The 113,428-nt window shown below is 58.5% G+C and carries 108 protein-coding genes, 6 tRNA genes and 1 other RNA gene (2 of these 115 cut by a window edge); 53 read left to right on the top strand and 62 right to left on the bottom strand.

Annotated features, from left to right (window positions below):
* The 6 genes from F3J36_RS10180 to F3J36_RS10155 all read right to left on the bottom strand — a co-directional run.
* Nucleotides 1–753: the 5' portion of an OmpA family protein gene (locus tag F3J36_RS10180; protein ID WP_166719615.1), read on the bottom strand. Its footprint begins 954 nt before the window's first position; the window shows 753 of its 1,707 coding nt (coding positions 1–753); it begins with the start codon at nt 751–753; the stop codon falls past the left edge of the window.
* Nucleotides 750–1,439, bottom strand: coding sequence for a type VI secretion system protein TssL, short form (tssL, locus tag F3J36_RS10175; protein ID WP_166719614.1), 690 nt, complete (start codon nt 1,437–1,439; stop codon nt 750–752). Before tssL ends, F3J36_RS10180 begins: the two co-directional genes overlap by 4 nt.
* On the bottom strand, nt 1,436–2,776 hold the full coding sequence (gene tssK, locus F3J36_RS10170; protein WP_166719613.1) for a type VI secretion system baseplate subunit TssK: 1,341 nt from the start codon (nt 2,774–2,776) through the stop codon (nt 1,436–1,438). The genes tssL and tssK overlap by 4 nt, the downstream gene beginning before the upstream one ends.
* 17 nt (nt 2,777–2,793) lie before the next feature.
* On the bottom strand, nt 2,794–4,341 hold the full coding sequence (tssC, locus tag F3J36_RS10165; protein ID WP_031280019.1) for a type VI secretion system contractile sheath large subunit: 1,548 nt from the start codon (nt 4,339–4,341) through the stop codon (nt 2,794–2,796).
* A gap of 33 nt (nt 4,342–4,374) precedes the next feature.
* The gene (gene tssB, locus F3J36_RS10160) at nt 4,375–4,872 is read right to left on the bottom strand and encodes a type VI secretion system contractile sheath small subunit (protein WP_088517091.1); all 498 of its coding nucleotides are present in this window, start codon (nt 4,870–4,872) and stop codon (nt 4,375–4,377) included.
* A gap of 614 nt (nt 4,873–5,486) precedes the next feature.
* A complete protein-coding gene (locus tag F3J36_RS10155) occupies nt 5,487–6,350 on the bottom strand; it encodes a helix-turn-helix domain-containing protein (RefSeq protein WP_127834390.1) in 864 nt (287 codons plus the stop codon).
* A gap of 181 nt (nt 6,351–6,531) precedes the next feature.
* On the opposite strand from F3J36_RS10155, the gene F3J36_RS10150 reads away from it, so the two are divergent.
* The gene (locus F3J36_RS10150; protein ID WP_166719612.1) at nt 6,532–7,431 is read left to right on the top strand and encodes a DMT family transporter; all 900 of its coding nucleotides are present in this window, start codon (nt 6,532–6,534) and stop codon (nt 7,429–7,431) included.
* Between the two features lie 36 nt (nt 7,432–7,467).
* On the opposite strand, the gene F3J36_RS10145 is transcribed toward F3J36_RS10150, so the two are convergent.
* Nucleotides 7,468–7,707 carry a hypothetical protein gene (locus F3J36_RS10145; RefSeq protein WP_021313687.1) on the bottom strand — a complete coding sequence of 80 codons (240 nt, stop codon included), beginning with the start codon at nt 7,705–7,707 and terminating at the stop codon, nt 7,468–7,470.
* Between the two features lie 280 nt (nt 7,708–7,987).
* On the opposite strand from F3J36_RS10145, the gene F3J36_RS10140 reads away from it, so the two are divergent.
* Nucleotides 7,988–9,205, top strand: a complete 1,218-nt coding sequence (locus tag F3J36_RS10140) for an MFS transporter (RefSeq protein ID WP_166719611.1) — start codon at nt 7,988–7,990, stop codon at nt 9,203–9,205.
* Nucleotides 9,206–9,486: 281 nt separating this feature from the next.
* Nucleotides 9,487–9,639: a hypothetical protein gene (locus F3J36_RS10135; protein WP_166719610.1), complete on the top strand. Its 153-nt coding sequence runs from the start codon at nt 9,487–9,489 to the stop codon at nt 9,637–9,639.
* A gap of 73 nt (nt 9,640–9,712) precedes the next feature.
* Here F3J36_RS10135 and F3J36_RS10130 read toward each other — a convergent pair whose 3' ends face one another.
* The 4 genes from F3J36_RS10130 to F3J36_RS10115 all read right to left on the bottom strand — a co-directional run bounded on the left by F3J36_RS10130 (nt 9,713) and on the right by F3J36_RS10115 (nt 12,307).
* A complete protein-coding gene (locus F3J36_RS10130) occupies nt 9,713–9,994 on the bottom strand; it encodes a membrane lipoprotein lipid attachment site-containing protein (RefSeq protein WP_021509105.1) in 282 nt (93 codons plus the stop codon).
* Nucleotides 9,995–10,248: 254 nt separating this feature from the next.
* Nucleotides 10,249–11,052: a hypothetical protein gene (locus F3J36_RS10125; protein WP_021509104.1), complete on the bottom strand. Its 804-nt coding sequence runs from the start codon at nt 11,050–11,052 to the stop codon at nt 10,249–10,251.
* Nucleotides 11,053–11,061: 9 nt separating this feature from the next.
* Nucleotides 11,062–11,514, bottom strand: a complete 453-nt coding sequence (locus F3J36_RS10120; protein WP_058758371.1) for a universal stress protein — start codon at nt 11,512–11,514, stop codon at nt 11,062–11,064.
* 7 nt (nt 11,515–11,521) lie between these two features.
* On the bottom strand, nt 11,522–12,307 hold the full coding sequence (locus F3J36_RS10115; protein WP_166719609.1) for an IclR family transcriptional regulator: 786 nt from the start codon (nt 12,305–12,307) through the stop codon (nt 11,522–11,524).
* Between the two features lie 149 nt (nt 12,308–12,456).
* Between F3J36_RS10115 and F3J36_RS10110 the strand changes: the two genes are divergently transcribed.
* The 3 genes from F3J36_RS10110 (at nt 12,457) to ypdK (ending at nt 15,372) form a co-directional block, all read left to right on the top strand.
* On the top strand, nt 12,457–14,064 hold the full coding sequence (locus F3J36_RS10110) for an MFS transporter (protein ID WP_166719608.1): 1,608 nt from the start codon (nt 12,457–12,459) through the stop codon (nt 14,062–14,064).
* A 5-nt stretch (nt 14,065–14,069) separates the two neighbouring features.
* Nucleotides 14,070–15,098: an HlyD family secretion protein gene (locus F3J36_RS10105; RefSeq protein ID WP_058758369.1), complete on the top strand. Its 1,029-nt coding sequence runs from the start codon at nt 14,070–14,072 to the stop codon at nt 15,096–15,098.
* 202 nt (nt 15,099–15,300) lie between these two features.
* Entirely contained in the window at nt 15,301–15,372 is a 72-nt protein-coding gene (gene ypdK, locus F3J36_RS10100; protein ID WP_006120362.1) for a membrane protein YpdK, read from the top strand.
* Between the two features lie 42 nt (nt 15,373–15,414).
* Here the strand turns inward: ypdK and alaC are convergent, their stop codons facing one another.
* Complete coding sequence (gene alaC / locus F3J36_RS10095) at nt 15,415–16,650, bottom strand: alanine transaminase (RefSeq protein ID WP_058758368.1); 1,236 nt, start codon at nt 16,648–16,650, stop codon at nt 15,415–15,417.
* 119 nt (nt 16,651–16,769) lie between these two features.
* Nucleotides 16,770–17,294: a GNAT family N-acetyltransferase gene (locus F3J36_RS10090; RefSeq protein WP_031280018.1), complete on the bottom strand. Its 525-nt coding sequence runs from the start codon at nt 17,292–17,294 to the stop codon at nt 16,770–16,772.
* A 448-nt stretch (nt 17,295–17,742) separates the two neighbouring features.
* Between F3J36_RS10090 and F3J36_RS10085 the strand changes: the two genes are divergently transcribed.
* Both F3J36_RS10085 and F3J36_RS10080 read left to right on the top strand, forming a co-directional pair.
* Nucleotides 17,743–19,434, top strand: coding sequence for a sensor histidine kinase (locus tag F3J36_RS10085; protein WP_058781787.1), 1,692 nt, complete (start codon nt 17,743–17,745; stop codon nt 19,432–19,434).
* Nucleotides 19,431–20,159: a LytTR family DNA-binding domain-containing protein gene (locus F3J36_RS10080; RefSeq protein ID WP_021508252.1), complete on the top strand. Its 729-nt coding sequence runs from the start codon at nt 19,431–19,433 to the stop codon at nt 20,157–20,159. The genes F3J36_RS10085 and F3J36_RS10080 overlap by 4 nt, the downstream gene beginning before the upstream one ends.
* 35 nt (nt 20,160–20,194) lie before the next feature.
* On the opposite strand, the gene glk is transcribed toward F3J36_RS10080, so the two are convergent.
* Both glk and F3J36_RS10070 read right to left on the bottom strand, forming a co-directional pair.
* Nucleotides 20,195–21,160, bottom strand: coding sequence for a glucokinase (gene glk / locus F3J36_RS10075; protein WP_058781785.1), 966 nt, complete (start codon nt 21,158–21,160; stop codon nt 20,195–20,197).
* A gap of 154 nt (nt 21,161–21,314) precedes the next feature.
* Nucleotides 21,315–22,976, bottom strand: a complete 1,662-nt coding sequence (locus F3J36_RS10070) for an alpha-keto acid decarboxylase family protein (protein ID WP_166719606.1) — start codon at nt 22,974–22,976, stop codon at nt 21,315–21,317.
* 213 nt (nt 22,977–23,189) lie between these two features.
* Between F3J36_RS10070 and mgrA the strand changes: the two genes are divergently transcribed.
* Complete coding sequence (mgrA, locus tag F3J36_RS10065; RefSeq protein ID WP_021508249.1) at nt 23,190–24,179, top strand: L-glyceraldehyde 3-phosphate reductase; 990 nt, start codon at nt 23,190–23,192, stop codon at nt 24,177–24,179.
* A gap of 157 nt (nt 24,180–24,336) precedes the next feature.
* Nucleotides 24,337–24,690, top strand: coding sequence for a DUF2502 domain-containing protein (locus F3J36_RS10060; protein WP_058758363.1), 354 nt, complete (start codon nt 24,337–24,339; stop codon nt 24,688–24,690).
* Nucleotides 24,691–24,740: 50 nt separating this feature from the next.
* Here F3J36_RS10060 and F3J36_RS10055 read toward each other — a convergent pair whose 3' ends face one another.
* On the bottom strand, nt 24,741–25,982 hold the full coding sequence (locus F3J36_RS10055; RefSeq protein WP_021508247.1) for an Nramp family divalent metal transporter: 1,242 nt from the start codon (nt 25,980–25,982) through the stop codon (nt 24,741–24,743).
* A 370-nt stretch (nt 25,983–26,352) separates the two neighbouring features.
* Here F3J36_RS10055 and F3J36_RS10050 point away from each other — a divergent pair, with 370 nt between their 5' ends.
* The 5 genes from F3J36_RS10050 (at nt 26,353) to F3J36_RS10030 (ending at nt 32,003) form a co-directional block, all read left to right on the top strand.
* Nucleotides 26,353–27,543, top strand: a complete 1,191-nt coding sequence (locus tag F3J36_RS10050) for a NupC/NupG family nucleoside CNT transporter (protein ID WP_031279840.1) — start codon at nt 26,353–26,355, stop codon at nt 27,541–27,543.
* A gap of 192 nt (nt 27,544–27,735) precedes the next feature.
* On the top strand, nt 27,736–28,824 hold the full coding sequence (locus F3J36_RS10045; RefSeq protein ID WP_166719605.1) for an LLM class flavin-dependent oxidoreductase: 1,089 nt from the start codon (nt 27,736–27,738) through the stop codon (nt 28,822–28,824).
* A complete protein-coding gene (locus F3J36_RS10040) occupies nt 28,824–29,807 on the top strand; it encodes an ABC transporter substrate-binding protein (protein ID WP_021508244.1) in 984 nt (327 codons plus the stop codon). Before F3J36_RS10045 ends, F3J36_RS10040 begins: the two co-directional genes overlap by 1 nt.
* Nucleotides 29,804–30,394 carry a cysteine dioxygenase gene (locus F3J36_RS10035; protein WP_166719604.1) on the top strand — a complete coding sequence of 197 codons (591 nt, stop codon included), beginning with the start codon at nt 29,804–29,806 and terminating at the stop codon, nt 30,392–30,394. The genes F3J36_RS10040 and F3J36_RS10035 overlap by 4 nt, the downstream gene beginning before the upstream one ends.
* On the top strand, nt 30,387–32,003 hold the full coding sequence (locus tag F3J36_RS10030; protein WP_166719603.1) for a rhodanese homology domain-containing protein: 1,617 nt from the start codon (nt 30,387–30,389) through the stop codon (nt 32,001–32,003). The genes F3J36_RS10035 and F3J36_RS10030 overlap by 8 nt, the downstream gene beginning before the upstream one ends.
* Nucleotides 32,004–32,128: 125 nt before the next feature.
* Here the strand turns inward: F3J36_RS10030 and F3J36_RS10025 are convergent.
* Both F3J36_RS10025 and F3J36_RS10020 read right to left on the bottom strand, forming a co-directional pair.
* Nucleotides 32,129–32,204 (bottom strand) — tRNA-Ala (locus F3J36_RS10025).
* A gap of 44 nt (nt 32,205–32,248) precedes the next feature.
* A tRNA-Ala gene (locus tag F3J36_RS10020) sits at nt 32,249–32,324 on the bottom strand.
* A gap of 361 nt (nt 32,325–32,685) precedes the next feature.
* Between F3J36_RS10020 and F3J36_RS10015 the strand changes: the two genes are divergently transcribed.
* Entirely contained in the window at nt 32,686–33,474 is a 789-nt protein-coding gene (locus F3J36_RS10015; RefSeq protein ID WP_021508241.1) for a formate/nitrite transporter family protein, read from the top strand.
* A 111-nt stretch (nt 33,475–33,585) separates the two neighbouring features.
* Nucleotides 33,586–33,939 (top strand): YfeC-like transcriptional regulator, encoded by a 354-nt coding sequence (locus F3J36_RS10010; RefSeq protein WP_058758359.1) that lies wholly within the window; start codon nt 33,586–33,588, stop codon nt 33,937–33,939.
* Nucleotides 33,940–34,022: 83 nt separating this feature from the next.
* Here the strand turns inward: F3J36_RS10010 and gltX are convergent, their stop codons facing one another.
* Nucleotides 34,023–35,444 carry a glutamate--tRNA ligase gene (gene gltX, locus F3J36_RS10005; RefSeq protein WP_058758358.1) on the bottom strand — a complete coding sequence of 474 codons (1,422 nt, stop codon included), beginning with the start codon at nt 35,442–35,444 and terminating at the stop codon, nt 34,023–34,025.
* Nucleotides 35,445–35,717: 273 nt separating this feature from the next.
* Between gltX and F3J36_RS10000 the strand changes: the two genes are divergently transcribed.
* From F3J36_RS10000 to F3J36_RS09975, 6 genes are all read left to right on the top strand, one after another.
* Nucleotides 35,718–35,793: transfer RNA gene (locus F3J36_RS10000), tRNA-Val, on the top strand.
* 41 nt (nt 35,794–35,834) lie between these two features.
* Nucleotides 35,835–35,910 (top strand) — tRNA-Val (locus F3J36_RS09995).
* A 41-nt stretch (nt 35,911–35,951) separates the two neighbouring features.
* A tRNA-Val gene (locus F3J36_RS09990) sits at nt 35,952–36,027 on the top strand.
* A gap of 4 nt (nt 36,028–36,031) precedes the next feature.
* A tRNA-Lys gene (locus F3J36_RS09985) sits at nt 36,032–36,107 on the top strand.
* 44 nt (nt 36,108–36,151) lie between these two features.
* Nucleotides 36,152–36,288: non-coding RNA, RtT sRNA (locus F3J36_RS09980), on the top strand.
* Between the two features lie 540 nt (nt 36,289–36,828).
* A complete protein-coding gene (locus F3J36_RS09975) occupies nt 36,829–37,185 on the top strand; it encodes a FlxA-like family protein (RefSeq protein ID WP_021508090.1) in 357 nt (118 codons plus the stop codon).
* Here F3J36_RS09975 and F3J36_RS09970 read toward each other — a convergent pair.
* On the bottom strand, nt 37,182–38,102 hold the full coding sequence (locus tag F3J36_RS09970) for a LysR family transcriptional regulator (protein WP_021508089.1): 921 nt from the start codon (nt 38,100–38,102) through the stop codon (nt 37,182–37,184). The genes F3J36_RS09975 and F3J36_RS09970 overlap by 4 nt on opposite strands.
* Before the next feature lie 101 nt (nt 38,103–38,203).
* On the opposite strand from F3J36_RS09970, the gene F3J36_RS09965 reads away from it, so the two are divergent.
* The gene (locus F3J36_RS09965; protein ID WP_021508088.1) at nt 38,204–39,205 is read left to right on the top strand and encodes a bile acid:sodium symporter family protein; all 1,002 of its coding nucleotides are present in this window, start codon (nt 38,204–38,206) and stop codon (nt 39,203–39,205) included.
* A gap of 31 nt (nt 39,206–39,236) precedes the next feature.
* Here F3J36_RS09965 and F3J36_RS09960 read toward each other — a convergent pair whose 3' ends face one another.
* The 3 genes from F3J36_RS09960 to zipA all read right to left on the bottom strand — a co-directional run bounded on the left by F3J36_RS09960 (nt 39,237) and on the right by zipA (nt 42,540).
* Complete coding sequence (locus F3J36_RS09960) at nt 39,237–39,455, bottom strand: DUF3820 family protein (protein WP_166719602.1); 219 nt, start codon at nt 39,453–39,455, stop codon at nt 39,237–39,239.
* A 1-nt stretch (nt 39,456) separates the two neighbouring features.
* The gene (gene ligA, locus F3J36_RS09955) at nt 39,457–41,475 is read right to left on the bottom strand and encodes an NAD-dependent DNA ligase LigA (protein WP_088517106.1); all 2,019 of its coding nucleotides are present in this window, start codon (nt 41,473–41,475) and stop codon (nt 39,457–39,459) included.
* Nucleotides 41,476–41,547: 72 nt separating this feature from the next.
* Nucleotides 41,548–42,540 carry a cell division protein ZipA gene (gene zipA, locus F3J36_RS09950; RefSeq protein WP_166719601.1) on the bottom strand — a complete coding sequence of 331 codons (993 nt, stop codon included), beginning with the start codon at nt 42,538–42,540 and terminating at the stop codon, nt 41,548–41,550.
* A gap of 217 nt (nt 42,541–42,757) precedes the next feature.
* Between zipA and cysZ the strand changes: the two genes are divergently transcribed.
* The 6 genes from cysZ (at nt 42,758) to crr (ending at nt 47,711) form a co-directional block, all read left to right on the top strand.
* Nucleotides 42,758–43,519: a sulfate transporter CysZ gene (cysZ, locus tag F3J36_RS09945; protein WP_166719600.1), complete on the top strand. Its 762-nt coding sequence runs from the start codon at nt 42,758–42,760 to the stop codon at nt 43,517–43,519.
* Nucleotides 43,520–43,659: 140 nt separating this feature from the next.
* Complete coding sequence (cysK, locus tag F3J36_RS09940; protein WP_021508083.1) at nt 43,660–44,631, top strand: cysteine synthase A; 972 nt, start codon at nt 43,660–43,662, stop codon at nt 44,629–44,631.
* 16 nt (nt 44,632–44,647) lie between these two features.
* Nucleotides 44,648–44,842: a hypothetical protein gene (locus F3J36_RS09935; protein ID WP_021508082.1), complete on the top strand. Its 195-nt coding sequence runs from the start codon at nt 44,648–44,650 to the stop codon at nt 44,840–44,842.
* A 178-nt stretch (nt 44,843–45,020) separates the two neighbouring features.
* Entirely contained in the window at nt 45,021–45,278 is a 258-nt protein-coding gene (ptsH, locus tag F3J36_RS09930) for a phosphocarrier protein Hpr (protein WP_007889063.1), read from the top strand.
* Between the two features lie 159 nt (nt 45,279–45,437).
* On the top strand, nt 45,438–47,165 hold the full coding sequence (gene ptsI / locus F3J36_RS09925; protein ID WP_125309124.1) for a phosphoenolpyruvate-protein phosphotransferase PtsI: 1,728 nt from the start codon (nt 45,438–45,440) through the stop codon (nt 47,163–47,165).
* A gap of 42 nt (nt 47,166–47,207) precedes the next feature.
* Nucleotides 47,208–47,711, top strand: a complete 504-nt coding sequence (gene crr / locus F3J36_RS09920) for a PTS glucose transporter subunit IIA (protein ID WP_010617547.1) — start codon at nt 47,208–47,210, stop codon at nt 47,709–47,711.
* 243 nt (nt 47,712–47,954) lie between these two features.
* Here the strand turns inward: crr and F3J36_RS09915 are convergent, their stop codons facing one another.
* The 10 genes from F3J36_RS09915 to F3J36_RS09870 form a co-directional block, all read right to left on the bottom strand.
* On the bottom strand, nt 47,955–49,316 hold the full coding sequence (locus F3J36_RS09915) for an ATP-binding protein (protein ID WP_166719599.1): 1,362 nt from the start codon (nt 49,314–49,316) through the stop codon (nt 47,955–47,957).
* Nucleotides 49,313–49,993 carry a response regulator transcription factor gene (locus F3J36_RS09910; protein ID WP_021508079.1) on the bottom strand — a complete coding sequence of 227 codons (681 nt, stop codon included), beginning with the start codon at nt 49,991–49,993 and terminating at the stop codon, nt 49,313–49,315. Before F3J36_RS09910 ends, F3J36_RS09915 begins: the two co-directional genes overlap by 4 nt.
* Nucleotides 49,994–50,166: 173 nt before the next feature.
* A complete protein-coding gene (cysM, locus tag F3J36_RS09905; RefSeq protein ID WP_166719598.1) occupies nt 50,167–51,051 on the bottom strand; it encodes a cysteine synthase CysM in 885 nt (294 codons plus the stop codon).
* Between the two features lie 72 nt (nt 51,052–51,123).
* A complete protein-coding gene (gene cysA / locus F3J36_RS09900) occupies nt 51,124–52,212 on the bottom strand; it encodes a sulfate/thiosulfate ABC transporter ATP-binding protein CysA (protein WP_058770811.1) in 1,089 nt (362 codons plus the stop codon).
* Entirely contained in the window at nt 52,202–53,074 is an 873-nt protein-coding gene (gene cysW, locus F3J36_RS09895) for a sulfate/thiosulfate ABC transporter permease CysW (protein ID WP_021508076.1), read from the bottom strand. The genes cysA and cysW overlap by 11 nt, the downstream gene beginning before the upstream one ends.
* Nucleotides 53,074–53,907 carry a sulfate/thiosulfate ABC transporter permease CysT gene (gene cysT, locus F3J36_RS09890; protein WP_021508075.1) on the bottom strand — a complete coding sequence of 278 codons (834 nt, stop codon included), beginning with the start codon at nt 53,905–53,907 and terminating at the stop codon, nt 53,074–53,076. The genes cysW and cysT overlap by 1 nt, the downstream gene beginning before the upstream one ends.
* Complete coding sequence (locus tag F3J36_RS09885; RefSeq protein WP_141496617.1) at nt 53,907–54,923, bottom strand: sulfate ABC transporter substrate-binding protein; 1,017 nt, start codon at nt 54,921–54,923, stop codon at nt 53,907–53,909. The genes cysT and F3J36_RS09885 overlap by 1 nt, the downstream gene beginning before the upstream one ends.
* A 220-nt stretch (nt 54,924–55,143) precedes the next feature.
* A complete protein-coding gene (locus F3J36_RS09880; RefSeq protein ID WP_166719597.1) occupies nt 55,144–56,046 on the bottom strand; it encodes a Dyp-type peroxidase in 903 nt (300 codons plus the stop codon).
* A gap of 98 nt (nt 56,047–56,144) precedes the next feature.
* The gene (locus F3J36_RS09875; RefSeq protein WP_166719596.1) at nt 56,145–56,765 is read right to left on the bottom strand and encodes an RpoE-regulated lipoprotein; all 621 of its coding nucleotides are present in this window, start codon (nt 56,763–56,765) and stop codon (nt 56,145–56,147) included.
* A 113-nt stretch (nt 56,766–56,878) separates the two neighbouring features.
* Complete coding sequence (locus F3J36_RS09870; RefSeq protein ID WP_021508071.1) at nt 56,879–57,304, bottom strand: GNAT family acetyltransferase; 426 nt, start codon at nt 57,302–57,304, stop codon at nt 56,879–56,881.
* 209 nt (nt 57,305–57,513) lie between these two features.
* Between F3J36_RS09870 and amiA the strand changes: the two genes are divergently transcribed.
* Both amiA and hemF read left to right on the top strand, forming a co-directional pair.
* On the top strand, nt 57,514–58,371 hold the full coding sequence (amiA, locus tag F3J36_RS09865; protein ID WP_021508070.1) for an N-acetylmuramoyl-L-alanine amidase AmiA: 858 nt from the start codon (nt 57,514–57,516) through the stop codon (nt 58,369–58,371).
* Nucleotides 58,372–58,418: 47 nt separating this feature from the next.
* The gene (gene hemF, locus F3J36_RS09860; protein WP_088517111.1) at nt 58,419–59,339 is read left to right on the top strand and encodes an oxygen-dependent coproporphyrinogen oxidase; all 921 of its coding nucleotides are present in this window, start codon (nt 58,419–58,421) and stop codon (nt 59,337–59,339) included.
* A gap of 100 nt (nt 59,340–59,439) precedes the next feature.
* Here the strand turns inward: hemF and maeB are convergent, their stop codons facing one another.
* Nucleotides 59,440–61,719, bottom strand: coding sequence for an NADP-dependent oxaloacetate-decarboxylating malate dehydrogenase (gene maeB / locus F3J36_RS09855; protein ID WP_166719595.1), 2,280 nt, complete (start codon nt 61,717–61,719; stop codon nt 59,440–59,442).
* A gap of 352 nt (nt 61,720–62,071) precedes the next feature.
* Between maeB and tal the strand changes: the two genes are divergently transcribed.
* The 3 genes from tal to ampH all read left to right on the top strand — a co-directional run bounded on the left by tal (nt 62,072) and on the right by ampH (nt 66,415).
* Entirely contained in the window at nt 62,072–63,022 is a 951-nt protein-coding gene (gene tal, locus F3J36_RS09850) for a transaldolase (RefSeq protein WP_021508067.1), read from the top strand.
* Between the two features lie 69 nt (nt 63,023–63,091).
* On the top strand, nt 63,092–65,101 hold the full coding sequence (gene tkt, locus F3J36_RS09845) for a transketolase (protein WP_058758343.1): 2,010 nt from the start codon (nt 63,092–63,094) through the stop codon (nt 65,099–65,101).
* Nucleotides 65,102–65,245: 144 nt separating this feature from the next.
* Nucleotides 65,246–66,415: a D-alanyl-D-alanine-carboxypeptidase/endopeptidase AmpH gene (gene ampH / locus F3J36_RS09840; protein WP_031279806.1), complete on the top strand. Its 1,170-nt coding sequence runs from the start codon at nt 65,246–65,248 to the stop codon at nt 66,413–66,415.
* A gap of 192 nt (nt 66,416–66,607) precedes the next feature.
* Here the strand turns inward: ampH and F3J36_RS09835 are convergent, their stop codons facing one another.
* Together F3J36_RS09835 and F3J36_RS24190 are read right to left on the bottom strand one after the other, a co-directional pair.
* Nucleotides 66,608–67,534 (bottom strand): DUF1176 domain-containing protein, encoded by a 927-nt coding sequence (locus F3J36_RS09835; protein WP_255467571.1) that lies wholly within the window; start codon nt 67,532–67,534, stop codon nt 66,608–66,610.
* Complete coding sequence (locus F3J36_RS24190; protein ID WP_247653167.1) at nt 67,509–67,913, bottom strand: hypothetical protein; 405 nt, start codon at nt 67,911–67,913, stop codon at nt 67,509–67,511. Before F3J36_RS24190 ends, F3J36_RS09835 begins: the two co-directional genes overlap by 26 nt.
* 236 nt (nt 67,914–68,149) lie before the next feature.
* On the opposite strand from F3J36_RS24190, the gene F3J36_RS09830 reads away from it, so the two are divergent.
* Genes F3J36_RS09830 through F3J36_RS09795 form a run of 8 tightly spaced genes read left to right on the top strand, consistent with a single transcriptional unit; the run spans nt 68,150 to nt 76,088 of the window.
* Nucleotides 68,150–68,980, top strand: coding sequence for a DeoR/GlpR family DNA-binding transcription regulator (locus F3J36_RS09830; RefSeq protein WP_021508063.1), 831 nt, complete (start codon nt 68,150–68,152; stop codon nt 68,978–68,980).
* Nucleotides 68,981–68,992: 12 nt separating this feature from the next.
* A complete protein-coding gene (locus F3J36_RS09825; protein WP_058758342.1) occupies nt 68,993–69,976 on the top strand; it encodes a substrate-binding domain-containing protein in 984 nt (327 codons plus the stop codon).
* Between the two features lies 1 nt (nt 69,977).
* Nucleotides 69,978–71,483, top strand: a complete 1,506-nt coding sequence (locus F3J36_RS09820; protein ID WP_166719594.1) for a sugar ABC transporter ATP-binding protein — start codon at nt 69,978–69,980, stop codon at nt 71,481–71,483.
* Nucleotides 71,476–72,465, top strand: coding sequence for an ABC transporter permease (locus tag F3J36_RS09815; RefSeq protein ID WP_125309140.1), 990 nt, complete (start codon nt 71,476–71,478; stop codon nt 72,463–72,465). Before F3J36_RS09820 ends, F3J36_RS09815 begins: the two co-directional genes overlap by 8 nt.
* Before the next feature lie 17 nt (nt 72,466–72,482).
* Entirely contained in the window at nt 72,483–73,532 is a 1,050-nt protein-coding gene (locus tag F3J36_RS09810) for an ABC transporter permease (RefSeq protein ID WP_021508059.1), read from the top strand.
* Nucleotides 73,532–74,224 (top strand): D-allulose 6-phosphate 3-epimerase, encoded by a 693-nt coding sequence (gene alsE, locus F3J36_RS09805; RefSeq protein WP_031279804.1) that lies wholly within the window; start codon nt 73,532–73,534, stop codon nt 74,222–74,224. The genes F3J36_RS09810 and alsE overlap by 1 nt, the downstream gene beginning before the upstream one ends.
* Entirely contained in the window at nt 74,221–75,117 is an 897-nt protein-coding gene (alsK, locus tag F3J36_RS09800) for an allose kinase (protein ID WP_166719593.1), read from the top strand. The genes alsE and alsK overlap by 4 nt, the downstream gene beginning before the upstream one ends.
* Nucleotides 75,114–76,088 (top strand): ribokinase, encoded by a 975-nt coding sequence (locus F3J36_RS09795; protein WP_166719592.1) that lies wholly within the window; start codon nt 75,114–75,116, stop codon nt 76,086–76,088. The genes alsK and F3J36_RS09795 overlap by 4 nt, the downstream gene beginning before the upstream one ends.
* Before the next feature lie 71 nt (nt 76,089–76,159).
* Here the strand turns inward: F3J36_RS09795 and nudK are convergent, their stop codons facing one another.
* From nudK to F3J36_RS09755, 8 genes are all read right to left on the bottom strand, one after another.
* A complete protein-coding gene (gene nudK / locus F3J36_RS09790) occupies nt 76,160–76,738 on the bottom strand; it encodes a GDP-mannose pyrophosphatase NudK (protein ID WP_021508055.1) in 579 nt (192 codons plus the stop codon).
* A gap of 695 nt (nt 76,739–77,433) precedes the next feature.
* The gene (gene napC, locus F3J36_RS09785) at nt 77,434–78,018 is read right to left on the bottom strand and encodes a cytochrome c-type protein NapC (RefSeq protein WP_058758337.1); all 585 of its coding nucleotides are present in this window, start codon (nt 78,016–78,018) and stop codon (nt 77,434–77,436) included.
* A gap of 7 nt (nt 78,019–78,025) precedes the next feature.
* Nucleotides 78,026–78,457: a nitrate reductase cytochrome c-type subunit gene (gene napB / locus F3J36_RS09780; protein ID WP_058758336.1), complete on the bottom strand. Its 432-nt coding sequence runs from the start codon at nt 78,455–78,457 to the stop codon at nt 78,026–78,028.
* A gap of 11 nt (nt 78,458–78,468) precedes the next feature.
* The gene (gene napA, locus F3J36_RS09775; RefSeq protein ID WP_104094115.1) at nt 78,469–80,955 is read right to left on the bottom strand and encodes a nitrate reductase catalytic subunit NapA; all 2,487 of its coding nucleotides are present in this window, start codon (nt 80,953–80,955) and stop codon (nt 78,469–78,471) included.
* The gene (locus tag F3J36_RS09770) at nt 80,952–81,230 is read right to left on the bottom strand and encodes a chaperone NapD (RefSeq protein WP_021508051.1); all 279 of its coding nucleotides are present in this window, start codon (nt 81,228–81,230) and stop codon (nt 80,952–80,954) included. The genes napA and F3J36_RS09770 overlap by 4 nt, the downstream gene beginning before the upstream one ends.
* Nucleotides 81,220–81,690, bottom strand: coding sequence for a ferredoxin-type protein NapF (napF, locus tag F3J36_RS09765; RefSeq protein ID WP_166719591.1), 471 nt, complete (start codon nt 81,688–81,690; stop codon nt 81,220–81,222). The genes F3J36_RS09770 and napF overlap by 11 nt, the downstream gene beginning before the upstream one ends.
* Nucleotides 81,691–81,853: 163 nt before the next feature.
* The gene (gene ansP / locus F3J36_RS09760) at nt 81,854–83,356 is read right to left on the bottom strand and encodes an L-asparagine permease (protein ID WP_031279802.1); all 1,503 of its coding nucleotides are present in this window, start codon (nt 83,354–83,356) and stop codon (nt 81,854–81,856) included.
* A 290-nt stretch (nt 83,357–83,646) separates the two neighbouring features.
* Nucleotides 83,647–83,919 carry a DUF1471 domain-containing protein gene (locus F3J36_RS09755; protein WP_058770823.1) on the bottom strand — a complete coding sequence of 91 codons (273 nt, stop codon included), beginning with the start codon at nt 83,917–83,919 and terminating at the stop codon, nt 83,647–83,649.
* Nucleotides 83,920–84,157: 238 nt separating this feature from the next.
* On the opposite strand from F3J36_RS09755, the gene narQ reads away from it, so the two are divergent.
* The 3 genes from narQ to acrD all read left to right on the top strand — a co-directional run bounded on the left by narQ (nt 84,158) and on the right by acrD (nt 89,832).
* Nucleotides 84,158–85,846 carry a nitrate/nitrite two-component system sensor histidine kinase NarQ gene (gene narQ / locus F3J36_RS09750; protein WP_031279801.1) on the top strand — a complete coding sequence of 563 codons (1,689 nt, stop codon included), beginning with the start codon at nt 84,158–84,160 and terminating at the stop codon, nt 85,844–85,846.
* Between the two features lie 41 nt (nt 85,847–85,887).
* The gene (locus F3J36_RS09745) at nt 85,888–86,520 is read left to right on the top strand and encodes a response regulator (RefSeq protein ID WP_031279800.1); all 633 of its coding nucleotides are present in this window, start codon (nt 85,888–85,890) and stop codon (nt 86,518–86,520) included.
* A gap of 195 nt (nt 86,521–86,715) precedes the next feature.
* On the top strand, nt 86,716–89,832 hold the full coding sequence (gene acrD / locus F3J36_RS09740) for a multidrug efflux RND transporter permease AcrD (protein ID WP_166719590.1): 3,117 nt from the start codon (nt 86,716–86,718) through the stop codon (nt 89,830–89,832).
* A 108-nt stretch (nt 89,833–89,940) separates the two neighbouring features.
* On the opposite strand, the gene ypfM is transcribed toward acrD, so the two are convergent.
* On the bottom strand, nt 89,941–90,000 hold the full coding sequence (ypfM, locus tag F3J36_RS24365; RefSeq protein ID WP_104085366.1) for a protein YpfM: 60 nt from the start codon (nt 89,998–90,000) through the stop codon (nt 89,941–89,943).
* A gap of 394 nt (nt 90,001–90,394) precedes the next feature.
* On the opposite strand from ypfM, the gene F3J36_RS09730 reads away from it, so the two are divergent.
* Genes F3J36_RS09730 through F3J36_RS09720 form a run of 3 tightly spaced genes read left to right on the top strand, consistent with a single transcriptional unit; the run spans nt 90,395 to nt 92,125 of the window.
* Nucleotides 90,395–90,784, top strand: a complete 390-nt coding sequence (locus F3J36_RS09730) for an ArsC family reductase (RefSeq protein WP_166719589.1) — start codon at nt 90,395–90,397, stop codon at nt 90,782–90,784.
* A gap of 1 nt (nt 90,785) precedes the next feature.
* Nucleotides 90,786–91,913 (top strand): succinyl-diaminopimelate desuccinylase, encoded by a 1,128-nt coding sequence (dapE, locus tag F3J36_RS09725; protein WP_010617581.1) that lies wholly within the window; start codon nt 90,786–90,788, stop codon nt 91,911–91,913.
* A gap of 23 nt (nt 91,914–91,936) precedes the next feature.
* Nucleotides 91,937–92,125 (top strand): YpfN family protein, encoded by a 189-nt coding sequence (locus F3J36_RS09720; RefSeq protein ID WP_021508042.1) that lies wholly within the window; start codon nt 91,937–91,939, stop codon nt 92,123–92,125.
* 67 nt (nt 92,126–92,192) lie between these two features.
* Here the strand turns inward: F3J36_RS09720 and ypfH are convergent, their stop codons facing one another.
* The 6 genes from ypfH to dapA form a co-directional block, all read right to left on the bottom strand.
* Complete coding sequence (ypfH, locus tag F3J36_RS09715) at nt 92,193–92,888, bottom strand: esterase (protein ID WP_021508041.1); 696 nt, start codon at nt 92,886–92,888, stop codon at nt 92,193–92,195.
* Between the two features lie 73 nt (nt 92,889–92,961).
* Nucleotides 92,962–94,938, bottom strand: coding sequence for a tRNA(Met) cytidine acetyltransferase TmcA (locus tag F3J36_RS09710; RefSeq protein ID WP_166719588.1), 1,977 nt, complete (start codon nt 94,936–94,938; stop codon nt 92,962–92,964).
* Nucleotides 94,938–95,801: a neutral zinc metallopeptidase gene (locus tag F3J36_RS09705; protein ID WP_166719587.1), complete on the bottom strand. Its 864-nt coding sequence runs from the start codon at nt 95,799–95,801 to the stop codon at nt 94,938–94,940. Before F3J36_RS09705 ends, F3J36_RS09710 begins: the two co-directional genes overlap by 1 nt.
* Before the next feature lie 206 nt (nt 95,802–96,007).
* Nucleotides 96,008–96,721 (bottom strand): phosphoribosylaminoimidazolesuccinocarboxamide synthase, encoded by a 714-nt coding sequence (gene purC, locus F3J36_RS09700; RefSeq protein WP_031279423.1) that lies wholly within the window; start codon nt 96,719–96,721, stop codon nt 96,008–96,010.
* A gap of 144 nt (nt 96,722–96,865) precedes the next feature.
* A complete protein-coding gene (gene bamC / locus F3J36_RS09695) occupies nt 96,866–97,897 on the bottom strand; it encodes an outer membrane protein assembly factor BamC (RefSeq protein ID WP_166719586.1) in 1,032 nt (343 codons plus the stop codon).
* 14 nt (nt 97,898–97,911) lie between these two features.
* The gene (dapA, locus tag F3J36_RS09690; protein WP_021506604.1) at nt 97,912–98,790 is read right to left on the bottom strand and encodes a 4-hydroxy-tetrahydrodipicolinate synthase; all 879 of its coding nucleotides are present in this window, start codon (nt 98,788–98,790) and stop codon (nt 97,912–97,914) included.
* 143 nt (nt 98,791–98,933) lie between these two features.
* Between dapA and F3J36_RS09685 the strand changes: the two genes are divergently transcribed.
* Nucleotides 98,934–99,500: a glycine cleavage system transcriptional repressor gene (locus tag F3J36_RS09685; protein ID WP_081049393.1), complete on the top strand. Its 567-nt coding sequence runs from the start codon at nt 98,934–98,936 to the stop codon at nt 99,498–99,500.
* 142 nt (nt 99,501–99,642) lie between these two features.
* Complete coding sequence (bcp, locus tag F3J36_RS09680) at nt 99,643–100,110, top strand: thioredoxin-dependent thiol peroxidase (RefSeq protein WP_021506602.1); 468 nt, start codon at nt 99,643–99,645, stop codon at nt 100,108–100,110.
* Between the two features lie 57 nt (nt 100,111–100,167).
* Here bcp and F3J36_RS09675 read toward each other — a convergent pair whose 3' ends face one another.
* The 9 genes from F3J36_RS09675 to F3J36_RS09635 all read right to left on the bottom strand — a co-directional run bounded on the left by F3J36_RS09675 (nt 100,168) and on the right by F3J36_RS09635 (nt 108,819).
* Nucleotides 100,168–101,763 (bottom strand): sensor domain-containing diguanylate cyclase, encoded by a 1,596-nt coding sequence (locus F3J36_RS09675; RefSeq protein ID WP_166719585.1) that lies wholly within the window; start codon nt 101,761–101,763, stop codon nt 100,168–100,170.
* 166 nt (nt 101,764–101,929) lie between these two features.
* On the bottom strand, nt 101,930–102,748 hold the full coding sequence (locus F3J36_RS09670) for a phosphodiesterase (protein ID WP_211073018.1): 819 nt from the start codon (nt 102,746–102,748) through the stop codon (nt 101,930–101,932).
* A 24-nt stretch (nt 102,749–102,772) separates the two neighbouring features.
* Nucleotides 102,773–103,759 carry an ABC transporter ATP-binding protein gene (locus tag F3J36_RS09665; RefSeq protein ID WP_058770829.1) on the bottom strand — a complete coding sequence of 329 codons (987 nt, stop codon included), beginning with the start codon at nt 103,757–103,759 and terminating at the stop codon, nt 102,773–102,775.
* Nucleotides 103,756–104,568, bottom strand: a complete 813-nt coding sequence (locus F3J36_RS09660) for an ABC transporter permease (protein ID WP_166719583.1) — start codon at nt 104,566–104,568, stop codon at nt 103,756–103,758. The genes F3J36_RS09665 and F3J36_RS09660 overlap by 4 nt, the downstream gene beginning before the upstream one ends.
* Complete coding sequence (locus F3J36_RS09655; protein WP_166719582.1) at nt 104,565–105,422, bottom strand: ABC transporter permease; 858 nt, start codon at nt 105,420–105,422, stop codon at nt 104,565–104,567. Before F3J36_RS09655 ends, F3J36_RS09660 begins: the two co-directional genes overlap by 4 nt.
* Nucleotides 105,422–106,444 carry an ABC transporter substrate-binding protein gene (locus F3J36_RS09650; RefSeq protein ID WP_058758325.1) on the bottom strand — a complete coding sequence of 341 codons (1,023 nt, stop codon included), beginning with the start codon at nt 106,442–106,444 and terminating at the stop codon, nt 105,422–105,424. The genes F3J36_RS09655 and F3J36_RS09650 overlap by 1 nt, the downstream gene beginning before the upstream one ends.
* On the bottom strand, nt 106,431–107,453 hold the full coding sequence (locus tag F3J36_RS09645) for a substrate-binding domain-containing protein (RefSeq protein WP_058775666.1): 1,023 nt from the start codon (nt 107,451–107,453) through the stop codon (nt 106,431–106,433). The genes F3J36_RS09650 and F3J36_RS09645 overlap by 14 nt, the downstream gene beginning before the upstream one ends.
* Before the next feature lie 124 nt (nt 107,454–107,577).
* Nucleotides 107,578–108,186, bottom strand: a complete 609-nt coding sequence (locus F3J36_RS09640; RefSeq protein ID WP_021506594.1) for a DsrE family protein — start codon at nt 108,184–108,186, stop codon at nt 107,578–107,580.
* Nucleotides 108,187–108,213: 27 nt separating this feature from the next.
* Entirely contained in the window at nt 108,214–108,819 is a 606-nt protein-coding gene (locus tag F3J36_RS09635; RefSeq protein WP_058775665.1) for a DsrE family protein, read from the bottom strand.
* Between the two features lie 697 nt (nt 108,820–109,516).
* Here F3J36_RS09635 and F3J36_RS09630 point away from each other — a divergent pair.
* Nucleotides 109,517–110,980, top strand: a complete 1,464-nt coding sequence (locus F3J36_RS09630) for a M48 family metallopeptidase (RefSeq protein ID WP_021506592.1) — start codon at nt 109,517–109,519, stop codon at nt 110,978–110,980.
* 72 nt (nt 110,981–111,052) lie between these two features.
* Entirely contained in the window at nt 111,053–111,400 is a 348-nt protein-coding gene (arsC, locus tag F3J36_RS09625; RefSeq protein WP_166719580.1) for an arsenate reductase (glutaredoxin), read from the top strand.
* On the opposite strand, the gene hda is transcribed toward arsC, so the two are convergent.
* Together hda and uraA are read right to left on the bottom strand one after the other, a co-directional pair.
* The gene (gene hda / locus F3J36_RS09620; RefSeq protein ID WP_211073016.1) at nt 111,397–112,098 is read right to left on the bottom strand and encodes a DnaA inactivator Hda; all 702 of its coding nucleotides are present in this window, start codon (nt 112,096–112,098) and stop codon (nt 111,397–111,399) included. The genes arsC and hda overlap by 4 nt on opposite strands.
* Before the next feature lie 92 nt (nt 112,099–112,190).
* On the bottom strand, nt 112,191–113,428 hold the 3' portion of the coding sequence (gene uraA / locus F3J36_RS09615) for a uracil permease (RefSeq protein WP_031279414.1). 46 nt of this gene lie beyond the right edge of the window; only the last 1,238 of its 1,284 coding nucleotides appear in the window; its start codon lies off the right edge, out of view — the gene reads right to left on this strand; its stop codon occupies nt 112,191–112,193.

Here is a 113,428-nt window from a genome sequence, read left to right as displayed (position 1 = left end):
CGCAACCGGTGCAATGACCGGAACATCAGGGCTCTCATCAATGAAGACCGCTTTAACGTGCAACCGGAACCAGCTCATCAGGCTGTTCATCAGCACCTGTTGCTGCATCGCAGGCGCGCCACCGGTGGTGACCCATGCAGCGACTGAGCCCGGCGCTGAAGACGCACGCCAGACCCTCACCCCTTCCCCAGGGATAGCCGCCTGCCAGAGCAGATCATTGGTCATCGCACTGCCAACCTGACCATTCAGAACCAGCGGCACAGAATGCCCGGTTTCTTTACGCAGCTGGCTGATTTGCCAGCGCAGCGCCAGCAGACGACGGGTAAGCCGCTCGCTGTCGGCGTGTTTTTGCGGACAGACGCTGACCATCACCGACAGCTGTCGGCCCCAGTCAGGACGCAACCGCAGAATCTGACAGGCAACCTGCTGCAGATCCTGATGTTCCTCCACGCGGATCCAGCATCCCTGTGTCACAGTAAGCACCGGTGACTGCTGCATACATGCCAGCGGCAGATCGCCACAGACCAGCACCACAGGCTGACGGTAAGTGGCTTCCGGGAGGTCATCCAGATTTAGGGCGACGTCATGTTTCGCACAACGCCTGGCGACAATCCACAACGCCAGGATAAGCCCCAGCACGGCAAGCAGAAAGAGCACCGAAACCAGTCGCGATACCGGCAGGAAACTCAGGCAAACCACGGCACTCAGCAGGGCGGCCCACAGCGCAAGCCCGCGCTGCTGTGCAGGACTCATTTCACGGCTCCCGGCAGCAGGGTCACCAGCATCTTATCCAGCCAGTGGCTCAGTCCCCACCACAGCGCAGCCACCAGCACCACGCTCAGGCCAATACGCACGGGCCATGAAGCCAGCCAGCCACCCATTTCTCGTCCGGTACGGCTTTCCGCCAGAACCGGATGGGTTGGTGGATAGCTGAACGGCGTGACATGTTCGCTGAGCGCGTTGACGAGTTTCTGGCGCTCCGGATCGTTAAGAGAGCGGAAACTGCCGAGGAACCCCAGCATCATGACCCGCTGAAAGCAGGTCATAACAGCCTGGTCAGGCGCCGGTTCACGCAGCACATCACGCATGCGATCGCACAGCGTATCACCGGCATCCATGGTGCCGAGGAAGTGCCCCTGCAGGGGAATGTCATACCACTGCACGCAGGCGTCATCCTCCACACCACGACCTTTGACCGCCTCATCAAGCAGCGCACACTGTGCGGTGAGAATATGCTGACAGCTGACTTCATCGAGTTCGCTCGCTTTCAGCTCACGCTGCACACGTTCGACATCGGCAATGCAACGCTCCCACAACGTGCGCCCTTCTCCATCCTGAAACGTCGGACCGTGACGCAGGCTGATGACCTGCAGCCAGGTATCCTGCAGCAGAGCATCAATATCAATGGGCGCAGCAGTACTGCGTTTAGGCTCACTCATGTTCTCAGTACCGCAAAAAGTTCAAGTTCAGGCTCGCCGAGCATGCCCGGAACGTAAAACATACAGGTGCCGCTCTGAAGCATTTCGCTGGCCAGGGGATGCGAGACATCAAGGCTGAAATACTGGTTTTCCAGACGCAGCGGAATGGCTGCCGGCACATGGCGCAGTGGCGTCAGTGGCACGCCCACCCGTGAGGAATTGACGATACTCCTGACATGATCGGGACTGCCGATCTTGCACTGGCGCGGGAACTGCTCCTGCAGTTGTGCCACCGGCATCGGTGAACGCACGGAAAGGTAGTAATCCGCCCCTTCGCGCAGACGGGAGTCATGCAGACGGGCCTGCCAGACGTGCAGCCGGGCATCGTGCTCAAGCTCAATCGCCACCACCCGTGACGGCAGGCTGGCTTCCAGCAGATCGCCCAGTAAGTCAAACAGCGGCGGGAAGACGTTATTCAGCTGTTCATGCTGCCAGACCGGAATAGCACTGACCTGGTGTTCCAGCGAGAAAGTCAGCAGGCTGCCCGCAAGCCGCGCCAGTTCCGGGTACAAACGCTCCGGTGGGCTTTGCAGGTTACGCTGAAACTGGCCGAGCACCGGTTCTGCGCTGTTCAGGGCATTGAGCAGCCAGAACAACGACACATCAGCCACGGCAAAGTCGGCCATGCGCTCGTTACTTTCACGTCGCATGGCCATCAGTCGACTCAGACGGGCACGCAGTTGTGTCATCAATTGTTCCAGCTGGGTTACCAGCCAGCGGCTGCCCTGCAGAGCCAGCAGTGGCGGAAGCCAGGTTTCATCGAGTGCCCAGCTGCCCTGTGAATCCTGCTGCAGACGGGCGACCGGACAGGTCAGATAATCACTGTTATTCTGATGGGCAAAACGCAGCGTCAGCTCTGGCTGCATCACTGCAATCTGCCGGGTATCGTCGCCAAAGGTGTTGCGGACATCCCGCCAGCGCTGGCGATAACGCACAGGGCGCTCCGCCACCTCATCGGGTTTAAGGCAGTTGCCGCCATTTGCCCGCAGCAGCGGAAGCGCCAGCACCACCACCACGTCCTGTGATTCGTCCTCAAGCATCAGCACCGGTGGCAGGTCATCGGCATTATCGGTGTCGATAAGCGTGCCATCGGGGAAACGGATGTGCAGATGACGGGCCTGCAGGCGGCCCAGCTTCAGTGCATCAGGTTCGAAGGTGGCCGCAATCATCCCCCAGGGATGGGAGAGGCCCAGCCGGGCGATGCATTCCGCAGACCAGGCCGCATAGGCGACCTGTTGCTGGAAGTGCTGGGGAGAGACCATAACGCCCCTGCCCCATAACGGTTGTTCCGTTTTCATTGGCTTCCTGCCTTCGCTTACGATTTCGCCTTCGGCATCTGGGAAACCAGTGACAGGTTGACGTCCATGCCCTCTACCTGGAAGTGTGGGATGGCGTACAGCCTGACGCGGAAGAAGCCCGGGTTGTCGTCGATATCTTCCACTACCACCTTCGCGTCGCGCAGCGGGTGAGAAGCCTGCAGCTCATCGCCCGGATCGGTCATTTCGGTCACCAGACTGCGCACCCAGGTGTTCAACTCCAGTTCCAGCAGACGCCGATCCTTGGTGGTGCCGATGTTTTCACGCTGAATCAGCTTCAGATAATGCGCGATACGCGACAGCAGGAAGATATACGGCAGACGGGCGTTAATGCGGCTGTTAGCGGTGGCATCCGCAGTGTCATACAGCGCGGGTTTCTGGGTGGAGTTGGCCGAGAAGAAGCAACTGTAGTCGCGGTTTTTGTAGTAGGACAGCGGAATGAAACCGAGATTGGCGAACTCGAATTCACGGGTTTCCGGGATCATTACCTCACTCGGGATCTTCACCTGATTGCCGGTGCCCAGATCGTACAGATGAATCGGCAGATCCTGCACCGCACCACCGGCCTGTGGACCACGGATTTGCACGCACCAGCCATTGTTAATGAAGCTGCGCACCATGTTGGATGCGAAGGCAAACGAGGCGTTGGTCCACAGGTATTTGTCGTGATCCGGGCCTTTGACTTCTTCAACGTAGTTGAAGCTGCGCACCGGAACGGTATCCGGGCCATATGGCAGGCGACCCAGCACACGCGGCATCACCAGACCGATGTAGCGCGAATCGTCCGTCTCGCGGAAGGATTTCCACTTGATGTATTCAGCGCGGTCAAAATAGTTACCGATATCTTTGATGGCCGCTACGTCTTCCATTGAATCCTTGAGGAAGAATTGCGGGCCGGCAGAGCCGATAAACGGCATATGCGCCGCAGCAGACACTTTTGAAATATTGCGCAGCAGGGCAACATCCTGCGCAGACGCATCAAACTCATAAGCGGAAATCAGCGCCGCAATCGGCTCGCCGCCAGGTGTGTCATACTCATCAATGTAGGTGTGTTTATACAGGCCGCTCTGGATAATTTCCGGGCTGTCTTCGAAGTCCTGACGCAGGTCTTCTTTAGACATATCCAGCAGTTCGACTTTCACGTTCTGGCGGAAATCGGTTTTATCAACCAGCGATTTCACACCGCGCCACAGGCTCTCCACTGCCTGGAACTCTTCGCTGTGCATGACCGCATCCAGCTGACGACTGATCTGGTGATCCAGCGCGGCGATATGATGGTCAATCAGATTTTTGTCGAGTTTTTCAACTTTTGCGCCTGATTTTTTCAGGCATTCCAGAAATACCTGCATGCCGGCGGTTAAACGCTCATCCGCCGTTGCATCCGACATCGCCTGCGCATCCTGCCAGATATCCAGCGCGCTCAGCTCAGAAACCGGGTTAAGATTGATTTTTTCAAACAGGGTGGCATAAACCCCACCGGCTGCCGGACGTTCCAGCACCACGCTCTCGCCACCCGTCGCATTCTCATTATTTACAGACATCAGCATCTTCCTTATTAATCCGTTAAATCATCGTGATGGTTATGGCTGTTTTGGTGCCAGGGTTGAGAGCTCAGCGCGCAGTTCTGCACTTAACGCCGGGTCCAGCAGAATTTTTTCCAGCTCTTTTCGGAAGGCCTGGTTATCCAGCAGGTTGGCTTTTAAATCACGCAGTAAATTACGCATAGAAAGCATGGCCTTCAGCTGAGGTATTTGCCGGGAGACCTGTTCCGGAGAGAAATCTTTCATGCTCTGGAAAGTCAGACTGATGCTGTCTTCGCTGCCGTCATCGGCCAGCGTATTTTTAACGGCAACCGTGACTTTGGGCGAATATTCGGAAAGCACTGCGTCAAAGTTATTTTTGTTCAGATTAACTTTGGCTCGCTCTGATAATGGTGCGGTCGCCTGACCATGACTAAAGTCGCCCGCCACCAGTAATTTCAGCGGAAGCTCGGTTTTCTTGCTTGCGCCTCCGGTATGCAGGTCAAGTTTTAAGTTAATACGTGCCTTTGGCACTTCATTCTGGAAACTATCTGCCATTTCATCATCCCTCTGTTTATCTCAGCGCACATTTTTCGCGCCATACTACTTTAGAGGTAACAACAGAGCAATGATCGACAAAAAAGCAAATAGACAGATCTTTGAGCTGCAAAAGTGACATGCATAAGCCATTAACACTAAAAAATGCAAATCATTGTCACCTGAAACCAGCTAAAAAAACTGGCAAAGACATTAAAGGCCGCACATTAATGCCAATAAAAAATAAAGTTGTGGATTAATATTAACAAAGCGTGAATTTATTGATTCAGGTCAAAATAAAAAATCCGCCAGAAACCATCCCACCATCAAGAAAGAAATGACATAAAAAGATAAAAATTGCGGATAAAAGCAGTGCGGAATTTCATACAGGACGGTAATGAGATGAAGTAAAGATTTCAGGTAAAACAGAGCGCACTTAAGCCCCGTGCTACATCCGTTCAACGTAATCGTATAAATCACCACCCATGTGGGAAATTTCGTATAAATAACGTTCGGATGCGACCAGAGGGAATCAATCAGGATAGCGTGGTTCACGACATAATGACGTACGCGATAAATCGCGCCGCTGCTAATTCAGTAATCTATTCCTCACAAACTTCATTCCAACTGCCCTGTCAGCGCTGACGCCATGCCGAGGGTGCCATGCCGTGCAGCTGACGGAAGCGGTTGCTGAAATGGCTGGAGGAGTGGAAACCGCAGCGCAGGGCAATCTCAGTGAGCGACAGCGTGCTGAATTGCAGCAGTTGCTGCGCGGCTTCCATACGGCGGCGCATCACATACTGGTGCGGCGCTTCGCCGGTGCTGCTGCGGAACATGCGCGCAAAATGGTATTCGCTGAGCGCCGCCTCCGCCGCCAGTTGGGCCAGCGTTAACGGCTGATCCAGCTGCGTATCGATCAGCGCCAGCACGCGGCGCAATACTGCCGGCGCCAGTCCGCCACGCACTTGCGGCAGCTGCCACTGTACCTGACTGTAGCGCTGCAGCAGATGGGTCATCAGCAGTGTTGAGGCGCTGCTCAGCATCAGCTGGTTAGCCGGCTGCTGCCAGTCGGCGCTCAGCAGAAAATGACGATACAGCTGGGTGATGCGGTCATCGTCGGCAAAAATCTTCTCATGCAGGTTAAGCTGCGCCGGGCTGCGATCCCACACCTGCTCACCGAGGTGACGCAAATGCGCATCGGTGCAGTAGAGGTGCACGAAGGATAAATCCGCGCGCAGATCCCAGGTCGACTCGGTGCCAGACGGCATCAGGCAAAAGCGATCCGGCGCGCCGCCGTTGCGCCAGCCGTGCGGCGTTTTGTGCCAGGTGTCGTAACCATCGGCGACGTACAGGCTAAGCGTATGGTGATCGCTGAGGTTGGTCACGCGATCGCCACTGTTGAACCACGCCGCCAGCCGAATGCCGCCGCTCAGCTGCACGCTATCGCGCAGCTGCGCTTTGTGACGCTGAAGCATAGTAAACGTCTGATATTCCGGCATGGTCTGACATCGCTCTCTGGGTTGATGTCTGTAGTTTACGCAACTGACCGGACAGAAAACAGGCCAATGCCGGACCAGGCGGGAAAAAGCGCAAGAATTTGCAAGTGCTGCGCAAAGCCATGCAAGCCGCGCTCCTGTCACTCAGGCACACTGCGAGCCTGATTCCGCCGGAGAGTTTCTGATGAACCTGATGTTATACCTCGCGGTGGTGCTGATTTGGGGCACCACCTGGATTGCGATTTTTCTGCAGCAGCAGGCCGCCGATACGCCGGTACTGGTGGCGGTATTCTGGCGCTTCCTGTTCGCCTCGTTGACCATGCTGGTGCTTCTCCGGCTGTTGAAACGTCTGCGTACGCTGGATGCGCGTGACCACCTGTTTTGTCTGTTACAGGGCGGCTGCGTATTCGGTTTTAATTTTGTCTGCTTTTACCATGCGGCAGCGATGATCAGCACCGGACTGGAGTCGGTGATTTTTTCGATGGCGGTGCTGTATAACGCGCTCAACAGCTGGATCTTTTTCCGCCAGCGCCCGCCTTTCCGCCTGCTGCCCGCCGCCGCGCTGGGCCTCGGCGGGATTGTTGCGCTATTCTGGCAGGATATTCAGTCAGCCCAGGTTGCGCCGCAGCTGCTGTGGGGCGTGGGGCTGAGCGCGCTGGGCACGCTCGGTTTCTCCTTCGGCAATATGATTTCTACCCGCCATCAGCGTCGTCAGCGCGACGTGCTGACCACCAACAGCTACGCCATGCTATACGGTGCGCTGATCATGGCCGTGCTGGCGCTGGTGAATGGCGACGCGCTGGCACCGGCACTCAATCTGCAGTGGCTGGGCGCAATGAGCTATCTGGCTTTGTTTGGCTCGGTGCTGGGCTTTGGTGCCTACTTCACGCTGGTGGGGCGCATCGGTGCCAGCCAGGCGGCTTACAGCACCCTGCTGTTTCCACTGGTGGCGCTGACGCTTTCGACGCTGTATGAAGGCTATCAGTGGCATAGCAATGCCATCGTCGGGCTGGTGATGATTCTGGCAGGGAATATGGTGATGTTCGTGCGCTGGCCGGCTCATCGCCGGTTACGTCTGGCCTGAAGCAAGAGCGGGCATGGCGCCCGCTCTGTCACTCCTCTAGCGCCAGCCCCCGACGCCGATGTTGAGCTGGTGAGGTTGGTTAATGGCTTTTCTGGCAATCCAGTAAAGCAGAACGCGTTCATCATCTCTGTCGCGGTCGGCCATCGCCAGTAATTTCAGCGACAGGGTGGACCTGGTCACAGGCTGCTGTTCATCGCTTAACTCGATAACCGCCTGACCGATGATGCAGCAAACCTCATCCCCGCTGGATACGGATTCATATGCCCGGTCTTTCATATTTCCTCCTGTTGAATGAACTATAAGCCTGGCAAAGTTCCTGCGTTTTGCCGCGCAGATGCTGCGCTTAAAACACCCTGTTACACATGCTCATCTGTCGCAATGCCTGTTCATGTAACGACATCCGCGCTGCGCTTAAGCAAAGGCGCAATGCCATTCATACCGGTTTCACAGCATTTCATTCCGTCTCCCGCTCCGTTCACGCCCGTCCGCACCACCCGCGCCCGCGTGAGGCTTATTATTGCTGCAGATTCCGTATTCCCGGATGGGAGAGAGAAAAATGACAATAGCCGTTACCCCTAATCATCAGCGTGTCCGTATCCTTACCCTCGCAGGCACCATCATTACCCAGTTCGCGCTCGGCTCGGTTTATACCTGGAGCCTGTTTAACGGCCAGCTGGCGCAGAAGCTGGATGCGCCAGTCAGCCAGGTGGCTTTTTCCTTTGGTCTGCTCAGTCTTGGTCTGGCGATTGCCTCCTCGCTGGCCGGCAAGCTGCAGGAGCGCTTTGGCGTGCGCAACGTCACCATCGGTGCAGGCATTCTGATGGCGATTGGCTTCTGGCTGACCGCCCATGCTGACAACCTGATGATGCTGTACCTGAGCGCCGGCATTCTGGTTGGACTGGCCGATGGCGCGGGTTATCTGATGACGCTCTCTAACTGCGTGAAGTGGTTTCCGGAGCGCAAAGGGCTGATTTCGGCCTGTTCGATCGGCGCTTACGGCCTCGGCAGTCTCGGCTTTAAATTTATCTGTGGCGCACTGCTCAGCACTCAGGGGCTGGAAAATACCTTTATGATTTGGGGTGTGCTGGCGATGACGATGATTATTGCCGGTGCCCTGATGATGCGCGATGCGCCGCTGCAGCAGGCCGGTTCACGTCAGCAGCAGGCCATACAGGAGTTCACGCTGGCACAGTCGGTGCGCCTGCCGCAGTACTGGATGCTGGCACTGATGTTCCTGACGGCCTGCATGAGTGGTTTGTATGTGATTGGCGTCGCGAAAGACATTGGTGAAGGCCTGGTGCACCTGAGCACGCAAACGGCGGCCAATGCGGTGACGGTAATTGCCATTGCCAACCTGAGCGGACGACTGATTCTCGGCGTGCTGTCGGACAAAATGGCGCGCATCCGGGTCATTTCGCTGGCACAGCTGGTTTCGCTGAGCGGCATGAGCATCCTGCTGTTCACCCACATGAATGAAACTACCTTCTTCCTGTCGCTGGCCTGCGTAGCGTTCAGCTTTGGCGGCACCATCACCGTCTTTCCGTCACTGGTCAGTGATTTCTTCGGCCTTAACAACCTGACCAAAAACTACGGCCTGATCTATCTCGGCTTCGGCATCGGTAGCGTGCTTGGCTCGCTGGTGGCTTCGGTGTTCGGCGGCTTCACCGTGACCTTCAGTCTGATTATGACGCTGCTGGTGATCTCGCTGGTGCTGTCGCTCAGTATCCGTCTGCCAAATCGTCAAAACCTGGCCGCGCCGGTACTGCATAATTAATTCACCACCCTGCCGTGTAATTGCACGGCAGGCTTTTTACTGATGACCACAGAATTGATCACGCGTTGAGAATGACTGTTATTTAATCTTGCATTTCAGAGTAATCGGGTTATTATCAGGCGCTATTCAGCTTATTCCGATTGGTTTATTTCCCGCCCTGTCACTTTTAGCTTTTAATTGACATATCTGGTAATAATTACGGAAATAACTCTACATTCACTGCATCTTCACTCCACTTTTCCCGGTTAATCTGGCCTCATTGGAAAAGAGGAGGACTCTCCATGAAGAAGTTAATAAAAGTCGCTTCGGTGGTGGCGATTATGACCATGCTAAGCGGGTGTATTATCGAGCACGACCATGGACGCGGTCCCGGCTGGGGCCACGGGCACGGCGGCGGCTGGCATCACGGCCATAGCGGCTATCGTCACTGGTAATTGGGCAAAGCACACACAGCACATAATAAAAAATGAATAAAGAAAGGGCGGGAATCAATCCCGCCCTTATTTTTTAGCTTTTCACCGCGTAATTACATTGATACCAGACTTTCTTCAGGCCAGGCAAATTGCTGTCCTGCGCCGGAAGCGATTCGACTTTATCGAAGCCGCGCTGGTTACAGTAATTCGCCAGATCAAGTTCCAGCGCATCTTTATCCAGCTTCTGTGGATCGTAACGATACTGTACGGTATTTGAACGGGCATCTTCATCTACACGCTCAAAACCCCCGGGTTTGCTGACACTACAACCGGCCAGCATAAAAAGCGCTAACGCGCTAATAAGCATTTTATTCATTAGGGTGTCCTCATCAGACGTTGCAGTGTAAAAGGCAACGCCACACGCCTCTATAGGAAAAAGACGCGAAATGTCCGATTAATGCAAAGCTTTCGCCAATCAAATCAATAAAACCAAACGGTTTTCCTTATCACATCAGCAGTGAGAAGATGACTTCAGACAAAACGAAGTCTGCACCACACCAGGTGATACCCACAAAAAGACATACTGAAAGTGACCTTTATGCCCGTGCTGAGCGGGCTTTTTTTCGCCCATTATCCGGTAAGGCTGACCATCTTACGCAAAAGATTGGCCGCTTGTTTGTCCGGCAATGCGAGAATTCCGCTGTAAAGATCAATCGACATCGCGCACATCGTGCCGCGATCCACCGCCGTATCCGCCGGCATATTCAGCTGCTGCAGCTTATCGCCCCACTTGCCATACAGTTTTTCCACCACGCGCTGCAGATCGCGCTGCGCCTGAGGCTGATCCACCGCCAGCTCGTCACCGGTACTGTTTTGCAGCAGTGCCTCGAGCGCTTCACCATCGCGCTGATTAAGCTCCGGCGACAGCACCTGTTGCAGATTGACGCCACCGCTGACCTGCGGATAGAGGAAACGGAAGCAGCGCTGCGTATCCTGCTGCTGCAGCGCCTGCATCTCCTGCACCGAAACGCGGATGTAATTGATGATCGCCGCATCGCTGGCGCGCGCCATGCGCTGATTAACCAAATCCATCAGCCAGCCGCGCATATCGCCCAGCGCCTGCTCCGCAGGTACGCCCTCTGCCAGCTTGTGCTGCAGCTCGCGATTCAGCAGTTGCCACAGCGCCGGCTCCTGCACTTTCAGCACGCGATAACCCGGCGCGTCGCTCAGTTGGGTAGCCACCTGCGCCGCCAGCGCCTCGCGCTCCTGACGCGGATGCAGCCAGCTAAACCACAGCAGATTGGCCAGCAGCACAGGCAGCAAAAACAGCAGGACACCCTGCCAGACGCGCAGCGCGGTGGTGCGCAGCAATATAACGATGATGATCGCCAGCAGCACAAAAGCGGCCAGCGTGAGCGGGAAAAGCGAGAACATGGAGCGACATTAATCCTTGCGAACGTCAATTAAAACCGGACAGCTGGCGCGTTCAATCACTGCTGCGCTTACCGAGCCTTTCAGCAGGCGGTTGAGCGGCGACAGGTGACGACGGCCCATTATAATCATACTGGCGTGCAACGCCTCAGACTGCGCCACAATGGTTTCCGCCGCTTCACCGGCCAGAATCAGCCCGCGTGCGTCAATGCCAGCGCGCAGCAGCGGTGCCAGCGCATGGCGTACCACCATTTCAGCTGTGTTTTGTTCATCCTGCGCCACGACAAAATCGTCCGGGTCTTCCCCGGCGTCGATCTCAATCGGCTGATTGCACGACGAATAAGCCGGATCGACACAGCACAGTACGGTGACCTGCGCCTGTTGCGCCAGCGCCTGTTCAATGGTCAGGGCGATCACTTTTTCCGCCACCGGTGAGTTATCAATGGCCATCAGCAAGGTTTTCATCAGTCGGTTATCCTTCCGCAGCAGTTATTTTGCCAATTTCGCGAATCAGCGCCTCTTTACACTTTATCAGCGCTGTCCGGTAATGCGCTTCCTGGCGGTGAAAACGTGCCGTCGGCACCAGCAGTGAGATCGAGAAGCGCCCGAACAGCGTATCAATCGCTACCGCCATGGTGGAAATGCCCTCCAGCGTTTCGCCGCGATCGATAGCCAGTCCGCTAGCGCGCACCTCCGCAATCAGCGTCAGCAACTGCGGCAGCGTTTTTACCGTCATTTCCGTCAGTTCCGCATAGGCTTCGCCGACCATTACCCGCACATCTTCGTCGCTCTCCAGCGCCAGTAGCGCCCGACCACCGGACGTACTGTAGAGCGGCAGATTCAGGCCGATGTGGGGCACCACGCGCAGCTCACGCGTGGCCACCACGTAATGGACAATCGCCAGCTGCGTCCCGCTGGCCCGCGCCAGCGACACCGTTTCATTGATTTCCGCCGAGAGTTGTTCGAGGAACGGCCGGACAATTTCCACCACGTCACTGTGCACGCTGGAGATCAGCTTCAGCAACGCCGGACCGAGGCGCAGCCCGCATGCCCCGCCGCTGCGCACCAGCTGCGCGCTATCCAGCGCCGCCACGATGCGCTGCACCGTCGAGCGCGGCAGATCGACCACCTGCGCAATTTCACCCAGACTCATGCCGCCCGGATGCTCACCGAGCGCATTTAAAATTTTTGCCGCACGCGCAATGACCTGAATGCCACCCGCTTTTTCATCCTCACGGCTTGAGGGAGGTTCTACCATGATACGTTCCTTTTTGGCCTGCCCTACTTTAGCGCGAACGATCGCACTTTTACACCCTGTATCACATTGCAATACACCATATCGAAATGTAAGATGCGAGCTGTATCACATCGCAATACACTGCATCAACCAATAACGAGACACCTGTTATGAATGCCCAGCCCGTCGCGGCACCGGCACCGGCACCGCATCCTTTTACCCTGCGCCTCGCGCTGGGGCTGGTGGGGGTGCTGATCGCCGCGCTGACCTCCGGATTAAACGATCGCGTCACCGACATCGCGCTGGCCGATATCCGTGCCGCAGTCGGCATTAGCTACGATGACGGCAGCTGGATTATTTCGGCTTATCAGGCAGCGGAAGTCGCCGCGATGATGATTGCACCGTGGTTCGCCGTCACCTTTTCGCTGCGCCGCTTCGCGCTGGCGGTGTCGGCCGGTTTCATGATGTGCGGTGTCCTGCTGCCCTTTATGCCCACGGCCCCGCTGTTTATTGCGCTGCGCGTGGTGCAGGGACTGTTTGGCGGCGCCCTGCCGCCGCTGCTGATGACGGTGGCGCTGCGCTTTCTGCCACCGCCGATCAAACTTTATGGGCTGAGTGCTTACGCCCTCACCGCCACGTTTGGCCCGAATCTGGCGGCGTCGCTGGCGGCGTTCTGGACCGATGACGTCAGCTGGATGTTTGTGTTCTGGCAGGTGGTGCCGGCCATGCTGATCGCCATGCTGCTGATCGGCTGGGGTCTGCCGCAGGATCCGCTGCGCACTGAGCGATTTAAACAGATTGACCTGTTCGGCATGCTGAGCGGCTGCTCGGGCATGGCGCTGCTGATTCTGGCGCTGACGCAGGGTGAGCGTCTCGACTGGCTCAGCTCGCCGCTGTTTGTCGCCCTATTATTCAGCGCGCTGGCGTTGCTGATTGTGTTCTTTATTAATGAATGGTTTCACCCGCTGCCGCTGTTTAAGTTGCAGATGCTGCGCCGGCGTAATTTGTCGCACGGTTTGCTGGCGCTGGCGGGTGTACTGATTCTGGCGCTGTCCGGTTCGGCGCTGCCGTCGGCCTATTTTGGTCAGGTGGAGGGGTTTCGCACGCTGCAGTTCGCGCCGCTGGCGTTGACCATCGGCCTGCCGCAGTTGCTGATTGCACCGCTGATCGCCAGCCTGCTGAATATCCGCTGGATTGACTGCCGCTGGGTGCTGATCGCCGGTGTGCTGCTGCTGGCGACCGCCTGCCTGCTCGGCATGCAGATCACCACCGACTGGGCGCGGCAAAACTTCTGGCTGATGCAGATCTTGCAGGCGTTTGGTCAGCCGATGGTGATTCTGCCGGTGCTGATGAGCGCCACCAGTGTGGTCGCGCCGCCGGAAGGACCGTTCGCCTCCGCCATGTTCAATACCGTACGCGGCTTTGCCAGCATCGCCGCCAGCACGCTGGTGGAGTGGTTTATCAGCCATCGCGAGCAGTTTCACTCCAGCGTGCTGGTCGATCAGGCGGCCAGTCGCAGCTGGCTGATGACCGCAGCGGATAGCCAGCAGGCCAGCAGCAGCCTGCCGCTGTTGGCCGACGGCAGCGCCAGCAGCGCGGCCAATCTCAGCGGCTTCGCCACCCTGCTGAAGCATCAGGCCATGGTGCTGAGCCTGAGCGATGCGTATCTGATGCTGATCGCTTTCGCTGTCGGGCTGTTAGTGCTGACGCTGTGCCTGGCGAAACGCGTCTGGCCACCGCAAACCCTGATTCAACCTGTTACCAAAACTCCGGAATAACTGTTATGCACGCTTTTGCTATGAAACGAACAATCCTGCTGAGCGCCCTGCTGCTGGTTTTGCTGGCGATGGCGTTCTGGCTGTGGTCAGCCATGACCGGCAACGACCATCGCACTGATGATGCCTGGGTGAATGCCGATTACACGCTGGTGGCCCCGAAGGTGTCCGGCTATATCGCCCACGTCAACGTGCAGGATAACCAGCGCGTGCGGGCTGGCGACGTGCTGGCGACGCTCGACGACCGCGACTATCGCGTGGCGCTGGAGACCGCGCGGGCGAACCTGCAGGTCAGCGACGCCAAACGGCTGAGCGCGCAGGCGCAGCTCGACCAGCAGCAGTCCACCATTGCCGAGGCCCGCGCCACGCTGGCCGCCAGTCAGGCATCGGCACAGTATGCCGGACAGAGCGCGGCGCGCTATAACCAGCTGTACAAGAGCGGCACCATAGCCGCTGACGATCAGCAGAAAGCCAGCTCAACCCAGCGTTCCGCCGCCGCTACGGTGCGCCAGAGCGCAGCGGCGCTGGCGGCGGCCGAACAGCAGGTGAAGGTGCTTGAGGCCGCGCTGCGTCAGGCGGAGGCTGATGTCGCGGCGGCGCAGGCCAGCGTCGACCAGGCCGGACTGAATCTCTCTTATACGCGTATTATTGCGCCGGTGGATGGCATGGTGGGTCAGCGTTCGGTGCGCGTGGGAGCCTGGGTCAGCGCGGGTACGCGTCTGCTGGCCGTGGTGCCGCTACAGCAGACTTACATCACCGCCAATTATCTGGAGACGCAGCTGGCGGATGTGCGCCCGGGCCAGAGAGTGGTGGTGAAGATTGATGCATTGCCAGGCAAGACCTTCACCGGTCACGTTGACAGTATCGCGCCCGCTACCGGCGCCACGTTTTCCGCGATTGCCCCCGATAACGCCACCGGCAACTACACTAAAGTGGTTCAGCGTTTGCCGGTGAAAATTGTGCTGGATCCGCATCAAAGCGATCTGGCGCAATTACGTGTCGGCATGTCGGCGATTCCGCAGATTGAGACCCGATGAAAATGTGAGCAACTTCTCAGAAGTGACCTATTTATTTTCGGATCGATTCCGCGTAAATTAGCGCTCGATCCTGTTTCGGGGCAGCCCGAAGCGACCTGAGTAGAAAGCGTGTAGCGATGATGAACTCCACCTTTCTCTTATTCTGTTCGGGTTACGCTGGTTTGGGATCGCCATCATTGTAACCGCTCAGAGGAGTTGTTTTGTGAAATACGCCTTGATGGGAATCTCTTTCTTCGTCTTACTTTGGGTCGGCACCTTCGTGCTGATGCTGTAAAGACGCCAGCCGGGGCGACCGCTCAGTCGCCCCGATTTGTATTTACTCTGCTTCTTCCACCGCTTTTACCGTTCCCGGCAAAATACCGTCGGCGCGGAACATCGCTTTAATGCCACGCACCGCCTGACGAATACGATCGCTGTTTTCAATCAGGGCAAAACGCACGTGGGTATCGCCGTAGTCACCAAAGCCAATGCCCGGCGAGACGCACACTTTCGCCTCCTGCAGCAGCAGCTTGGCAAATTCCAGTGAGCCCAGATGCGCGTAATGGTCGGGGATTTTCGCCCAGACGTACATGGACGCTTTCGGCAGATCGACCATCCAGCCCGCCTCATGCAGCCCTTTCACCAGTACATCGCGCCGGCGTTTATACTGCTCGGCGATATCACGCACGCACTGCTGATCGCCCTCCAGTGCCGCAATCGCCGCCACCTGCAGCGGTGTGAAGGTGCCGTAGTCGTGATAGCTTTTGATGCGTGCCAGTGCCGCCACCAGCTCTTTGTTGCCGACCATAAAGCCGATGCGCCAGCCTGCCATGTTGTAGCTTTTTGACAGGGTAAAGAATTCCACCGCCACATCGCGCGCGCCCGGCACCTGCATAATCGAGGGCGCTTTCCAGCCATCATAGGTGATGTCAGCGTAGGCCAGATCGTGGATGACCAGCACGTTGTACTGTTTCGCCAGCGCGATGACGCGCTCGAAGAAGTCCAGCTCCACGCACTGCGATGTCGGGTTGGACGGAAAGCCGAGGATCATCATCTTCGGTTTCGGGTAACTTTCGCGGATGGCGCGTTCCAGCTCATTGAAGAAATCGACGCCCGCGACCAGCGGCACCGAGCGCACCTGCGCGCCGGCGATCACCGCACCGTAGATGTGAATCGGGTAGCTGGGATTGGGCACCAGCACGGTGTCGCCGTGATCGAGCGTCGCCAGCATCAGGTGCGCCAGGCCCTCTTTCGAGCCGATGGTAACAATGGCTTCGGATTCCGGATCGATATCCACCTGATAACGCTCGGCGTACCAGCGCGAAATGGCGCGGCGCAGGCGCGGAATCCCTTTGGAGGTAGAGTAGCCGTGCGTGTCTTCACGCTGTGCCACCTGACAGAGTTTTTCCACGATGTGCGGCGGTGTCGCGCCATCGGGGTTGCCCATGGAGAAATCGATGATGTCTTCGCCGCGCCGGCGCGCAGCCATCTTCAATTCAGCCGTGATGTTAAATACATAGGGGGGCAGACGTTCAATACGCGAGAAACGACGGGGTGTGCTGTTATCAGCCATGATGTCCTCTGGATTACGTTAGCGCCCGGACCGTCCGAGCGACGCTGGTCACTGCGGTGACCGAAACAAGAACATAACGCGCTGATAACAATATTGTCGAGGGGGGACGGCAAATTTTCTTAGCCTGCTTCGTTTAAGCGCCCAAACACCCAATCGTTTACCCACTGACCGTTGAGCCGGTAATTATCGCGTAGCGTGCCTTCCAGCGCGAAACCGTTCTTTTCCAGAATGCGCCGCGACGGCCAGTTGCCCTCAATCACCAGCGCTTTGAGTTTGTGGAAGTCGGCCTGCAGCAGGAACGTACACAATGCCTGCAACGCTTCGCTGCCGTAGCCCTGACCGGTACAGGCGTGACGCAGCATGTAACCCACTTCGGCCTGACGATACGGATGCCACTCGGCGCTGCAGCCAAACAGGCCAATCGCTTCACCGCTGTCGCGCAGGCGCGCCACCAGGCACAGCATGTGAAAACTGCTGGGTTGCCACGGTGCCAGCCGCTCGTTAAAGCGCTGGCGGATGTCGTTTTCATCGGGGATCTCGCTCACCCAGGTCATGGTCGCGGCATCTTCATGTACCGCTTTGAAAATCTGCCAGTCTTCCGGCTGTAACCGGCTGAGGGACAAACGAGGGGTGAGTAATTGCATGGCCACGCTCCGCTGTTGTGCTTACGGCAACATAGCAAACCGCATCCGTGACAACCAGTGAACGCTGCACGCTTTCAGCAATCCTCTTTTTAGCACTCAGGATTTCCTCTTTTCAGGTTTCATAGCGGATAATCTGCCTTGCTTCCTTTCAGGGACGGGTGTTATGGGCGGATCTGGTCGCCATAAATGGCGCCCCTACGGTGTGTCAGCGGCCCATTTTACACGGCGCGCACCTTCATATCTGGTCGCCATAAATGGCGCCCCTACGGTGCATCCGCGGTCCTTTAGGGTGCGCATTGATGCGCACCGGCAATGCGCACCTTAAAAATTGATCCTGGCTATAAGAAACGTCCGCAGCTTACCGGGACGCTGGCGGATCGCGATCACATTTTTTATCATGTCCGCAACCTTGCCTGCTCCGGAGAACACCGTGCCTTCCCATTTCGACATGCTGCTGGCGGTGTTTGACCGCGCCGCGCTGATGCTGATCTGCCTGTTCTTCCTGACCCGCACCCGCGTATTTCGTCAGCTACTGCAAAAAGATGAGCACTCAATCGGCGAAAAAGCCGTGGTGACCGCCATCTTCTCGCTGTTTGCGCTGTTCAGCACCTGGTCCGGCATCAACGTTGACGGCTCATTGCTTAACGTCCGGGTGATTGCGGTCATGGCGGGCGGCATTCTGTTCGGGCCGTGGGTCGGCATTGCAACCGGCGTGATTGCCGGCGTGCACCGCTTCCTGATTGATATCGACGGCATCACCTCGGTGCCCTGTCTGATTACCAGCATCGTCGCCGGTATCGCCGCCGGCGCCATCAACCGCTTCGTCAGCAAAGAGCAGCGCTGGCGCGCCGGCATCCTCGGCGGCATGCTGTGTGAAAGCCTGACCATGCTGCTGATCGTGCTGTGGGCGAAACCGATGTCACTCGGTTTAACCATCGTGTCGGAAATTGCGCTGCCGATGATTCTCGGCGCGTCGAGCATTGGTTTGATTGTGCTGCTGGTGCAGAGCGTCGAAGGGGAAAAGGAGGCGATTGCCGCGCGTCAGGCCAAGCTGGCGCTGGAGATTGCCAACAAAACCCTGCCGCTGTTTCGTCAGGTTAATAGCGACTCGCTGCGCAAAGTGTGCGCCATCATTCGCAGCGACATCCATGCCGATGCGGTGGCCATTACTAACACCAAACAGATTCTGGCTTACGTCGGCTACGGCGAGCAGAACTACCACAACGGCGACGACGGCATCAGTCCGACCACCGCGCAGGCGATCGCCAGCGGTAAAATAATCATTAAGAATAACGATGAGGCACACCGCACCAAAGACATTCACTCAATGCTGGTGATTCCCCTTTGGGAAAAAGGGGAAGTGACCGGCACGCTGAAAATCTACTATCGCCGCGCCCATCGTATTACCGGTTCACTGAAAGAGATGGCGGTCGGACTGTCGCAAATCATCTCAACGCAGCTGGAAGTCTCGCGTGCCGAGCAGTTACGCGAGATGGCCAATAAAGCAGAACTGCGCGCGCTGCAAAGCAAAATCAACCCGCACTTCCTGTTTAACGCGCTGAATGCCATCTCCTCATCGATTCGCCTGAATCCGGACACGGCGCGCCAGCTGGTGATTAATCTTTCACGCTACCTGCGTTACAACCTGGAACTCAACGACGATGAACCCATCGACATCAAAAAAGAGCTGTGGCAGGTGAAAGATTACATCGCCATTGAACAGGCGCGGTTTGGTGACAAGCTGTCGATGATTTACGACATCGATGAGGATCTGCACTTTTCGCTGCCCAGCCTGCTGATCCAGCCGCTGGTGGAGAATGCCATTGTGCACGGTATTCAGCCCTGTCGCGGCAAAGGCGTGGTCACGCTGAGCGTGAAAGATCTGGGCGATCGCGTGCGCGTGGCGGTGCGCGATACCGGTGCCGGCATCAGCGAAGAGGTGGTCAGCCGGGTGGCGCGCAACGAAATGCCGGGCAACAAAATTGGCCTGCTGAATGTGCATCACCGGGTGAAACTGCTGTCCGGCCACGGCTTAACCATCACCCGTCATCAGCCCGGTACGGAAATCGCCTTTACCCTCAGCAAAAGTGGTCAGCGGCTGTCCGGCCCGCTCACCCCGTTAGCGGAAACCTCAGCGTGAAAGCCATTATTGTCGAAGACGAATTCCTGGCGCAGCAGGAGCTAAGCTGGATGATCCAGCAGCATAGCCAGATCAGCATCGAAGCCTGCTTTGATGATGGGCTGGAAGTGCTGAAGTATCTGCAGACTCATCGGGTGGACGTAATTTTTCTCGATATCAACATCCCGTCGCTGGACGGCATGTTGCTGGCGCAGAACATCAACCAGTTTATCCATAAGCCGCTGATTGTGTTTATCACCGCGTGGAAAGAGCACGCGGTCGAGGCCTTCGAACTGCAGGCGTTTGACTACATCCTCAAGCCGTATCACGAGTCGCGCATCATCACCATGCTGAACAAGCTGGAGGCCAGCGCACAACAGCAGCAGGCGCAGCAGCACAATCCAGCAGCAAGCGCGCCGCAAACGGTGAATTTAGTCAAAGATGAGCGCATTATCGTGACCGATATCAACGATATCTATTACGTTGAAGCACATGAGAAGCTGACGTTTGTCTACACGCGGCGCGAAGCCTATGTGATGTCGATGGCGATCAGCGAGTTTTGCAGCCGTTTGCCTGAGTCGATGTTCTTTCGCTGCCACCGTTCCTACTGCGTGAATCTGAGCAAGATTGGCGAGATCGAACCGTGGTTTAACAACACCTATCTGGTGAAGCTGCGCGATATGGATGCGCAGGTGCCGGTGAGTCGCAGCAAGGTGAAGGCGTTTCGCCAGCTGATGCATCTTTGAAGGCGAACGGCACGGGAAGCCGTTCGCCCGTCAGATTACAGCACGCGCCCCAGCGCCTGGCGCAGATGGGCACCGGCGCCAAGCAGGCCCGGCTGGTCGTGAGTAATCATGTAGACCGGGATATCAACGAGGTAATCGCGGAAGCGGCCTTTGTCTTCAAACGCCGCGCGGAAGCCGGACGCTTTAAAGAACTCGAGGAAGCGCGGCACGATGCCACCGGCAATGTAGACGCCGCCAAAGGTGCCGAGGTTCAGTGCCAGGTTGCCGCCAAACCGTCCCATGATGACGCAGAACAGCGTCAGCGCGCGGCGGCAGTCAATGCAGCTGTCCTGCAGTGCCCGCTCGGTGACATCTTTAGGCTTGAGGTTTTCCGGCTCGCGCTGATCGGATTTCACAATCGCGCGATACAGGTTAACCAGCCCGGAACCCGACAGCACGCGCTCGGCAGAAACGTGACCCAGTTCGGCGCGCAGCACTTCGAGAATTGCATCCTCTTCTTCACTGTTTGGCGCGAAGTCAACGTGACCGCCCTCACCCGGCAGGCTGACCCAGCGCTTATCAACGTGCACCAGATGGCTGACGCCGAGCCCGGTGCCGGCACCGTAAATGGCAATCGGTTTATCCTGCACCGGCGATTTGCCGCCGAACTGCAGGACGTCCTGCGCCGTCAGCATCGGAATCGCCATAGAAACCGCGGTGAAATCATTAATGATTTCCAGCGTAGTAAAGCCCAGACTTTCCTTCATCTGACGCGTTGAGAAGGCCCAGTCATGGTTGGTCATCTCCACCCAGTCGCCGGTGATCGGACAGGCAATGGCGATGCAGCCGTCGGTAATGTCCTGTTTTTGCTCATCCAGATAGTGACGGATAACTGCTTCAAGGTTGTCGTAGTCTGATGTTGAGAATGTTTTGGCCTGGGAGATGGCGCCGGTCTCCACCTCACACAAGGCGAGACGAGCGTTAGTGCCGCCCACATCGCCGACCAGGGCGTATTTTGTCATTCTTCTGCTGCTCCGCTTGGGTCATAAACAAGTGCAGGACACTATAAAAGCCTGCCAATAAAACAACAACGCTCACCTTGCACGATGAGCGTTGGTCATTCAGTGCGACGCACAGCCTGACTGTCGCCAGCCCAACTGTACAGAGGCAACTGTCCTAAACTTTGTGGCTATTTCGCTGGTGCAGCGCCGCCGTGACGGTGCGCAGCAGCGGCGGCAAATCCTGTTTCTCCATCACCACTTCAATCAGTGACAGGCAACGCGCCTGGCAGAGCAGCGCCATCACGGCGTCGAGCTGCGCCGTTTCACTGATGCGCCAGCTCTGAGCCGCACAATTCAGGCTCATCGCCTGCGGCAGCGCGGTCCAGTTCCACTGCGCGATGTCGTTGTAGCGCTGTTCCGCTCCATGGATCGCGCGTTCGACAGTGTATCCCTCATTATTCAGCAGAAAAATGATCGGGCTTAAGCCGTCGCGCTGGATCGATCCCAGTTCCTGAATGGTCAGCTGCGCCGATCCATCGCCGATGATCAGAATGACGCGGCGGTCGGGCTGCGCCGTCTGGGCACCAAAGGTGGCGGGTAAAGTATAGCCAATAGAACCCCATAAAGGTTGTACCAGTAGCTGCGCATCATGCGGTAAACGTAGCGCGGCAGCGCCAAACGCCGCCGTGCCCTGATCGGCAAGGATAATATCACCGGGCTGCAGGAAACGCTGCATCGCCTGCCAGAAAGCCTGCTGACTGATTACGGCGGCAGCAGCCGGCGGTGCATCGTCCGGCATGTCGGCCACGCCCGTAGCCCAGTGTGCGCAGTGGCGCTGATAAACCGGCAGCAGCGCGGCCAGCGCCTGCGCCATGCTCAGCGGTGCGAAGGTTTCTCCGGCGACGCTGGCATGAAACGGCTGCAGATCAATCACCCGCTGCGCCGACAGCTGCTGGGTAAACCCGGCGGTCAGAGTGTCGGTAAAACGCACGCCGACGCACAGGGTGACATCGGTGTCTTCAATTGCCGCGCGCACGGTTTCGCGGCTGCCGCTGGCGGCGTAGGTGCCGACGAAGCCCGGTTGCTGCTCATCCAGCACGCCCTTGCCCATCAGTAGCGTGGCAGCCGGAATGGCGCGCAGCGCACGCAGCTCAGCCAGCGGTGCCTGCAGCTGCCAGCGGGCAGCGAGAAAATCGGCCAGCAGCGCCACGCGCTGCGCCGGTGCCAGCAGGCGTTCCGCCGCTGCGGCAAACGCCTGCGCCACGTCGCGGTTTTCAGCCGGTGCCGGGCTGGCGCTGGCGGACGGCAGCGTTACCGTGGCGGCGGCGACATCCACCGCCAGCAGCAGATAGCCCGGACGGTGCTGCTGCAGCGCGCCAGCGATGACCCGATCAATTTCAGCCACGGCGTTGTCGGCGCTCAGCACCGCGCTGGCGGCACTGACTTCCTGGGCCATGCGCAGAAAATGGCCGAAATCGCCGTCGCCGAGCGAATGATGCACGCAGTCGCCCTGCTGCTGGGCGTGGCTGGCAGGAGCGCCGACGATGTGAATCACCGGCACATATTCGGCGTAGCTGCCGGCGATGCCGTTAATCGCACTGAGTTCACCGACGCCAAAGGTGGTCAGCAGCGCGGCCGCGCCGTTGCAGCGACCGTAACCATCGGCCGCATAGGCGGCATTCAGTTCATTAGCGCAGCCGACCCAGGTAATACCGGGATGGTCAATGACGCTGTCGAGAAATTGCAGGTTGTAGTCGCCGGGTACGCCGAACAGATGGCGGATACCCGCCTGGTGCAAACGATGCAGTAAATAGTCGCCAACGTTAAGAGTGTTCATCGACCGCTCCTGTGAGGGGGAATGATCAGGAGTATTAGCGATGTGGCTGAACTGGCGAGATTTTCACCATCATCGCGCTGTCATGCATGGCAAGCATTCGTTACGACGACAGAAAATTCTGTAAGTTGCGATCTTTGCCGCGTTACGGCGCAGTGTAAACGCATACACTGCTATGCTGATGCCACTTTCTCCCACCTGAGACAGGAACGCTGCATGAGTACTTTTCCCCACGCCGAACGTTATCACCAGATGCAGTATCGCCGCAGCGGCCGCAGCGGCCTGAAGCTGCCGGCGATTTCGCTGGGTCTATGGCACAACTTTGGCGACAGCACGCGCGTCGACAACAGCCGCGCGCTGCTGCGTCACGCGTTCGATCGCGGTATAACCCATTTTGATCTGGCCAATAACTACGGGCCGCCGCCCGGTTCTGCGGAGAGCAACTTTGGCCGCATTCTGCGCGAAGATTTTCACGGCCTGCGCGACGAGCTGGTGATCTCCACCAAAGCGGGTTACACCATGTGGGACGGTCCGTACGGCGACTGGGGCTCACGCAAATACCTGATTTCCAGCCTCGATCAAAGCCTGAAGCGGATGGGGCTGGAGTACGTGGATATCTTTTATCACCATCGTCCGGATCCGGAAACGCCGCTGGAAGAGACCATGCGCGCGCTCGATCAGGTGGTGCGTCAGGGTAAAGCGCTGTACGCGGCGATTTCGAACTACCCGGCGGATAAAGCCGCCGCCGCTATCGCCATGCTGCGCGATCTCGGCACCCCCTGCCTGATCCACCAGCCGCGCTATTCGATGTTCGAACGCACGCCGGAACAGGGTCTGCTGGATGTGCTGGGTGACAATGGCGTCGGTTGTATTGCTTTCTCGCCGCTGGCCGGTGGCGTGCTGACCGACCGCTATCTGCAGGGCATTCCGCAGGATTCGCGCATCGCCAGCGGCAGCAAGTTCCTCAACGAAAACCAGCTAACGCCAGAGAAGATGGCGAAGGTACAGCAGCTGCAGGCGCTGGCACAGCAGCGCGGTCAAAAGCTGGCGCAAATGGCGCTGCGCTGGGTGCTGCGCGACACGCGCGTCACGTCGGTGCTGATTGGCGCCAGTAAAACCGCGCAGATTGATGATGCCGTCGACATGCTGAGCCAGCCTGAATTAACCGCGGACGAGATTGCCGCCATTGAGCAAATTCTGGTGTAACCGTTTACCCGCCCGGACTTTTCCGGGCGCTGTCCTTAGCAGAAAACGCTGCGCAACCTTTCGCTGACACTTTTTCAGACTAAATCTCAAGGCGTGTCTGGTCCGATATGGCACACTAGCGCCACGGTAGCCTCGATGCTATCGATGAGGAGAAAGTATGAAACGTGCAATTTTGTTTGCCGCTTTGCTGGCAACGTTATCCCCTCTGGCGCTGCACACAGCTGAAGCCAGTAGCGCTACCATCAATCTGGCCCCTGGCGTCACGTTGCATCTCGGCGATCGCGATCGTCGCGGCTACTACTGGGACGGCGGTCGCTGGCGTGAACCGCGCTGGTGGCACGATCGCTATCAGTACAACGATCATCGCTGGTGGCGTCACGAAGAGTGGAAACGCCATCGAGCCTGGGAGCGTGAACGTGAGCGCCGCTGGCACGAGCGCGAACGTCGCGAACACTGGCGTCACGATCACCGACACGATCGGCATGACCGCCACGACCATCATCACCATTAAAAAAAATCCCGGCGCAGACGCAGCCGGGATTTTTTTATTCAGTCATTTGTTTACCAGCCGAGCGCTTCGCCCACCAGCAAATAGATATTCAGCGCCACCACCAGCACCACAATCAGACGACCGGCATTTTGCATCAGGCGTGAGTTCACCAGTTCATCGCCCATGATGTCACGGTTACCGGTGAACGACAGCAGCGGAATCAGCGCCAGCGCAATACCGAAGCTCAGCAGCACCTGGCTCATCACCAGAATGCGCGTCGGATCCCAGCCCGCCCAGATAACAATAAAGGACGGCAGCATGGTAATGGTACGACGGAACCACAGCGGAATGTGGAAGCGGATAAAGCCCTGCATCACCACCTGGCCGGCCAGCGTGCCCACCACGGTAGAAGAGAGGCCGGCCGCTACCAGACTCAGCCCGAACACAATCGCCGCCGCGTGACCCAGCAGCGGTTGCAGCGTCAGATAGGCCTGGTCGAGATCGACAATGCTGGTGTGACCGCTAAAGTGAAACGCGGCCGCTGCGGTGGCCATCATCGCCAGGTTAACGAAACCGGCAATGGTCATGGCGATCGCCACGTCGAGCTTGGTGGAGGAGTAGCGCTCCGCCTTGCTGCCTTTATTACCGTACTGCGTCAGCGCCGAGTGCAGATAAATGACGTGCGGCATAATGGTCGCGCCCAGCACGCCAGCCGCGAGGAATACCGCGTCCGAAGTGGGCAGGCTCGGCAGCGCCATGCCCACCACCAGATCGCTGACGCGCGGCTGCGAGAAGAACAGCTCAACGATATAAGCGGCGGCGACAAACAGCAGCAGCCCGCCAATCACCAGCTCCAGCGGCTTCTGTCCACGGTTCTGCAGCATCAGGATCAGGAACGTGGCGATACCGGTTAACACCGCGCCCTGCAGCAGCGAGATGCCGAGCAGCAGCTTAAAGCCGAGCGCAGCCCCGATGAATTCCGCCAGATCGGTGGCCATGGCGATAATCTCCGCCTGTACCCAGTAGAACCACACCGCCGGGCGCGGGAAGCGATCGCGAATATGCTCGGCGAGGTTTTTACCGGTGGCAATGCCCAGCTTGGCGGACATCAGCTGGATCAGCATCGCCATGATGTTGGCCCACACCACCACCCACAGCAGTTTGTAGCCGTACGCGGCCCCCGCCTGGATGTTGGTGGCAAAGTTGCCGGGATCGATATAACCAATGGCCGCGATGAAGGCCGGTCCCAGCAGCGCGAGCTTGATCTTTCTGGCTCCGCGAGCGGCGCGCTCGGCGGTGCGACTTTCTGACATAGTTTTGACCCTGTCCTAACGCTTGTCTGACCCATCAAGCTTACGGGGCATTCAAGGCAAGTGAAATTTGGTTATAGTTATCGCATTGATAGATGGTGCTATAAAGTATAGCCATTGCTATACCACAAGGTAAAGTTAGCGCTTGCTAAAAATTATGCAACAGGTTTCACTCTACTCCCGGGTTAAATTATAGACAATCTCTTTGTGGATATTTCTTGTGATCGATTTGTAAACAGGTTGTGAGCGGTGAGACTAATCTGAGAAATAAAGCGATACCGAATACTTATATTGTGGTTTTGATCTCGTTTTTAAGTAACGCGTTACATAGAATACGCAGCAAAATACAACCCTCCTCAAATTTGGAGCCGATATGTCCCATATTTTGCACTTCCTTTTAGCATTGGTGGTGGTAGCCGTGCTGGCGTTACTCGTCAGTCACGATCGTAAGAGTATCCGGATTCGCTATATCGTTCAGCTGCTGGTGATTGAAGTGCTGCTGGCGTGGTTCTTCCTTAACTCCGAAGCAGGCCTTGGTTTTGTTAAAGGTTTCGCCGGGCTGTTTGATCATCTGCTCAAATATGCAGCAGAAGGCACCAATTTCGTGTTCGGTAACATGAACGAGAAAGGGCTGGCCTTCTTCTTCCTCAATGTTTTGTGCCCTATCGTCTTCATCTCGGCCCTGATCGGTATTTTGCAGCATTTCCGCATCCTGCCGTGGGTGATTCGCGCTATCGGTACCGTGCTGTCGAAGATCAATGGCATGGGCAAACTGGAATCCTTTAACGCCGTCAGCTCTCTGATTCTGGGACAGTCAGAAAACTTTATCGCCTATAAGGATATCCTCGGCAAAATGTCACAGCGCCGCATGTACACCATGGCAGCTACCGCGATGTCGACAGTGTCGATGTCGATTGTGGGTGCCTACATGACGATGCTGCAGCCAAAGTACGTAGTGGCCGCACTGGTGCTCAACATGTTCAGTACCTTTATCGTGCTGTCGCTGATTAACCCGTACCGCGTGGACAGCGAAGAAGACCTGCAACTGCAGGATCTGCATAAAGGTCAGAGCTTCTTTGAGATGCTGGGTGAATACATCCTGGCCGGTTTCAAGGTGGCGATTATCGTTGCGGCGATGCTGATTGGTTTTATCGCGCTGATCTCCGGCCTCAACGCGCTGTTTGATACCATCTTCGGCATCAGCTTCCAGGGCGTGCTGGGCTATGTGTTCTATCCGTTTGCCTGGGTAATGGGCGTGCCATCCAGCGAAGCGCTGCAGGTGGGCAGCATCATGGCGACCAAGCTGGTTTCTAACGAATTCGTTGCAATGATGGACCTGCAGAAAATCGCCGGTCAGCTGTCGCCGCATGCGGAAGGCATTCTGTCGGTGTTCCTGGTCTCCTTCGCCAACTTTTCCTCCATCGGCATTGTCGCAGGCGCGATCAAAGGTCTGCATGAAGAGCAGGGTAACGTGGTATCACGTTTCGGCCTGAAACTGCTGTACGGCTCGACGCTGGTGAGCGTGCTTTCCGCCGCCATCGCCGGTCTGGTGCTGGGCTTCTGATCTACAGGGCGGGCTGCGGCTCGCCCTTCTCTTCTTTTATATACCTAAGCGTTATATCCCGCGCCAGTCAGCCTGCCGCCGCGTCACGCCCTGCTTCACCGTTTCCCGCAAACCCTTTGCACAATATCGAATTTCCGTTGTTGCCGTCTGCGCCCGTAGCTTTTCTTTCTGACCTCACCTCAGGAGAATCGCATGAGCATTCAGTTCCTTGGCATGATTGGCCACCGGCTTGCCTCAGAAATCATTCCCGCATCCGGCACGTTGTTCGATAAAGATTACATCGCCCGCTTTGCCCGCGCCCATGAAGCGGCCGGTTTCGACCGCATCCTTGTCGGCTACTGGTCCGATCAACCCGATGGTTTTCTGGTCACCGCTCACGCAGCGGCGCATACCCAGAAGATTAAATTCCTGCTGGCGCACCGTCCGGGGTTTGTCGCGCCCACGCTGGCGGCCCGCAAGCTGGCTTCGCTCGACCATCTCACCGACGGCCGACTGGCCGTGCACATTATCAGCGGCGGCAGCGACAGCGAACAGCGCCGCGACGGTGATTTTCTCAGCAAGGCTGAACGCTATGCGCGCACCGACGAATTTCTCAGCGTGCTGAAACAGAGCCTTGAGTCGCCACAGCCTTACGACCATCAGGGCCGGTTTTACCAGGCTGAGCGGGCTTTCTCTGCCATCAAACCGCTGCAACATAAGCTGCCGATCTATTTCGGCGGATCGTCACCGGAGGCGATTGACGTGGCGGCGCGGCATGCTGATGTCTTCGCGCTGTGGGGCGAACCGTTAAAAGGCGCGGCTGAAACGGTACGTAACGTGCGTGCGGCGGCGGCGGCGCAGGGGCGCCAGATTGCGTTTAACATCTCCTTCCGGCCTATTCTGGGTAACACCGAAAAAGAAGCCTGGGAGCGCGCCGAACATATCCGCGCCACCGCAGAGAAGCAGCTGGCGGAGACCGGCTATACCTTTGGTTTGCCGAAGCCGCAGAGTGTCGGTGCGCAGCGTCTGCTGGCGGCGGCGCATGAGAGCGAACGCCACGACAAAGTGTTGTGGACCGGCGTGGCAAAACTGGTGCAGGGCGGCTACAACTCCACCGCGCTGGTCGGCACGCCGGATCAGGTTTCTGAGGCGCTGCTGGATTACTATCGCCTCGGCATTCATAGCGTGCTGATTCGCGGATTTGACCCGCTGAATGACGCGGTGGAATACGGCCGTGAACTGCTGCCGCTGACGCGTGAAAAAGTGGCTGCGCTCAGCGCAACTGAAAAAAGGAGCGCCTGATGCGTCTCGCCGCTCTGTTTGCCGGTGTTGCGCTGGCCCTCGCGTCACTCCAGCCGCTACTGGCGGCCGATAAAGTCACGCTGCGCCTCGGCGATGTGAAAGGCGATCGTTTTGCCGCCCTGAAAGCCTCGGGCGAACTGAACAATCTGCCTTACGATCTTAAGCTCACCGCCTTTGACTCCGGCGCGCCGGTGCAGGAAGCGCTCAATGCCGGGGCGCTCGACGTTGGCTTCACCGGCGATTTGCCGTTTCTGTTTGTCTATGCGGCAGGCGCGCCGGTGAAAGCCGTGGGTGCCTGGCAGAATAACCCGGACAGCATCGCCCTGCTGACCCGCCCCGACGCCGGCATTCACCGGCTGCAGGATTTAAAAGGTAAGCAGATCGCGGTCAACCGCGGCGGCTGGGGACACTATCTGCTGCTTGGCCTGCTGGAGCGCGCTGGCCTGACGCCGCAGGATGTCACGCTGCGCTTCCTTGGACCGGTGGATGGCCGCGCGGCGCTGACGTCCGGTGCGGTTGCGGCCTGGGCGCCGTGGGAGCCCTATATCGCCACCTCGACCGCCATCGACGGCACGGTGCGCGTACCGGACGGCGGCGGTAAAGGCATTATGTCTGGTTACTCCTACGCACTGGCCCGTAATGAAGCGTTGCAGGACGCCGGCAAGCGGGAAGCGATTGCTGATCTGCTGGCGCGACTGGCGAAGGCGCAAATCTGGGCGCAACACCATCCGCAGGAATTCGCCGGCGTGCTGAGCCAAACCCTGAATATGCCCCCCGCCATTACCCGCAGCTGGATTGACGATGCGCGCATCCGCCCGCTGGTGTTTGATACGCACCTGATTGCCACGCTGCAGAAATCCGCCGACTTTTTCCATCGTTATCAGGTGTTGCCAAAGCAGGTCGATGTCAGCCAGGCGTTTGACTTCAGCCTGTCCGCCGCCGCTAACCGCATCGCCCAGCACGCGCCGGGAGACAAATCATGAGTGATTATCAGCACCATCGCCTGCGCACCTTCGTCGCCCGGCTGGCCACCCTGCTCGACAGCCAGCCGGATGAAGCGACCATTTTGCGGCAGGGCAGCGGCTGGCTGGCCGAACTGATTCGCCACGATGACTGGCTGGATGAGGCGTTTACCCAGCCCCATCCGCAGCACTATCAGCAATATCTGCTGTATGCCGATGCGCAGCAGCGCTTTTCCGTGGTGAGTTTTGTCTGGGGGCCGGGTCAGCAGACGCCGATTCACGATCACCGCGTCTGGGGCCTGATTGGCATGCTGCGCGGCGCCGAGATTTCACAATCGTGGCAGCCGGGCCCGCACGGTTTACAGGCGGAAGGTGCGCCGGTGCGGCTTGAACCCGGCAGCGTGGAGGCGGTGTCGCCGACGGTCGGTGATATCCATTGCGTCAGCAACGCCTTTGACGATCGCGTCTCTGTCAGTATCCACGTATATGGCGCGAATATCGGCGCGGTTGAGCGCGCGGTCTACAGCGCCGACGGCCACGAAAAACGCTTCATTTCCGGTTACAGCAACCGTTATCTACCTAACATTTGGGACCTTTCACATGACTAGACCGGTTTTCCCGTTTCGCCAGGCGGCGGAACTGCTGACAGCGCTGCGTCAGCAACAGGAAGTGGCGATCATTGACGTGCGCGATGAGGCGCTGTTTGCCACCGGGCACCCGCTGTTTGCCGTCAACATTCCGCTGTCAAAGCTGGAGCTGGAGCTGCTGGACCGCATTCCTCAACGTCACACCGCCATTACGCTGTATGACAACGGCGAAGGCCTGGCGCAGACCGCCGCTGAACGTCTCGCCGCACTGGGTTATCAACAGGTCACGCTACTGGCCGATGATTTAGCCGGCTGGCAGGCGGCTGGCGGCGAGCTGTTTATCGATGTTAATTCACCCAGCAAAGCGTTTGGCGAACTGGTGGAACATCATGCCCGCACGCCTTCGCTCTCCGCCGATGAGGTACAGGCGCTGATTAGCGATGATGCCGACGTGGTGGTGCTGGATGCGCGGCGCTTCGATGAATATCACACCATGAGCATTCCGGGCGCCACCAGCGTACCGGGCGGCGAACTGGTGCTGCGCGTACGCGATATAGCCCCCTCACCGCACACCACGGTGATTGTGAATTGCGCCGGACGCACGCGCAGCATTATTGGCACGCAGTCGCTGGTCAATGCCGGTATTCGTAATCCGGTATTCGCGCTGCGCAACGGCACCATTGGCTGGACGCTGGCCGGTCATGCGCTGGAGCATGGGCAGAGCCGCCGCTATGGCAACGCCAGCGAAACCGCGCAACGTCAGGCCGCGAGCCAGGCCCGCGCCATTGCCGATCGCGCCGGCGTGACGCGCATTCCTCTGGCGACGCTGACGCGCTGGCAGCAGGAAGCACGCACCACCTACCTGTTTGACGTGCGTGATGCCGAAGAGTACGCCGCCGGTCATCTGCCGGGCAGCCGCCACGTGGCGGGCGGCCAGCTGGTACAGGAGACCGATCATTACGCCAGCGTGCGTGGTGCGCGTATTGTGCTGGTGGATGATGACGGTGTCCGCGCCAATATGACTGGCTCCTGGCTGGCGCAGCTTGGCTGGCAGGTGGCGGTGCTTGACGCATTGCAGGCCAGCGATTTCAGCGCTGTCGGCAGCTGGCAGCCGCAGGTCGCGCCGGTTGCTGCGCCGGAATCGATCTCCCCCGCGCAGCTGGCCGAGTGGCTGGCGGCTGGCGACACGCAGGTGCTGGATTTCACCACGCTCGCCAATTACCGCAACAGCCATATTCCCGGTGCGGCCTGGCTGCTGCGTTCCACCCTGCAGCAGCAGGGCAAGGCACTACTGCCCGATGCTGGCCGCTATGTGCTGACCTGCGGCAGCAGTCTGCTGGCCAGCTATGCCGTGGAGCAAATTGTCACGCTGACCGGCAAACCGGTGCGGGTGCTGGCGGGAGGCAATGCAGCCTGGCGTGCCGCCGGTCTGCCCACCGAACAGGGCGAGCAGCGCCTGCTCTCGCCGCCCATCGATCGTTATCGCCGCCCGTACGAAGGCACCGATATTGAACCGGACGTGATGCAGGCCTATCTCGACTGGGAATATGGTCTGGTGGCGCAACTGGATCGCGACGGTACCCACGGTTTTCGTGTGCTGCAGCTGCAGCCACAGGCCGTGACGGTTTAACACGGAAAGGCGCTGCAGGTCAGCGCCATTGCGCGCAGCCAGTCGGCGAATACAACGTCACACTGCGCAAACGGGCAGTATTATTATCGGGTTTTGAATACGTTTGTTCTGAACGAACAGAGAATTGGTGGAGATAAGCGGGATCGAACCGCTGACCTCTTGCATGCCATGCAAGCGCTCTCCCAGCTGAGCTATACCCCCACATCTGGAATTCGTTTTTTCAGTGCAAACCGTTGGGAGCGGTTTGGTGGAGCTAAGCGGGATCGAACCGCTGACCTCTTGCATGCCATGCAAGCGCTCTCCCAGCTGAGCTATAGCCCCGTACCGAAAAAACCGCCGAGTTACCTCGACGGACGGCATAATATGAGACCGCTGTTTGAGTGTCAACGGCAAATTCTCGTTCTGCGTGCGATCGCTGAAAAAGGCGGCAACCCTGTGTCGCCGTGGCTTTTTTTTCAGCGCAGCGCGTACTCATCATCCCTGCCCTCAGCCGTTATCTCAACGCCGCCTCAACGGTGCGCCACGCCGAGGTTAACTTTAGGTTAAAGATGTTAGCGTCAGGCTTGTTTTCGTTAATGGTGCGTGTAAAACTTAGCGCGCTAATTAACCGGTTAGCCGTCCAGGGTATTCACTCGCTAACCGGCCAGCACGTCCTCCTTGTTTAATAAAAGAAAAGTGAACTATGTCGCTGCATACACCTAAAGAGATCGCGCAACTGGCGATTCAGGCCGGCGTGGCTAAAAGCCGTCTGCCGGTTTCCACCTTATTAATTCTTGGCTTTATGGCTGGCGCGTTTATCGCCACCGGCTTCCTGCTCGATCTGCACGTTATTAACCAGCTGCCTGCTGAATGGGGCTCGTTTGCCGGCTTCCTCGGTGCGGCGGTATTCCCGGTCGGACTGATTCTGACCGTGCTGGCGGGTGGCGAGTTGCTGACCGGCAACATGATGACGCTGCCCATTGCCTGGTTCGCGCGCCGCATTAGCGGTTTCAGCGTGCTGCGTAACTGGTTTTGGGTCACCATCGCCAATTTTATTGGCAGCGTTGCGGTAGCATGGTTCTTCGGCCATCTGCTCGGCATGACCGAAGGCGACTATCTGAAGAAAACCGTGGCGATCGCGCATGCCAAAGTGAACGCCGATTTCATGCACGCGTTCATCTCTGGCATCGGCTGCAACTGGCTGGTGTGTCTGGCGGTGTGGCTGGCCTTCGCCAGTAAAGATATGGTCGGCAAAATCTTCGGCATGTGGTTCCCGGTGATGGCCTTCGTGGCAATCGGTTTCCAGCACGTGGTGGCCAACATGTTTATCGTGCCTGCCGCAATTTTTGCCGGTCAGATGAGCTGGGCAGAATTTGCACCTAACGTGGTTGCGGTATTTTTAGGCAATGGTGTGGGCGGTGCGATCTTTGTCGGCCTCACCTATTTCCTCGCCTTCCGTCCGGCACAGGCGGCGGTCAGCGAAGCGCAGTAAACCGATTTTGCCTTTTGTCGCACAGCAAAAGGCATTTTCTGCCTTGATTACTTTTCCCCGTAACGTTTTGTTGTAATATGTAGAGCTAATGTATTTAACAGGGACAGCATCGTGAAAAAGGAATGGCTCACTCCCGAAGAGCTCGCGCTGGAAACGGGCTACAGTCGGCAGACGGTGAATAAATGGATCAAGCGTGAAAACTGGACGACCACGCCCAAGCCCGGTGTACAGGGCGGTAAGGCGCGATTAATCCACATTGATGAGCGTGTCAAAAGCTTCATTCAGTCCACCCGCCATGCAAACGAACCGGCGGCGAATTACGGCGCTCAGCAAAATACGTTACCTGCGTTATTAATAAATTCTGTCCAGCAAATGACGGCCACCGAACAGGAACAACTGGCGGCGCTGTTATTGCGGGAAGGGATCAGGGGCGTATTACAGCGGTTAGGAATCCAGGAAGAATAGAAAAGCCGGAAGCAGTGAGATGCTTCCGGCTTTTTTGTTGCCTGCCTTATCACAGCAGCCTGACAGGCCGCTGTTCAGCTCAATCAGGCCTGTGCTTCACGCTCCGCGATGAACGCCAGCGCTTTTTCGATACGCGCCACGCTGCGGCTGCGGCCGATGGCTTCCACCGTCACGTCGAGTCCAGGCGACTGGCCGGCACCGGTTACGGCAACGCGCAGCGGCATACCGACTTTGCCCATGCCGAGCTCAAGTTGATCCGCAGCAGCCTGAATGGCGTGATGCACGTTTTCCGCATTCCAGTCGCTGTCGCTGATGGCTGCCAGCTTGTCGCGTACCACTTCCAGCGGCTGACGCGCCACCGGACGCAGATGCTTTTTCGCTGCATCCGCATCAAACGCGTCAAACTCTTCATAGAAGTAGCGGCAGGACGCGGCGATTTCGACCAGCGTTTTGCAGCGCTCACCCAGCAGCGTCACCAGCTTCGCCAGCTCCGGTCCGGTGCGGGTATCGATATTCTGCTGCTCGATGTGCCACTGCAGCTGGGTCGCGACATATTCCGGCGGCAGCGTATTAATGTAGTGATGGTTGAGCCACTGCAGTTTCTCGGTGTTGAAGGCGCTGGCCGATTTGCTCACCGCATCGAGGGTGAACAGTTCAGTCATTTCCGCCACGCTGAAAATCTCCTGATCGCCATGTGACCAGCCGAGGCGCACCAGATAATTAAGCAGCGCTTCCGGCAGGTAGCCGTCGTCGCGATACTGCATGACGCCCACCGCGCCGTGACGCTTGGACAGCTTTTTACCGTCATCGCCGAGGATCATGGATACGTGCGCGTAAGTTGGCACTTCCGCACCAATCGCTTTCAGGATGTTGATCTGACGCGGCGTGTTGTTGATATGGTCTTCACCACGAATAACGTGCGTGATGCCCATATCCCAGTCGTCGACCACCACACAGAAATTGTAGGTCGGTGAACCGTCGGTACGGCGGATGATCAGATCATCCAGTTCCTGGTTGCTGAATTCGATCGGACCACGAATCTGATCGTCAAAAATCACCGAACCGTCCTGCGGGTTGCGGAAGCGCACCACGCACGGTTCATCGGCAGCATGATGTTCATGGCTGTCGCGGCAGCGGCCGTCATAACGGGGCTTCTCGCCTTTTTCCATCTGCTCTTCACGCAGCGCGTCCAGACGCTCTTTCGAGCAATAGCATTTATAAGCAGTACCGGCTTCCAGCATTTCGTCGATAACGTCGTTATAACGGTCGAAACGTTTGGTCTGGTAGTACGGGCCCTCATCCCAGTCGAGATTCAGCCAGTTCATCCCATCCATAATGGCTTCGATCGCTTCCGGCGTGGAGCGCTCCAGGTCGGTATCTTCGATACGCAGGACGAATTCGCCCTGGTTATGGCGAGCATAAAGCCATGAGTAAAGCGCAGTACGCGCACCACCGACGTGCAGGTAGCCCGTCGGGCTGGGTGCGAAGCGAGTTTTGATTTTCATTCAGCATTGCCTTAAATGCGCAGGTTTCGTTGTCTGGATGACAAAAAAACGGGTTAACGCGGAAAAACAGTGCGCATATTCTAGCAGGTGAGGCTGATTCCTCAATCACTGTCACACTGGCGGCGCGGGCAGAAGTGCGTTTTTCTGCTAATAAAACCAGCACATTGGCTAAAAGCGCTGCATGATGTCTAAATTTAAAGCGAACGCACATTTATGTTTTAAAAAGCGTTGACTCACTTCGAAGGATCCCTATAATGCGACTCCACACAGCGGGGGTGATTAGCTCAGTTGGTAGAGCATCTCCCTTACAAGGAGGGGGTCGGCGGTTCGAGCCCGTCATCACCCACCACTCTCAATGAGATGGCCCGCAGTGAACAAGAGATAAGATATGGGTGATTAGCTCAGTTGGTAGAGCATCTCCCTTACAAGGAGGGGGTCGGCGGTTCGAGCCCGTCATCACCCACCATATCTTAGTCAGATGACACTCTTGTTAAGCAGTACCGAAGTGGGTGATTAGCTCAGTTGGTAGAGCATCTCCCTTACAAGGAGGGGGTCGGCGGTTCGAGCCCGTCATCACCCACCACTTCGGGTCGTTAGCTCAGTTGGTAGAGCAGTTGACTTTTAATCAATTGGTCGCAGGTTCGAATCCTGCACGACCCACCAAATTCAGAAAAGAGCGCCCTTTGGGCGCTTTTTTCGTTTCTGTGTGCCGATGCTGAACGTGCAGGATGAGAACCTGCTGCAGGTTCGACTGAATCGCCGGGAGCGATTCAGGCTGATGCGCCAGCATCACCCGCAGGGCGAGGCCCCGGATGGGCCGAGGCATATCCTGCACGACCCACCAAATTCAGGAAAAAGCGCCCTCAGGGCGCTTTTTTCGTTTCTTCACATCCTAGCCCCGGGCTGCCAGTTAAGCTGTAACTGCATTCAACCAAGGTTGCAAGTTTGGTAGCGGCGCAATTTATTGCGCGATGAATCGCGCCGCTACGAATAGTGTGCGACTTGCGGTTGCCATATCTGACCGCTCTTACGTTCTCAGGGCGCTTTTTTCGTTTCTTCACGTTCCCCCAGGCTGCCAGTTAAGCTGAAACTGCATTCAACCACGGTTGCACGTTTGGTAGCGGCGCAATTTATTGCGCGATGAATCGCGCCGCTACGAATAGTGTGCGACTTGCGGTTGCCTTATCTGACCGCTCTTACATTCTCAGGGCGCTTTTTCGCTTCAGCTGTGAAGAAAGAACCCGCTCTGCCTGAGGCCGTGCCCGCTCTATCCCCTTCCGCCCTCGTTCCTGACGAAACCTTTTCGCAAATTTAACACCTCTCACCCTCAAGCCGCAGCGGCTGCGTTCCGATAACGAAAGGGCACATTTGCAAGGAGAACGTTATGACCACCATTTCGACCAATACCAATATTGGCAGCAGCAGTACTTCCGGCTCCGGAAGCGCATCCGGCAGTAGCGATAGCGCCTCGAAAATCGCCAGCCTGACCAAACAAATCGCCAGTCTGAACGATGAACTGAAAGACATCGCGAAGGACAAAAGCCTGACCGAGAAGCAAAGAAAGGATAAGCAGGAGACGATTAACGCGCAGATTCAGCTGCTGCAGGCGCAAATCCAGCAGTTGCAGAAGCAGGAAAAGGAGAAAGCGGAGCAGAAGCAGGAGAAACAGGAGGTTACTGCAGTGAAAGCGGATGGCATCAACCGCCCAACCGACAGCAACCAACTTGACGTTTATGTTTAAAACGCCGGATTAAGCGCGCGATCCTGCGTCAGCAGCGCCGCCTGCTGACGCACTTCCTGCCAGATAGCCTCCGCTGCCGGCGTAAGTGACCGGTTTTTGCGTTTAATCAGCATCAGGCTGCGATTGATCTCCGGATAGAGCCGGCGCACCGTCAGCTTACGTCCGGACGGCAGCGGCAGCGCCAGTGCCGGTAAGATACTGATGCCAATGCCCGCTTCCACCATCGGATAAAGCGTGGCCGGATGGCCAATCTCCTGCACCACCTGCACGTTCAGCGCCAGCCGCTGCAATGCGGCATCGACCAGCAATCGGCTGCCCGACGCGTAATCCTGCAGCACCATAGCGCGACCAGCCAGCATTGACCACTGGGCCTGCGGCACCTGCGCCAGCGCATCATCCTGATGGCACAACAGTAAAAACGGCTCCTGCAGAATCTCCTCGCTATCGAAATCCGCATCCTGCAGCGGACCGATGACGATGCCAAAATCGACTTCCGCATTGCGCACGCTCTGCAATACCCACTGCTGCACGCGGTCGTGCAGAATTACCCGAATGTCGGGGTAACGCAACTGGCTGCTGGCCAGACATTGCGGCATCAGATGCGCCGAGGGCGTCTGGCTGGCCGCCACGCGCACCGTGCCGCTGCGCTGCTCGCCATAGCTGCGCACATCGAGCAGCGTGGTATTGAGCTCCTCCAGCAGTCGTTCCAGCCGCGTTGCCAGTTGCTGTCCGGCTTCACTCAGTAACACTTCGCGCGTGGTGCGATCCAGCAGCCTTACACCCATCTCCGCTTCCAGCTCTTTAATGCTATGACTGACAGCCGACTGGCTCAGTCCAATCGCCTGCCCTGCCTGGCTGAAACTGCCGTGCTGCGCCACCGCCACAAAGGTGCGCAGCTGTCGTAAGGTGTAATTCATCGATTACGCTCATAGATTAATGCAATAAATCAATTTTATTTCTAAACGCGTCTGACGCACAATCAGCAGCATCATTTATTACATTTAACCGGATTGTAACAATGGGCTTTTTACGACTTGACCCGATGATGGTCAAACTCATCATCACCGTGCTGCTGGCCAGCTTCTTTCCGGCCAAAGGCGGGTTTGTCGATTTCTTCGAATACCTGACCACTGCGGCCATCGCCCTGCTGTTCTTCATGCACGGTGCCAAACTGTCGCGTGAGAAGATCATCGCCGGCAGCAGCCACTGGCGACTGCATCTGTGGATTATGTGCAGTACCTTCGTGATTTTCCCGATCCTTGGCCTGCTGCTGGTGTGGTGGCATCCGGTTAACGTCGGCGCGGAGATTTACACCGGTTTCCTCTACCTGTGTATCCTGCCGGCGACGGTGCAGTCCGCGATTGCTTTCACCTCCATGGCGGGCGGTAACGTTGCCGCGGCGGTGTGTGCTGCCTCCGCCTCCAGTCTGCTGGGTGTCTTTATTTCGCCGCTGCTGGTTAACCTGGTGATGAATGTGCACAGCGATGCGCCGGGTAACGGTCTGGAGCAGATTGGTAAAATCATGCTGCAGCTGCTGGTGCCCTTTGTACTGGGACACCTGGCACGCCGCTGGATTGGTGGCTGGGTGGAGAAGCATCGCAGCCTGATTGGCAAAACCGATCAAACCTCGATTCTGCTGGTGGTCTATTCGGCGTTCAGTGAAGCGGTGGTTAACGGCATCTGGCACCGCGTCGGCGTTGATACCCTGCTGTGGATTCTGGCTGGCAGCCTGCTGATTCTGTTCGTCGCACTGGCGATCAACCTTGGCGCTTCCCGGCTGTTTGGCTTTAGCCGTGCGGATGAGATTGTGGTGTTGTTTTGCGGCTCGAAAAAGAGCCTGGCAAACGGCGTGCCGATGGCTAACATTCTGTTCCCGGCCAGCGCAGTGGGGATTATTGTCCTGCCGCTGATGATCTTCCATCAGGTCCAGCTGATGGTGTGCTCATTCATTGCCCAGCGCTATAAAGCCGGTAATGAGAAGAAGCTGGCGAAGCAACAGATTGAAGCGCAGAAGTCATAAAACATCAGGCCCGCAATTGCGGGCCTGTCACTTATTCACTGCGCTTGAGCGGTTTAACTAAGCCCTGTAAGCCTTCGATTTTGATCGCCAGCGTCAGCTGCATCAGTTCACCCAGTTTGCCGGCGGGAAACTCATTTTTACGCGCAAACCACAGCAGATACTCTTCCGGCATATCGATCAGCATCCGCCCTTTGTATTTGCCAAACGGCATCGCGGTATTGGCAATCTCAACCAGCTGCTGCTTATCCATCTCAGGCGCCCAGCAACCGAATCATTTCGGCTTCATCGATCACCGCAATCCCCAGCTCCTGCGCTTTTGCCAGCTTGGAACCGGCGGCCTCACCGGCGATCAGCAGATCGGTTTTTTTCGATACGCTGCCGCTGACTTTGGCCCCCAGCGCCGTCAGCCGCGCTTTGGCATCGTCACGGTTCATCTGCGACAGCGAGCCAGTCAGTACCACGGTTTTTCCAGCAAACGGGCTGTCGATCTCTTCGGCTTTGATCACCACCACCGCCGGCCAGTGCACGCCCACCTCCTCCGTCAGCTGGCGGATCACTTCACGGTTGCTCTCCTCTTCCATGAAGTTGCGCACGTGCGCTGCCACCACTTTGCCGACGTCCTGTACCGCGATTAGCGCATCGAGATCGGCGTTCATGACCTTTTCCAGCTCGCCAAAGTGGTTCGCCAGGTTGGCCGCCGTCGCCTCACCCACTTCGCGGATGCCGAGCGCATACAGGAAGCGCGGCAGCGTGGTGAATTTGGCTTTTTCCAGCGCGTCCACCACGTTTTGCGCCGATTTGGGCCCCATGCGGTCCAGTCCGGTCAGCTTGCCGGCGGTGAGACGGAACAGGTCGGCCGGGGTTTTGACGTACTCTTTTTCCACCAGCTGGTCGATGATTTTATCGCCCATGCCGTCCACGTCCATCGCACGGCGTGAGACAAAGTGCTTCAGCGCCTCTTTGCGCTGCGCGCCGCAAATCAGCCCGCCGGTACAGCGCGTTACGGCTTCGCCTTCCACACGCTCTACGTCAGAGCCGCACACCGGACAGTGGCTGGGGAACACAATCTCGCGCGCATCCGCCGGACGCTCAGATTCCACCACGTTGACCACCTGCGGAATCACGTCACCGGCGCGACGAATCACCACTTTGTCACCGATACGCAGCCCCAGCCGGGCGATTTCATCGGCGTTGTGCAGCGTCGCATTACTGACTATCACGCCCGCGACCTGCACCGGTTCAAGGCGCGCCACCGGCGTAATCGCGCCGGTACGTCCGACCTGAAACTCGACGTCGCGCACGATCGTCATCTGCTCCTGCGCCGGGAACTTGAATGCCACCGCCCAGCGCGGTGCGCGCGCCACAAAGCCCAGTTGCTCCTGCAGCGCCTGCGAATCGACTTTGATCACCACGCCGTCAATATCAAAGCCGAGTGACGGACGGTCCTGCTCAACCTGACGATAAAACGCCAGCACTTCATCCGCGGTGTGCACCAGACGAATCCGATCGCTGACCGGTAATCCCCAGGCCTTAAACTGTTGCAGACGCTGCCAGTGGCTGGCAGGCATTTCGCCGCCCTCCAGCAGGCCAAAGCCGTAGCAGAAGAAGGTCAGCGGACGTTTCGCGGTGATACGCGGATCGAGCTGGCGCAGCGAGCCGGCCGCCGCATTACGCGGGTTGGCAAACACTTTGCCGCCGGTGCGTCGTGCTTCCTCATTCAGCTTCTCAAAGCCGCTTTCGGTCATGAATACTTCGCCGCGCACTTCTACCCGCGCCGGAATATTGTCGCCGTGCAGGCGCAGCGGAATGGCGTGAATGGTGCGCACGTTCGCCGTAATGTTTTCGCCGGTGGTGCCATCGCCGCGCGTGGCGGCACGCACCAGCAGGCCGTTTTCATACAGTAAACTTACTGCCAGACCATCCAGCTTCAGCTCGCAGCAATAGGTGAGATCGTCAGTGCTTTTCAGGCGATCCTGCACGCGCTTATTGAAGGCAAGAAATCCGGCTTCATCAAAGGTGTTATCGAGCGACAGCATCGGCACTTCGTGGCGCACCTGTTCAAAGGTGGCAAGCGGTGCCGCGCCCACGCGCTGGGTGGGAGAATCCGGGGTGATTAAATCGGGATGTGCACTCTCCAGCTCACGCAGTTCGCGCATCAATCGGTCATATTCTGCATCCGGGATTTCCGGCGTATCCATCACGTGATAGAGGTATTCGTGGTGGCGTAACGTGGTGCGCAGCGCGGTGATCTGCTCCTGAACCGATGTCATATTCTCTCGTCCGATAAAAAACCCCCGGCAAGCGGGGGTTATTTAGTTAAAGGGTGATACTGCTGGCGGCGCTTAGCCAATAACCTCGCGGATGCGTGCTTTGTAGGTTTCCAGCTTTTGTGGTGTCATCATGCGACGCTCATCATCCAGCACCACGCCACCGACATCATCGGCGATGCGCTGTGCCGATTGCAGCATCAGCTTAAAGTTCTGATTGGCGTCACCGTAGGACGGCACCATCATAAAGATCGAGACGCCCGGCGTGGTGAAATCGCCCATTTCATCCGGATTGAACGAACCCGGTTTAACCATGTTTGCCAGGCTGAACAGCACCGGACCGCTGCCGGCCGGGCTGAGATGGCGATGGAAAATGTTCATTTCACCAAACTGGAAGCCGGCCTGCAGAATGCCCTGCAGCAGCGCTTCACCGTTCAGTGCGCCACCGGCATGCGCGGCAACGTGCAACACCAGCACCGCTTCTTTTTTACTACCCGGCGCAGCGGGCTGCGGTTGCGGTGCAGCTTCCTGCACAGGCGCAGGTTCAGGTTGTTTAACCTCCGGCTCGGCGGCGGTAAACTCCGGTGCCGGCTGGGTGGCGGACAGCGGTTCATTATCCAGCAGCGGATCGGCCTGAATCGGTTGTGGCTGTGGCACGGGCTGCGCCACCGGCGCCTGCGGTTGTTGTGGCGCAGGTGCAGGTGCAGGCTGGCGTACCGGCTCATCGTCCAGCAGCGGATCGCCGCTTAACGGCGTTTCCTGGCGTGGGAACGGCTGACGCACCGGTTCCGGCGCGCGCGGAGCAGCAGGTTTGGTGACCGGCGCATCGAACTGCGGCTCGTCTTCGGCATCACGCTGACGACGCACGCGTACTTCGCCGACGCCATCGTCTTCGCTGTTCAGCAGATCATCGTCATCCGCTTCTTCACGCTGTTTCAGACGTTTGTGCGGGCGATCGCGAAACACGGAAGAGCGCTCTTTACGGCTGGTCCACAGTCCGTGAAGAAGCAGCGCTATTATGGCGATCGCGCCAACAACGATTAATATCAGACGCAAATCCTGCATCATTGTATTCTCTGTTGTTCCAATACCTTGCCACCACGGCAAACTTTATCCTCTAACTGTATTTGCCCAGCTACACAAGTGCAAGTCTGTGCAGTATTTTCTGACAAATAAGATAGCTGCCCCACGCTTTTTTGCTGTTTTTTCGCGCAAAGTGCGCCTGTCACCGATAAAAAGCCAGGTTATGATGTTGGCGCCGCTACATAAAGGAGAAAGGCTCGCTATGCCCGCTGAGAATTCGGTCTCATCCATGAATGGTATTCATTATTTTGCCCAGGGCTGGAAACTGGTGCGTCTGCCCGGTATCCGCCGCTACGTCATCATCCCGCTGCTGGTGAACATTGTGCTGCTGGGCGGTGCGTTTATCTGGCTGTTTCAGCGCCTCGGCCAGTGGATTCCACAGCTGATGTCGCACGTGCCGGACTGGCTGCAGTGGCTGAGCTATCTGCTGTGGCCGCTGGCGGTGATTTCGATTGTGCTGGTATTCAGCTATTTCTTCTCCACCATCGCCAACTGGATTGCCGCGCCGTTTTGCGGCCTGCTGGCGGAGCAGCTGGAAGGGCGTCTGACCGGAAAACCCCTGCCGGACAGTGGCTGGCTCGGCATGATGAAAGACATCCCGCGCATCATGAAGCGCGAGTTACAGAAGCTCGGCTACTATTTGCCGCGCGCACTGGGCCTGCTGCTGCTCTATTTTATCCCCGGCTTTGGCCAGACCGTGGCGCCGGTGTTGTGGTTTCTGTTTAGCGCCTGGATGCTATCAATACAATATTGCGACTATCCGTTCGACAACCATAAAGTCAGTTTTCCTCAGATGCGTAACGCGCTGCGTCAGCATAAAACCGCCAATATGCAGTTTGGCGCGCTGGTCAGTCTGTTCACCATGCTTCCGATCCTCAATCTCGCCATCATGCCGGTCGCAGTATGCGGCGCGACCGCCATGTGGGTCGATCGCTACCGCAGCCAGCATGCGCGTCATCTATAATGCATCAAAAAGCCTTATGCATTTTTGCATCAGGCTTATGGTCGCAGGCTATATAGATATACGATTTCTTTCCTTCCGCCGGGGGTCAGAACAGGTATGCTCTGAGGGTTCCCAATATTTCATACAGTTAAGGACGGGCTATGAGTAAGATCTATGAAGACAACTCTCTGACAATTGGTCATACGCCGCTGGTTCGACTGAACCGCATCGGTAATGGACGCATTCTGGCGAAGGTCGAGTCGCGTAACCCGAGCTTCAGCGTTAAATGCCGTATCGGTGCCAATATGATTTGGGACGCAGAAAAACGCGGTATTCTGAAACCGGGCGTTGAGCTGGTAGAGCCAACCAGCGGCAACACTGGCATTGCGCTGGCCTATGTCGCCGCTGCGCGCGGCTACAAGCTGACGCTGACCATGCCTGAGACCATGTCGATTGAACGCCGCAAGCTGCTGAAAGCGCTGGGCGCCAATCTGGTGCTGACCGAAGGGCCAAAAGGCATGAAGGGCGCCATCGCTAAAGCAGAAGAGATTGTTGCCAGCGATCCGGACAAATATGTGCTGCTGCAGCAGTTCAGCAACCCGGCCAACCCGGAAATTCACGAAAAGACTACTGGCCCGGAGATCTGGGAAGACACTGACGGCGCCGTAGACGTGTTCATTGCCGGCGTGGGCACCGGTGGTACGCTGACCGGCGTGAGCCGCTACATTAAGAACACCAAAGGCAAGCAGGATTTGATCACCGTGGCCGTTGAGCCTACGGATTCCCCGGTCATCGCGCAGGCGCTGGCGGGAGAAGAGATCAAACCGGGTCCGCATAAGATTCAGGGCATCGGTGCCGGTTTTATTCCGGGCAACCTTGACCTGAAACTGATTGACCGCGTGGTGGCCATCACCAATGAAGAAGCGATCAGCACCGCGCGTCAGCTGATGGAAGAGGAAGGCATTCTGGCCGGTATCTCTTCCGGTGCAGCGGTGGCGGCTGCCCTTAAGCTGCAGGAAGATGAAGCCTTCGCCAATAAAAATATCGTGGTGATTCTGCCCTCTTCCGGCGAACGCTATCTCAGTACCGCACTGTTTGCCGATCTGTTCACCGAAAAAGAGCTGCAACAGTAAACGACAGAGTCTGAAAATGATGAAAAAAGCACCCAAATGGGTGCTTTTTTGTGGCGCAGATCTCACTTTTACCACCGGGCAGATTGATTTCAGTGATGCGGCTCTGGTATTTAAGCAGCCAATTATTTCGGTGCCTGAAATTAATCTGCCTTTGAAGTGGATCAAGCTGAATCGATTTACTGATTTGGTGAAACGGCGAATCACGGCATAATCAGCAGAGTGACGTATTGCAGCAGTTTTGATCCGTCATCGAAAAAATGACTTTTTCATTCAAGCGCATTTTTTGGTCAGCGTGATGCCGTACCAGCGCACCTACACAGGCTAAAGTTACGGCTCCAGGCTAGACTTTAGATCCATAACACCAAACCTGATAAAGTTGGGGAAATAGAATGTTCCAGCAAGAAGTTACCATTACCGCACCTAACGGCCTCCATACCCGTCCTGCAGCTCAGTTCGTGAAAGAAGCAAAGGCTTTCCAGTCTGAAATCACCGTTACTTCTAACGGCAAATCTGCCAGCGCGAAAAGCCTGTTCAAACTGCAGACTCTGGGTCTGACTCAGGGTACGGTTGTTACGCTTTCTGCAGAAGGTGAAGACGAGCAGCAGGCGGTTGAGCATCTGGTCAAACTGATGGCTGAACTGGAGTAATTCCGTTCCGGCAAGCCATTAAACCGACTCCTTTGCCCCATTGAGTGCAATTATGTTGATCGCGGACAACCTGTCCGCGTTATTGCTTCCTTAGAGTACTGCTCCGCGACAGTGGCAACGCATTGGGTCAATGAGCCATCGTGATTAAAAGGTAGGGTTATGATTTCAGGCATTTTAGCATCACCGGGTATCGCTTTCGGCAAAGCACTGCTGCTGAAGGAAGACGAGATCGTCATCAGCCGTAAAAAGATTACTGACGACCAGGTTGAGCAGGAAGTTCAGCGCTTCCTCGACGGTCGCAGCAAAGCAGCCGGGCAGCTTGAAGCCATCCGTGTGAAAGCCGGTGAAACCTTCGGTGAAGAGAAAGCGGCGATCTTTGAAGGTCACATCATGCTGCTCGAAGACGAAGAGCTTGAGCAGGAAATCATCGACCTGATTAAAAAAGATCACGTAACCGCTGACGCTGCCGCCCACTCTGTGGTTGACGGCCAGGCGAAAGCGCTGGAAGAGCTCGACGACGAATATCTGAAAGAGCGCGCGGCTGACGTACGTGACATCGGCAAGCGTTTGCTGCAGAACATTCTGGGTCTGCATATCGTTGACCTGAGCGCCATTGCTGACGAATCCATTCTGGTGGCGAAAGATCTGACGCCATCCGAAACCGCACAGCTGAACCTGAAAAAGGTGCTGGGCTTTATTACCGATCTGGGTGGTCGTACTTCACACACCTCGATCATGGCGCGTTCGCTGGAACTGCCTGCGATTGTCGGCACCGGCAATGTGACCGCTACCGTGAAAAACGGTGATTTCCTGATTATCGATGGCGTGAACAACAAGATTTACGTCAATCCGACCGATGACGTGCAGGAAGAGCTGAAAGCGATTCAGACGCAATATCTGTCTGAGAAGCACGAGCTGGCGAAACTGAAAGATCTGCCAGCGATTACGCTGGACGGCCATCAGGTTGAAGTGTGCGCCAACATCGGTACCGTGCGTGATGTCGCCGGTGCCGAGCGCAACGGCGCGGAAGGTGTAGGTCTGTACCGTACTGAATTCCTGTTCATGGACCGCGATTCGCTGCCAAGCGAAGAAGAGCAGTTCCAGGCTTACAAAGCCGTGGCGGAAGCGATGGGTTCCCAGGCCGTGATCGTGCGTACCATGGACATCGGCGGCGACAAAGATCTGCCGTACATGAACCTGCCAAAAGAAGAGAACCCGTTCCTCGGCTGGCGTGCGATTCGTATCGCCATGGACCGCAAAGAGATTCTGCATGCCCAGCTGCGCGCCATTCTGCGTGCGTCCTCCTTCGGCAAACTGCGCATCATGTTCCCGATGATCATTTCGGTTGAAGAAGTGCGCTTCCTGAAGGCTGAGCTGGAGATGCTGAAGGCACAGCTGCGTGAAGAAGGTAAAGCCTTTGATGAGTCCATTGAAGTGGGCATCATGGTGGAAACCCCGGCTTCCGCAGTGATTGCCCGCCATCTGGCGAAAGAAGTCGACTTCTTTAGTATTGGGACAAATGACCTGACGCAGTATACTCTGGCGGTCGATCGTGGTAATGATTTGATTTCACACCTCTATAACCCAATGACGCCATCTGTACTGGGCCTCATTAAGCAAGTGATCGACGCATCACATGCCGAAGGGAAATGGACCGGCATGTGTGGTGAGCTGGCTGGTGATGAACGTGCTACACTACTGTTACTGGGAATGGGGCTGGACGAATTCAGCATGAGTGCCATTTCAATCCCAAGCATCAAGAAGATCATTCGCAATACCAATTTCGAAGATGCGAAGGCACTGGCAGAGCAGGCTCTGGCTCAACCCACAGCGGAAGATTTGATGAACCTGGTGAACAAGTTCATCAAAGAAAAAACGCTCTGCTGATCCACGAGACGCTGGCCCCAAATTACTGCTTAGGAGAAGATCATGGGTTTGTTTTCTAAACTTTTTGGCGATAAATCAGAGAGCGCGTCAGGGACTATCGATATCGTTGCGCCTCTGTCAGGCGAAATCGTGAATATCGAAGACGTACCTGATGTGGTATTCGCAGAGAAAATCGTCGGTGATGGTATCGCCATCAAACCTACTGGCAACAAAATGGTTGCACCAGTGGATGGTACTATCGGCAAGATTTTCGAAACCAACCACGCATTTTCTATCGAGTCTGATAACGGCATCGAACTGTTCGTGCACTTCGGTATCGACACGGTAGAACTGAAAGGTGAAGGCTTCAAACGCATCGCTGAAGAAGGCCAGAAAGTGAAAAAAGGCGATGTGGTGATCGAGTTTGATCTGCCGCTGCTGGAAGAGAAAGCCAAATCCACGCTGACCCCGGTCGTGATCTCGAATATGGATGAGATCAAAGACCTGGTGAAACTCTCCGGTCAGGTTACCGTGGGCGAAACGCCGGTTATCCGCATCAGGAAGTAAACCGCGCTGATTGCGTGAAAACGGCACCCAATGGGTGCCGTTTTTGTTTTTTCACACGCTGATGAATGATTTGCAGGCGAGCGCTTCTGGCAAAGCGCACCGTGCCTGTTTGAGGGCAGGACGACCGGGCAGAGGAGCAAAGCGTCCCGCGCCATGGATGGCGCGGGACGAGGCCCAGGGACGGTTTATGCCGTCTTTGCGATCTGTCCGGTCGTCCTGACCGCCTGCGCCTGACGTGATGATTTACGCCTGCTTCCAGCGCGGCAGCCGCAGCGTCACTTCCAGCCCGCCTTCTGGACGATTCACCGCCTGAACTTCGCCGTGATGGGCCAGAACCACTTTGCGCACGATCGACAGCCCCAGCCCGTAGCCTTTGCCCATCAGCGGCGAATTCACCCGAACGAACGGATCGAAGATACTCGACAGCTTCTCATCATCCACGCCCGGCCCCTGATCGCGCACGCGAATCGCCAGCCACTGATTCTCCGCCTGCAACTGTACGCTGATATGCTGCCCCTGATGCGAGAAACGCAGCGCGTTGCGCAGCACGTTCTCCACGCCGCGGCGGATCAGCTCAGCATTACCGCGCACGGTGTAATCCGCGTTCTCATCCACCAGAAAATCTACGTGCACACCGGGGATCTGCGCTTCGTAGCGCACATCGATTACCACCGCATGCAGCAGACCGGTCAGATCAAAATACTGCTCGCCAGGCATGCTCTCATGCTCAGCGCGCGACAGCGTCAGCAGTTCGCCGATCATCTTATCCAGACGCCGCGCCTCCTCGTCGATGCGATTCAGTGAGGATGCTACCGACTCCGGCGTCTGACGCGCCAGACCGGTGGCTAATTGCAGGCGCGCCAGCGGGGAGCGCAGCTCGTGGGAGATATCGTGCAGCAGCTCCTCGCGCGCTTTCACCAGCGTATCCAGCCGCTCCACCATCGCATCAAAATCCTGGGCCACAATCGACAGCTCATCATGGCGGCGGCGCATCACCGGATAGAGCCGCACCGACAAATCACCGCGCGACACGCGGGCAAACCCCTCGCGCAGTTGACGCATTGGCCTCGTCAGGTTCCACGCCAGCAGCAGACTGAACAGCAGCCCCAGCGCGCCGGCAAAGGTAAACATCGGCTCGGGGATATTCAGAATACGACGCGGGCCTCCGCCGCCCATTGAACTGTCTTCGCGCAGCCCTTTGACGTCATAGCGCAGTTCGTACTCTTTACCGTCAGCGCCCTTCACCCAGCGTACAATCACCTGCGGAAACGGGCCGTGAAACGGCTGATTAAAGGTCTCCGGCGGCGCATTGTCCGGCGTAGTGGCCGGTCTGGCGTGCTGAATCACCGAGAAAAACTGGCGATCGTTCGGCTCCCAGTCAGCCATCATATCGTCGAGCGAGCTGGGGCCGCCGCGCTCCAGTACCGACACCGCCGAAGCCATTTGCAGATTAACGATCCGACGTACCGCCACAATCTCCGGCGGCTCGTGACGGTTTCCTGACAAGGTAAAGCCCAGCCACAGCAGCTGGCTGATAATCACAAACACAATCCAGAAGCCCAGCAGGATCTTCCAGAACATGCGGCCACGGTAGCTGTGTTTCATCGAATGCGATAACCAATGCTGCGCACGGTTTCAATATTCACGCTGTCTGCGGTCAGCGCAGCCAGCTTCTGGCGGATATTGCTGATGTGCACATCCACGCTGCGATCGTAAGCTTCACGCGGACGGCCCAGCCCCTTTTCCGACAGCTCATCTTTGGACACCACGCGGTCCGGTGCGCGCAGCAGCAGATCCAGCAGATTGAACTCAGACGCGGTGAGATCAAAAGCTTTGCCCTGCCACTCGGTGATACGCGTGGCCGGGTTCAGGCTGAGATCGCCCCAGCGCAGGACCTCTTTCTTATCCGGCACCGGTGCCTGATCTTCAAAGCGACGCAGCACCGCGCGCAGACGCGCCACCAGCTCGCGCGGATAGCAGGGTTTGGGCACGTAGTCATCCGCGCCCATCTCCAGGCCGATAACACGGTCGATATTGTCGCCCTTCGCCGTCAGCATAATCACCGGCAGGCGGCTGTTCTGCCGCACCTGACGCAGCACATCAATACCGCTCATATCCGGCAGCATGATGTCGAGAATCATCGCGGTGTAGTGTCCGGATAACGCCCCTTCAATCCCGGCACTGCCGGTCAGCACCAGCTGGGTTTCAAAACCTTCGGCAATCAGGTACTGGCTCAGCATGGTGCCAAGTTCAACATCGTCATCAACAAGCAGGATTTTCATCTTTTTCTCTCGTACAAAATTGCCGCTATTTTGTCCTGAGTGCCGCGGGAAAGCAGCCGGTTTTACGCGATCCTTACAGTGACCGCGTCAGAACATGCTTAGGGAGACTATAGACAAAAATGGCCCGTACGCCGCGTCACAGGGCGCACGAAGCCAGAAACAGGCGGGAGGAACTAGCGGTGAAAAACACCGGTGGAGAGATAGCGATCGCCGCGATCGCAGACAATGGCGACAACCACACTGCCCGGCTGCGCCGTCGCGATGCGCAATGCGCCAGCCACTGACCCACCTGAACTGACGCCGCAGAAAATGCCTTCGCGCTGCGCCAGCGCGCGCATGGTCTCTTCTGCCTCCTGCTGCGCCATATCTATCACTTCATCCACCAGCTCCGGGCGATAAATCCCCGGCAGATAGGCCGCCGGCCAGCGACGAATACCGGGAATACTGCTGCCCTCCTGCGGCTGCAAACCAATCACTTTCACCGCCGGAGCAAACTCTTTCAGATAACGCCCGACGCCGCTGATGGTACCGGTGGTGCCCATGCTGGAGACAAAATGCGTCATACGACCGTGGCTTTGCTGCCAGATCTCCGGACCGGTGGTGAGATAGTGACCGAGCGGGTTGTCGGGATTATTAAACTGATCCAGCACCTTGCCTTCGCCGCGCTGCGCCATGGACTGCGCCAGATCGCGCGCGCCCTCCATGCCCTGCTCGCGTGTCACCAAAACCAGCTCAGCCCCGTAGGCGCGCATCGCATCCTGACGCTCCTGGCTCATGTTCTCCGGCATCAGCAGGCGTAACCGGTAGCCTTTCAGCGCGGCAATCATCGCCAGCGCAATGCCGGTATTGCCGCTGGTGGCCTCAATCAGCGTGTCGCCGGGCTGGATTTCACCCCGCAACTCAGCGTGGTGGATCATCGACCAGGCCGCGCGATCTTTCACCGAACCTGCCGGATTGTTGCCTTCCAGCTTGAGCCAGATTTCGCTGCCGTTATCCGGCGTCAGGCGCTGCAACTTAATCAGCGGCGTATTGCCGATGGTGTTTTCCAGAGTGGTCACGGTGTCATTCCAGCCGAAAGGAGTACAAATAAATCGGGCGGGAAAATCCCGCCCGAAGGAGTGACAAAAATATCAGGCGCTTTCGGCAAAGGCAACCGGGCGCAGCGGCGTGGTGCCCTGGTAGATACGTGCCTGTTGCAGACCAACAAACAGCCGTTCGCCGCGGATCGGCGCCGTCTGTTCACCGGCGAACACCACCGAGATTGGCTCGCTTTGCCAGCCGACGGGCTGAACCACCAGCTGCCAGAAGTGGCCACGCGGACTGATCTCCAGCACCTGCACCGGTAACGGCGTCTCCAGGCTACTCTGGCGTGACACGTCCACTTCCCACGGACGCAGGAACAGCTCCACGTCGCCCTGATGCGCTGGCGTATAGCCCAGCGGCCAGCGATGTGCGCCCACATGGAACTGCGAGCCGTGCACTTCGCCGTCAAAGCGGTTCACTTCGCCAAGGAACTCCAGTACGAAGCGGGTGGCGGGCTCACGCCACACGTCATCCGGTGCGCCCACCTGCTCAATATTGCCCTGACTCATTACCACCACGCTATCCGCCACTTCCATCGCTTCTTCCTGGTCGTGGGTCACAAACACGCTGGTAAATTTCAGCTCTTCATGCAGCTGACGCAGCCAGCGGCGCAGCTCTTTACGCACCTGGGCATCCAGCGCGCCAAAGGGTTCGTCCAGCAGCAGAATCTGCGGCTCAACCGCCAGCGCACGCGCCAGCGCCACACGCTGTTTCTGCCCACCGGAGAGCTGAGCCGGGTAGCGGTTGGCCAGATGTGCCAGCTGCACCATCTCCAGCAGACGGGTAACGCGCTGCTTAATTTCGGCGCTGTTCGGACGCTCGCGGCGCGGCAGCACCGTCAGACCAAAGGCGATGTTGTCGAACACCGTCATATGGCGGAACAGCGCATAGTGCTGAAACACAAAGCCGACCTGACGATCGCGCGCGTGCGTGCGGCTGACGTCTTTGCCATGAAAATGGATCTGCCCGCTGTTCTGGTGCTCCAGCCCGGCGATAATGCGCAGCAGCGTGGTTTTACCGGAACCGGACGGTCCAAGCAGCGCCACCATCTTGCCGGAAGGAATATCCAGAGAGATATCGTTCAGCACCGGCGTGCGGCCAAATGCTTTATTAATGTGTTTAATCTCAATGCTCATGATTTTCCTCCTGTTGGCGCTTCTGCTGATGCTCTAATCGCCACTGCACCACGCTTTTCAGAAACAGCGTCACAATTGCCATCAGGGTCAGCAGCGCGGCGGCGGTAAAAGCGCCCACGGTGTTGTAATCCTGATGCAGTAATTCCACCTGTAAAGGTAAGGTATAGGTTTCGCCGCGAATGGAGCCCGACACTACCGATACCGCACCAAATTCGCCGATGGCGCGCGCGTTGGTCAGCACCACGCCGTACAGCAGCGCCCAGCGAATGTTTGGCAGCGTTACGCGGCGGAACATCTGCCAGCCAGAGGCACCCAGCAGCACGGCGGCTTCATCTTCATGGCTGCCCTGGCTCAGCATCACCGGCACCAGCTCGCGCACCACAAACGGACAGGTGACGAAAATCGTCGCCAGCACCATACCCGGCCAGGCAAACATCACCTGGATGTTGTGCGCATCAAGCCAGCCGCCAGCCGGGCCGTTCACGCCCCAGAACAGCAGATACATCAGACCGGCTACCACCGGCGACACGGCAAACGGAATATCGAACAACGTCAGCAGCAGCTGGCGACCGGGGAAAGTGAAGCGCGTCACCAGCCAGGCCAGCAGCGTGCCGAACACCAGGTTAACCGGCACGGTAATCAGCGCCACCAGCACCGTCAGCCAGATAGCATGCAGCATGTCACCATCCTGCAGGTTGCTAAAGGCCTTGCCGATGCCCTGCCCCAGCGCCTCCCAGAAGATGGAGACCATCGGCACCACCAGCAGGCCAATCGATACCAGCACGCCAATGCCGATCAGCAGCCATTTGCCCCAGTTCACCGGCTGACGCTCGGCATGATTGATCTGTGAAATCTCAGCCATCAGTGACCTCCCAGACGGCGGCCAAAGCGGCTCTGTAGGGTGTTAATCGCAAACAGCAGCAGCAACGACGCCGCGAGGATCACCGAAGCGATGGCGCTGGCGGCCGGATAATCAAACTCCTGCAGGCGAACAAAAATCATCAGCGAGGTCACTTCAGTTTTCCAGGCGATGTTACCGGCGATAAAGATCACCGCGCCAAATTCACCGAGGCTGCGGGTAAACGACAGCGCGGTCCCGGCCAGCAGCGCCGGCGCGACTTCCGGCAGCACCACGCGCCGGAAACTCTGCCACGGCGTGGCACCGAGGGTTTCCGCCGCTTCCTCATATTCCGGGCCTAACTCTTCCAGCACTGGCTGCACGGTACGCACCACAAACGGAATGCTGGTGAACGCCATCGCCACCGCGATACCGAGCCAGGTGTAAGACACTTTGATATCAAAATGTGCCAGCCACTGACCGTACCAGCCGTTAACCGAAAACAGCCCGGCCAGCGTCAGGCCGGCCACCGCCGTCGGCAGCGCAAACGGCAGGTCCATCAGGCCATCCAGCAGCGTACGGCCGGGAAAACGATAGCGGGTCAGAATCCACGCCATCAGCATGCCAAACACCGCGTTAAACAGCGAGGCCACGCCCGCTGACAGCAGCGTGACTTTATACGCCGCCACCAGTTGCGGATTGCTGATCACCTGCCAGTACTGCGCCAGCGTCATCTGCGACAGCTGCATGATCAGCGCGCTGATCGGCAGCAGCAGAATCAGGCAGGTAAACAGCAGGCTGGTGCCGAGGCTGAGACCAAATCCGGGCAGAACGCGTTTCTGTGCAGAAGCCAACATCAGCCGCGCCCCGCTGCCAGTAATTTATCCAGCTCACCGCCGCTGGCGAAGTGGGTTTTCATCACCTGCGGCCAGCCGCCAAACGCGTCATTGACATTGAACAGCGCAGTCTGCGGGAAGCGATCTTTCTGCTCCGCCATCAGCTGCGGGTTATTCACGCGATAGTAAAAGCCGGTGATGATTTTCTGCGCCTGCGGCGTGTAGAGGTAGTTAAGATAGGCTTTCGCCGCTTCCGCCGTCCCGTTGTGTTCGACGTTCTTATCGACCCATGCGACCGGGAATTCAGCAAGAATGTTAGTTTTCGGCACAATCACTTCGTATTGGTCTTTACCGTACTGATTACGGATATTGTTCACTTCCGATTCAAAGCTGATCAGCACATCGCCCAGCCCGCGCTCGGCAAAGGTGGTAGTGGCACCACGGCCGCCGGTATCAAACACTTCAACGTTTTTCAGGAACCTGGTCATAAACGCTTCGGTTTTGGCCTGGTCTTTGCCGTCCGCCTGGTCGGCAGCGCCCCACGCGGCCAGATAGGTGTAACGGCCGTTACCGGAGGTTTTCGGATTCGGGAAAATCAGCTTCACGTTATCGCGCGCCAGATCGGCCCAGTCGTGAATCTGCTTGGGATTCCCCTTGCGCACCAGGAACGCCATGGTGGAATAAAACGGTGAGCTGCTGTTGGGCAGACGACTCTGCCAGTCGGCCGGGATCAGGTTACCTTTGTCGTGCAGCACCTGCACATCGGTCACCTGATTATAGGTTACGACATCGGCACGCAGCCCCTGCAGAATGGCCAGCGCCTGTTTTGAGGAACCCGCATGTGACTGTTTAATGGTCAGCTTGTCGTCAGGGTGCGCCGCGTCCCACTGCTGTTCAAACGGCGCATTCAGGGCAACAAACAGTTCACGTGACACATCGTAAGAGCTGTTAAGCAGCTCTGTTGCCTGTGCCGCGCCCGCTAAACTCAGCGACAGCGCTATACCGCCAAGCCATTTTTTCGAAACCGAACGTGTCATGCTGCACCCTGAGAAATGGAGTTCGAGCCTATGCCATTAGATGCTGTCAGTGTATTTATAACTCTGGCGAAAGCTGTAACGGTTTTATATATCGTTTAGGGATTTCAAAGTCTAAAAAGGCATAAGCCAGCGGCAGAGTTTATGCGCAGGGCGGGATTAACTGAGCCGCGTCAAGCGGAGATGTGGTGCGCACGGCGGCGCACCGGTAAAACGCGATGATTTAACGTGACAGCGCCTGTAGCGCCGTCAGCGAAGGGGCAAAGAAGTAGCTGCCGCTCACCGGTTTGGTGAACCGTAACATGGCATCCATCTTGCCGTCGCGCTCGCCAAACATGCTCAGCAGCTGCTGCTCAATGTTATACAGGCGATGACAGTACGAAATAAAATAGAGGCCATGGCGACCGCTGGCGGTGCCGTACGGCAGGCTCTGGCGCAGAATCTTCAGGCCTTTGCCCGCTTCTTTCAAATCCACGCGGCTCAGGTGCGACGTCGCCGGCCGCTGATCGCCCGGCAGCTCTTCATTGTCCTGTTTGGTGCGGCCAATAATCGCTTCCTGCTTATCAATCGCCAGCCGGTTGAACTGCGGCAGGTTGTGCTCCCAGCGCTGGGTAAACACGTAGCTGCCGCCGGCATCCGGGCCGTCAGCAATGATCGCCACCTGCTGGCGCGCCTCGCCCTGCGGGTTTTCGGTGCCATCAACAAAACCGGAAAGATCGCGATCCTCGACCCAGCGGAAACCGTGCGTCTCTTCTTCAATGGCGACCGCGCCGGCAAACGCCGTCAGCGCCGCCTGCGCCAGCGAAAAGTTCACGTCGTGACGCAGCGACTGAATATGGATCAACAGATCGCGCTGCGTCGCCGGTGCCGCACCTTTGCCGAGCGGCGTGAAAGCTTTGAGTTCGGGAGCTGAGTCGGTGCCCTGCAGATCGCGCCACAGCGCATCACCAAAGGCGATGACCGCACCGATACCGGCGTCCGGGAATTGCTGCTGCAGCGCAGCCAGCTGCTGCAGAAAGGCGTGGCAACCCTGACGCAGCGCAGCGAGGTCGCCGGTGGCGCGGGCTTCCAGCCAAATGGCGAAACGGCGGTGCTCCAGCAGGATCCCGCTCTGAAACTGAGACATGACAATGCTCTCCGGCATAAAAGTTAACGGCGTTTTTTCGCCGGTATCATACCGGAAAGCCCTGCGCAGAAGATGCGTTAACGCAATTTTTTCGCCAGTTAACGCTGCCAGACGATCTTACTGATTTTCCAGTTTTTTAACGTATCATCCGACGGCATCAGCCCGGTCGGGCCGTGCCACTCGCCGCTGTAGATATAGGCGATATGCTGACTACCCGGCGCGCGGCACTCAACATCGCGCACATCCAGCCCGGCAACCATTTTGCAGTTATCAAACGCTTTGCTGAATTTATCGCTGAACGCATCACCGATTTTACTGCCGTCGGCGCTGCGCGCGTCGCTATCGAGCACTTCAATACGTTCAACGCTGCGCTGGCCATTGATCACCAGCTTAACCTTACCGTCATCCAGCGCCTGCCAGAAATCCACCACCTGCCCGTTTTGCGTGCGCATGCCCTGACGCAGCTGATAATCATTGTTCAGCGCGGCGCGAATGGCGGACTCCGACATTGCCGTGTTGCTGTTCAGCCCGGCGACGCCCTGCTCGGTGACGGTGAGCGAACTGCCAAACCAGCTGAACGGATTGAGCGCCGACCAGTGATAGCTGAGCGGATTGTACCAGTGACTTTCGCTGGTGCTGGCAGGGGAAGAGGAACCGGAACTGGCGCAACCGGCCAGCACCAGGGCGCTGACCAGCAGGGCGGGACGAACAACTTTCATGCAAACTCCTTTCTTTTGTGCCGACTGGCGTGCCTGTTGGAGTCGCAAACCGGCAAAAAGTTTATTCGCTGTGCTGCATGGCGGGCAGAAACCCGGCCGCGCGCCGCGTGGAATCAGTATTCACGGTCTTCAATCAGGCGTTTGCCCAGCAGCAGCGAGTCGACCGGCTCGTAATCCAGCTTCTCGTAGAAAGCCACCACCTGATCGTTCTCTTCGCGCACCATCAGATGGATTTTTGGGCAGCCGCGCGCAATCAGCTTTTTCTCCAGCCGGTTCATCAGCGCATTGGCAAATCCCCGGCCCTGATAATCAGGATGCACCGCCAGATAGTAGGCGGAGCCGCGATGGCCATCGTAGCCGCCCATCAGCGTGCCCACGACCTCGCCGCCTACCTCAGCCACCAGAAACAGCTCCGGGTCATGATTCATTTTGCGTTCGATGTCGAGTTCCGGATCGTTCCACGGCCGTAACAGATCGCAACGCTCCCAGAGCGTAATGACTTCTTCAAAATCTTCCTGGCGGAAGGAGCGGATTTCCATCGGCGTTACCCTGCAATGAGGCACAATTCGCTGATTATCACGCATTCTTTGCCAGGCGCAACCCTCGCAGGGCGCAACGGCTGAAAAAAACGGCTAAATAGCGATTCGCGGCCTGAAATACAAAGTAATGTCCTGAAATGGTTCGGCAGTCGCCGCCGGACGGCGCTTAGGCTATAACACGGGGCAGGTTTACTCTCAGGGACATGTTAATGAACAAGATTTCACTGTTACGGCGCCTGACCAATCGCCGCCAGCTGATCCTCTCCGGCCTGGCGCTGGCAGTGCTGTCGCCGCGCGCGGTCCAGGCGCAGGAAACGCGCGCGGCAGTGCCCGTCAGCGCACGCCATACACCGCCGAAACCGGCCACCAGCGGCAAGCGCATTGTGATGATCGATCCCGGTCACGGCGGCATTGATTCTGGTGCGGTGGGTCAGGAAGGCTCAGAAGAGAAGCACATCGTACTGGAGATCGCCAATACCGTGCGTACGCTACTGCAGAATCACCCGAAGGTGGAAGTGCGGCTGACGCGCGACAGCGACCACTTCATTCCGCTCTACCAGCGCGTGGAGATTGCGCATCAGCACGGCGCCAACCTGTTTATGTCGATTCACGCCGACGGCTACACCAGCCCGGAAGCCAACGGGGCATCAGTGTTTGCCCTCTCCAATCGCGGTGCCAGCAGCGCCATGGCGCGCTATATGTCGCAGCGCGAAAACGACGCCGATAAAGTGGGCGGTGCGGCGGTGCAGGAAAAAGATAATTACCTTAACCAGATCCTGTTCGACCTGGTGCAGACCGATACCATCCGCAACAGCCTGACGCTGGGTAAACACGTGCTGGACCAGATTCGTCCGGTGCATCACCTGCACAGCCAGCACACCGAGCAGGCGGCGTTCGCGGTGCTAAAATCCCCGTCCATCCCGTCGGTGCTGGTGGAAACCTCGTTTATCACCAACCCGCGTGAAGAACAGCTGTTGGGCACCACGGCGTTTCGCCAGAAAATTGCCCGGGCGATTGCCGACGGTATCGTCAATTACTTTGATGAGTACGATCGTCGCCAGGCCTGATAGCGTTTTGTGCTAGAATCGCGGCAAATTTTTGCAATGAGTGAGCCATGAGCAATCCCGATATTTCGCGCGTCAAAGCCTATCTGCTGGCGCTACAGGATGACATTTGCGCCGGTCTGGCGGCGGAAGACGGCAGCGCCAGCTTTGCCGAAGACACCTGGCAACGCCCCGGCGGCGGCGGCGGACGCAGCCGCGTGCTGCGTAATGGCAAGGTGTTCGAGCAGGCTGGGGTTAATTTCTCCCATGTGTATGGCGAGCAGATGCCCGCGTCAGCCACCGCGCACCGCCCGGAGCTGGCGGGCCGCAGCTTCGAAGCGATGGGCGTGTCGCTGGTGGTACACCCGGAAAATCCGTATGTGCCAACCAGCCACGCCAACGTGCGCTTTTTCATTGCCGAAAAGCCGGGCGCCGATCCGGTCTGGTGGTTTGGTGGCGGTTTCGATCTCACTCCTTACTACGGTTTCACAGAGGATGCCCGGCACTGGCATCAGACCGCGTTCAATCTGTGCCAGCCGTTTGGCGATGACGTCTATGCGCGCTACAAAAAGTGGTGTGACGACTACTTCTTCCTGAAACACCGCAACGAGCAGCGCGGCATTGGCGGCCTGTTTTTTGATGATTTGAACACGCCGGATTTTGATCACTGCTTTGATTTCATGCAGGCGGTCGGCAACGGTTTCATGCAGGCCTATCAGCCGATTGTAGCGAAGCGCAAAGAGCTGGCGTGGGGCGAGCGCGAGCGTCAGTTCCAGCTTTACCGCCGGGGCCGCTACGTTGAGTTCAATCTGGTGTGGGATCGCGGCACGCTGTTCGGTTTGCAGACCGGCGGTCGCACCGAATCGATTCTGATGTCGATGCCGCCGCTGGTGCGCTGGGAATATGATTATCAACCCGCGGACGGCTCCCCGGAAGCCGCGCTGACCCGCGATTTCCTGCCGGTGCAGGATTGGCTGGGGCTGGAAAAATAAGCCAGGTGCGCATTCATGCGCACCCTGCGGAATAACCCGATAAAACGCGCCCCCGTGGGGTCGCCCTTCAGGGCGACCGGGTATCAGGCCAGCTTGCCGCTCACAACGGCTCGGTCTGCGCCTCCACCACCGCCAGCGCCACCATGTTAACAATGCGTCGCACCGAGGCGATGCGCGTCAGCACATGTACCGGCTTGCGGATGCCCATCAGCACCGGCCCCACCGTCACCCCTTGCGAACAGGACACGCGCAGCAGGTTGTAGCTGATGCGTGCGGCCTCAACGTTCGGCATGATCAGCAGATTGGCGGTACCTTTCAGTGGGCTGTCCGGCATCAGCTCGCGACGAATACTCTCCACCAGCGCTGCATCGCCGTGCATCTCGCCATCAATTTCCAGTTCTGGCGCTCGTTGCTGAATCAGCGCCAGCGCCTCGCGCATCTTCCGCGCGCCGGGGGCGTTCGAAGTGCCAAAACTGGAGTGCGACAGCAGCGCCACGCGCGGCTCGATGCCGAAACGCCGCACGGTTTCTGCCGCCAGCAGCGTGATATCCGCCAGCTGCTCAGCGCTGGGATCCTCATTCACATAAGTATCGGCAATAAACGTGTTGCCGCTCGGCAGCAGCAGCGCGTTCATCGCCCCGGCGACCTTGACGTCATCGCGGAAGCCAAACACCTTCTCCACCACATCGTAATGTTCACGGTAGTCGCCGATGGTACCGCAAATCATCGCGTCCGCTTCGCCGCGATGCACCATGATGGCGCCGATCAGCGTGGGATTGCCAATCACCGCGCGCTGGGCGGTTTCCGGCGTGACGCCGCGCCGCTTCATCAGCTGATAATATTCATTCCAGTACTCCTTAAAGCGCGGATCGGACTCGTTGTTCACGATCTCAAAATCACGCCCGGCCTCGATTTTCAGCCCCTGCTTCTGCAAACGCATGGCAATCACGTTGGGACGGCCAATCAGGATCGGCTTCGCCAGCCCGAGCGACACCAGCTCCTGAGTAGCGTGCAGCACCCGCACCTCTTCACCTTCCGCCAGCACCACGCGCTGCGGCGCTTTGCGCGCCTGCGAGAAGATCGGCTTCATGAACAGATTGGTTTTATACACGAACTCGGTGAGCTGCTCGCGGTAGGCGTCAAAGTCAGCAATCGGTCGCGTCGCCACGCCGGAATCCATCGCCGCTCTGGCGACGGCCGGGGCTATCTGCACAATCAAACGCGGATCGAACGGTTTGGGAATCAGGTATTCCGGGCCAAAACTCAGATCCTGATCGTCGTAAGCGGACGCCACCACGTCGCTCTGTTCCGCCTGCGCCAGAGCGGCAATCGCATGCACCGCCGCCAGCTTCATCTCTTCGTTGATGGCGGTGGCACCGACGTCCAGCGCGCCGCGGAAGATGAACGGGAAGCACAGCACGTTATTCACCTGATTGGGGAAATCCGAGCGCCCGGTACAGATAATCGCATCCGGCCGCACCTGCTTCGCCAGCGGCGGCATGATCTCCGGCTCCGGATTGGCCAGCGCCAGAATCAGCGGATTTGGCGCCATCTTCTGCACCATCTCTGGCGTCAGCGCTTTCGGACCGGAGCAGCCAAGGAAAATATCCGCGCCGCCAATTACCTCATCCAGCGTGCGCGCCCCGCTGTCTTCCACGGCATAGGCGGCTTTGGTCGGCGTCATGTCCGCTTCGCGATCGCGGTAAATCACCCCTTTTGAATCACACACCACGATATTTTTCAGCTGCATGCCAAGCGCCACCAGCAGATTGAGGCAGGCAATGGCTGACGCGCCAGCGCCCGACACTACCAGCCGCACGTCGGCAATCGCCTTATTCACGATGCTCAGGCCGTTAAGCACTGCCGCGGTACAGATGATGGCGGTGCCGTGCTGATCGTCATGAAACACCGGAATCTGCATGCGCTGCCGCAGCTGCTGCTCAATGTAAAAACACTCCGGCGCTTTAATGTCCTCAAGGTTGATGCCGCCGAACGTCGGCTCCAGCGCCGCGATCACCTCAATCAGTTTGTCCGGATCGTGCTCGTCGATTTCGATGTCGAACACATCAATGCCGGCAAACTTTTTGAACAGCACACCCTTGCCTTCCATCACTGGCTTGCCGGCCAGCGCGCCAATATTACCGAGCCCCAGCACCGCCGTGCCGTTGGAGATCACCGCTACCAGATTGCCGCGCGCGGTGTATTTGTGCGCGGCCAGCGGATCGGCGGCAATTTCCAGACAGGGTGCCGCCACACCGGGTGAATAGGCCAGTGCCAGATCGCGCTGCGTCGCCAGCGGCTTAGTGGGTGACACCTGAATTTTTCCGGGGGTGGGATATTGGTGAAAATCGAGCGCGCTTTGCTTGAGTTGATCGTCCATCAGACATCCTTTTGCACGGCTGAAAAGCCCTCAGTATAAGAACGCGCGGCGCAAAAGAGGTTGAAGGCGCTCAAAGAACGCACAGTCGCCAGGGCACGGATTGCCACGGCTTCGCCTGCGGCTTTGGGACAGCCTGCTATGCTTAAGGGTGGCAAAACGCTGAGCTGAACCGATCAGGCAGGCCTGACTATCAGAAACGCGCCCCGACGTCACAATCAGAGAAAACGCATTTTCTTCATCCGGCGTCTGTTGCACTGTGTGGAACCTCCCTTCCCCGATAAGGGCGCACCTAAGACGATGACTGCCCGGGTGCCTGTTTTGCCCACATTATTGCTAATCAAGGAGTTAAGCGATGAACCAGCTAGATGCATTAAAACAGTTCACCACCGTGGTGGCGGACAGCGGCGATATCGAATCCATTCGCCATTACCATCCGGAAGATGCCACTACTAACCCATCTCTGATCCTCAAAGCTGCCGGCCTCGACGCTTACAAACACCTGATTGATGACGCCATTGAGTACGCGAAAAAACAGGGCGGCAGCAAAGAGACGCAAATCATCAACGCCAGCGATAAAGTGGCGATCAACCTCGGTATGGAAATTCTGAAAAGCGTACCGGGCCGTGTTTCGACCGAAGTGGATGCGCGCCTCTCTTTCGATCGTGGCATGTGTGTGACCAAAGCGGAGAAACTGGTCCGCCTGTATGAAGAGAACGGCATCGACCGCTCACGTATTCTGATCAAACTGGCGTCCACCTGGGAAGGCATCAAAGCGGCGGAAGAGCTGGAGAAGAACGGCATCAACTGTAACCTGACGCTGCTGTTCTCCTTCGCCCAGGCGCGCGCCTGTGCCGAAGCCGGCGTGTTCCTGATTTCGCCGTTTGTCGGCCGAATCTACGACTGGTACAACACGCGCAAACCGCTCGACCCGTATGTGGTCGACGAAGACCCGGGCGTTAAATCGGTGCGTCGTATTTACGACTACTACAAAAAGCACCGTTACAACACCGTCATCATGGGTGCCAGCTTCCGTAAAGTGGAGCAGATTGTGGCGCTGGCCGGCTGCGATCGCCTGACCATCTCCCCGAACCTGCTGGAAGAGCTGGCCAATAGCGAAGCGCCGGTGGAGCGCAAACTGGAGCCATCAACCGAGGGCTTCCACCAGCCGGCACCGCTCTCCGAAGCGGAGTTCCGCTGGGAGCATAACCAGGATGCGATGGCCGTGGAGAAACTGTCCGACGGTATCCGCCAGTTTGCCGTCGACCAGCAGAAGCTGGAAGACGTGCTGGCCGCCCGCCTGTAATCCTGAACTCACCTTCTGCCGGACGGGTTGCGGCCCGTCCGCTTTTGCCCAATTACAAGGGAGAACCCTATGTCTTCACGCAGAGAGTTGGCTAACGCGATCCGCGCCCTGAGCATGGATGCGGTACAAAAAGCAAATTCCGGCCACCCAGGTATGCCGATGGGCATGGCTGATATCGCCGAAGTGCTGTGGCGCGACTTCCTGAAGCACAACCCGACCAACCCGGCCTGGGCGGATCGCGATCGCTTCATTCTGTCTAACGGGCACGGCTCGATGCTGCTGTATAGCCTGCTGCACCTCACCGGCTATGATCTGCCGCTGGAAGAGCTGAAAAACTTCCGCCAGCTGCACTCAAAAACGCCGGGCCACCCGGAAATTGGCTACACGCCGGGCGTCGAAACCACCACCGGCCCGCTCGGCCAGGGGCTGGCCAACGCTGTCGGTCTGGCGATTGCCGAGCGCACGCTGGCGGCCCAGTTCAACCAGCCTGGCCACGATATCGTCGATCACTTTACCTATGTGTTTATGGGCGACGGCTGTCTGATGGAAGGCATCTCGCACGAAGTCTGTTCGCTGGCCGGCACGCTGGGCCTCGGCAAACTGATTGGCTTCTACGATCACAACGGTATCTCCATCGACGGCGAAACCGAAGGCTGGTTTACCGACGACACCCACAAGCGTTTTGAAGCTTATAACTGGCACGTGGTGGGCAGCGCCGAAGGCATTGACGGCCACGATCCGGATGCCATCGCGGCGGCCATCAAAGAAGCGCAAAGCGTCACCGACAAGCCTTCGCTGATCATCTGCCGCACGGTAATCGGCTTTGGCTCGCCAAACAAAGCCGGCAAAGAGGAGTCGCACGGGGCCGCGCTGGGCGAAGAGGAAGTGGCGCTGACGCGTAAACAGCTCGGCTGGAACTACGGTCCGTTTGAGATCCCGCAGGATATTTATCAGCAGTGGGATGCCAGAGAAGCCGGGGCCGCGCAGGAGCAATCCTGGGAAGAGAAGTTCACGGCTTATCAGCAGGCGCATCCGCAGCTGGCGGACGAATTCAGCCGCCGCCTGAAGGGCGAAATGCCGGCTGACTGGGAAAACAAAACCAGCCAGTTCATTCGCGATCTGCAGGCTAACCCGCAGAAAATCGCCAGCCGCAAAGCCTCACAGAACACGCTGGAAGCCTTCGGTAAACTGCTGCCGGAGTTCCTCGGCGGTTCCGCCGACCTCGCGCCCAGCAACCTCACTATCTGGTCCGGCTCGAAGCCGATCAAAGAGGATCACGCCGGTAACTACATTCATTACGGCGTACGCGAATTTGGCATGACGGCGATTGCCAACGGTATCGCGCATCACGGTGGCTTTGTGCCTTATACCGCCACCTTCCTGATGTTCGTCGAATACGCGCGTAACGCAGCGCGCATGGCCGCCCTGATGAAAGCGCGCCAGATTATGGTCTACACCCACGACTCAATTGGTCTGGGCGAAGATGGCCCGACGCACCAGCCGGTTGAACAGCTGGCCAGCCTGCGCGTGACGCCAAACTTCAGTACCTGGCGACCGTGCGATCAGGTCGAGACCGCCGTGGCATGGAAAGCGGCGATTGAGCGCCATCACGGTCCGACCGCGCTGATTCTGTCGCGTCAGAACCTGCTGCAGCCGGAGCGCAGCGCGCAACAGGTAGAGAACATCGCGCGCGGTGGCTACATCCTTAAAGATTGTGACGGCACGCCGGACGTCATCCTGATTGCCACCGGTTCCGAAGTGGAGATCACGCTGGGCGCCGAAGCGAAACTCAGCGCCGACGGCCACAAGGTGCGCGTGGTGTCGCTGCCGAGCACTGACGTGTTTGATAAACAGGACGTGGCCTATCGTGAATCGGTGCTGCCTTCCACCGTGCGTGCACGCGTGGCGGTTGAAGCCGGTATTGCCGACTACTGGTACAAATACGTCGGCATCGACGGCAAAATTGTTGGCATGACCACCTTCGGCGAATCGGCGCCAGCCGGCAAGCTGTTCCCGGCCTTTGGCTTTACCGTCGAGAACGTGGTGAGCCACGCCGAATCCCTGCTTAAGCCTGCCTGAGTGTCTGGCCCTTTCCCGCTACCGGGAGAGGGCCGTTTTATTTCACAGCCTGATACAGAAAAAAATCCGCCCCGCCCCCTTCCCGCTTTGCGCAAACTGATTACTATAGGTTTTCCTCCGATTCCTATAGCGGACGCTTTCCCGTTGAAAAAACGTACTCCTTTTTTACTGGCCTTAATGGTTGCCGTGCTGCCCTTTACCAGCGCGGCGCAGGTATCGCCCGATCCGCTGCTGGCCTCGCAGATTGTTGATCGCTATGCCGAGCATATTTTCTATGGCAGTGGTGCAACCGGCATGGCGCTGGTGGCAATTGACGGTAACCAGCGCGTGTTCGCCAGCTTTGGCGAAACCCGTCCCGGCAATAATGTGCGCCCACAGCAGGACTCACTGATCCGTATCGCCTCGCTGAGCAAACTGATGACCAGCGAAGTGATGGTGAAGATGGCCGAGCGCGGCCAGATTCGCCTTGACGATCCGCTGAGCAAATACGCGCCGCCGGGTGCCCGGGTACCGACCTACAACGGCCAGCCGATTCGGCTGATCAATCTCGCCACCCACACCAGCAGCCTGCCGCGCGAGCAGCCGGGTGGCAAACCGCATCGTCCGGTGTTTGTCTGGCCAACCAAAGCGGATCGCTGGCAGTGGCTGCGCGGTGCGCAGCTAAAAGCCGCGCCGGGCACGCAGGCAGCCTATTCCAACCTCGCCTTCGATCTGCTGGGCGACGCGCTGGCTAAAGCCGCCGGTATGCCTTATCCGGCCCTGCTGCAGCAGCTGGTAACGCGTCCGCTCGGCATGAAGGACACCACCTTCACGCCATCACCGGATCAGTGTCAGCGCCTGATGATTGCCGAAAAAGGGGCCAGCCCGTGCAATAACACGCTGGCAGCCATCGGCAGCGGCGGCGTGTATTCCACGCCGGACGATATGGGACGCTGGATGCAGCAGTTCCTCAACTCGGCGGTGAATCACCGCACGCCGCAGATCGATCGGCTGCAAACGCTGATTTATCGCCGCGACCAGCTGACTAAAGTGGAAGGCATGGACGTGCCAGGACGCGCCGACGCGCTGGGCATGGGCTGGGTTTATATGGCACCGAAGGCGGGCCATCCGGGCATCATTCAGAAAACCGGCGGCGGCGGCGGCTTCATCACCTACATGGCGATGGTGCCACAGCACAACGTCGGCGTATTTGTGGTCGTGACGCGCTCGCCGCTGACCCGCTTCACCCCGATGAGCGATGGCGTCAACAACATGCTGGCTGAGCTGGTGGGCAACCAGACGGGCTCACCGATGATGATCGGCAATATTCGCTAAGCCTTTGACAGCTGATGTCATGTCACCGTAGCCAAAGCGTGAGTTATGACGAGCAGTTACTGCGAACCCTCCCCTAAATCATTCGTGCTGCAGGAAGGCGACAACTGAATGAATCCCCGGGAGCTTACATCAGTAAGTGACCGGGGTGAAAGAAGGCGGCCAACGCCCCTGCAGTGCGAAGGATGACGGGGATTACTGAGTGACCCAGAGGGTGGGCCAGTCATCACTACTATGCCAGGCGTCGCAGGTCTTCTCCTCCGCATACTCCGCCAGCACGAAAGCATTACCATCAAACTGCCAGCGTGTGGCCACACCGCAGTCGCCCAGACCGCGCCCTTTACTGAAGGTATACAGCTGGCCATTACTGGCATCGAACTCGGCGTTCACCAGCTCCAGCTGATTATCAGTGCGCGACGGCGGGGTAAACGGCAGGTTGAGCGTGATGCCGCGCGACACATACGGCTGGCTGCGCGTGACTTCAAACGCCAGATCGATCACGTTGTAGGCCCCGGTTTCGCAGCTTATCAGCAGCAGCGCTTTGCTGTCGGTGAGTGGCGCAACGCTGACTTCCCGCCGCAGCGGATCGAGCGAGCAGTTGTCAGTATTGACGCGCCAGGTTCCGTAATCGATCAGGCCGGTGGTTTCCTGCTGCGTCAGCGGCGCGGGTGCGGGCAGCGCTGCCGGCAGCTGCGGAATTGAGGGCGGCGGTGGCACATCCCACTGCACACGATCACCGCGCTTTACCCAGGCGCTGGCCCCGTTAACCCGCCCCTGCACGTCATCCATCAGCAGCAGCGCCGCTTTCATACCGCGCAGCGGAATACTGGCGCTGGCTTTATAGGTGAGCTGTAAATTGCTGGCATCCAGCGTCTGGGCGAGAAATTCGTCGATGGCGATGGCGTTGCTGGTGGCCAGATGATGCGGCTCCACCGTCCAGTGTTTGAGGTCCGGATTGAGGCGGCGCTGGTCGAGCAGCAGGTTGTCTTTTAGCGCCGCGCCCGGCAATGCACCGCTGTAGGCGCTGCCGTAATCAATGCGCAGCAGCGGCCGATCGTTGACCCCGGCGTGACGCGAAATCGTCATCACCAGGCCATTATCGCCAGGAAAACTGCGTGCCACGCAGAACGCCGCGTTGTTGCAGGTGATCTGCCAGTCGGAAAACGACTTTTGCAGCGGCTCGGCCTGTACGCTGGCGATCAGCAGAAAGGGCAATAAAAGCAGCGACTTCATCCAATACGACATGAAAAAAAACGATCCCCGATTCCTGGAAAGAAAATGATAGCGCAATGCATGCGCGGTCATCAGGCCGAAACTGTGAAGTGGCCTGAAAAGCGAAGTTAACTGCTGAAAAAGCCGTCGCCTTATGGGCGATCTGTGTGGAATAGCGCAACAGCTCCATCATCCGGTGCGGCTGATTTCTGCTCAATCGGATTCGTCGGACAATTTTTACCCCCTTCACAAAACGGTCAAATACACACAAACGGTCATAATCGGTCATGCTATGGTGCTGGCAGAGCGTCAACGCTGTGCATGGTCTCTCTCATTCCCTCGCGTAATAACGCGCATTTATGTGAATGCGATCACTTAAATTTGAAATAAAGAGATCTCATTTACATAAAAAATCCAATGAAAATCACCTTAATGTCGCCGGGCCAGTTGGTCGCTGCGGACTCGTGCCCAGCCCACATTTTCACATTCCGGCATCCAGTAATTTATAGCCATCGGAGGGAAGTCATGTTGCCGATTGAAAGACAGCAGCGAATTATTGACGAGCTTAATTTAAATGGTCGGGTCATTGTCGCTGAATTAGTCACGCTGTGTCAGGTTTCTCAGGAAACCATTCGCCGTGATTTAACGCAGCTGGAGAAACGTGGCGTATTACAGCGCAGTCACGGTGGTGCAGTACCAGCCAAACGACAGGCCGCCAACATTCAGGGAAATACACGCGGTATTAACGAGTATGAATTATCTTTTCGCCAGCGCATGAATGAAAACGTCGAGGCCAAGATGGCGATAGCCAAACGGGCACTCGATTTTATCAGCCCCGGTGATTGTTTATTACTCGACAGTAGTACCACCTGCTGGTATCTGGCACGACAGCTACCGGATATTGAATTAACGGTGTTAACCAATTCTATCAGAATCGTCCAGACCCTTGCAGCGCGCGGCAGTATCCGCACCATCTGCCTGGGTGGAGAATATTCTGACCGTTATGAAGATTTCCACGGCGTCGTCGCAGAGCAGCCGCTACGGGAATTTCAGATCAATAAGATCTTTTTTTCCTGCAGCAGTTTGGGCAATGACGGTTATTTACGCGAAGGTAACGAAAACAACGCACATTTAAAACAGCAAATGTTGTTAGCGGCAGAAAGAAAACATCTGCTGCTGGACGGCAGTAAATTTCTGCGCCCCTCATTCGCGCGTATTTGTCATTACCGCGATGTGGATTTTCTCATCACTGACCAATTAAAAGACAAAGAGCTGGAACAAGAACTGGCGTGGAACGGCGTCAATATTATTGATTGCTCGCAACGCAGCCATTCGATGCAGCTAATAAAAAATTAATCCGGAGTCTTTATGAAAAAACATCTTATCGCCTGTTCTCTCCTTGCCCTGTTTGCCGCCGCTGGCGCGCAGGCCGCTGATAAAATCCGCATGGGCATCGTGGTAAAAATTGGCGGTATTCCGTGGTTCAACGCCATGGAAGCGGGCATCAAAAGTGAAGCGGCAAAACGCGGCATCGACGCGTGGATGGTGGGGCCAACCGCCGCTGACCCGGCGCTGCAGGTGCGCGCGATTGAAGATTTGATTGCGCAGAAGGTCGATATCATCGGCGTGGTGCCAAACGACCCGAAAGTGCTTGAGCCAGTGCTGAAGCGCGCGCGTGAAGCCGGGATCATGGTGATTACTCACGAATCGCCCGGCCAGAAAGACGCCAACTGGGATTTCGAGCTGGTCGATGCGCCGACCCACGGCATCAACCATATGAAAGCACTGGCGAAATGCATGCATGAAGAAGGCAAATACGCCATGTATGTCGGCAGCCTGACGGTGCCACTGCATCAGGAGTGGACCGACGCCGCGCTCAACTACCAGAAACAGCACTATCCGAAGATGCAGCTGGTGACCGACAAGTTCGGCGTCGGCGAATCGCTGGATGACTCCATCCGCACCACCAACGAGCTGATGTCTAAATACCCGGATCTGAAAGGCATTATGGCCTTTGGTTCTCAGGGACCGATTGGCGCCGGCCGCGCGGTCATGAACCGCAACAAGATCGATCAGGTGTGCGTCATCGGCGCCTTCAGCCCGGGCCAGGGCGCGTCGCTGGTACAGCGCGGTGCTATCAAGGGCGGCTATATCTGGAATCCGCAGACCGCCGGTGAAGTATTTGTGCGTATCGCCGACATGATGGAGAAGAAAGAGCCAATCACCGACGGCATGACCATTGAAGGGCTGGGCAAAGTGAAGGTGGACGAGGCGACGCACACCATTCTCGGTAACAACACTGAAAGTCTCGATAAAGAGAACCTGCCAAAACTGGTGAAAATGGGGCTGTAACATGCAAGAGGTCACTCCACAGACGCTGATTGCGCTCGACAACCTGTCGAAAACATTTGGTGGCAACCGCGCACTGAGCGATATCTCGCTGACCCTGCTGGCCGGCGAAGTGCATTGTCTCGCTGGCACCAACGGCTGTGGCAAGAGCACCTTAATTAAAGTCATTTCCGGGGTGCACGCCCCGGACAGTGGCAGCCGCATCACCCTCGGCGACGGCCAGAGTTTCCCGCGTCTGACCACCCGTCAGGCGCGCGACTTCGGTATCCAGGTGATTTACCAGGATCTGTCGCTGTTTCCCAATTTGAGCGTGGCGGAGAACATCGCCTTTGAGCATAACCTCAACGGGTTGCTCGGCTGGCACCGTCAGGCCCGGCTGCGCGACACCGCGCGCGGCATTATTGATGAGCTGAAATTCGATCTCGATCTGAATGAGAAAGTCGCCGCGCTGTCGATTGCCCAGCGCCAGCAGGTGGCGATTTGCCGCGCGCTGGTGGCCGATGCACGACTGGTGATCATGGACGAACCCACCGCGTCGCTGACGCGTACCGAGGTCAATCAGCTGCTGCGCACCGTGCGCTATCTGAAAGACAAAAACATCTGTGTGGTGTTTGTCAGTCACCGGCTGGATGAAGTGCTGGAGATTTCGGATCGCGTAACGGTGATCCGCGACGGCCGCAAGATGGGCTGCTGGCCAGCCAGAGAGATGACGCCGCATCACCTGACCGAACTGATGACTGGCCTCAAGCTCGACTACCAGTTAAAAGCGCCAACGCGCAACGCCGATCGGGCGATTCTCGAAGTAGAGAAGCTGACGCGCGCCGGTCAGTATCATGACGTCAATTTCAAACTTTACGCCGGTGAAGTGCTGGGCCTGTGCGGCCTGCTCGGCTCCGGCCGCACCGAACTGGCGCTGTCGCTGTTTGGCATGACCAAACCGGACAGCGGCAAAATCTGGCTCGACAGCAAGCCGGTGCGTTTTCGCGGGCACGAAGACGCCATCAAAGCCGGCATCGGCTACGTTTCGGAAGATCGTCTGACGCTCGGCCTGGTGCAGCAGCAGTCGGTGGCCGACAACATGGTGCTGCCGATCCTCGATAAGCTGCAAAACCGTTTCCATCTGATCGACGAATACCGCAAGAACAAGCTGATCCTGCAGTGGATTCAGCAGCTCGGCGTGCGCGTGGCCGATCCCAACCTGGCGATCTCTACCCTGTCCGGCGGCAACCAGCAAAAAATCGTGCTGGCGAAATGGGTGCTGACCCAGCCGCGCATTCTGATCCTCGACTCGCCGACCGTCGGCGTGGATGTCGGCGCCAAGGCCAGCATCTATCAGCTGATCCACGAGCTGGCGAAAGAGGGACTGTCGATCATCCTGATTTCCGACGAAGTGCCGGAGGTCTGGTACAACTGCGACCGCATCCTGCACTTCCGCGACGGCACCATCCATGCCGAATACCAACCCGATACCGTGGCGCAGGAAAAGCTGGCGGAGGTGATTAATGCCTGATTTCTCTCGTTTACGTCCGCACTCCAGCCAGGGCTGGCTCGCCTGGGTGCTGCTGGCTTTCATGGTGTTCTTCTCGCTGGCCAGCGATCAGTTCCTGACGGTGCAGAACCTGCTGGATCTGGCGGAAAGCTACGCCGTTACCGGCATTTTCGCCCTCGGCCTGTTTGTGGTGCTGGTGACCGGCGGTATCGATATCTCCTTCGCCGCCGTGGCGTCGGTGGTGCAATACCTGATCGCCTCGCTGTTTGTGCAGTTCCAGTTTGACAACGCGCTGCTCAGCATTCTGCTGGCTATCGTCTGCGGCACGCTGTTTGGCGTGATCAACGCCCTGCTGATCACCTCGCTGCGTGTGGTGTCGATCATCATCACCATCAGTATGCAGTCACTGCTGTTTGGTCTGCTGATGTGGGTTACCGGCGGCAAAAGCCTCTACTCGCTGCCGGACTGGTGGATCACCCTGCGCAGCGTGCTGCCGTTTAGCGTACAGGGCAACAGTTTTCAGATTGGCTTACCGCTGGCGATCATGCTGGTGATTGCCGGGCTCACCGCGCTACTGCTCAACAAAACCAATCTGGGTCGCCAGCTGTATGCGGTGGGCGGCGATGCGGAATCGGCGCGGCGCATTGGCATCCGCGTGGGATTGATTCACGTGTTTGCCTACGGCTGGCTCGGGGCGATGGCGGCGATTGGCGGGCTGGTGCAGGTGTACCGCATGGGTGAAGTAGTGCCGAACGCGCTGGTCGGCGGTGAGCTGGATGTGCTGGCTGCGACGGTGCTGGGCGGTGCCAGCCTGATGGGCGGCAAAGGCACGGTCAGCGGCACGCTGATGGGCGTATTCCTGATCGCCATCCTGAAAAACGGCCTCAATCTGATCGGCGTCTCCAACTACTTCATGAACATTGTGGTCGGCGGCACGATTATGGTGGCGATTGCCGTCACCCACTACAAAAAACGTAAAGAAACCGACGTCAGTTTCGTCTGACGGGAGGAGCCATCACCATGAAATCTCTCTCTGCGCTGCGGCCGGACGGCACCAACATCGGCCTGATGCTGTTAATTGCGCTGGCGCTGGCCACCTTCAGCGTCATGCTGCCGGGCCGCTTTCTCACTGATTCGACCTTTATGAGCATGGCGTTTCAGCTGCCGGAGCTCGGCCTGTTAACGCTGGCGATGTTTATCGCCATCCTCAGCGGCGGCCTGAACCTCGCCATCATCGCCACCGCTAACCTGACGGCGCTGTTCATCGCCTGGACCCTGATGAGCGCCCTGCCGGCTGATGCCGGTACCGGTCAGCAGCTGCTGTGGCTGTTTATCGCCATCGTCGGCGCGATGGTGATTGCCGCCGTGATTGGCGTAATCACCGGCGTGATGGTAACGCGCATCGGCGCACACCCGATTCTGGTGACGCTGGCCACCATGATGACGCTCAACGGCATCGGCATCTGGCTGACCAAAGGTGCGGCGGTGAGCGGTATGCCGCCGGTGGTGCAGTCGCTCGGCTCAGACACGCTGCTGGGCATGCCGCTGCCGCTGTGGGTATTCCTGGTTGCCGCCGCGCTGCTGGCGCTGTTCCTCGGCAAAACCCGCGCCGGTAAATGCATCTACATGGGCGGCAGCAACATCAACGCCACCTGGTTCAGCGGCATCAATACCCACCGTATGGTGATGCTGGTGTATGTCATCTCCAGCCTGCTGTGCGTGCTGGCCGGTCTGATCATGATGGCGCGCTTTAACTCGGCGCGCATGGGCTACGGTGATGCCTACCTGCTGCTGACCGTGCTGGCCATCATTCTCGGCGGCACCGATCCCAACGGCGGTTTTGGCCGCGTGACCGGCGTAGTGCTGGCGCTGATTGCGCTGCAGGTGCTCTCCACCGGCTTCAACCTGATGAACATCAGCCAGCACGTCAGTCTGGCGATGTGGGGTGCCGTGCTGGTGGTGGTGCTGGCCTTCAAACAACTCAAAGCGCGCTTTAACGATCACCGTGCCGTCAGGCTCAGCAAGCTGGCCGCGGCGCTTAATCCTCTGACCGAAAAAAAGGAAGTATGATGCGTATTCAAGTCTCCCCGTCGTTGATGTGTATGAATCTGATGGAGATCAAGCACCAGCTGGCCGTGCTGGACTCCCGCGCTGACTTCCTGCACATCGACATCATGGACGGTCACTACGTTAAAAACATCACCCTGTCGCCGTTCTTTATTGAGCAGATCCGCCCGCATACCCAGGTCGCGATCGATGTGCATCTGATGGTGGAAGAGCCGACCGACTTTATTGAAGCGGTGGCCAACGCCGGCGCCGATTACATTTGCCCGCACGCTGAAACCATCAACCGTGATGCGTTCCGCGTTATCAACCTGATTCGCAGCTACGGCAAAAAAGTGGGCGTGGTGCTCAACCCGGCCACGCCGGTCTCCTTTATCCATCATTACATTCATCTGCTGGATAAAATCACCGTGATGACCGTGGACCCGGGCTATGCCGGTCAGCCGTTTATTCCGGAGATGGTGCAGAAGGTGCAGGAGCTGAAGGCGCTGAAGCAGGCGCACGGCCACCGCTACCTGATTGAGATCGACGGTTCCTGTAATACGCGCACCTACAATACGCTGGTCGGTGCCGGTGCCGAAGTGCTGATTGTCGGCACCTCCGGCCTGTTTAACATTCACGAAGACCTCGCCACCGCGTGGAATATGATGCGTGAGAGCATTGATGAAGCGCAGGGCCTGGCGCAGGTGTCGGCATGACAATACGCTGGCTCGGTATCGACATTGGCGGCACCGGCACCCGTCTGCAGTTGATGGAGGCGGGCCGCATCTGGAGCAGCTTTCGTAAAGTGCCCACCGCCAGCTGGGCGCAGCAGCCCGATGCGCTGGCCGCACTCGGGCAGCTGATTGCGGAAACGCTGGAGCAGCAGCTGGTCAGCGGTGTGATGCTCGGCCTGCCGGGCATTCTCAGCCGCGATCGCCAGCAGGTGATTTCACTGCCGTTCATTCAGGCGCTCGATCACCAGCCGGTAGCGGCGCTGCTGAGTGAACGACTGGGCGTGCCGGTGGCGATGGATAAAGACGTTAACCATCTGATGCTGTGGGATTTAATGCAGCTGGAGCAGCTGCCGGAAAATGCGGTAGGTCTGTATCCCGGCACCGGCATGGGCAACAGCCTGTGGATCAACGGCCGCTTCTACCATGGTCAGCATGGCGGAGCCGGTGAACTCGGCCACGTGCCGGTGGCCGGTAACGCACTGCCCTGCCCGTGCGGTAACCACGGCTGTGCGGAAACCGTGACCTCCGGCCACTGGTTAAGCCACTGGGCGCAGGCCAATGCGGCGCAAACGCCGATGTCGGCGCTGTTTACCCATCACGGTTCTGACCCGGCGCTGCAGGCGTTTGTGCAGCGGCTGGCGCAGCTGATCGCCACCGAGATGAACATTCTCGATCCGGAGTACCTGATTCTGGGCGGTGGCGTGCTGGCGATGGCTGATTTCCCACTGGCGCAGCTGCGCAGTCAGATCCAGCAGCATTTACGGCCGCCGGCCACGCGGGATGGTTTGAAAATCATCTTCAGTCAATCCACCGATCACACCGGCTGTCGCGGCGCCTGCCTCGCCGCAGAACGGCTGTTCAGGAGCGCGCAATGAAAGGAAAAGTGTGTGTGTTTGGCTCGTTCAACCTCGACGTGGTGGCGGTGATGAACCGTTTCCCCCTGCCGGGCGAATCGCTCACGGCGCACAACAGCATGATGGGGCCCGGCGGCAAAGGGGCCAACCAGGCCACCGCCGCGCTGCGCGCCGGGGCGCGCGTGCACTATATCGGTAAGGTGGGTAATGACGATTTTGGCACCTTTGCCCGTCGCCATCTGGAGAAGACCGGTTTCGACGCCATTACGCTGTTCACCTGTAAAGAGAAACCCACCGGCAACGCGCTGATTTACGTGGCGGGCGATGACGCCGAGAACATGATATCGGTCTATCCCGGCGCAAATACCACCGTGACCGCGGCCGAAGTGGCGCGCTGTCAGCCCACCGTGGCTGCCGCCGATATTCTGCTGGTGCAGCTGGAGAACAACCTCAGCGCCATTCAGCGCATGATCGACAACGCGCGTGCCGGCGGCACGTTTGTCATTCTGAATCCGGCACCGTGGCAGAAAGTCAGCGATGCGCTGCTGGCTAAGGTGGATCTGTTAACGCCCAACAGCACCGAAGCGATGCAGCTGAGCGGCGTAAAAGTGACCGATTTCACCAGCGCGCAGCGCGCCGCCGAAGTGCTGCACCGCAAGGGGGCGCGTCAGGTGATTATTACGCTTGGCACCGCGGGTGCCCTGCTTTCCAGCGCGGAGCAGCAGCTGCGTATTCCGCTGTTTCCTGCCCAGCCGCTCGACACCACCGGTGCCGGCGATGCCTTCAACGGTGCGCTGGCGGCGCGCCTGGCGTCCGGCGATGCGTTACCGCAGGCGGCGCTGTTTGCGGCGGCGTTTGCCTCACTGTGCGTCGAGCGTTCCGGCGCGGCCAATTCCATGCCCTCCTACGCCGAAGCGCTGGCGCGCATGCAGGCTCATCCGGAGTGTGCAGTGACGCCGTTAAATGCCCCGGAAATAACGCACATGGTGTAGTGGCGCAATGCATTGCACCCCGGCATCGGCAGAGTCGGCATTCGTGCCGACCCTGCGAATCACCGCCGCGGTTATGCCTGCAACCAGCCCATCAGCTGCGCATAGTGCAGTAACATAATGGTCTTGCCGTCGCGAATGCGCCCCTCTTTCACCATCGCCAGCGCCTGGGGAAACGGCAGCTCGAGTACGGTGATCTCTTCATCTTCCACGCCACCGCCGTCGTTAGCGCGTTGCGCATCGCTGTATTCAGCGGCGAAAAAGTGCAGCAATTCGGTCACGCCGCCCGGCGACATGTAGGCCTCAAACAGCTTTTCGACCTTACCAACCTGATAGCCGGTCTCTTCCACCGCTTCTTTACGGATGCAATCTTCCGGCGTGTCGTTATCCAGCAGTCCGGCGCAGGTTTCAATCAGCTCACCGCTGGCGTTGTCATTAACATAGGTCGCGATGCGGAACTGACGAATCAGCACCACGCTGTTTTTTTCACGGTTGTAGAGCAGGATGGTGGCGCCGTTGCCGCGATCGTAGACTTCACGTTTGTGACGTACCACGTCGCCGTTGCTGCGGGTGAGTTCGTAGGTGTAGTTGCGCAGAATGAAATAATTATCAGACAGCAACTTATCTTTGATGATGTTGATCTTTAACGACATAGCCGCTCCACTGCGTAGCTGAGGGAGCCTGAGATAATAGGCCGAAGCCGCAGGGAAAACTATCTGAATTGTGGAGCAGGTTGCCCGCGATGGCGTGAGGCTGTCAGTTGAGCATTACGCCTTTTCAACGCTCTTGGCACGTGTCGTAGCGGCGCAATTTATTGCGCATCCGGGCAGCTGTGCAGTGATTAACTTAGCGCGATAAATCGCGCCGCTACAATGTGTGCAGGATGAGGGTGCAGAAATAAAATGCCGCACGAATCGTAGCGGCGCCATTCATTGCGCATCCGGGCAGTTGTGCAGTGATTAACTTAGCGCGATAAATCGCGCCGCTACAATCTGCGCAGAATGATGGTGCAGAAATAAAATGCCGCATGAATCGTAGCGGCGCAATTTATTGCGCATCCGGGCAGCTGTGCAGTGATTAACTTAGCGCGATAAATCGCGCCGCTACAATGTGTGCGGGATGAAGGTGCAGAAATAAAATGCCGCTACAATGTGTGCAGGATGATGGTGCAGAAATAAAAAGCCGCACGAATCGTAGCGGCGCAATTTATTGCGCATCCGGGCAGCTGTGTAGTGATTAACTTAGCGCGATAAATCGCGCCGCTACGATGTTGTGTGGTTTGCGGCTACCTCAACCGGTCGGCACGAAAACCCTGATACCGCACCGGCAGGCGCGGCCAGGGTCGCGATTAGAAACCGTTTGGCTGGTCTTTCATATCCGGCAGATGGTGGGCAATGCCTTTGTGGCAGTCGATACAGGTCTGTCCGTCCTGCACCGCTTTGCTGTGCATTTTGGCGGCGACCGTTTTCTGCGCGGTGAAGTCCATATAATCGAAGTTGTGGCAGTTACGACACTCCTGCGAATTGTTGTTCTTCATCCGGCGCCACTCGTTCTGCGCCAGCTCGATACGCGTCTCTTCAAACTTCTGCGGCGTATCAATCAGGCCAAAGATCTTGGCGTACACCTCTTTACTCGCCTGGATCTTACGAATCATCTTCGGCCCCCACTCGTGCGGCACGTGACAATCCGGACAGGTGGCGCGCACGCCGCTGCGGTTGTTGTAGTGCACCGTCTGCATATATTCCTGATAGACGTTGTTGCGCATTTCGTGACAGCCAATACAGAACTGCTCGCGGTTAGTCATCTCCATCGCGGTGTTAAAACCGCCCCAGAAGATGATGCCGCCAGCAAAACCAAGAATCAGCAGCGTGCCGAGCGCCAGACGGCTGGGGCGTCGCCACCAGCGCCAGATACGTAAAAGTTTCTGTTTCATCGTCACCTCACTGCCCAAAGCCGTCAGCCGGCTTAAAGGTGTTTTCCACCACCGGTTTGGCATCGGTCTGCGGCACGTGACACTGCAGGCAGAAGTAGCGACGCGGCGATACCGTGCTGCTCACTACGCCGTCGCGGTCAGTGAAGTGCGTCGGACTGACGCGCGGCGCGCCGGTGGTCAGATAGCTCTGGGTGCCGTGACACTGCAGGCAGCGGTTCACGTTCTTCGTCACCTGGTAGCCCTCCACGCTGTGCGGGATCACCGGCGGCTGATTAACATAGTTCAGCGGCTTACGGCTCTGCTCTTTGGGCTGATGAATGGTGCCCTGCTGCGTTGCCGTCACTTCCGGTGACTGATTGAGATCGACGCCGTTATTAGCGTACACCACGCCGCCCAGCATCAGGGCGGCAACGGTTACAAGAGTGATAAAAGGTTTCATTGCATCCTGCCTCAGATTTTCACCAGCTTAACGGCGCATTTTTTGTAATCGGTCTGCTTCGACAGCGGATCGGTGGCGTCCAGCGTGATGTTGTTGGCCAGCACGCCGGCATCAAAGAACGGCATAAATACCAGCCCCTGCGGCGGCTGATTACGCCCGCGCGTTTCCACGGTGGCGAGGGTTTCGCCGCGACGCGATACCACGCGCACCTTCTCACCGCGACGGAAGCCGCGATCTTTGGCGTCCAGCGGATGGATATACAGCAGCGCCTGCGGCACCGCGCGGTGCAGTTCCGGCACGCGGCGCGTCATGGTGCCGGTGTGCCAGTGCTCCAGCACGCGCCCGGTGCAGAACCACAGGTCATATTCGGCATCCGGCGCTTCCGCTGGCGGCTCGTACGGCAGGGCAAAAATGGTGGCTTTGCCGTCCGGCTTACCGTAAAAACGTACCCCCTCACCGGCTTTCACGTAGCTGTCGAAACCTTCACGATAGCGCCAGCGCGTCTCTTTGCCGTCCACTACCGGCCAGCGCAGACCGCGCGCCTCGTGATAAGTATCAAACGGTGCGAGATCGTGACCGTGACCGCGGCCAAAGCTGGCATACTCCTCGAACAGGCCTTTCTGAATATAGAAGCCGAACTCACGCGCTTCATCGTTGAGGCGGTCGTCGGCCACTTCGCTCAGCGGGAACTGATTCACCTGGCCGTTGGCATACAGCACGTCGTACAGGGTTTTGCCTTTCAGCTCAGGCTGCTGAGCAATCAGCGCCTCTGGCCACACGTCCTCAACGCGGAAGCGTTTGGCAAAGGTCACCAGCTGCCACAGATCCGATTTCGCCTCGCCCGGCGCTTTCACCTGCTGATGCCAGAACTGGGTACGGCGCTCGGCGTTGCCATAGGCGCCCTCTTTCTCTACCCACATCGCCGTCGGCAGAATCAGGTCGGCAGACAGGGCGCTGACGGTCGGATACGGGTCGGATACCACGACAAAGTTGCGTGCATCGCGCCAGCCCGGCATGCGTTCCTGCGTCAGGTTCGGCCCGGCCTGCATGTTGTTGTTACACATCACCCAGTAAGCATTCAGCTTGCCATCTTTCAGCGCGCGATCCTGCGCCACGGCGTGCAGACCGACTTTGGCTGGCACCGTGCCCTGTGGCAGCTTCCACAGTTTTTCAGCTAAAGCGCGGTGTTTGTCATTGTTCACCACCATGTCGGCTGGCAGACGGTGCGCAAACGTGCCCACTTCACGCGCGGTGCCACAGGCCGATGGCTGGCCGGTGAGCGAGAATGGTCCGGTGCCCGGACGGGAAATTTTGCCGGTCAGCAGGTGGATGTTGTAGCACAGGTTGTTCGCCCACACGCCGCGCGTATGCTGGTTGAAGCCCATGGTCCAGTAAGAGACCACCTTCACGTTCGGATCGGCGTACAGCTCCGCCAGCGCGATCAGCTGATCCTGCTCTACGCCGCTCATGGCGCTGGCTTTTTCCACCGTGTATTCCGCGACAAATTTCGCATACTCATCGAAGCTGATTGGCGTCGACTCGCCGTTGTCCGGATTTTTCGCCGCCGCCTGCAGCGGATTGGTCGGGCGCAAACCGTAGCCGATATCCGTCACGCCTTTACGCAGCGTGACGTGATTCTGCAGGAAGGTTTTATCGACTTTGTTGTTCTGAATGATGTAGTTAGCGATGAAGTTGAGGATCGCCAGATCGCTCTGCGGCGTGAAGACGATGGCGTTATCGGCCAGCTCGAAACTGCGGTGGCGATAGGTCGACAGCACCGCCACTTTAACGTTGTCATTGCTGAGACGTCGCGCGGTCAGGCGAGACCAGAGAATCGGGTGCATCTCGGCCATGTTCGATCCCCACAGCACAAACGCATCGGCCTGCTCGATATCATCGTAGCAGCCCATCGGTTCATCCATACCGAAAGTGCGCATAAAGCCCACCACCGCAGACGCCATGCAGTGGCGCGCGTTCGGATCGAGGTTGTTGGTGCGGAAGCCGGCTTTCATCAGCTTTGATGCGGCGTAACCTTCCCATACGGTCCACTGGCCGGAGCCAAACATGCCGACCGATTCCGGGCCGTTGGCTTTCAGCGCCGCCTTAAACTTCGCTTCCATGATGTCGAACGCCTGATCCCAGCTTACCGGGGTGAACTCGCCGTTCTTATCGAATTTGCCGTCGGTCATGCGCAGCAGCGGCTGGGTCAGACGATCTTTGCCGTACATGATCTTCGGCAGGAAGTAGCCTTTGATGCAGTTCAGACCCCGGTTAACCTCCGCCTGCGGATCGCCCTGCGAGGCGACCACGCGGCCATTCTGCGTGCCGACCAGCACGCCACAGCCGGTGCCGCAAAACCGGCACGGCGCTTTTTCCCAGCGAATCGGCTCAGCCAGGCTGGTGGCCGCTTTGGTCACGGTCGGAATGGTGAGACCAGCAGCCGTTGCAGCAGCAGCCGCCGCATTGGCCTTCATAAAATCACGACGACTCAGGTTCATGATGCTTCCTTACAGGGTTCTTCAATTTCGTCTTGCTGGTGATAAACCAGCGATACCGCCAGCACATCCGGGATGTTGCGGGTGGCTTCAATGTTGCTCAGCAGCGTGGCGCTGTCGGCCGCGCCCAGCGTTAGCGCCAGCGTGCCGCGTGCGGCATCTTCCGCCGCGATGTCGCTATCGGCAAAGTTCAGTAGCGCCTGCCGCACCGCCGCGATCGCGGTCGGACGTGCCTGAATCACCAGGCCACATACGTGCCAGCTGTCGTTATTCGTCATGATGCAGTCCTGTGGCTGAGACCGGACACGGCGCGATACAGGCGCCACAGCCGGTGCAGTGTTGCGGAAGGATTTCCGGCTGGCCGATGCCGTTGGGCATCAGGCGAAAACGGATCGCCTGCTGCTCACAACTCTCCTGGCAGCTGCGACAGTTAACGCCAAGAAAAGCGATACAGCGGCTGTCGATGCGGATGCGCTGGCTAGAAGGTTCAGTGTCGCGCGGCTGAAACAGCGGCTGCGGGCAGACGTCGGCACAGGCGGCGCAAAAGGTGCATTCGCCCTGCAGAAAGTCGAGCTGCGGCGCTTCGCCAGCGGCGATGCGGATAATGCCGCTCTCGCAGGCTTGTACGCAGCGGGCGCAGCCGTCACAGCCGCTCTCTCCCCGCCACCACGGCAACGCGATACCGCCGGCAGGCATGACGCGCTGCCCGGTAAAGAGTTCACGTCGCGACAGCGCCATCGGCTCACCTCAATGCGGGGATGTAGAGATGGTGCGTAAAATAACCTGAGGTTATGAAGGGCTATATCACCCGAAAGGTGTAATTCCCGATGCGGGATCAAGAGAAGGAGAATTGAAATAAAAACGGGGGCCGACTGGCCCCCGCAGGTGAGTATCGCTGCGATTAACGCGCGTTGTCTTCCGCCAGTTTAGGCGCCGCATCATCCTGATCGTCATGATGATGCTCGTGCTCTTTCATCGCTTCCGCCTGCACGCGCTTACGCACGCCAAACCAGCCAAGCACCAGCAGCACGGCAATCAGCGGAATTGAAGCAATGGTATAAGTGCCGTTCGGGTAGTCAAACGCCATCAGCACCAGCACGCTCACCAGGAACAGCAGCGTCAGCCACGAGGTAACCGGCGCCCAAGGCAGCTTAAAGCTGACATCTTCCGCTTTGCCCTCTTTGATGGCTTTGCGCAGACGCATCTGGCACACCACGATGAACGCCCACGAGGAGATAATCCCCAGCGACGCCACGTTCAGGACGATCTCAAACACCTGCGACGGAACGTAGTAGTTGAGCACCACGCCGATCACGTACACGCCGATGGTCACCAGGATACCGGCGTACGGCACCTGCTGCTTACTCATCTTCGACATGAACTGCGGCGCCGAGCCGCCCATCGACATTGAACGCAGAATACGTCCGGTGGAGTACAGGCCCGAGTTCAGGCTCGACAGCGCCGCGCTCAGCACCACGATATTCATCACGCTACCAATGTAGGGCACGCCCAGTTTGGAGAAGAAGGTGACGAACGGGCTTTGTCCGGCCTGATAGGCGTTCCACGGCAGCAGCAGTACCAGCAGCACCACGGAACCCACATAGAACAGGCCGATACGCCAGATCACGCTGTTGATGGCTTTTGGCAGCATGGTTTTCGGGTCTTTACACTCGCCCGCCGCCGTGCCCACCAGCTCAATCGAGGCGAAGGCAAACACCACGCCCTGTACCAGCACCAGCGCCGGCAGCAGACCGTGCGGGAACAGCCCGCCGTTGTCGGTGATCAGATGGAAGCCGGTGGTGTTGCCGTCCAGCGGTTTACCGCTGCCGAGGAACACCACGCCGACAATCAGGAACACTACGATAGCCAGCACTTTCACCAGCGCGAACCAGAATTCCATCTCGGCGAACCACTTCACGCCGATCATGTTCATGGTGCCGACAATCGCCAGCGCGCCCAGCGCAAATACCCACTGCGGCACATCACCAAACGCGCCCCAGTAATGCATGTAAAGCGCCACCGCGGTGATATCGACGATACCGGTCATCGCCCAGTTAACGAAATACATCCAGCCCGCGACGTAGGACGCTTTTTCCCCGAGGAATTCACGCGCGTACGAAACAAAGCTGCCGCTGGAAGGGCGATGCAACACCAGCTCGCCCAACGCACGGAGAATAAAGAAGGAGAAGATACCGCACACCAGATACACCAGTGCCAGTGCCGGACCGGCCATCTGCAGACGCGCGCCGGCACCGAGGAACAGACCGGTACCGATAGCGCCGCCAATGGCGATCATTTGTACCTGACGGTTACCCATCGCTTTGTGGTAACCCGTGTCGTGAGAGTTAAGCCAGCGCCTTCTCGCAGCACGCTGTTCGGCTGGCGTTTTTTTAGTAGATTTCATAGCTTTCCTGTTTGTCCTGTCCATCAATCACCGCGTAACCAATCGATTGCGCCGGGCAGTGCGAAATGGGGTAAAACCGGCCCTTGAGCGGCGGAACGATGCCGCGCGGCAAGCCGGGAAATTACGGCGATGAATCCTACCCGTTCTGCATGAACGAAGCAAAATTTACTGGCTGACTGCACGGGTTGATTTGTAATAATCCGTCGCGACGCACAAAAAAACCGGCCAGTGGGGTGGCCGGTAATCGGTGGCTACAGGAAAAAACTACCAGAGGGGAATAATGAAGGGCATTAACGGTAAATCTCGGCGCTGCCGCTCCACATGCTGGAATCGCCTGGATTCTGCATGCCAATGACGCGATAGTGGCTGGCGCCCATCTCTTCCGCTTTTTGCGACAGCTGACGGGTGGCGTCATCCAGCGAACCGCGCACGCCGCTCACCGAAACGGTGCCGCTGCTCTGCAGGTCCTGGGTTTGTGCCTCACTCAACGGCGAGGCGGCAAAGGTAGTAAACGATGCGCTGGCAAGCAGTGCAGCAGTCATTACGGCATAACGTGTCTTCATGAGGTGCTCCTGTTGTCGTGCGGGAAAGGGTTACGCGTCATAGTATCGGCGAGCCAGTGCAAACCAGGCTGCGCGGGCGGTAAAAGCGTTCAATATTTCGCCAGCCAAACGCGGTTAATCCAGGGAAACGTAAACCGCGGTGAGTTTCTCTGGTAAAAGTAACCAGATGTGTCAATTTCGCGCTCGCGCCCGCGCTGCGGCTGACTTATAATCCCCCGCTCTTCTAAGGGTTATTATTGTGATAGTGAAACGTCCCGTTACCCGCACCATTGCCCGCGCGCTCAGCGCGATTGTGCTGCTGTCGCTGTTAACCACCGGCCTGGCGCTGATGACGCTCTCCAGCAGTTTGCGCGATGCCGAAGCGGTGAATGTCGCCGGCTCGCTGCGCATGCAAATCTACCGGCTGGCGTGGGACAGCACGCGCGATCCGCAGCAGCTGGCGCACCATATGCAGCAATATCAGCAGACGCTGGAGTCACCGGCGCTGCAACATCTGGAGCGTCCGTGGGTGCCGATTGAGGTCAGCAGCCGCTATCGCTATCTGCGCGACAGCTGGCCGGTACTGCAGGAGACGCTGCAGCCGGCGCGGGCGCAGGTGTACCAGCAGCGCGTGGCGGGCTACGTCAGTGAGATTGACCGCTTCGTGCTGGCGGTGCAGCACTATGCCGAGCTGAAAATGCATCTGGTGGCCGCCAGCAGCCTGTTCGGCTTTCTGGCGATTGTCGCGCTGGCGCTGTGGAGCATTGGCTTTATTCGCCGCAACGTGGTGCGTCCGCTCGATTCACTGGTCACCGCCAGTCAATACGTCGAGCAGGCCAACTTCAGTTTTCCGCCGCTTTCCGTGCATCAGCCCAACGAACTGGGCGTGCTGGCGCAGGCGTTTACCACCATGGCGGAGCGGCTGCATTCGCACTATCGCCTGCTGGAGTGCGCGGTACGCAATAAAACCGAAGATTTAACTCAGGCCAACCGCACGCTGTCGCTGCTGTATGAAAGCTCGCAGATTCTCACCGGCAGCCCGCTCAATCCCGAGCTGATTCAGGGCCTGCTGCGGCTGGTGCAGCGGCGGGAAGCGCTGGAGGTGCTGCAAATCGCCAGCGAAGATATCGCCTTTCAGGCCGGCGTGCCCGCCGACGATCTCAGCTGGCAGCGGCTGCCGCTGCAGCAGGAGGAGCAGCGCCTCGGCGAACTGTGCTGGCAAACCCGCCGCGCGCCGCCGGCCGATGAGCTGATGCACAGCCTGGCCAACATGCTGGCGCGTGCGCTGTGGATCTGGCAGACGCAGAAGCAGTATCAGCAGATGCTGCTGATTGAAGAGCGCGCCACCATTGCGCGCGAGCTGCACGATTCGCTGGCGCAGTCGCTCTCTTTTCTGCGCATCCAGCTGACGCTGCTGCGGCGTAATGTCGATAGCAGCCAGCCGCAGGCACAGGCGATCATCGCCGATTTTGATCGCGCGCTGGCCGAGGCGTATCAGCAGCTGCGCGAGCTGCTCACCACCTTCCGCCTGAGCATTGAACAGGCCGATTTAGTGCAGGCGATGCAGGCGATGATCGCCCCGCTGCAGGAGCAGTCGCAGGCGGCGATTACCTTTGACTATCAGCCTGGCCTGCAAACGCTGGATGCCCAGCAGCAGGTGCACGTGCTGCAGATTGCACGCGAGGCGCTGCTCAACGCAATTCGTCACGCGCAGGCGCAGCAGATTCAGATTCGCTATCAGCGTGTCGCTGATGATGAGCACCTGCTGACCATCGAAGATGACGGCTGCGGTATCAATAGCGTAGAAGAGCCGCCGGGCCACTACGGGCTGACCATCATGGCCGAGCGCGCGGCGCGTCTCGCCGGCAGCTTACTGATTACCCCGCAGGCGCAGGGCACCTGCGTCACGCTGCGTTTTCCCGCCCGCCCCGCGCACCGGCTGGCTTAACGCATTACACTTAGCAAATGGATTGAAACTCTGGAGAACCTATGGCTCATCCTTCCCTGTCTATTATGATCGTTGACGATCATCCGCTGATGCGTCGCGGTATCCGCCAGTTGCTGGCGCTGGAACCGCGTCTGGAAGTGGTGGCTGAGGCGAATAACGGTACCGAAGCACTGGCCGAAGCGCGCCGTCTGGCACCGGATGTGATTCTGCTCGATCTGAATATGAAGGGCATGTCCGGGCTGGATACGCTGAAAGCGCTGCGCCACGAGGGCGTCGCGGCACGCATTCTGGTACTGACAGTGTCCGACGCGCGCAGCGATATTTACGCCATGGTGGATGCCGGTGCCGATGGCTATCTGCTTAAAGACAGCGAACCGGAACTGCTGCTGGCGCAGGTGATGCGCGGCGCACAGGGCGAGAACGTATTCAGCGAGGTGGTGGCAGAATATCTGGCGACCCGCCAGCCCAGCGTCAATCCGTTCAGACAGCTGACCGAGCGCGAACTGGATGTGTTGCAGGAAGTAGCACGCGGCTTATCCAACAAAGAGATTGCCGCCACGCTGCATATTTCGGAAGAAACGGTAAAGGTGCACATCCGCAACCTGCTGCGTAAGCTCGACGTCCGTTCCCGCGTTGCGGCGACGGTGCTGTGGCTGGAGAGCCGCAATGTGTGATTGCGCACATAAAGCTGCTGCGACTTTTACACTTTCTCCATAATTTATCCACGATTCCCTAATTTGCCCCGCGTACAGTAAGCAGCAGCCGGAGTTTTGAGGATCGCCCTTGCACTCCGCCAGCGTGAAGCGCAGCGTGCGACACGCTTTTACTAATAACAAGTACAAAGTACGCAGCTGAGGAGTGTCGGTTTCATGTCGAACTTTTTTATCGACCGCCCCATTTTTGCCTGGGTGCTGGCTATTTTGCTGTGCCTGTGTGGCACGCTGGCCATTATCTCGCTGCCGGTGGAACAGTATCCGGATCTCGCGCCGCCTAACGTGCGCATCACCGCCAACTATCCCGGCGCATCCGCGCAGACGCTGGAAAACACCGTCACCCAGGTTATCGAGCAGAATATGACGGGGATCGATAACCTGATGTACATGTCCTCGAACAGCAGCAACACTGGCCAGGCGCAGATCACCCTCACCTTTACCGCCGGCACTAACCCGGATGAAGCGCGGCAACAGGTACAGAATCAGCTGCAGAGCGCGCTGCGCAAACTGCCGGCGGCGGTGCAGTCGCAGGGCGTCACGGTAAACAAAACCGGCGACAGCAACATTCTGATGATCGCCTTTGTCTCCACCGACGGCAGCATGGATAAACAGGATATTGCCGATTACGTTGCCAGTAACATTCAGGATCCGCTCAGCCGCATCGACGGCGTCGGCCAGGTCGATGCCTATGGTTCGCAATACGCCATGCGCATCTGGCTCGATCCCAACAAGCTGATTAACTACGCGCTGACCACCGACGATGTGGTCAGCGCCATCGAATCGCAGAACACCCAGGTGGCGGTCGGCCAGGTCGGCGGGTTGCCGTCGGTGGACAAACAGGCACTGAACGCCACGGTTAACGCCCAGTCGATGCTACAGACGCCCGCGCAGTTTCGCGCCATTACGCTGAAAACCAACACCGACGGTTCAGTGGTGACGCTCGGCGACGTGGCCACCATTGCCATGGGCGCCGAAAAGTATGACTTTCTGAGCCGCTATAACGGCCAGCCCGCATCCGGTCTCGGCATCAAGCTGGCCTCCGGCGCTAACGAGATGAACACCGACAAGCTGGTGCGCGCCCGTGTTGCTGAACTGGCGCAATACTTCCCGCACGGGCTGGAAGCCAAAGTGGCGTTTGAAACCACGCCGTTCGTCAAAGCCTCCATTAAGGACGTGGTGAAAACCCTGCTGGAAGCGATTCTGCTGGTGTTTCTGGTGATGTACCTGTTCCTGCAAAACTTCCGCGCCACGCTGATTCCCACCATTGCTGTGCCGGTGGTGCTGCTCGGTACCTTTGCGGTGCTGTACGCCTGCGGCTTCAGTATTAACACCCTGACCATGTTCGCCATGGTGCTGGCCATCGGGCTGCTGGTGGATGATGCCATCGTGGTGGTGGAAAACGTCGAGCGCATCATGAGCGAAGAGGGATTATCGCCGCGGGCCGCCACGCGTAAATCGATGTGGCAGATTCAGGGCGCGCTGGTGGGCATCGCGCTGGTGCTGTCCGCGGTGTTTGTGCCGATGGCGTTCTTTGGCGGCACCGTGGGCGCTATCTATCGCCAGTTCTCCATCACCATTGTCTCGGCGATGGTGCTGTCGGTGCTGGTGGCGATGATTCTGACGCCCGCGCTGTGCTCCACGCTGCTCAAACCGCTGGCGCAGGGCCAGCACCATGGCCGGCGCGGCTTTTTCGGCTGGTTTAACCGTCACTTCAATGCCAGCGCCGAACGCTACGAGCGCGGCGTAGCGCGCATTCTGCTGAAGAGCGGCCGCTGGCTGCTGCTTTACCTGGCGATTATCGGCGTGATGGCGTTCCTGTTTATTCGTCTGCCTACCTCCTTCCTGCCGCTGGAAGATCGCGGCGTATTTCTTACTCAGGTACAGCTGCCGCCGGGCTCGACGCTGCAGCAAACCTCGCAGGTGGTGGCAAAGGTTGAGGATTATTACCTGACTGCCGAAAAGGACAATGTACTGTCGGTATTCTCCACCATCGGTGCTGGTCCGGGCGGCAACGGACAAAACGTGGCACGCCTGTTTGTGCGTCTGAAGGACTGGGAGCAGCGGCCAGGTCGCGATCGCACCTCGTTTGCCATCATCGATCGCGCCACCGCAGCCTTTAAAAAGATCAAAGAGGCACGCGTGATTGCCAGCAGTCCACCGGCAATCACCGGCATGGGCAGCTCCTCCGGCTTTGATATGGAGTTGCAGGATCACGGCGGCATCGGGCATACCGAGCTGATGGCGATGCGCGATCGGCTGCTGGCGCTGGCCGACAACAATCCGGCGCTGTCGCGCGTGCGCCACAACGGGCTCGACGACAGCCCGCAGCTGCAGATTGATGTCGACCAGCGCAAAGCGCAGGCGCTCGGCGTGTCGCTGGATACCATCAACGACACCCTGACCACCGCCTGGGGCTCAACCTACGTGAATGATTTTCTCGATCGCGGCCGCGTGAAGAAGGTCTACGTCCAGGCCGCACCGGAATTCCGCATGCTGCCAGGCGACATTAACAAATGGTATGTGCGCAACAACAGTGGCGGCATGGTGCCGTTCTCCGCTTTCGCCACCAGCCACTGGGAGACCGGTTCACCGCGCCTTGAACGCTACAACGGCTATTCATCGCTGGAGATTGTCGGCGAGGCGGCCAACGGCGTCAGCAGCGGCACGGCGATGGATGAGATGGAGAAACTGGTGGCGCAGCTGCCGCTCGGCGTTGGCTTCCAGTGGACCGGTGCCTCCTATCAGGAGCGTCTCTCCGGCTCGCAGGCGCCGGCGCTGTATGCGATTTCGCTGCTGGTAGTGTTCCTGTGCCTCGCGGCGCTGTACGAGAGCTGGTCGATTCCGTTCTCGGTGATGCTGGTGGTGCCGCTGGGCGTGGTGGGCGCGCTGGTCGCCACCTGGCTGCGCGGACTGGAGAATGACGTCTACTTTCAGGTCGGCCTGCTGACGGTGATTGGCCTGTCGGCGAAGAATGCGATCCTGATCGTAGAATTCGCCAATGAGATCAACAGTAAAGGGCGTGAACTGCTGGAGTCGACGCTGGAGGCATCGCGGCAGCGCCTGCGGCCGATTCTGATGACGTCGCTGGCCTTTATTTTCGGCGTGCTGCCGATGGCGATCAGCAGCGGTGCCGGTTCCGGCAGCCAGCATGCGGTCGGTACTGGCGTGATGGGCGGCATGATCTCCGCCACGGTACTGGCGATCTTCTTTGTGCCGCTGTTCTTCGTGCTGGTGCGCCGCCGCTTCCCGCTGCGGGCAAAGCCGCACGACTGAGGCTAACTCCGGGCAAATAAAAAGCCGCCATGATGAATGGCGGCTTTATTGATGTGTGCGGTAAGAATAACAGCAAGTTGGGAAGTGCCCTGCTTTTCTCTTCACGAATTACTTACGTAACATCGCTTCGATAAATTCTTTCCAGTTCCCCAGTTCGTGTTCAACCATAATACCCTCTCTTCTTGTAGTGGCGATTTTACGCCGTTTTTTTCTACAGGTGAATACGTTTCCACCTCTCATCACTATCGGCAGCTACCGCAGAAAGCTTGAATTTGCCGAAACTGCGGACTGACGCACATTTCAGCAACCTGTTAATGTGACTCATAAAAGCGCGGACTTAATCCGCCAGGCCCGTTTTTGCCGCCTAAGATAATTCTTAGATCGCTAATGATGCCGCAGGCGACAATTTCGCAGGTAAGTGAAAGCGTTTACTGGCCCTGATTAGCGTCGTTTATTGGCGTCGCGGCGAGATGAAAAACAGCGCTGCTGCGCGTCTGACCTCACAGCCCATGGCGCGCTATGGTAAACTCGCGCTTTATTTAACACAGGACGGGAATACGCGATGACAGCGCAGTGGGTGATGTACGGAATTAAGAATTGCGACACCATAAAAAAAGCACGCAACTATTTGAGCACTTCCGGCATCGACTTTCATTTTCATGATTATCGCGCTGACGGGCTGGATGCGGCGCTGCTGCAATCCTTCATCGACCAGCTGGGGTATAACGTGCTGCTGAACACGCGCGGCACCACCTGGCGTCAGTTGCCGGAAGCGGAACGCGATGCCATCCGCGATGCGGCCAGCGCCAAAGCGCTGATGCTGGCGCACCCGGCGCTGATGCTGGCGCACCCGGCGCTGATCAAACGTCCGGTGCTGGCGGCGCCAGACGGTACATTGCTGGTGGGTTTCAAAGAACCCGTTTATCACGCCTTTATCCAGGAGAAGTCATAACATGTTCTGTCCGGTCATTGAGCTGGCTCAGCAGCTTATTCGTCGCCCCTCGCTTAGTCCGGATGACGCCGGTTGCCAGGCCATGTTAATTGCGCGCCTGGAGGCGATTGGTTTCCACGTCGAGCCGATGCACATTGGCGATACGCTTAACTTCTGGGCCACGCGCGGCCAGGGCGAAACGCTGGCCTTTGCCGGTCACACTGATGTGGTGCCGCCGGGCGATGCCAACCGCTGGATCAGCCCGCCGTTTGAACCTTCGATTCGCGACGGCATGCTGTTTGGCCGTGGCGCTGCAGACATGAAAGGCTCGCTGGCGGCGATGGTGGTGGCAGCCGAGCGCTTCGTTGCTGCTCATCCCAATCATGCTGGCCGGCTGGCGTTTCTCATCACTTCCGATGAAGAAGCCAGCGCCGTCAACGGTACGGTAAAAGTGGTTGAGCGCCTGATGGCGCGCAACGAACGTATGGATTACTGCCTCGTCGGCGAACCGTCGAGCACCGAAGTGGTTGGCGACGTGGTGAAGAATGGTCGTCGCGGCTCCATGACCGCCAATCTGACCATTCACGGCGTGCAGGGCCACGTGGCTTATCCACATCTGGCTGATAACCCGGTGCATCGCGCGATGCCGGCGCTCAACGAGCTGGTGGCGACCGAGTGGGATCAGGGCAATGAGTTCTTCCCGCCGACCAGCATGCAGATCGCCAACGTGCAGGCGGGAACCGGCAGTAACAATGTGATTCCCGGCGAGTTTTTCGTGCAGTTTAACTTCCGCTTCAGCACCGAACTGACCGATCAGATGATCAAAGATCGCGTGGCGGCGCTGCTCGATCGCCACCAGCTGCGCTATACGCTGGAGTGGAATGTGTCCGGTCAGCCATTCCTGACTTCACGCGGCAAGCTGGTGGATGCCGTCGTCAACGCCGTGGCGCACTATAATGAGATCAAGCCGCAGCTGTTAACCACCGGCGGCACCTCTGACGGGCGCTTTATTGCCCGCATGGGCGCACAGGTGGTGGAGCTCGGCCCGGTGAATGCCACTATTCATAAGATCAATGAGTGCGTGAAAGCCTCGGATTTACAGCTGCTGAGCCGGATGTATCAGCGCATTATGGAACAGCTGATCGCCTGATGGCACCTTGAAGGAGAAACCTCATGGAATGGTTAAAAGAGTACTGGTGGGTGATTGTGATTCTGCTGATGGTGGGCGTGCTTATGAACGTCTATAAAGACCTGAAGCGCATCGATCATAAAAAATATATGGATAACAAACCGGATCTGCCACCGCATCGCGATTTCAACGATAAGTGGGACGATGACGACGACTGGCCGAAGAAGAAGTAGTCGCCGCCGATCGTTTAGCGTATAAGGTCGCCCTGCACGGCGACCTTTGTTTTATGGCGCGCCGGTCTCACACCATCATCACCACATCGTCGTCGCCCGGCTTCGCCCCGCTCAGCGCCTCATCGAAATAGCGGCGCGGCACGGTGTAGCGCAGGTGATTCAGCGCCAGCTGCATGCTGCGTTCATCAATCGCGTGCGGCAGATCGTCAACGATATCCAGCGTCACATCACCGCCCAGCGCAGTTAAGCGCTGCATCGCCGCTTCCGCATGCTGCATCGGCACCTGCTCGTCATAATCGCCGTGAATCAGGTGGATAGTGTTGCGCGTGCTGGCCTGCTCCGGCAGCGTGACGTAGCGGCCGCTAAAGGCCACCACGCGTCCCGCCAGATCCGGCTGGGCTTTTACGCCTTCCAGCACCATGGTGCCGCCCTGCGAAAAACCGACCAGCGCGGTGGCTTCCGGCCGCACGCCGCTCTGCTGCTGCCAGTGACGCACCGACTCGACAAAGGACGGCATCACCGCATCCACGCCCTGCTGCTGCGAGCGGTCGTGTTCCGGTATCTCAGCATACCACTGGCGGCCCTGCGGCGCGCTGGCCGGATAAGGTGCGCCCACCGACACCACCTGCGCCTGCGGAAACGCCTGCGCGAACCAGCTGCCAATCTGCGCCATCGAATCGGGGTTGTCGTTCACGCCGTGATACAGCAAAAACAGCTGCGCGGCGTTATCCGGTTGCTGAACAATTACATATCGTAGTGCCATAACGTCCTCCTCAAATCACTATACGCCGCTGACGGCAAAGTGATATTGGGAAAATTTGAACGAGATAATGGATTTATTGCAATGTGCCGAGGCGCTGCTGCCAGTGCTGCGCGGCGGCGGCATCCAGCGTGATGAGTGCGTCAGCCGCCTCCGCGCGCAGCCTGAGCATCAGCGCTTTACGCCCGCTCACGCCGGCCAGCCGTGCCGCTTCACTCAGCGTTTGTTTTTGTTGCAGTATGGCACACAGCAACGGTGGCGATGCGACACCCGCCAGCCGCTGCAGCACCGCATAGCTGGCTTCATAGGGCCGCTGCGCCCAGGCAAACGCAGCCAGCAGCGGCCAGTCGTCGGCGCTGAGGGATTGATGGTCGGTGGACGACAGGGTCAGCGGCACCGCGATCAGCTTTTGCAGCCACGGCCAGTCGCGCGCCAGACGCTGCGCGGCGCGCTGCTGCAGGGCTTCACCGGCTGGCGTCAGCGCACAAATCGCCATCGCCGCATAGCAACCGCTGCTGGCTTCGCGCTGTGAACCGATACGCACCAGCGTAAAGCCGCAGGAGTTCCAGAACTGCCACAGCGCTGCGGTGTAGCCAAAGCTCACCGACAGATAATCCGCGCCCTGTGCCTGCTGCCGCGCCGTCGCCACCAGCGCGCGACCGATGCCGCGCTGGCGCTGCGCGGCCTGCACGGCGATGCGGCTGATGCGCAGCGAACGTAACGTCGCCGCTTCAGTAAAACCGGCATGTGCCGCTAATGACTGCGCCACCAGATTGCCGCGCGGACGACGTAAGCCGGCCCACACCGCCTGCGCCAGCGCAGCATCCAGTCCGCCCTCTTCCACCAGCCACAGCGCGCCGGTGACCTGCTGCGGCTGCCCGGCCAGCCAGAAATGCATGCCGGGTGCATCCAGCATACGTCGCAGGTCGAGCGGCGAGGTACGATAGTGGGCGCTCGCCAGCAGACGATAGCCAGCCTGTAAGGCGCCGGCGTGCTGCGCGGGCGTGGCGGCAAAAATCGTTGTTTGCGCGGGTGCGTCGCAGGCTTCGGCCTCAGCAAACAGCAGCGCCGCACTCAGCCACTGCTCCAGCGGATCCTGCGCCGACCAGCGCAGCGGCTCATCCAGCTGGAAATAGCGCACCTGCGGCAGCGTGGCGCAGAAGCGCAGCATGAAACCGCGCCCGGTACCTTCGTAGCCCTGCACCGTGGTGGTCAGCAGAACGCGCGGAAAACGCTGCACCAGCTGCTGTAACAGCGGCGCGGGAATGGCCGCGGCCTCATCCACAATCAGCCATTCTGCCAGCGGCTGAGCCTCCTGCGGCTGAGCAAGAATCGCATCCGGCGCCATAAAGCTAAACTGCTCAGCGGCGAACTGCGCTAGCACCTCCGTCGCGGCTTTGGCCGGCGCCGTCACCAGCGCGCTTTGCGTCTGGCGCGCCAGCATCCCCGCCAGCGCCGATTTGCCGCGACCGCGCGGGGCGATGATCACCGCGACACCGGGCGGCATGGCGCACAGCTGGCGGACAATCTGCGCCTGCTGCTCGGGGGCGCGACACTGCCACGGTGCGAAGGGCTGCGCCGCCGGCAGGCGTGGCGTCTGGTGCTGACGCAGCAGCATCACCTGCGCATCCTGCAGGATATGCTGTTGCAGATGGTGGATGAAATGCGGCGTGGCGATGGGCTGGTCGACATCGGCCCAGCGCAGGCTGTCGCGATCGGGCTGTGCCGGCCAGGCGTTCCAGTCAGGCGTCAGTAATAGCAGCCAGCTGCCGGCCCGCAGCGTCCCGGCCAGCGCAGCGAACGCTTCCGCGTGAAAGCCGTGGCGCGCATCAAAAATGGCATGCCGGAATTCCCGGCCCAGCAGGGTACGCAGCGCTGCAGGCGCGACGCGCTGCGGGAAGTCATCGCTGTCGCTGACCGTTAACCAGTCACCTGGCAGTGCGGCCTGCCATGTGGCCGCTTCCTGGCGCGCCCAGCCAGCCTCACCGGCAATCACGCACAGACGGCGGATACCGGCTTGCTGCATCGCTGCCGTCAGTTCAGCGTGCAACATCAGTTACTGGCGAAGGTGTTGCACTGGCCCGGATTGCCGCTATCAAAACCGCGTTTGAACCAGGTGTAGCGCTGCTGTGAGGTGCCGTGAGTGAAGCTGTCCGGCACTACGCGCCCCTGACTTTGCTGCTGCAGACGATCGTCGCCAATCGCCTCGGCGGCGTTCAGCGCTTCCTGCAAATCGCCCACCTCAAGAATGTTCTCCTGCTGCATATAGTGACCCCAGACGCCAGCAAAGCAGTCCGCCTGCAGCTCCATCTTCACCGACAGCTGGTTCACCTGCGCCTGCGTGGCGCCCTGCTGCATCTGGCGCACTTTCGGTTCGATACCCAGCAGTTTCTGCACGTGATGCCCCACTTCGTGGGCGATGACGTAACCCTGGGCAAAATCCCCTCCGACTCCGAGTTTGGTTTTCATGTCGTCATAGAAGGAGAGATCGATATACACCGTTTGATCGGCCGGGCAGTAGAACGGCCCCATTGCCGACTGGCCGGTACCGCAGTTAGTGCGCGTCGCACCGCGATACATCACCAGCTTTGGCGGCGCGTATTGTTTGCCCATCTGCTGGAACAGTTTGCCCCAGGTATCTTCGGTGGTGGCGAGGATCACCGAGGTGAATTTGGCCGCTTCGTTATCCTGCGCCGAATTGACCTGACGCTGCTGCTGTTGCGACACCGGCGCGCCGCCTTCCAGCAGCGCGGTGAGGTCGTAGCCGTAATAGCCAGCGACCGCGACCACAATCAGCAGAATAATGCCGCCCTTGCCGCGCGGCAGACGAATCTGGCGTCCGCCAGAACTAAAACCCGGCGAATCGCCGCGACGATCTTCCACATTGTCGCTTTCACGACGCCCTTGCCAGCGCATGGCCTGCTCCTGTTATCAATGACTTTTGCATGATTTTAGTTGGCGGCAGAGGTTAGTACCAGCAATGCGATGCCAGCGGAGCGAGATTGCGCGCAGGGCGCAGCGTGAAGGCCGTAAACAGACAATAAAAAAGGCCGCCAGCCAGGGCGACCTTCATGCGCTGAAAGGTTTGCGTCTGTTATAGCGTGACGCACACCGGCAGAAGCTTAGTCCAGTTTGACACCCAGACGGTGTGCCACTTCTTCGTACGCTTCGATCAGGCCGCCAAGGCTCTGACGGAAACGGTCTTTGTCCATCTTGTCCATGGTCTCTTTGTCCCACAGACGCGCGCCGTCTGGCGAGAATTCGTCGCCCAGCGTCACTTCACCTTTGAACAGACCGAACTCCAGCTTGAAGTCCACCAGAATCAGGCCGGCATCATCAAACAGTTTGCTCAGCACTTCGTTGGCTTTGAAGGTCAGCTCCTGCATGCGCGCCAGGTTAGCCTTGCTCACCCAGCCAAAGGTTTCGCAGTACGATTCGTTGACCATCGGGTCGTGTTTGGCGTCATCTTTCAGGAAGAGATCAAACAGCGGTGGATTGAGCAGCATGCCCTCTTCCACGCCCAGACGTTTCACCAGCGATCCGGCCGCCCGGTTGCGCACCACGCACTCTACCGGCACCATCTCCAGCTTTTTCACCAGCGCTTCGTTATCAGAAAGCAGCGCTTCCATCTGGGTCGGAATGCCCGCTTCCTGCAGTTTGGTCATGATGAAATGGTTGAACTTGTTGTTCACCATGCCTTTACGATCAAACTGCTCGATTCGTGCACCGTCTCCTGCTGACGTATCGTTGCGGAATTCAAGTACCAGCAGATCCGGATTGTCGGTGCTGTATACGGTTTTCGCTTTACCGCGATACAACTCAGCTCGCTTTTGCATCTTGTTAACTCCAAACATGAAAGAACCCGTGTTCAGCGGTGTTTCACCGCGCGATGACTGCCTGACGCAATCGTTTACCTCGCCGGGCGCTATTATGCCAAAACCAAAACAAAAAGGCCGGAGAATCTCCGGCCTTTATTGCATTTATTTGTTCAGCGCGCCCTGCAGGACCGCCACCAGCGCATCATTCTGCGCCTGGGTGAGTACATGTCCTTTCGGATCGATGAACTGCAGGCTGCTGCGGTTATCGAGATCGCCCACCTGCAACTTGTAGTCGCCGTTTGGCAGTTCCGGATCTTTCGCGCCGATGGCGTCAAACGCGCTGCTGCCCGGCTGCTTGTAGGTCACTTTCAGACTGCCCTGCGAGCGGTTGTCATCGGTGACTTCCATGCCCATACGCTTCAGCGCCGCCGGCAGACGCTGCCAGGTGACGTTAAACGGTGAGCGCAGCACCAGCAGTGGCAGACCGGTGTCGTCCGCGCCGCTCTGGACATCAATCTGTCCGCTGGCACGTCCGGCAGCCGCATCCTGGCTGGCGGTATCGATCTTATCCAGACCGGTGCTGATGTCATTCAGCATCTGACCGGTATAGCGCTGAATCTGGACCGGCGTGGTGACCGTCTGGCCCTGCTGCTGCAGTTCCAGCAGACGTACGGTCAGCACCTGCTGATAGCCTTGGTTCTGCACGCTGATCTGGTAACGGCCGCGATACTGGTTATCTTCGTCAGCACGGTTCCACTGTACCCAGTCGGTGGTGAGCTGCTGCGCCGCATCATCACGCTGGGCAACCGGGAATTTGTACGACTGCACCACGTTCACCACCTGCGACCAGATGGAGCCACGGCTGCTGTCAACCGCCAGCACGCCGGTGTTACCGGTGAACTGCGCGCGGGTGCCGTTCATCAGCGCCAGCGGCTGCGCCGGCGGACGGATGTCGAGCTCTTTACCCAGCGCGCCTTTCGCCACGCTGTGCGGCACATCGTAATCACCATTCTGCAGCGGCAGAATCATGCCCGCCGGGGCTTTTAAATCATGCAGTTCAGGCGCCTGCAGGTAAGATTCATCACCGCTGACCTGGCGCTTATAACGCTGATCGCTGGAACAAGCTGTTAGCAGCATCAGGGTGGAGAGGCCCACCACGGTTGCCAGCGTCGAGCGCTTAACTGAATAACTCATTGATTCTCCCTAAATTATCGCAGACCCGCCTGGATCAGCGCCTGCGCGGTTTTCGCCTGACCGGCTTCGGTCAGCGGCGTCATCGGCAAGCGCAGCGTGTCATCGGCGATTAATCCTAGCTGTTTCGCGGCCCATTTCACCGGGATAGGATTCGGTTCACAGAAAAGCGTCTGGTGCAGGTGCATCAGACGCTGATTCAGGCGACGCGCTTCGGCAAATTTGCCCTCTTGTGCCAGCGCACAGAGTTCAACCATTTCACGTGCTGCAATGTTAGCCGTGACCGAAATAACGCCTTTGCCGCCCAGTTGCATGGAGTCCAGCGCTGTCGCGTCATCACCGCTGACAATAATGAACTCATCTCCAACCAGCTGTTGGATCTGCGAAATACGCGATAAGTTCCCGGTGGCCTCTTTGATTCCGATAATATTTTTGATTTCAGCCAGGCGGGCAACGGTTTCCGGCAGCATGTCACAGCCGGTACGTGACGGGACGTTATACAGCATCTGGGGCAGGTCGGTGCTTTCGGCGATCGCTTTGAAGTGCTGGTACAGACCTTCCTGCGTCGGACGGTTGTAGTACGGGGTCACGGTGAGGCAGCCGACTACGCCGGTGCCGGTAAAGCGTTTTGTCAGAGAGATCCCTTCGGCGGTGGCATTCGCGCCGGTCCCGGCAATCACGGGAATGCGGCCATCGGCCAGCTCCAGGGTTTGCATCACCACATCGCCATGCTCTTCATGGCTGAGGGTCGCGGATTCGCCGGTGGTGCCAACAGAAACAATCGCCGCCGTACCGCTGGCGACATGATAATCAATCAGTTTTTTCAGACTTGCGCGGCAGACATCACCTTTTTCATTCAAAGGCGTAATGAGCGCAACAATACTTCCGGTGAACATGGGCTATCCCCTCGACAAACAAGTGCCTCATGTTACGTTTTCCGCCGAAAGAAAAGCAAGCGAGCCACGCCATTACCGCGCTTGTCAGCAGTTTTTTTTATGTTTACCTTATGGTTATTAGCGAACGTACAGGAAACGCCATTTTGCCGCAGTCACAGCCGCACCATCTGGTGATCACCGCTCTGGGCGTTGATCGTCCGGGTATCGTCAATACCATTACCCGCCACGTCAGCAGCTGCGGTTGCAATATTGAAGACAGCCGCCTGGCGATGCTGGGCGACGAGTTCACCTTTATTATGCTGCTCTCCGGCAGCTGGAACGCCATTACCCTGATTGAATCGACCCTGCCGATGAAGGGTGCCGAGCTGGAACTGCTGATCGTGATGAAGCGCACTAACGCGCGCGTGACGCCGCCGATGCCCGCCACCGTCTGGGTACAGGTGGAAGTGCCAGACTCACCGCATATCATCGAACGCTTTACCGATCTGTTCGATAAACATCAGATGAACATCGCCGAGCTGGTGTCGCGCATTACGCCCGCCCAGGACGACGAGCCGCCGGTGCTCTATATTCAGATGACCGCACACAGCCCGGCGAATCATGCCAGCGCACCGTTTGAGCAGGCTTTCCATCGGCTGTGCGAAGAACTGCATGCACAAGGTTCAATTCGCCTCTATAGTGTCACCGACGACGCGCACAGCGCCGTCTGAATCAGGCTCCGGGTTATTCCGCCACACACTCTGCCGCGCCGGCATACCGTGTAGTGAAATAACCCTGAGGTAAACTCCACCTGGCGCTTTTGCCGCTGATGGTGTATTACCCACAGCATGAAGAAAAAAATGGAGAGTTGTGATGAATCCACTGAAAGCCGGTGACACCGCACCGAAATTTAGCTTGCCCGATCAGGATGGCGAACAAGTAAATTTGGCCGACTTCCAGGGACAGCGCGTTCTGGTCTATTTCTACCCGAAAGCCATGACGCCGGGCTGCACCACGCAGGCATGTGGTCTGCGCGATAACATGGATGATTTAAAGAAGGCGGGCGTGGAAGTGCTGGGCATCAGCACCGACAAGCCGGAAAAACTGTCTCGCTTTGTCGAGAAAGAACTACTCAACTTCACCCTGCTGTCGGATGAAGATCATCAGGTTTGCGAGCAGTTTGGCGTCTGGGGTGAGAAGACCTTTATGGGGAAAACCTACGACGGCATTCACCGCATCAGCTTCCTGATTGGCGGCGATGGCAAAGTGGAGAAGGTGTTCGACGATTTTAAAACCTCGAACCACCACGATATCGTGCTTGATTACCTGAAATCAGCCTGATTACCAACGGGTGCCCGCCAGGCACCCGTTTTTTTATCCTGCTGTGACGCTGCGCGATTAATAACGCGAAACCGTGCTGGCCAGCGCCTTCTGCCCGGCGATCACCACGCAGTTACGTCCGGCGTTTTTCGCCTGATACAGCGCATCATCGGCCTGCTTCAGAATCTGCTCCTGACTGCCGTGCGTCGGCTGCCAGCTGGCGATACCAATCGAAATCGTGATCTGCCCGACCGGATCAATCCAGCCGCCGGCAATGCTGGTGCGCACGCGCTCGGCAATCACCCGCGCTTCATCAGGGGCGGTGGCGGGAAGCAGCATCAGAAACTCTTCGCCGCCGTTGCGGCACACCACGTCGGTCTGACGCGCGCTCTGGCGCAGCGTGCGCGCCACCTGTTTGATCACCTCGTCGCCAACATCATGCCCGAAGTTATCATTCACCCGTTTGAAGTGGTCAATATCCAGCGCCAGCACGGCAAACGGCTGCTGCATGGTATCGAAATAGTCGAGCACCGCGCTCAGGCCGCGGCGATTGAGCAGGCTGGTCATGGGATCGCTCTGCACCTCTGACTTGAGCCGGCCGATTTTATCCTGCACCAGACCAATGCCGGTGAGCAGCGCGCGCTTCACCTGCGCCGCTTCAAAGTACCAGGCGCGAATCACGCCAATTTCACCGGAAACGCCCTGGGTATCCATCTGGCTGGCTTTGCGCGCCAGCTGCCACAGCGGCAAGGCAATCAGCCGGGCCAGAATCACCGCCACCAGCAGCGTCAGCAGCGCAAACGGCACCGAATTCTTCAGCACCTGGAGCAGCAGCCCGGAGAGCGGCGCCAGCGTGACGTTTGTCGGCTTGAGCGCCACCACCATCCAGCCGGTGGTGGGTACCACAGCGTAGCCCGCCAGCTTCGCCGTACCCTCTTCCGTCAGCTGAACTTCGCCATTGCTGTGCTCCTGGCGCTGACGATCGCTGACGATGCCCGGCACGTTTTTGCCAATCAGCTGATTGTTCTGGTGATACAGCACGCGGTTTTCGCGATCCAGCACGTAAACATGGGTGCCGTCACGATAGTACTGCTCGCCGAGCAGCACGTTGAGAATGCTTTTTTTCTTCAGATAAATAGTGCCGCCCACGTAGCCAAGATAGCGCCCATCGGTACTCCACACCGGCCAGGAAACAAACACCAGCAGGTTATTGGTGGCAGAAATGGTGGGCCGGCTGACCATCGGCTGGCGCTGTGCCAGCGCTTCGCGCGAAGACTGGCTGGTGAGCTGCATGCCTTTCAGCATCAGCGATTCCGGCGAAATGGCTTTAATCACGCCGTTGCTGTCGACAATCGCCACCGAGTTAAAACTGCTGGTCTGTTCGCGCAGTCGGTTCACTTCCTGCTGCAGCAGTTCGGGATTATCGAAATCTTTACCCAGCTGATTGGCGCTGTAGTGCAGCTGCGACTGCGCCAGCTGGAAAAACACTTCGGTGGTGGCCGCCAGCTTGGTGGCGTAAGCGCGATTGGCTTCAAGGGTGCTTTCGATCAGCACCATGCGCTGTACGCGCCAGGTGGCGTACAGCGTATTAGCCAGTGTGATGACGATACTGGTGATCGCCAGCAGCGCAATCAGCGTGCGCAGATCAGTTTTTGGCCGGATGCGCGTTAACATGGCGCAACCGCCCTGGTGAGTAGCTTCATAAGTTAGCGTGCCTGACTATCTTGTTATAATTGGAGGTGTTTACCCTGGTGAGGTAACAGACAATTGTACACCTCTGAGCCAAATTGACTACGACGCAGACCCTCAGGAACGCTTTTTTATTGTGCTATTACTGGTGCTAATCAATTAAACCCTGCGCATCGTAAAACGGCCACGGTCCTGGATAATCGCCGATTGCGCACAGATGCGTAGTCATCCCCTGCTGCGGCTGCCAGCGATGCAGCAGAAAACCGGGCGGTTCCAGCACAAAGTTCGCCGGACCGTGGTCACGCAAATCCAGTGCCACCTGATGCGACACACCGGGCGCCACGCAGGCCAGCGTGCCGGCAAAACGCGCCTGCACCGAGCGGTGCAGGTGGCCGCTCAGCACCCGTTCCACCTGGGGATGCTGGCCAATAATGGCAGCCAGCGCCGCCGGATTGCGCAGCGGCTGCCGATCCATGTGGCCAATGCCGCTCAGGAACGGCGGATGATGCAGCAGCACCAGCTTCGGCAAATCAGGCTCACGCGCCAGCTGCTCTGCCAGCCATTGCAGCTGTGCGTCATCGACGTAGCCCCACGGCTGATGCGGTACGCTGGAGTCGAGCGCCAGCAGCTGCAGATGATTCACACGCATCTGCCAGTTGAGCGTTTCGCCGTGCTGCAGGTAGTGATGCTCCGGAAACGCGGCGCGCAGCTGCTGGCGATCGTCGTGATTGCCCGGCATCAGCAGGAACGGCAGTTGCAGATGGCGCAGCGCCTCGCGCAGCGTCTGGTACTCTTCCGCAGTGCCAAAATCCACCAGGTCGCCGGTAATCACCACCGTATCCGGTCGCGGCACCAGCTGATTCAGCGTGTCGATCACCCGCAGCAGCGCAGCGTGCGTATCCACTTTTTTATAGGAGAGACGACCATGGGCCTTGATGTGTAAATCGCTGATTTGCGCAATCAGCGTCATTGCGTCAGTCACAACAGCTCCTTATCAGGCAGAAAAGTGCAGCGCGGCATCCTGCGCCAGCGTCCAGCTTACCGGCTGGCCGGCGTGCCAGGCTTCGCGCGCGTGGCGATCAACCTGGATCGGCGCCGCCAGCCCGATATCAATACTCAGCCGCTGCGCAGCGCCGAGAAAGGTGGTGCCGAGGATGAAACCGGGGCGTGCGTAGCGCTGGTCCGCCGCCAGCAGCACATCCTCAGGGCGGCAGAAATGCTGCGGATTACCACGCGCATCGACCCCGACACAGTTAATCGCGCCGACAAAATCCGCGACAAACTGTGACGCCGGGCGCTGGTAAATATTTTGCGGCGTATCAATTTGCACCAGACGCCCCTGCTCCATCACCGCAATGCGATCGCCCAGCGCCATTGCTTCCTGCTGATCGTGCGTGACGTACACGGCGGTGATCGCCAGCTGTTTCAGCAGCGCGCCAATCTCCAGCCGCAGCCGGTCGCGCAGGCGCGCATCCAGCGCCGCCAGCGGCTCATCAAACAGCAGCACCTTCGGACGCGCCGCCAGCGCACGTGCCAGCGCTACGCGCTGCTTTTGACCGCCCGACAGCTTGTCGATGCTGCGCTGCGCCAGCGCGCTGAGATCCACCAGGGCCAGCATCTCCTGCACGCGCGCGTCGCGTTCGGCGCGCGCCACGCCCTGTACTTTCAGGCCGTAAGCGACGTTCTGCGCCACGTTGAGATGGGGAAACAGCGCGTAGTTCTGGAACACCATGCCCACGTTGCGTTTCTCAATCGGCAGGGCGGTCACGTTACGATCGTCAAACCACACTTCACCGCCGTCGTCACAGCGCTCCAGGCCACTGATGATGCGCAGCGTGGTGGTTTTGCCACAGCCGGACGGACCGAGCAGCACCAGGGTTTCGCCAGGCTGCACCGTCAGATCGAGCGGCTGCAGCGCCAGCTGGTGATTAAAGTGCCGCGCACAATGGCGCAGCGTAACGGTTACGGCCGCAGGGTTCATGCCGCCTCCTTATTAGCACGCGTGAGCGTACGGTTGAGCCAGTGATTGACCGCGTTGAGCATCAGCAGCAGCGGCACAATCAGCAGAATAAAGATCAGCGTGTAAGCCGATCCCACTTCCAGTCGCATTGAGGCATAGCTGTCTGCCAGCCCCACCGGCAGCGTTTTTGTCAGCGGCGTATGCAGCATCCAGGTGATGTTGAACTCACCCACCGACAGGGTGATCACCATAAACGCCCCGGCGAGAATGCCGTTGCGACAGTTGGGCACCACCACGGTAAAAAAGCGCTGCCACAGGCTGGCACCGAGACTGGCCGCCGCCTCTTCCAGCCGCGGCATCTCCACCGCCTGCATTACCGCCAGCACCGGGCGCAGCATAAACGGCAAGGTAAACAGCACGTGACCGATCAGAATGAACAGCCAGCTATCGCGCAGGCCGGAGAACTGGCCGTACAGCAGGATGATGCCCAGCGCGGTGGCGAGGCCCGGCAGCGCGACGGGCAGCATCAGGCACTCTTCGATGCGCGCCGCCCAGCGCCGCGGCGCTTTTAACAGCCCCCACGCTGCCGGCACGCCGATCAGCAGCGTGATCAGCAGGCAGGCCAGCGCAATCAGCAGCGACAGCCAGAAGGTGTCGGCGTAAAGCTGCCACACCTGGGTCACCCACTTCAGCGTCAGGCCGCTGCGCAGGCCGGTAAAATAGTTGTTGGTCACGCCGGCCAGCATCGACAGCACCACCGGCACAATCATGAACAGCGCGGTGAGTAGGGTGACCAGCAGTTGCAGGCTGAACAGGCCGCGACGTCTCATGTCACCTCCTGGTGAGCCAGTCGGCGCGCCAGCATCAGTGCCAGCCAGGCAACGCCGCCCATCACCACCGACAGCGCGGCGGCGGTGGCGAAATTGGCGTAGTTGGTGAATTCGCCGTAAATGGTCAGCGGCAGCACCGCCAGATCGGTGCCCAGGGTAAACGCGGTACCGAACGCACCCATACTGGTGGCAAAACAGAGCGCGCCGGTGGAGAGCAGCGCCGGCTGCAGCCCCGGCACAATCACATCCCAGGTGATGCGCCACTGACTGGCGCCCAGCGAACGCGCCGCCTCTTCGAGAGAACGGTCGAGTTTTTCACTCGCCGCCACCAGCGTGATGATGGCGCGCGGCAGTGAAAAATAGAGATAGCCAATAAACAGGCCGGTAAACGAATAGGCCAGCATCCAGCGCTCGTGGAACAGCGCCAGGCTGATTTGCGCCAGCAGTCCCTGACGGCCCGCCAGCATCACCACCAGAAATCCCACCACCACGCCCGGAAAGGCCAGCGGAAACGTCAGCAGCGCCAGCAGCGTGCTGCGTCCGCTAAAGCGCTGGCGTGCCAGAAAGCAGCCGACTGTCGCGGCGATGGCCAGCGTCACCAGCGTGACGGCGAGCGACAGCAGCACGGTGTTCAGCAGGCTGAGCAGGTAGTGCGGCTGCGTCAGTACCGTCCAGTAGCCACTGTGCCGGGTGCTGCGGTCGTCCTGCATCGCCATCTGCAGCAGCCGGACAAACGGCAGCAGCCAGAAGGCGCAGAAGAACAGCAGCGCCGGCAGCGTCAGCCATAACCAGCGGCTGCCGGCCAGGCGCGATGTCCGGCGGCACGAAGCCGCCAGGGTATCGGTCATCGCCATCAGCGAATCTCACTCAGATAGCGCGCCGAGAAGGCTTTCTGCGCTGCCGCCATCTGCTGATAGTCAACGGTGTGCGCACGCGCATAGTCGCTGTCCGGCAGGAAATATTTCTTCGCTTCTGCGCTCATGGCGCCGGTGCGCACCGGGCGCAGGAACGCGCTGGCCCAGATGGCCTGCCCTTTGTCCGACAGCACATAGTCGATCACTTTTTTGCCGTTCGCCGCGTGCGGTGCATTCTTCACCAGGCTGATGACGTACGGCACCGTTACCGTGCCCTCTTTGGGAATAACAAAGGCGACGTTAGCGTGATCTTTGTAGCGGGCGCGGTAAGCATTGAAGTCATAGTCGAGCAGAATCGGGATCTCGCCGGAAATCAGGCGCGCATACGCGGTCTGCTTAGGCACGATAGGCTGATTCGCCTGCAGCTTTTTGAACCAGTTCAGCGCCGGCGTGAAGTCCTGCATGTTGCCGCCCTTCGCCTGGTTGACTGCCACCGCCGCCACGTAACCGACAAAGGCGCTGGCCGGGTCGAGATAGCCAATCATGCCTTTGTATTCCGGCTTCAGCAGGTCGTCCCAGGATTGCGGTACCGGCGCGCCGCCCAGCGCATCGACATTGACCATAAAGCCCATGGTGCCCGAGTGCAGCGCCACCCATTTGCCGTTGCTGTCTTTCATGCCGGCAGGAATGTCATCCCAGTGCGCCGGTTTGTAACTGGCGACCACGCCGGCGCTGTCGGCCTGAATGCCGAAGCTGACGCCGTAATAGACCACGTCGGCCACCGGATTGCCCTGCTCCGCCACCAGCTGCGCCAGCGCCTGGCCGGAGTTTTTGTTGTCCTGCGGCACCTGAATGCCGGTGTCTCTGGCAATCGCTTTGAGCTGAGTGCCCCAGTCGGCCCACTCGGGCGGGCAGTTGTAACAGATGGCGGTTTCCGCCGCCTGCGTCAGGCTGGTAAACAACGCGCTGGCGCTGAGCGCGATGGCGCCGGCGTAAATTTTTACTTTTTTATGCAGCATCATGAGGTTCCCTGGTGGTGGCAATAAACGCGGGGGCAGCAACACTCTCACCGCTCCGCAACTGGTGTGGCAGCACGCGGGTGCCGCGGCTGACGTTATGCAACAACATATCGATGGCGCAGGCGCCGAGCCGTTCGGCGGGCTGCGCTACGCTGGCCAGCGACGGGGCCATTTGTGCCCCCATCGCAATCCCGTCAAAGCCCATCACCGCCAGCTGCTGTGGCACAGGCACGCCCGCGCGCGCCGCCGCGCCAATCAGGCTGATGGCCAGCAGGTCGTTGGTGCAGATCACTGCGCTGAGCGGGGTGGCACCGCTGAGCATCGGGGCCAGCAGCGTAAAGTCGGATTGGGTGTGGCTGGCCATCTCAATCACCGGCAGCGCCGTCAGGCCCGCGTGCTGCATGGCGTCGCAATAGCCCTGATAGCGCAGGCGTGCACGGTCTGACTGCAGCATCGGTCCGGCGACCATGGCAATGCGGCGATGACCAAGCGCCAGCAGCTGTGCGGTGGCTTCGCGCATCGCCTGGCGGTTATCCACGCACACCGCCGGCCAGTGGCTGTGCTGCGGCACGTTATGCGCCAGCACAAACGGCAGGCCAGCCGCCTGCAGCGTGCTGAGCACCGCGCTGTTATCCGCGTCGGCCACCGTCAGGACCAGGCCCGCCACGCGCTGGCGCAGCATATGTTCAACGATGGCGGCTTCGCGCTCGGGCTGGTAATCGCTGGTGGCCACCAGCAGGCCATAGCCGGCGTCGCGCGCCTGGCGCTCCATCGCCTGTAACTGGCAGGAGAAGATCGGGTTAAGCAGCGAGGGCAGCAGCACGCCGAAGGTGGTGGAGTGCTGCGTGCGCAGCTGGCGCGCGATGTGGTTAGGACGAAAGCCGAGCTGCTCCGACGCCGCCAGCACTCTCTCCAGCGTGTCGCGCCGCAGCAGATGGGGATCGGAAAAGGCGCGCGCGGCCGTAGCGCGTGAAACGCCTGCCAGCTTTGCCACCGTGAGTAAGTCGGACATGTTCGCCTCGTAAAGTGCCGATGAGATCGATCTCATTGGCGCCTAAACTAACGGCGAACTGTGACAGTGACATCGCGAAGGGATGACGAAAAGATGACAGCAGCCTGCACTGCTGTCGGCAGGATTACAGCATCAGGAAGGCGTACCCTTCATTTTGCAGCGACGCGACGGTGGTGCCGCTGGAGAGCGTATGCGTGACACGAGTGTCAATCCAGTCGCGCTCCAGCTGATGGAAGGCCACCGACTGGTCGCAAATGGTCACTTTCACCCCGGCTTTCTTCAGCTCATCAATCAGCTTCAGGTTAGGGTTATCGCTGCCGTACGCTTTACGGAATTGATCGTTATTAAGCGCGGCCGGCACCGCATCGCTGTTGATCGACACCACAAAGTTGAGCTGATTCAGCGGCACGCCGGCCGCGTAATAGAGGTTGGTGACGCGTGCCACGCGCTCAAGGCCGAGGTTTGGCTGATGGATATCCCCTTCGCTGCGGTTGATCTGAAACACAATCTTATTGCTCAGCCCGGGCGTGTTGGCCGGGTTGTAATCCGGCGTGTTAACAAAGTGAATTTTACCGTAACCGGCAATCGCCGGCGTGCTCCAGAAATCCGCCGGTTCGGTTTTCTGGTCAGCGAATTTCCCGCTGACTTTATCCACCAGTTCCGGCAGCTGCAGCACATTTCCGCCGACAAAGCCCGCCAGCGCGGCGATAACTATATAGGATGCTGGACGCATGACACTTCTCCTTAACCAAAGACGCGATTACATCTGTAAAAAGGCATAGCCCTGATTTTCCAGCGTCGACACCGTGGTCGGGCTGGATAATGCATGAATCACCGACCGGTCGATCCAGTCGCGCGGATAGTGATGGAACGCCACCGACTGATCGCACACCGACACTTTGACGCCCAGCTTGTTCAGCGCGCCAATCAGCGCGAGGTTGGGGTTATCGACGCCGTAAAACTGCTTAAAATGCGCGTTATCCAGCGTGGCGGGCGTGGCATCGCCGGTCATCGACACCACAAACTGCAGCTGTTCGGCCGGTACGCCAGCGGCGATGTACAGATTGACCACGCGCGCCACACGCTCCAGCCCGAGGTTAGGCCGTTTGATATCGCCTTCATTGCGGGTCAGCTGGAACACCACTTTGTTGCTCAGCCCCACCGCCGGTTTAAACGCGGCGTCGGCTTCATAATGAATTTTGCCGTAGCCCGCGACCGCCGGCGTGCTCCAGAACCCGTCCGGATCGGCAGGTTCGGCGGAAAAATGGCCCGCGATGCGCTGATACAGGTCATCGCTTTTGATTACGGCGGCACCGACCATCCCACCCACGATGGCAATCAGGGCACAGGAAACAACAGAACGCATAGAAACTCTCCGGCATGCACTGCGCGTTAATTCACAGTCCGTTTGAAAAAGTGCTTTATCTATACCACAGCGCGCGGCGGGCAAAACGCCTGTACTGGCGGGCTGTCCGGCGTTTGGCTGCCAGCAGAAATCATTGCGTCAGCTGATTGAATAAGGCTGTTAATTGAGCGGTGCGGGCGAGTTGAAAAATAGCTGGCCGGAAATACCGGCAGTCACCAGGCAGAGGGATGCACAGCAGATGACAGCACCTCATCGTGCGGGTTAATACTGTCATCGCGCACCGCCAGTTGACCAGTGAGCAAAACCTGACCATTCATTTCTGGGCTGGTGATGCACGGCCAGAGCAGCACGATAAAAATCACTGATGGATAAAGCGGGCCAACCGTGGGATTTCAGGCGTGTTTTTCAGAGTAAACCTGGAAAAAACCATGCCAGATTCAATTATTTTGAGCAACTTTACGTAACTTTAATTTCATCAGTGCGCTACGCCGTTTTCTTTTGCCTTTTCGCTATTCAATTTTTTGCTACAAATTTCGCGTCAGTCAGCCATTCTTTGCCATCACGTCAATGTGACGGCGGCATTTGCTTGTATCCTCACTGTGGTTAAGATAGAGCCGCGGCAGAAAAGGAAACGCCGCCACAGAACATTGGCATGACTTTCCTGTCCAATGGCAGGAGACTTTTACAGGATCAAGGCATGTTTAACCGGTTGAAAAAATCAGTGCTGGCGGCCCTTATTCCTGCGCTGCTGCTCACGCCTGCGGTCGGTGTCCGCGCCGATCTGAGCGACAATTTGCCCGACATGGGCACCACGGCAGGCTCCACGCTTTCCATTAATCAGGAGCTGCAGATTGGCGACTTCTACGTGCGCCAGCTGCGCGCCAGCGCGCCACTGATCAACGATCCGCTGCTTAATCAGTACATCAATGAACTCGGCCAGCGGCTGGTGGCACACGCCCATTCAGTGCGCACGCCGTTTCACTTTTTCCTGATTCAGAATGACGAGCTCAACGCTTTCGCCTTCTTTGGCGGCAATGTGGTGCTGCACTCGTCGCTGTTCCGCTATACCGATAACGAAAGCCAGCTGGCGTCGGTGATGGCGCACGAAATTTCGCACGTGACGCAGCGCCATCTGGCACGCGCCATGGAAGAGCAAAAGCGCAGCGCCCCGCTCACCTGGGTCGGCGCGCTGGGTTCGATCCTGCTGGCGCTGGCCAGCCCGCAGGCCGGGATGGCGGCACTGACCGGTACGCTGGCCGGTACGCAGCAGGGTATTATCAGCTTTACCCAGGGCAACGAGCAGGAAGCAGATCGCATCGGCATTCAGGTGCTGCAGCGCGCCGGTTTCGATCCGCAGGCGATGCCCGCGTTTCTGCAAAAGCTGGCCGATCAAAGCCGCTTCTCGTCAAAACCACCGGAAATTCTGCTGACGCACCCGCTGCCCGATAGCCGCCTGGCCGACGCGCGTAACCGCGCCAACCAGATGCGCCCGGTGGTGGTGCAGTCGTCGCAGGATTTCTATATGGCGAAGGTGCGCGCGCTGGGTATGTACGCCACCGGCCGCAATCAGCTGACTGACGATTTGCTGAATGAGTACGCCAAAGGCAACACGCGGGAACAGCAGGCGGCGCAGTACGGCAAAGCGGTGCAGTTCCTGCAGGCGAAAGATTTTGCCAACGCGAAAAAGATCATCGCGCCGCTGCTGGCGAAGCAGCCGGATAACCTGTGGTTCCTTGATATCATGACCGATATCGACATCGGTCTGAACCAGCCGCAGCAGGCCATCAGCATGCTGAACGCCGCCCGCGGCAGCCAGACCAGCCCGGTGCTGCAGCTTAACCTGGCAAACGCCTACGTCGAGGCGAAGCAGCCGGCCAACGCCAGCCGCATCCTGAACCGCTATACCTTCGCGCACCCTGACGATCTCAACGCATGGGATTTACTGGCGCAGGCCTCAGCCGCGCAGGGGCTGCGCGATGAGGAGCTTTCGGCACGGGCGGAGAGTCTGGCGCTGAACGGCCAGCTCGATCAGGCCATCACCACCCTGAGCAGCGCCAGCGCCCAGGTGCCGCTCGGCAGCCTGAAGCAGGCGCGTTACGATGCGCGTATCGACCAGTTCCGCGAGTTACAGCGGCGTTTTAAGCAGTATGCAAAAGGGTAAATAGCCGGTTACGCGAGTGGATGGCCGGCAGGATTTCGGTGCGCATCAATGGATTACGCAGGATAAAAAAACATGGTCCGTATTTATCACAATCCGCGCTGCAGCAAGAGCCGCGAAACCCTCACGCTACTGCAGCAACAGGGCATTGAACCGCAGGTGGTGCTGTATCTCGATACGCCGCCGGACATCGACACGCTGAAAACGCTGCTGCAACAGCTGGGCATGCACAGCGCGCGCGAGCTGATGCGCCGTGGCGAGGAAATCTATAAAACGCTGGGGTTGGCCAGTAACGATCTCAGCGAACAACAGTTGTTACAGGCGATGGTGGAGCATCCAAAACTGATCGAGCGGCCGATTGTGATTCAGGGCGACCGCGCCCGCATTGGTCGTCCGCCAGAAGCGGTGCTGGAGATACTCTAAAGCCCCAGCGCCTCTTTCACGAAGGGAATGGTCAGCTTGCGCTGTGCGCTGATCGAGGCGCGATCGAGACGATTAAGCGTGTCAAACAGCGTGCGCATTTCGCGGTCGAGGCGTTTCAGCAGGAAACGCCCAACGTCTTCCGGCAGCTCAAAGCCGCGCAGGCCGGCACGCAGCTGCATCGCCTGCAGTTTGTCCTCGTCGGACAGCGGCTGTAAGCGGTAAATTTGTCCCCAGTCGAGACGTGACGCCAGATCCGGCAAGCCCAGATTGAGCTGACGCGGGGGGCGATCGCCGGTGATCAGCAGGCGGGTTTTGCCGGTTTCCAGAATGCGGTTGTAGAGATCGAAGATCGCCATCTCCCACTCGGCTTCGCCGGCGATGCACTCAATATTATCAATGCACACCAGCGCCAGATTCTCCATGCCTTCCAGCACTTCCGGCACGAACCAGGTGCGCTTATCGAGCGGCACATAACCCACCGCTTCGCCGCGCGCGGACATTTCGGCGCAGGCTGCGTGCAGCAAATGGCTGCGGCCGCCGCCTTCGCGCGACCAGAAGTAGAGATAGCTGCCGTGCTGTTGCGCCAGCGCGCCCTGCAGCGCCGCCAGCAGTGACGGATTTTCCCCCGGCCAGAAACTGGCAAAGGTTTCATCATCGGGTAGATAGAGTGGCAGTGAAAGCTGTGCCGGCGTGTTCAGAAGTACCTCAACGGATGAGCGGGCAGAAAACCGGGCAAGTTTATCACGATCCTCCGCAGAGATGAACCGGGCTTCCCTGCCCGCAGGATCCTTTAAAGCTCGCGTTTTTCTTCTGCGTCCAGCACCACTTCTTCTGGACGTAACAGACTGATTACGCGGAAAATCAGCGCCAGGCCAACGCCGACGATGGTGGCCAGCGCCATGCCCTTCAGCTCGGCGGCGCCCACGTGCACCTTCGCGCCGCTGACGCCAATGATCAGGATCACCGAGGTGAGGATCAGATTCTGCGCTTTGTTGTAGTCGACTTTGGATTCAATCAGCACGCGAATACCGGAAGCGCCAATCACGCCATACAGCAGCAGCGACACCCCGCCCATCACCGGTACCGGGATCGCCTGGATGGCGGCTGCCAGTTTACCGACGCAGGAGAGCAGAATGGCGAAGATCGCCGCGCCGCCGATCACCCAGGTGCTGTAAACGCGGGTGATCGCCATGACGCCAATGTTTTCACCGTAGGTGGTATTCGGCGTGGAACCAAAGAAGCCGGAGATCATGGTCGACAGGCCGTTGGCAAACATCGAGCGATGCAGGCCGGGATCGCGAATCAGATCCTTCTTCACGATGTTGGCGGTCACCACCAAATGGCCCACGTGCTCGGCAATTACCACCAGCGCTGCGGGCAGGATGGTCAGCATCGCGGCCCATTCAAAGCGCGGCGTATAGAAGGTCGGCAGCGCAAACCACGGCGCGTTTTCCACTGCGCTCCAGTCAACGATACCCATGGCCGACGACAACGCGTAGCCGACCAGCACGCCAATCAGGATCGGGATAATGGCGAAGAAGCCACGGAACAGTACCGAGCCAAACACCGTCACCGCCAGCGTCACCAGCGAAATAATGATGGTTTTACTGTCCGCTGTGGTGCCGTCAGCGGGCAGCAGCCCGGCCATATTCGCCGCCACGCCAGCCAGTTCGAGACCGATAACCGCCACGATGGCCCCCATCGCCGCCGGTGGGAACATGACATCGAGCCAGCCGGTGCCGGCCTTCTTCACAATCAGCGCCACGATGCAGAACAGCGCACCGCACAGGATAAAGCCGCCGAGCGCCACTTCATAACCGAGCGGCAGCAGCAGCAGCACCGGCGAGATAAAGGCAAAGCTGGAGCCAAGATAGGCCGGGATTTTGCCTTTACAGATAAACAGATACAGCAGCGTGCCGACGCCGTTGAACAGCAGCACGGTGGCCGGGTTGATGTGGAACAGAATCGGCACCAGCACGGTAGCGCCGAACATGGCGAACAGGTGCTGCAGGCTGAGCGGAATGGTTT

Source organism: Pantoea sp. Cy-640 (assembly GCF_011752635.1).
Taxonomy (GTDB): Bacteria; Pseudomonadota; Gammaproteobacteria; order Enterobacterales; family Enterobacteriaceae; genus Pantoea; species Pantoea dispersa.
This window is presented reverse-complemented; position numbering and strand designations above follow the sequence as displayed.

Bases quoted from the DNA above. Each gene is read 5' to 3' on its own strand.
- F3J36_RS09665 (WP_058770829.1), bottom strand. From the start codon at position 103,759: ATGAACCCTGCGGCCGTAACCGTTACGCTGCGCCATTGTGCGCGGCAC.
- F3J36_RS09770 (WP_021508051.1), bottom strand. From the start codon at position 81,230: ATGACGAATAACGACAGCTGGCACGTATGTGGCCTGGTGATTCAGGCA.
- F3J36_RS09660 (WP_166719583.1), bottom strand. From the start codon at position 104,568: ATGAGACGTCGCGGCCTGTTCAGCCTGCAACTGCTGGTCACCCTACTC.
- F3J36_RS09705 (WP_166719587.1), bottom strand. From the start codon at position 95,801: ATGCGCTGGCAAGGGCGTCGTGAAAGCGACAATGTGGAAGATCGTCGC.
- ligA (WP_088517106.1), bottom strand. From the start codon at position 41,475: ATGACATCGGTTCAGGAGCAGATCACCGCGCTGCGCACCACGTTACGC.
- F3J36_RS10070 (WP_166719606.1), bottom strand. From the start codon at position 22,976: ATGAACACTCTTAACGTTGGCGACTATTTACTGCATCGTTTGCACCAG.
- amiA (WP_021508070.1), top strand. From the start codon at position 57,514: ATGAACAAGATTTCACTGTTACGGCGCCTGACCAATCGCCGCCAGCTG.
- bcp (WP_021506602.1), top strand. From the start codon at position 99,643: ATGAATCCACTGAAAGCCGGTGACACCGCACCGAAATTTAGCTTGCCC.
- F3J36_RS10125 (WP_021509104.1), bottom strand. From the start codon at position 11,052: ATGTTCTCGCTTTTCCCGCTCACGCTGGCCGCTTTTGTGCTGCTGGCG.
- zipA (WP_166719601.1), bottom strand. From the start codon at position 42,540: ATGATGCAGGATTTGCGTCTGATATTAATCGTTGTTGGCGCGATCGCC.
- F3J36_RS09815 (WP_125309140.1), top strand. From the start codon at position 71,476: ATGCCTGATTTCTCTCGTTTACGTCCGCACTCCAGCCAGGGCTGGCTC.
- F3J36_RS10015 (WP_021508241.1), top strand. From the start codon at position 32,686: ATGTCGCTGCATACACCTAAAGAGATCGCGCAACTGGCGATTCAGGCC.
- F3J36_RS09935 (WP_021508082.1), top strand. From the start codon at position 44,648: ATGATGAAAAAAGCACCCAAATGGGTGCTTTTTTGTGGCGCAGATCTC.
- F3J36_RS09910 (WP_021508079.1), bottom strand. From the start codon at position 49,993: ATGAAAATCCTGCTTGTTGATGACGATGTTGAACTTGGCACCATGCTG.
- F3J36_RS09885 (WP_141496617.1), bottom strand. From the start codon at position 54,923: ATGACACGTTCGGTTTCGAAAAAATGGCTTGGCGGTATAGCGCTGTCG.
- F3J36_RS10085 (WP_058781787.1), top strand. From the start codon at position 17,743: ATGCTGCTGGCGGTGTTTGACCGCGCCGCGCTGATGCTGATCTGCCTG.
- F3J36_RS09965 (WP_021508088.1), top strand. From the start codon at position 38,204: ATGGGCTTTTTACGACTTGACCCGATGATGGTCAAACTCATCATCACC.
- F3J36_RS09870 (WP_021508071.1), bottom strand. From the start codon at position 57,304: ATGGAAATCCGCTCCTTCCGCCAGGAAGATTTTGAAGAAGTCATTACG.
- dapA (WP_021506604.1), bottom strand. From the start codon at position 98,790: ATGTTCACCGGAAGTATTGTTGCGCTCATTACGCCTTTGAATGAAAAA.
- tal (WP_021508067.1), top strand. From the start codon at position 62,072: ATGAACCAGCTAGATGCATTAAAACAGTTCACCACCGTGGTGGCGGAC.
- F3J36_RS10035 (WP_166719604.1), top strand. From the start codon at position 29,804: ATGAGTGATTATCAGCACCATCGCCTGCGCACCTTCGTCGCCCGGCTG.
- gltX (WP_058758358.1), bottom strand. From the start codon at position 35,444: ATGAAAATCAAAACTCGCTTCGCACCCAGCCCGACGGGCTACCTGCAC.
- alsK (WP_166719593.1), top strand. From the start codon at position 74,221: ATGACAATACGCTGGCTCGGTATCGACATTGGCGGCACCGGCACCCGT.
- F3J36_RS24190 (WP_247653167.1), bottom strand. From the start codon at position 67,913: ATGACCGATTATGACCGTTTGTGTGTATTTGACCGTTTTGTGAAGGGG.
- F3J36_RS09820 (WP_166719594.1), top strand. From the start codon at position 69,978: ATGCAAGAGGTCACTCCACAGACGCTGATTGCGCTCGACAACCTGTCG.
- F3J36_RS09635 (WP_058775665.1), bottom strand. From the start codon at position 108,819: ATGCGTTCTGTTGTTTCCTGTGCCCTGATTGCCATCGTGGGTGGGATG.
- acrD (WP_166719590.1), top strand. From the start codon at position 86,716: ATGTCGAACTTTTTTATCGACCGCCCCATTTTTGCCTGGGTGCTGGCT.
- F3J36_RS09675 (WP_166719585.1), bottom strand. From the start codon at position 101,763: ATGTTAACGCGCATCCGGCCAAAAACTGATCTGCGCACGCTGATTGCG.
- F3J36_RS10140 (WP_166719611.1), top strand. From the start codon at position 7,988: ATGACAATAGCCGTTACCCCTAATCATCAGCGTGTCCGTATCCTTACC.
- F3J36_RS09645 (WP_058775666.1), bottom strand. From the start codon at position 107,453: ATGTCCGACTTACTCACGGTGGCAAAGCTGGCAGGCGTTTCACGCGCT.
- cysA (WP_058770811.1), bottom strand. From the start codon at position 52,212: ATGAGCATTGAGATTAAACACATTAATAAAGCATTTGGCCGCACGCCG.
- tssK (WP_166719613.1), bottom strand. From the start codon at position 2,776: ATGAAAACGGAACAACCGTTATGGGGCAGGGGCGTTATGGTCTCTCCC.
- F3J36_RS10120 (WP_058758371.1), bottom strand. From the start codon at position 11,514: ATGAAAACCTTGCTGATGGCCATTGATAACTCACCGGTGGCGGAAAAA.
- ansP (WP_031279802.1), bottom strand. From the start codon at position 83,356: ATGAAATCTACTAAAAAAACGCCAGCCGAACAGCGTGCTGCGAGAAGG.
- F3J36_RS10110 (WP_166719608.1), top strand. From the start codon at position 12,457: ATGAATGCCCAGCCCGTCGCGGCACCGGCACCGGCACCGCATCCTTTT.
- F3J36_RS09825 (WP_058758342.1), top strand. From the start codon at position 68,993: ATGAAAAAACATCTTATCGCCTGTTCTCTCCTTGCCCTGTTTGCCGCC.
- F3J36_RS09970 (WP_021508089.1), bottom strand. From the start codon at position 38,102: ATGAATTACACCTTACGACAGCTGCGCACCTTTGTGGCGGTGGCGCAG.
- F3J36_RS09720 (WP_021508042.1), top strand. From the start codon at position 91,937: ATGGAATGGTTAAAAGAGTACTGGTGGGTGATTGTGATTCTGCTGATG.
- F3J36_RS09875 (WP_166719596.1), bottom strand. From the start codon at position 56,765: ATGAAAGTTGTTCGTCCCGCCCTGCTGGTCAGCGCCCTGGTGCTGGCC.
- F3J36_RS10030 (WP_166719603.1), top strand. From the start codon at position 30,387: ATGACTAGACCGGTTTTCCCGTTTCGCCAGGCGGCGGAACTGCTGACA.
- F3J36_RS10145 (WP_021313687.1), bottom strand. From the start codon at position 7,707: ATGAAAGACCGGGCATATGAATCCGTATCCAGCGGGGATGAGGTTTGC.
- F3J36_RS09915 (WP_166719599.1), bottom strand. From the start codon at position 49,316: ATGAAACACAGCTACCGTGGCCGCATGTTCTGGAAGATCCTGCTGGGC.
- arsC (WP_166719580.1), top strand. From the start codon at position 111,053: ATGGTCCGTATTTATCACAATCCGCGCTGCAGCAAGAGCCGCGAAACC.
- F3J36_RS10115 (WP_166719609.1), bottom strand. From the start codon at position 12,307: ATGGTAGAACCTCCCTCAAGCCGTGAGGATGAAAAAGCGGGTGGCATT.
- tssC (WP_031280019.1), bottom strand. From the start codon at position 4,341: ATGCTGATGTCTGTAAATAATGAGAATGCGACGGGTGGCGAGAGCGTG.
- nudK (WP_021508055.1), bottom strand. From the start codon at position 76,738: ATGTCGTTAAAGATCAACATCATCAAAGATAAGTTGCTGTCTGATAAT.
- F3J36_RS09655 (WP_166719582.1), bottom strand. From the start codon at position 105,422: ATGGCGATGACCGATACCCTGGCGGCTTCGTGCCGCCGGACATCGCGC.
- F3J36_RS09745 (WP_031279800.1), top strand. From the start codon at position 85,888: ATGGCTCATCCTTCCCTGTCTATTATGATCGTTGACGATCATCCGCTG.
- dapE (WP_010617581.1), top strand. From the start codon at position 90,786: ATGTTCTGTCCGGTCATTGAGCTGGCTCAGCAGCTTATTCGTCGCCCC.
- mgrA (WP_021508249.1), top strand. From the start codon at position 23,190: ATGAGTACTTTTCCCCACGCCGAACGTTATCACCAGATGCAGTATCGC.
- cysZ (WP_166719600.1), top strand. From the start codon at position 42,758: ATGCCCGCTGAGAATTCGGTCTCATCCATGAATGGTATTCATTATTTT.
- ypfH (WP_021508041.1), bottom strand. From the start codon at position 92,888: ATGGCACTACGATATGTAATTGTTCAGCAACCGGATAACGCCGCGCAG.
- F3J36_RS10150 (WP_166719612.1), top strand. From the start codon at position 6,532: ATGAACCTGATGTTATACCTCGCGGTGGTGCTGATTTGGGGCACCACC.
- ptsI (WP_125309124.1), top strand. From the start codon at position 45,438: ATGATTTCAGGCATTTTAGCATCACCGGGTATCGCTTTCGGCAAAGCA.
- napF (WP_166719591.1), bottom strand. From the start codon at position 81,690: ATGGCGCTGTCGCGACGTGAACTCTTTACCGGGCAGCGCGTCATGCCT.
- F3J36_RS09795 (WP_166719592.1), top strand. From the start codon at position 75,114: ATGAAAGGAAAAGTGTGTGTGTTTGGCTCGTTCAACCTCGACGTGGTG.
- maeB (WP_166719595.1), bottom strand. From the start codon at position 61,719: ATGGACGATCAACTCAAGCAAAGCGCGCTCGATTTTCACCAATATCCC.
- F3J36_RS10155 (WP_127834390.1), bottom strand. From the start codon at position 6,350: ATGCCGGAATATCAGACGTTTACTATGCTTCAGCGTCACAAAGCGCAG.
- bamC (WP_166719586.1), bottom strand. From the start codon at position 97,897: ATGAGTTATTCAGTTAAGCGCTCGACGCTGGCAACCGTGGTGGGCCTC.
- F3J36_RS09810 (WP_021508059.1), top strand. From the start codon at position 72,483: ATGAAATCTCTCTCTGCGCTGCGGCCGGACGGCACCAACATCGGCCTG.
- F3J36_RS10045 (WP_166719605.1), top strand. From the start codon at position 27,736: ATGAGCATTCAGTTCCTTGGCATGATTGGCCACCGGCTTGCCTCAGAA.
- F3J36_RS09975 (WP_021508090.1), top strand. From the start codon at position 36,829: ATGACCACCATTTCGACCAATACCAATATTGGCAGCAGCAGTACTTCC.
- F3J36_RS09630 (WP_021506592.1), top strand. From the start codon at position 109,517: ATGTTTAACCGGTTGAAAAAATCAGTGCTGGCGGCCCTTATTCCTGCG.
- glk (WP_058781785.1), bottom strand. From the start codon at position 21,160: ATGACAAAATACGCCCTGGTCGGCGATGTGGGCGGCACTAACGCTCGT.
- F3J36_RS10055 (WP_021508247.1), bottom strand. From the start codon at position 25,982: ATGTCAGAAAGTCGCACCGCCGAGCGCGCCGCTCGCGGAGCCAGAAAG.
- F3J36_RS09880 (WP_166719597.1), bottom strand. From the start codon at position 56,046: ATGTCTCAGTTTCAGAGCGGGATCCTGCTGGAGCACCGCCGTTTCGCC.
- F3J36_RS10090 (WP_031280018.1), bottom strand. From the start codon at position 17,294: ATGCAATTACTCACCCCTCGTTTGTCCCTCAGCCGGTTACAGCCGGAA.
- ptsH (WP_007889063.1), top strand. From the start codon at position 45,021: ATGTTCCAGCAAGAAGTTACCATTACCGCACCTAACGGCCTCCATACC.
- cysW (WP_021508076.1), bottom strand. From the start codon at position 53,074: ATGGCTGAGATTTCACAGATCAATCATGCCGAGCGTCAGCCGGTGAAC.
- crr (WP_010617547.1), top strand. From the start codon at position 47,208: ATGGGTTTGTTTTCTAAACTTTTTGGCGATAAATCAGAGAGCGCGTCA.
- napB (WP_058758336.1), bottom strand. From the start codon at position 78,457: ATGAAACCTTTTATCACTCTTGTAACCGTTGCCGCCCTGATGCTGGGC.
- F3J36_RS09650 (WP_058758325.1), bottom strand. From the start codon at position 106,444: ATGATGCTGCATAAAAAAGTAAAAATTTACGCCGGCGCCATCGCGCTC.
- F3J36_RS09830 (WP_021508063.1), top strand. From the start codon at position 68,150: ATGTTGCCGATTGAAAGACAGCAGCGAATTATTGACGAGCTTAATTTA.
- F3J36_RS09960 (WP_166719602.1), bottom strand. From the start codon at position 39,455: ATGGATAAGCAGCAGCTGGTTGAGATTGCCAATACCGCGATGCCGTTT.
- cysK (WP_021508083.1), top strand. From the start codon at position 43,660: ATGAGTAAGATCTATGAAGACAACTCTCTGACAATTGGTCATACGCCG.
- napA (WP_104094115.1), bottom strand. From the start codon at position 80,955: ATGAACCTGAGTCGTCGTGATTTTATGAAGGCCAATGCGGCGGCTGCT.
- F3J36_RS09730 (WP_166719589.1), top strand. From the start codon at position 90,395: ATGACAGCGCAGTGGGTGATGTACGGAATTAAGAATTGCGACACCATA.
- tkt (WP_058758343.1), top strand. From the start codon at position 63,092: ATGTCTTCACGCAGAGAGTTGGCTAACGCGATCCGCGCCCTGAGCATG.
- F3J36_RS10130 (WP_021509105.1), bottom strand. From the start codon at position 9,994: ATGAATAAAATGCTTATTAGCGCGTTAGCGCTTTTTATGCTGGCCGGT.
- F3J36_RS10135 (WP_166719610.1), top strand. From the start codon at position 9,487: ATGAAGAAGTTAATAAAAGTCGCTTCGGTGGTGGCGATTATGACCATG.
- F3J36_RS10050 (WP_031279840.1), top strand. From the start codon at position 26,353: ATGTCCCATATTTTGCACTTCCTTTTAGCATTGGTGGTGGTAGCCGTG.
- F3J36_RS09710 (WP_166719588.1), bottom strand. From the start codon at position 94,938: ATGTTGCACGCTGAACTGACGGCAGCGATGCAGCAAGCCGGTATCCGC.
- F3J36_RS09755 (WP_058770823.1), bottom strand. From the start codon at position 83,919: ATGAAGACACGTTATGCCGTAATGACTGCTGCACTGCTTGCCAGCGCA.
- F3J36_RS10040 (WP_021508244.1), top strand. From the start codon at position 28,824: ATGCGTCTCGCCGCTCTGTTTGCCGGTGTTGCGCTGGCCCTCGCGTCA.
- napC (WP_058758337.1), bottom strand. From the start codon at position 78,018: ATGAAACAGAAACTTTTACGTATCTGGCGCTGGTGGCGACGCCCCAGC.
- F3J36_RS09640 (WP_021506594.1), bottom strand. From the start codon at position 108,186: ATGCGTCCAGCATCCTATATAGTTATCGCCGCGCTGGCGGGCTTTGTC.
- tssB (WP_088517091.1), bottom strand. From the start codon at position 4,872: ATGGCAGATAGTTTCCAGAATGAAGTGCCAAAGGCACGTATTAACTTA.
- F3J36_RS10060 (WP_058758363.1), top strand. From the start codon at position 24,337: ATGAAACGTGCAATTTTGTTTGCCGCTTTGCTGGCAACGTTATCCCCT.
- F3J36_RS09670 (WP_211073018.1), bottom strand. From the start codon at position 102,748: ATGACGCTGATTGCGCAAATCAGCGATTTACACATCAAGGCCCATGGT.
- cysT (WP_021508075.1), bottom strand. From the start codon at position 53,907: ATGTTGGCTTCTGCACAGAAACGCGTTCTGCCCGGATTTGGTCTCAGC.
- alaC (WP_058758368.1), bottom strand. From the start codon at position 16,650: ATGGCTGATAACAGCACACCCCGTCGTTTCTCGCGTATTGAACGTCTG.
- alsE (WP_031279804.1), top strand. From the start codon at position 73,532: ATGCGTATTCAAGTCTCCCCGTCGTTGATGTGTATGAATCTGATGGAG.
- F3J36_RS10105 (WP_058758369.1), top strand. From the start codon at position 14,070: ATGCACGCTTTTGCTATGAAACGAACAATCCTGCTGAGCGCCCTGCTG.
- hemF (WP_088517111.1), top strand. From the start codon at position 58,419: ATGAGCAATCCCGATATTTCGCGCGTCAAAGCCTATCTGCTGGCGCTA.
- tssL (WP_166719614.1), bottom strand. From the start codon at position 1,439: ATGAGTGAGCCTAAACGCAGTACTGCTGCGCCCATTGATATTGATGCT.
- purC (WP_031279423.1), bottom strand. From the start codon at position 96,721: ATGCAAAAGCGAGCTGAGTTGTATCGCGGTAAAGCGAAAACCGTATAC.